Below are 109135 nucleotides of genomic sequence, written 5' to 3' on the forward strand. Positions count from 1 at the left end.
TCCAGGCCGGGGGCGCCGGCGAAGCCGCCGTACCGGACCGCCACCTCGGGCGGGCGGCCGGTGATCACGGCGACGGAGGCCACCTTGGGGGCGAGCGCGGCCAGCGCGGGGACGGTCCGGGGGTGGGCGCGGGCCTGCTCGGGGTCGGCGACGATGGGGGCCAGCGTGCCGTCGAAGTCCAGGCCGATCAGCGCGGAGCGCGGCCGGGCGAGCAAGGCGGCCAGTCCGTCCCGGCCGGCTCGGGTGCCCGGAATCGGCAGCGGGTGCAGGGGATCCGTCGAGTCCGTCGTCTGGGTGCCCATACGGCGACCCTATCCACGAGGACCCCGGTCCACTCCTCAGCGCTCGGCGCGCCGGGCCTCCCGGATCCGACGCAGCCGGTTCACCGTCACCGGGTCGTGGGCCAGGGCCCGCTCGTCGTCCAGCAGGGCGTTGAGGAGCTGGTAGTAGCGGACCGGGGCCAGGCCCAGCTCCTCCCGTATCGCCCGTTCCTTCGCGCCGGCGCCGGAGAAGCCCCGGCGCTCCAGCGCGAGGATGGCCTGCTCGCGGGTGCCCAGTTCCATGGGAGCCACGGTAGCGCCGGGCACCGACAGCCGTCCTAGCCGGCGTTGCTGCTGTCGGCCGCGGTGGCCGTCGACTGGAGCCGGGTCAGGACGCCGGAGGGGCTGCCGCCGGGGGCGACCGCCTGGCCTATGTTCTGCTTCACGGCCGCGCTGACCGCCGCCCAGGAGGTCTTGCCGACCGGGTACAGCTCGGAGGTGGGGAGCTGGTCCAGGAAGGGGTGCAGGGCCTTGTCGGTGGCCGCGTCCGAGGCGCTCATGGCGTTGGAGGCGGAGCTGGTGACCGGCAGCAGCCCGTAGGTCCGGGAGAACTCCAGGACGTTCTTCCTGGAGTAGACGAAGTCCAGGAAGTCGCCGATCTGGTCGGCGTGCCCGTTCTGCTTGAAGGCCATCATCCAGTCGGCGACGCCCATGGAGGCCCTGGCCTTGCCGGTGCGGCCCGGCATCGGCACCATGCCGAACTTCACGCCCTTCTTGCCGGCCTGCTGGATCAGCGTGGGGTGCCCGTTGACCATGCCGACCTGGCCGTCGGCGAAGGCGGCGAAGGCGGCGGCGCGGTTGAGCTTGCCGGGGGCGACCGGGCCGGTGAGGCCCTTGTCGACCAGATCGTCCTTGAGCCAGGAGAAGGTCGCGACGTTCGCCGCGGAGTCGATGGTGTAGGTGCCGACGTCGTCGGTGTAGCCGCTGCCGCCGTTGCCGCCGCTGAGCAGCCACTGCATGGTCTCGGCCTGGGCCTCCTCGGGGCCGAGCGGCAGCGCGTAGGGGTACTTGACGCCCTTGGCCTTGAGCGCTTCGGCGTCGGCGGCCAGCTGGTCCCAGGTGGTCGGCGGGGTGATGCCGGCCTTGGCGAACAGGGTCTTGTTGTAGAAGAGCACGCGGGTGGAGGCGGCGAACGGGATGCCGTACTGCGTGTGCTTCCACTGTCCGGCGTCGGAGAGCTGGGAGAGGAAGTCGGCCTGGGTGCGGATCGAGAGCAGGTCCGAGGCCGGGTAGAGCTTGCCGGCGGCGGCGTAGTCGGCGTAGGCGCCGATCTGGGCCAGGTCGGGGGCGTGGCCGGCGTCGACCATCTCCTTGACCTTGCGGTCGACGTCGTTCCAGGAGTAGACGCTGACCTCGACCTTGACGTCGGGGTGCTGCTGCTCGTAGTCCTCGGCCAGGGCGTCCCAGTACTTCTTGGAGCTGTTGGCCGCCGAGTCGCCGTAGTCGGCGGCGACGAGTCTGAGGGTCACGTCGGAGGAGCCCGTACTCCCGCAGCCGCCGAGAAGCGCCGTCATGCCCAGTGCGGACACCACCGCGATCGTTCCTGCCGTACGCCGACGCACGCTCAAAGCCCCAACCCTGCTGTCTGACCGTTCAATATATGGACACATAAGGTCTACACCACGCGAGTGGACTAGACCTCTCCCGGGTGCGAGGGCCACACTAGGCCCCGTGGTGAGACATGTCATCGCCCTCGACGTGGGCGGTACCGGGATGAAGGCCGCGCTGGTCGGCGACGACGGCGCGCTGCTCCACCGCGCCCGCCGGGCCACCGGCCGCGAGCGCGGCCCCGAGGCGGTGCTCGCGGGCATCCTCGACTTCGCCGCCGAGCTGCGCGCGTACGGCGTCGAGCACTACGGCGAACCCGCCCGGGCGGCCGGCATCGCGGTCCCCGGCATCGTCGACGAGGCCACCGGCACCGCCGTCTACGCGGCCAACCTCGGCTGGCGGGACGTCCCCCTGCGCACCCTCCTCGCCGACCGGCTCGGGGTGCCCGTCGCCCTCGGCCACGACGTCCGCACCGGCGGCCTCGCGGAGGGCCGGATCGGCGCGGGCCGGGGCGCGGACCGGTTCCTGTTCGTCCCGCTCGGCACCGGGATCGCCGGCGCCATCGGCCTGGACGGCCGGGTGGAGGCCGGCGCCCACGGCTTCGCGGGCGAGATCGGCCACATCGTCGTACGGCCCGGCGGCGTGCCCTGCCCCTGCGGACAGCACGGCTGCCTGGAGCGGTACGCCTCCGCGTCCGCCGTCAGCGAGACCTGGGCCGCGGCCTGCGGAGACCCCGACGCGGACGCGGCCGACTGCGCCGAGGCCGTCGCGTCCGGCGACCCGAACGCCGTCCGGGTCTGGCAGGACGCGGTGGACGCGCTCGCCGACGGGCTGGTCACCGCGATCACCCTGCTGGACCCCCGCACGCTGATCATCGGTGGCGGGCTGGCCGAGGCGGGGGAAGTGTTGTTCCAGCCGCTGCGGGCGGCCGTCCGGCGGCGGGTCACCTTCCAGAAACTCCCCACCATCGTCCCCGCCGCCCTCGGCGACACGGCCGGCTGCCTGGGCGCGGGGCTGCTCGCGCGGGACCTGCTGACGACGACAACTTCTACGACTCCGGAGGTAAGCGCCTGATGGCCCACGAGCGGGACAGCGCCCCGACAGGGGCGCGGGGAACTGCGCGACCAGCCACGGACAAGCCGCAGGTGCTCACCGGCGCGGACGTGGTACTCCCCACCGGGACGGTGAAGAACGGCCGACTGGTCGTGGACGGCAAGCGCATCGCCGGCACGGCCCCGGCCGACGCCGAGGTCATCGACGTGACCGGCCACTGGCTGGTCCCCGGCTTCGTCGACCTCCACAACCACGGCGGCGGCGGAGCCTCCTTCTCCGGCGGCCCGGAGGAGATCCTCACCGCCATCCGCACCCACCGCCTGCACGGCACCACCACGCTCGTCGCCTCCACCGTCACCGACGAGATGGACCTGCTGGTCCGCCAGGCCGGACTGCTGAGCGAGCTGGCCGAACAGGGCGACATCGCGGGCATCCACTTCGAGGGGCCGTTCATCTCGCCGTGCCGCAAGGGCGCGCACTCCGAGGAACTGCTGCGCGACCCGGAACCGGCCCAGGTCCGCAAGCTGATCGACGCGGCGCGCGGCAAGGCGAAGATGGTCACCCTCGCCACCGAACTGCCCGGCGGCATCGACTCCGTGCGGCTGCTCGCCGACCACGGTGTGATCGCGGCGATCGGGCACACCGACGCCAGCTACGAGCAGACGGTGGAGGCGATCGACGCGGGCGCCACCGTCGCCACCCACCTCTTCAACGCCATGCCCCCCCTGGGCCACCGCGCCCCCGGCCCGATCGCCGCCCTGCTGGAGGACGAGCGGGTCACCGTCGAGCTGATCAACGACGGTACCCATCTGCACCCCGCCGCGCTGGAGCTGGCCTTCCGTCACGCGGGCGCGGACCGGGTCGCGTTCATCACCGACGCGATGGACGCGGCCGGCATCGGCGACGGCCGCTACATGCTCGGCCCGCTGGAGGTGGAGGTCAGCGAGGGCGTGGCCCGGCTGGTGCACGGCGGCTCGATCGCGGGCTCCACGCTCACCCTGGACCGCGCGTTCCGGCGGGCGGTGACGGTCGACAGGCTGTCGGTCGAGGACGCGGTGACGGCCCTGTCGGCCAACCCCGCCCGCCTGCTCGGCCTCTCCGACCGCATCGGCTCCCTGGAGCCCGGCAAGGACGCCGACCTCGTCCTGCTGGACGCCGACTTCGCGCTGAAGGGCGTGATGCGGCACGGCGAGTGGATCGTGCCGCCCCAACTGGCCTGATCCGTCCGGCTTTTCCCGGTAGGGCGGCCGACCTGGCACTGGGCCGGCCGCCGTCTGTTTGGCATGATCGAGGCCCGGAACCGAAGACAGGCGTACGGACTTCGAGGGAGGTCGGCCCGGGTGATCCTCACGGTCACGCTGAACACCGCTCTCGACATCACCTATCGCGTGCGGTCGTTGCGGCCGCATGCCTCGCACCGCGTCTCGGAGGTCGTCGAGCGGCCCGGCGGCAAGGGCGTGAACGTGGCCCGGGTGCTGGCCGCCCTCGGGCACGAGGTGACGGTCACCGGATTCGCGGGCGGCCCGACCGGACAGGTGCTGCGGGAGCGGCTCGCGGACGGGCGCGGGCCGGTGGACGCGCTGGTGCCGGTCGCCGGGCCGACCCGGCGCACCATCGCGGTCGTGGACGAGCTGACCGGCGACACCACCCAGCTGAACGAGCCCGGCCCGCAGATCACCCCGGCCGAGTGGGCGGCCTTCCTCGGCCGGTACGAGGAGCTGGCGTCCGGCGCCGCGGCGGTGGCCCTGTGCGGCAGCCTGCCGCCGGGGGTGCCGGTGGGGGCGTACGCGAACCTCATCCGCACGGCCCGCTCCGCCGGAGTGCCGGTGCTGCTGGACACCAGCGGCGAGCCGCTGCGCCGGGGGGTCGCCGCCCGCCCGGACGTCATCAAGCCGAACGCCGACGAACTGGCCGAACTCACCGGTTCCCACGATCCGTTGCGCGCCACCCAGGACGCCCGTCGGCGCGGGGCCCGCGCGGTGGTCGCCTCACTCGGCGCCGACGGTCTGCTCGCCGTCACCCCCGAGGGCCGCTGGCGCGCCGCCCCGCCCGCCCCGCTGCGCGGCAACCCCACCGGAGCGGGCGACGCGGCGGTGGCCGGCCTGCTGTCGGGACTGGTCGAACACCTCCCCTGGCCGACCCGTCTGACCCGCGCGGTCGCCCTGTCGGCGGCGACGGTACGAAGCACCACCGCGGGCGACTTCGACCGTGCGGCCTACGAGGAACTGCTGGGCCGGGTGGCGGTGTCGGGAGAGTTCAGCGCGGCCTAGCTGCTGCGCTTGACGTTGCCCGGCTTGATGTAGAGCTTCTCGATCAGCACGTTGCACTTGTCTCCCGACTGGCAGGAGATCCCCAGCGTGTTGGGGCCCTTCTTCAGGTTGGGCCACACGTAGGACGTGGTCCAGCCCTTGGCGAAGTCGCCGTCGGAGACGTGCCGGTAGTTGTCCATGCCCATCTTGCTGCCGAACGTGGTGCCGTTGACGGTCACCGACATCGACTGGTCCTCGACCGCGCTGTAGTCCGCGAACAGCGTGTACGGGCCGTCGGAGGGGATGTTGACCGTCCAGGTGACCGAGGCGCCGGCCTGGTTCAGTCCGCCCACGTAACTGCCGTCGGCGGACTTGGCCCCCTTGACGTCCGAGGCCTTCGTCGCGCCGCCCGCCAGCTGGAGGGCGTTGGAGGAGGCGTCGGCCTCCAGCGCGTCGCTCGCCGCCGAGCTGCTGCCCGACGGGCTCGGGGAGTGGCTCTGGGACTGGGTCGGGGAGGTGTCGACCTGGCTGCCGGCCTTGTCCTCGTCCGTGTTGCCGTTGAGCATCGCCATGCCGATGCCGACCACCACCGCGGCCACCACCGCGATCGCGCCGATCAGCAGACCCTTGGTGTTCGGGCCGCGACGGCCGGTGTTCCCGGCGGGCCGGCGGCCGGCCGGGGGGCCGCCGGGCAGCGTCTCCGGCGCCTGGTAGTGGGCGTTCGGCTGGCCGTAGGCACCCTGCTGGGGGACGCCCTGGCCGTACGTGGCCTGCGGCGGCTGGCCGTACGGCGCCTGCTGCTGGCCGTACTGGCGCTCGCCGACCGCGCGCACCCTGCTGACCGAGTTCGGGTAGCCGTACCCGCCGGACGGCGGCTGGGCTCCCCGTGCCTGGCCGTCTGCGTACAGGTAGCCGAACGGGTCGTCGTCCTCGGGCGTGCTCGCGCCGTTGTCGCCGGGCGTCATCCCTTGGTACTCCTCAACAGGTGCGGGCGGATGCGGTACGGGTTGGAATGGCGAGCCTACCCGCTCTCACTCGCCCAAACGGGTGACTCAGACCGCATCAACTCGCTGACCTGCGGATCATCCGGCGCGTCGATGTTGTTTGGGACGAGATCGTTTCTCTACGTACATCCGCTCGTCAGCCGACTTCAGCACTTCGTCCGCCGTCATGCCGCAGTGTGCCCAGCCGATGCCGAAACTCGCGCCCACCCGGACCGCCCGGCCCTCGGCGCGGATCGGCTGGATGATCTCGTTGCGCAGCCGTACCGCGAGGTCCTGCGCGTCGGCCCGGCCGAGGCCGTCGGCGAGGATCACGAACTCGTCGCCGCCGAGCCGGGCGACCGTGTCGCCGTCCCGGACCCCGCGGGACAGCCTGCGGGCGACCTCGATGAGGACCGCGTCACCCGCGTTGTGCCCGAACCGGTCGTTGATCGACTTGAAGCCGTCGAGGTCGCAGAAGAGGACCGCGAGACCCTTGGCGCCGTCGTCGCGGTCGTCCTCGGGACCGGCGGTGTGGACGTGGTGGTCGTACCCGTCGTACGCCTCCGCACCCGGGGCGAAGTCGAAGCCGTGGCCGACGGGGGTGTCGAAGGCGGGGTGGCCGTAGGCCGCGTCCAGGGAGTCCGGGGCACCGGCGTGGGCGGGGCGCTGGCAGAGCCGGGCCGACAGGCGCGAGCGCAGCTCGGCGGAGTTGGGCAGGCCGGTCAGCGAGTCGTGCGAGGCCCGGTGGGCGAGCTGCAGCTCGCGCCGCTTGCGCTCCTCTATGTCCTCGACGTGGCTGAGCAGGAAACGCGGGCCGTCGGCGGCGTCCGCGACGACCGAGTTGCGCAGCGACACCCAGACGTACGTGCCGTCCCGGCGGCCGAGCCGCAGCTCCGCGCGCCCGCCCTCCGCCGAGGTGCGCAGCAGGGTGCCGATGTCCTCGGGGTGGACGAGGTCGGCGAAGGAGTAGCGGCGCATCGCCGAGGCGGGCCGGCCGAGCAGCCGGCACAGGGCGTCGTTGGTGCGCAGGATGCGGCCGTGCTGGTCGCCGCCCATCTCCGCGATGGCCATGCCGGAGGGGGCGTACTCGAAGGCCTGCCGGAAGGACTCCTCGCTGGCGCGCAGGGCCTGCTGCTCGCGCTCCAGGCGGACCAGGGCGCGCTGCATGTTCGCACGTAGACGCGCGTTGCTGATCGCGATGGCGGCCTGGAAGGCGTACATCTGCAGGGCCTCGCGGCCCCAGGCGCCGGGGTGCCGGCCGTTGCGGGGGCGGTCGACGGATATGACGCCGAGCAGTTCGCCGGAGGAGCCGCCCTGCACGCCCGGTGTGTACATGGGCGCGAAGAGCCGGTCGGAGGGGTGCCACTCGTCCTCGAAGCGCGGTGCGGGCCCGTCCGTGAACCACTGCGGTACGTCGTCGTCGTCGAGGACCCAGCCCTCGGTGTGCGGTATGAAGACGAGGTCGCCCCAGCGTTCGCCCATGTTCAGCCGGCGGTCCCAGGACTCGCGGGAGCCGACCCGGCCGGTGATCAGGGCCTCGGCGGCGGAGTTCCCGGAGAAGGCGGCGACCACGAGATCACCGTCGGGGCGCACCAGGTTGACGGCCGCCATCTCGTATCCGAGGGCGCCCACGGCTCCGTCGGCGACGCTCTGCAGTGTGTCCGCCAGGCTGCGTGCCGTGTTCATGTCGGCCATGACCTGGTGCAGCTGTCGCAGGGACGCAAGACGGACATACGGCTCCGACTCGGTCTCCATGCTCGCCCTCCCCCCGAGACCTCGCAGCGAATCAAGGGTTGTCTTCGGCGCTCCTCCCGCGTCTTTCGCGGTGGCTCTTACGGTGCTATTCGCGGCTTCCCCGCCACTGAATCACAGCGCGCTGCCCACTCGGTACACAGGGTCAACAATTCCTGCCTCTTGTGACTCAAGTCACAGAAGAACCTGAACAATTGAGTGGAGTTTCTGCGTTTGCCCCGTGCGTTTACCGAACGCACGGCGTACGTATCTGAACACATGATGCACACAAGAGTGCGCCCTTGGTCCTAGGACCCGGCTCGGACCGAGGGCCGATGCGCTCCGCGCCCGGCGAAGACTAGCGTTTCCGGCGTGCTGAAGACTCCCTCCCCCATCACCCCCCTGCCTTCCGGGCATGCTGAGGGGGTGAGCAACGACGAGTTCCGGGCCGCGATGTCCCGGCTGGCCGCGGGCGTGGTCCTGGTCACCGCGCAGGAGCCGCCGCTGGACCCCGACGACCCCGAAGCGCCGGGCATGGAGGACGTCGGCATGACCGCCACCGCCTTCATGTCGGTCTCCCTCGACCCGCCACTGGTGCTGGTCAGCCTGCGCGAGGGCGCCCGCATGGACGACCTGCTCGCCGAACAGCCCCTGTGGGCGGTCTCGGTCCTCACCGAGAGCCAGCGGCACATCGCGGGCCGCTTCGCCATGAAGGGCCGCATCAGCGACCGGCTGCTCTTCGAGGACATCCCCTACCGCCGCGGCGAGACCACGGGCGCCCCGCTGGTGGGAGGCGCGCTGGCCACCCTGGAATGCCGTACCGAGCAACGGGTGGCCGCCGGGGACCACACCCTGGTCATCGGCCGCGTCCTCACCGCGCACGTGCCCAGCGCGGAGGGCGGCCCACTGCTCTACTTCCGGGGCCGCTACCGGCAGTTGGGCTGACCCGGGAATTCCGCGGCCCCGGTAATTCGTGGCCCCGCAGAAAACGTGGGTCCGGGGCCCGGATGACACTCCGTCTGGAAAAAGTGACACCCGATAACCTCGACGCCGCCGTGGGTATACGCGTCCGGGCCCGCCCAGGAGCCGAACGTCGCCCCCGTCGTCCCGACCCACCCGCCCGGGCCGTCCGCCCGGGCCGTCCGTCGGGGCCGTCCGTCGGGGACGAGGCACAGGCTCAGGCCGCCTCGACGGTCATGCCGGCCAGGCGGGACGGGTCGGAGACGATGTCGATCGCCGAGATGCGGTCGGCGAGGAAGGTGAAGGCCAGGATCCGCTCCGGGCGGCCGTCGGCGAACACGGCCAGACCGGTCGCGCCGTCGACCAGCACCGGACGCGCGATGCGCGCCAGATGGGCGAAGCTCGCCGCACCCGCGGCGACCCGCGCCGCCCCGCTGTTCACACCGGCCTCGCTGCGGGCCACCACATCCGGGTCCAGCACCGCGAGCAGCCCGTCGAAGTCGCCACCCCGCGCCGCGGCCAGGAAGGCGTCCACCACCTCCCGCTGCCGGGCCAGATCGGCCTCCGGCGCCTCCACGCCCCGCACCCGCCGCCGGGCCCGGCTGGCGAGCTGCCGTGCCGCGGCCGGGGCACGCCCGAGGATGCCGCCGATCTCCTCGAACGGCACCCCGAACAGATCGTGCAGCACGAACGCCAGCCGCTCGGCCGGCGACAAGGTGTCCAGGACGACCAGGAGGGCCAGCCCCACGGAGTCGGCGAGCAGCGCGTCCTGCACGGGATCCGGTTCGGCGGACGGCGCCGGCCGCCAGCTGTCCAGCGGCTCCTCGCCCCGGGACCGCCGCGAGCGGAGCATGTCCAGGCAGACCCGGCCGACGACGGTGGTCAGCCAGCCGCCGAGATTGTCCACCTCACGGGTGTCGGACCGGCTCAGCCGGAACCACGCCTCCTGCACGGCGTCCTCGGCCTCGGCCGCGGAGCCGAGCATCCGGTACGCGACGGCCCGCAGATGCCCGCGGTACCCCTCGAACCGCTCGGCGAGAAAATCGTTGTCGGTCATGAGCGGTCCGGCCTCTCCGTCGCCCTCGGTGTCTGTGCGCGGCACTTCCGCCGCGTGCCCCCGCACCACCCTGACGACGGGAGAGCCGACGATGTGACAGGGCGCCCCGGCTAACCCCAGTCCCGCCCCGAGCGGCCCCGCTTCGTGTCCGAACGCTGCTTCTTCTCCCGCAGCCGGCGCTCGTTGATGCCGCGCGGGACACGGGTCGCCCGGCGAGGTCTGGGCGGCGGCGCGGTGGCCTCCGCGAGGAGCGCGGCGAGGCGTACGGCGGCGGCCTCCCGGTTGCGCCACTGCGAGCGGTGCTCGGAGGCCCGCACGGACACCACCCCGTCGACGAGGCGGCCGGCCAGCCGCTGCAGCGCCCGCTCCTTCCACACCGCGGGGAGCGCCTCGGTGCGCGCCAGGTCGAAACGCAGCTCCACCTGCGAGTCGCTGGTGTTGACGTGCTGTCCGCCGGGCCCGGACGACCTGGAGAAACGCCACATCAGCTCGGCCTCGGGAAGCGAGACGGAGCCACGGATGAAGTAGGGCCCGGACATGCATCCCATGTTCCCGGCCCGGCACGGCGTACGTCACCTGGATTTCCGGATCGGTAAAAAAGGTAAAGGGATCCGGAACCACCGGGACCCCCCTCGACGTTCTCCCGGGTGACGGTAGCTTCGTCGGCACAGAGTGCACGGATATGCACGGGTATCTAAGGAAGGGACTCCCAACATGGCTGTAAGCCTGTCCAAGGGTGGCAACGTCTCGCTCACCAAGGAGGCTCCGGGCCTGACCGCCGTCACCGTGGGCCTCGGCTGGGACGTCCGCACCACCACCGGCACGGACTTCGACCTGGACGCCTCCGCCATCGCGGTGAACACACAGGGCAAGGTCTACTCGGACGCCCACTTCGTGTTCTTCAACAACAAGCAGACCCCGGACAACTCGATCGTCCACACCGGCGACAACCGCACGGGCGAGGGCGCCGGCGACGACGAGGCGATCAACGTCAACCTCGCCGCGCTCCCGGCCGACGTCGAGAAGATCGTCTTCCCGGTCTCCATCTACGACGCCGAGAACCGCGGCCAGAACTTCGGCCAGGTCCGCAACGCCTACATCCGGATCGTGAACCAGGCCGGCGGCGCCGAGATCGCGCGTTACGACCTCTCCGAGGACGCGGCCACCGAGACGGCCATGATCTTCGGCGAGCTGTACCGCAACGGCGCGGAGTGGAAGTTCCGCGCCGTGGGCCAGGGCTACGCCTCGGGCCTGGTCGGCATCGCCCAGGACTTCGGCGTGAACGTCTGACGTTCCCGCACCGGCGAGGACCCCCGGGCCGTGCCCGGGGGTCCTCCCTGTTCACGACACCCGGGGAAAGCGGGCCTGAAGCGTCCAGACCGCGGGATTCTCCGCCAGCTCCTCATGGAGATCGACGAGGTCCGCCAGCAGGTCGTGGAGAAAATCGCGGGCCTCGCGCCGGAGTTCGGCGTGGGAGAAGGAGAGCGGGGACTCCTCGGCCGGGCTCCAGTCCGACGTGATGTCGACCCAGCCGAAACGGCGCTCGAAGAGCATCCGGTCGGTGGACTCCGTGAAGTCCAGCTCCGCCCGCTGCGGCCGGGCGGCACGAGAGCCCATCGGGTCCCGGTCCAGCCGTTCCACGATGTCGCACAGCGCCCACGCGAAATCCAGCACCGGCACCCATCCCCAGGCTGTGGACAGCTCCCGGTCGGACACGGTGTCCGCCAGATACACGTCCCCGCAGAACAGGTCGTGGCGCAGCGCGCGCACGTCCGCGCGGCGGTAGTCCGTCTGCGGCGGATCCGGGAACCGGTTGGAGAGGGCGTAGCCGATGTCGAGCACGGAGAGATGGTGTCACGCCGCCCCGCCCCACCCCGACCTCGGTCCACCGCCCCCGCGCACAGCCGACCCCGGCCCCACCGCACCGACCCCGGCCCCACCGCACCGACCCCGCGCACCCCGCCCCGGCCCCATTGCACCGACCCCGCGCACGGCCCACGGCCCCCGCCTAAGATCGCTGACATGTCCAGATCCGCGCGCCTTGTCCCGGCCGTCGCCTGTCTCGTCGCCCTCGCCCTCACCGGCACCGCGTGCGACGGCGGCGTCCAGGGCACCCCGGGCGGCTCCGGCGTCCGCGACCCGTACTTCCCCAAGGCCGGCAACAGCGGCTACGACGTCGGCCACTACGCCCTCACCCTGGACTACACCCCGGCCACCCGCCACCTCACCGGCACAGCCGCCGTCACCGCCCGGGCCACCGAGGACCTGTCCGCCTTCGACCTCGACCTCTCCGGACTGCACATCGACTCGGTCCGCGTCGAGGGCAAGGACGCCCGCTGGAACCGCACCGGCCAGGAACTCACCGTCCGCCCCCACGACGACCTGGCCGAAGGCGAGACGTTCCGCACGACCGTCCGCTACTCGGGCACCCCCCACACCCTCACCGACCCCGACGGCTCCGCGGAGGGCTGGCTGCCCACCGACGACGGCGCCCTGGCCCTCGGCGAACCCGTCGGCTCCATGGCCTGGTTCCCCGGCAACCACCACCCCTCCGACAAAGCGTCCTACGACATCACCGTCACCGTCCCCAAGGGCCTCCAGGCCGTCTCCAACGGCGAACTGACGGAACAGACCACCCGGAACGGCCGCACGGCCTACCACTGGCACTCCGCCCAGCCCATGGCGAGCTACCTCGCCACCGTCGCCATCGGCCACTACGACATCACCCGCACCACCGGCCCGCACGGACTGCCCGTCCTCACCGCCGTCGACCCCACCCAGGCCAAGAGCAGCGCCAAGGTCCTCGCGAAGATCCCCGAGATCATCGACTGGGAGGAGTACAACTTCGGGCCGTACCCCTTCTCCTCCACCGGCGCCGTCATCGACCGCCCGCACGACATCGGCTACGCCCTGGAGACCCAGACCCGCCCGGTCTTCCCCGGCCCCCCCGCCCTCTCGATCCTCGTCCACGAACTCGCCCACCAGTGGTACGGCGACTCGGTCACCCCCGCCTCCTGGCGGGACATGTGGCTCAACGAGGGCTTCGCGACCTACGCGGAGTGGCTGTACGACGAGGACCACGGCGGGCCCACCGCCCAGCAGACCTTCACCCGCCTCTACCAGAGCGACGACGACGCCCTCTGGGCCTTCCCGCCGGCGAAACCGTCCAGCGCCGCCCACATCTCCGACACCCCCGTCTACGAGCGAGGCGCGATGGTCCTGCAGAAGATCCGCCAGAAGACGGGCGACGACACCTTCTACGACATCATCCAGGGCTGGGCCGCCACCCACCGCCACGGCACCGCCGACACCGCCGGCTTCACCGCGTACGTGGAGAAGAAAGCCCCGGACAGCGACTTCGCCGAGATCTGGAAGGACTGGCTGTACGGAGACGGCAAGCCCGCCCGCCCGTGACGGCCGGCCGGCCCCCCGCGCCCTCCCGCGACGGCCGCCCCTCCCTCATCCCTCCACCCTGATCCCCAGCTGCGCCGCCAACGCCGGCGCCAGATCCAGCAACTGGGCGGTGGAGATCACCGCACCCGACAGCCGGTCCAGCCCACGGATGATCTCCAGCGGGCCGGCCCCGCGGAAGTCCACGTCCCGCAAGACCGCGCCCCCGAAGTCGGCCTCCCGCAGAGCGCAGTCGACGAACTCCACACGCTCCAGACGGGCCCCCGCGAAGTCCGGCTCCACCAGCACACAGGACTCGAAGACGACATCCCTGAGACGGGCCTCACGAAGATTCATGTAGTCGATCTTGCCGCCACGGATCACGACCCGTTCCCACACGGCACCGTGCATCTGAGCACCCCCCAGCCGCGGATCGACCAGCTCGACATCTCGGAACGTGGCCTCCGCGAACCGCGTACCCACCCCGCGCAGCCCGGTCAGCACCGAGTCCAGCACCCGGGCCCGGCCCAGCGCCGTCCCGTCCACCGCACAGCCGGTCAGCGCGCAGTCCATGAACCGAGCGCCCACCCCGTCCTGCCCGGCCAGGTCCAGATCCAGGAACTCCAGGCCGTCGTAGTCGCCGTCCGGCTCCAGCTCCCCCGCGCCCCAGCGCTCCAGGGACGGCAACCGCACCTCCGGCCGCCGCGCACCCCGCACCGCCGCCCGGCCCGCCGGCCGGCTTCCCGTCACTCGCCTCACCATGCGTCCATGCTGCACCCCACCACTGACAGCCCACCCTTGACCTCAAGCGCGCTTGAGGTCGGAGGCTGGGCCGCGACACATCCACCGGCGACGAACCGCCGCCGACGCCGCGCCCCCGGGGGGACCCATGCACGCCGTCCGTCTCCACACCTTCGGCCCCGCCGAGAACCTGACCTACGAAGAAGTCCCCGACCCGCGGCCCGGCCCCGGCCAGGTACGCATCGCGGTCGCCGCCGCGGGGGTGCACCTCCTCGACGCCGCCCTGCGTGAGGGACACCGGGGCCCCCTGCCCGAACTGCCCCGCCTGCCGACCGTACCCGGCCGGGAAGTCGCGGGAATCGTCGACGCACTCGGCGAAGGCGTGGACGACGACCAGCTGGGCCGAAGAGTCGTCGCCCACCTCGGCTTCGCGCCCGGGGGCTACGCCGAACGCGCCGTCACCGACACCGCACGCCTGCACGACATCCCGGAGAACCTGGACTTCGCCGCGGCCGTCGCCATGATCGGCACCGGCCGCACCGCACTGGGCATCGCACAGTTCGCCGAGCCCGGACCGGACGACGTGGTGGTCGTACCGGCCGCGGCGGGCGGCATCGGCACCCTGCTCGTGCAGCACGCCAAGAACGCCGGAGCGTTCGTGATCGGCCTCGCCGGCGGCCCGGAGAAGACCGCCCGCGTACGGGCGAACGGCGCCGACCTCGCCCTCGACTACACCGACCCCCACTGGGCCGCCGAAACCCGCACGCGACTCGACGGCCGGCCCGCCACGATCGTCTACGACGGCGTCGGCGGCACCATCGCCCGGGAAACCGTCGCCCTCCTCGGCCCCCACGGCCGCCACCTCGTCTTCGGCTGGTCGGCCGAAGGCATCGGAGAGGGCCGGCCCCACCTCGTCGAGGGCGTCACGGAATCCGTGCTCGGCCCGGCCATGCTCCAGCGGGCGGGCGGCCTGCGCGCACTCGAAGAACGCGCCCTGACCGAAGCCGCCCGGAACCGGCTGCGCCCCGCCGTCACCCGCTACCCGCTGGCGCAAGCCGCCGCCGCGCACCGAGCCCTGGAACACCGCGGCACGATCGGAAAGGTCGTACTGGAACCCTGAACAGCTCAGTGCCGCCCGGCCACCCGGTCCGCCACCCTCGCCAGCCGCGAAGCCTCCGCGCCCGGACGAAGACGCTCACGCCGGTCCGCGGCGCGATAGGCGGCGTACAGGGCCTGGACACCCAGCCAGCGAAACGGCTCCGGCTCCCACTTGCGCACCTTGTGGTGCACCCACGGCAGATCCAGCAACTCGGTCCGCCCGCCCTGACCGGAGTCCCGCTGCACCAGATCGCGCAAGGTTCGAGCAGCCAGATTCGCGGTGGCCACCCCCGACCCCACATAGCCACCCGCCCAGCCCAGACCGGTGGAACGATCGAGCGTCACCGTCGCGCACCAGTCCCGCGGCACACCCAGGACACCGGACCAGGCGTGCTCGACCCGGACCCCCGCCAGTGCCGGGAAGAAACGGGTCAGAACCTCCCGCAACGCCTCGACGGTCGCCTGCTGGGTACGACCGTCGTTGTCGGTACGCGAACCGAACCGATACGGCACCCCACGCCCACCGAGCGCGATCCGGCCGTCCCCCGTGCGCTGGGCGTACATATAGGCATGCGCCATGTCGCCCAGGGTCTCCCGACCCGCCCAGCCGATCGCCGCCCACTGCTCCTCGGTCAACGGCTCGGTCACGATCATCGAGGAGTTCATCGGCAGCCACGTCCGCCTCTGCCCCTTCAGGGACGCGGTGAAGCCCTCCGTACACCGCAGAACGTAGGGAGCCCGGACCGTCCCGTACGGGGTGACCGCGTGCTTGGGGCGAATCTCCGTCACCGGCGTCGACTCGTGAACGGTGACGCCCAGCGCCTCCACCACCGCGGCGAGTCCCTTGACCAGCTTCACCGGATGCAGCCGGGCACCGTGCGGGGTCCAGGCGGAACCCACCGCGTCCGCGACCCGGATCCGCTCCGCGGTCTCCCGCGCACCGTACAGTTCCCGGTCCTTCTCACCGTACGACAGCTCCCGCTCGTGGAACGCCCGCAACCGCATCAACTGCGCCGGAGTCGTCGCCACTTCCAGCACACCCCCCTGGTGCACATCGGCGTCGACACCCTCCGCCCGGGCAACCGCCACCACCTCGGCCACGGTGTCGTTCATCGCCCTCTGCAACCGCACCGCGGCCTCATGGCCACGCAGCTTCGCGTACCGGTCCCGCCCCGCGATCCCGTTGTACAACCACCCGCCGTTGCGGCCCGAAGCGCCATACCCACAGAACTTCTGCTCCAGCACCGTGATCCGTAGAAAAGGCGCCGCCTTCTTCAGGTAGTACGCCGTCCACAGCCCCGTGTATCCGCCACCGACGATGACCACATCGGCGGACGCATCCCCCGACAGCGGCTCCCGCACCGCGGGCAGGCCGTCATCGGCGTACCAGAACGAGACACCACCATTGACCGCACCGCTCGCCCAGCTGCTCATGGCCCGGACGTTAACCCCTGTGCCCCGCCAGTGTCTCCTTCGGATTCCATGCTTTTCCCCGCCCCCTGACCAGGGGATAACAGGCGAGACCGATCAGCACCGAGACGAAATGCCCGAAGTCCGTGAAGGTCGCCCCGGCGGCCAACGGCAACGCGAACACCACCAGCACCGCCGACAGGTACCCGTACCGCCAGGGCACGGCGATCCGGTAACCGAGCACCGCGATCACCCCGGCCAGCGCATAACTCACCCCGATGTCCAGCGTGTCGACCGCCGTGTACGGGGCCACCCCCTTACGGATCGCCGCCAACAGCATGGCCTCGCTGATCAACGAGGCCAGCACGTGCGCGAGCACGCACACCACCAGCCAGCGGACCGTACCCAGCCAACGCTCGGCCGGCGCATGGAACACCGTGAACAGGAAGACGTACGGCAGCCAGTGCCCGCCGCCGATCCACATCGCACTCGCCACCAGGGCCCGCACCGGATTGCGGGACAACTCGTGGATGTTCGTCGACCGCTGCCGCAGGAAATGCAGCTCGAACTCCGGCGACATGTGATGCAACGCCACCGTCGTCACGAACAGGATCCCCAGCCACACGTAGGTGCCGGGAGCACTGCGGACACACGCCCACACACCGCTCAGGCCCCGGTGAATTCGCATGAGCCGATTCACGCACGCCGGTGTCGTCCGATTCGTGATCGACATCCCGGGCGAGCCGGCCGGGGCACAGGACCGGTACGACGGCGCCGGCTGGGGATCGCCCGCCGACTGGCATAGGAAAAGCCCAGGTGGGAACGGGTCCCGCCCGGGCTGGAGCCCCCTGTCGGATTCGAACCGACGACCTGCTCATTACAAGTGAGCTGCTCTGGCCGGACTGAGCTAAGGAGGCACTCGTACATCACCCTGCCATGCACGAAGGCGGCTCCACTGTACACAGAGCCCGTCTCCCCAGGCCACGAAGTTCCCCACTCCGCACGACCCCGGATCCAGGTGTGCCCATCCGGGCGTCCGTTCGTCGACCGGTCCGACGTGCGGCTCCGCGGACCGGATCGGCGGGGGAGGGGCCGGGGGCCACGGGAAGGGGTCCGGGGCACCGCTCCGCCCCCGCCGAGAATTTCCGCGAAGTTCACCCTCGTCCAAGTGCTGACAGACGGGCTGAACGGCAGGTAGCGTCCTGACCCAGTTCACCCCGGTGGACTACACCAACCACCTTCCTACAACGGATCGTCCGGCACGTTCCTGCCGGTAGAAGGGGACCCATTCACCATGGCCACTGTCACGTTCGACAAGGCGACCCGGATCTACCCGGGTTCCACGAAGCCCGCCGTCGACCAGCTGGAGATCGCGATCGAGGACGGCGAGTTCCTCGTCCTGGTCGGCCCGTCGGGTTGCGGAAAGTCCACCTCGCTGCGGATGCTCGCGGGCCTGGAGGACGTCAACGGCGGCGCCATCCGCATCGGTGACCGCGACGTCACGCACCTGCCGCCCAAGGACCGGGACATCGCCATGGTGTTCCAGAACTACGCGCTCTACCCGCACATGACGGTGGCCGACAACATGGGCTTCGCGCTCAAGATCGCCGGTGTCAACAAGGCGGAGATCCGGCAGAAGGTCGAGGAGGCCGCGAAGATCCTCGACCTCACGGAGTACCTGGACCGCAAGCCCAAGGCGCTCTCCGGTGGTCAGCGTCAGCGTGTCGCCATGGGTCGCGCGATCGTCCGTGAGCCGCAGGTCTTCCTCATGGACGAGCCGCTGTCCAACCTGGACGCGAAGCTGCGTGTGTCGACGCGTACGCAGATCGCGTCCCTCCAGCGCCGTCTCGGCATCACCACCGTCTACGTCACCCACGACCAGGTCGAGGCCATGACGATGGGCGACCGGGTGGCCGTGCTCAAGGACGGTCTCCTCCAGCAGGTCGACTCGCCGCGCAACATGTACGACAAGCCCGCGAACCTCTTCGTCGCCGGCTTCATCGGCTCCCCCGCCATGAACCTGGTCGAGGTGCCGATCACCGACGGCGGCGTGAAGTTCGGCAACAGCGTCGTCCCGGTCAACCGCGACGCCCTGACGGCCGCCGCCGACAAGGGCGACCGCACGGTGACCGTCGGCGTGCGCCCGGAGCACTTCGACGTGGTGGAGCTGGGCGGCGGGGCCGCGGCGTCCCTGACGAAGGACAGCGCGGACGCCCCGGCCGGCCTGGCGGTCTCCGTGAACGTCGTCGAGGAGCTGGGCGCCGACGGTTACGTGTACGGCACCGCCGAGGTGGGCGGCGAGGTCAAGGACCTGGTCGTCCGTGTCAACGGCCGTCAGGTCCCGGAGAAGGGCTCCACGCTGCACGTCGTGCCGCGGGCGGGCGAGACCCACGTGTTCTCCACGTCCACGGGCGAGCGGCTGACCGACTGACCCCGTTCGACGACAGGGCCCCGCGGTCTGACCGCGGGGCCCTTCGCATGGGTGCGGATACCCCGGCAGAACGATCATTTCGGGTGGCCGGAGTCAACCCTCTACCCATAAAACGGCACTGTCTCATCCCCCATAAGGGTGACTCAATGTCTCCAAATCATTACGGGGCGCTACCCTCACACGCGTGAAGCACTCCACCACCCCTCAGACGCGACGCGGCCACCGGGGCGGCCCTGCCCGCCACATCGGCCGCACTCTCGCCCTCGTCCTGCCCGTCGTCCTGGTGCTCTCCGGGACCCTCGCGGTCACCCGGGTCAACTGGACGGGCGGCCCGTCCGGCTCGGTGCTGGCCGCCTCCGACGTCTCGTCGGCGGAGGTGTCCGCCAAGACGGTCACCCGCGCCCCGCAGGACGTGCTCCGCGACCAGCTGATGAGCGAGCTGCAGGACGAGAATCCGGGGGTGGTCCTCACCCACCTCCAGGAGGCCGTCAACGGGCACCCGTCGCTGGCCCGGCACTGCTCCTCCATCGCCCACGCCCTCGGCAAGGCCGCGGTGCGCATCTACGGCGCCTCCCGTGCCCAGTCCTACGCCCGCCCGGTGTGCGACACGGCCTTCGCCTCGGGCGTCCTGGCCGCGCACAGCTGACTGCCGCCGGACCGGCCGGATCCCGGACCGGCCGCCCCCCGGGGAGGCCGGTAACGGCTCCGTACGGAGCATGTTGCCGCCGGCACACGGCCGTGGGGCGCCACGTACAGTGCGGTCATGACCCATCCGAACGCCGCGTCGCGCCCCACTCAAGCCGTGGTCCTGGCCGGTGGCCAGGGCTCCCGGCTGCGTCCGTACACCGACGACCGGCCGAAGCCGATGGTCGAGATCCCCGGTACGGGGACCCCGATCATCGGCCACCAGCTGACCTGGCTCGCCGAGGAAGGCGTGACGGACGTGGTGGTCTCCTGCGGCCACCTCGCCGATGTCCTGCAGAAGTGGCTGGACTCGGCCGACCTGCCCGTCACCGTCACCACCGTCGTGGAGAGCGAGCCCCTCGGCCGCGGTGGCGGTCTGCGGTACGCCGCGGCACATCTGCCCCACCCCGACCGCCCCTGGTACGCCACGAACGGGGACATCTGGACCCGGTTCTCGCTGCGTGACATGGCCGACTTCCACACCGAGCGGGGCGCCATGGCGACGCTGGCGCTGGCCCGGCCGCGGATTCCGTGGGGGGCCGTGCGGACCGATGGCTTCGGGCACATCACCGACTTCATCGAGGCGCCGCCGTCGACGTTCGAGATCAACGCGGGTGTGTACGTCTTCTCGCCCGAGTTCGCCTCGCTGCTGCCCGAGCGGGGGGATCACGAGCGGACGACGTTCCCCCGGCTGGCCCGGGAGCGGAAGCTCGCCGGGTTCCCCATTCCGCAGGGTGCGTACTGGCGGGCCATCGACACCGCCAAGGATCTGACGGAAGCGGCCAAGGAACTGGCGACGCTGGGACGGTAACCCCCTCTCCCCTCTCCCCTCTCCCCCTTCTCCTCTTCCCTCCCCCGTGACGGTTCCCCGGTGCCGGCGGCAGGCAGGGGAAAGGCCCCGCACCTCCTCGGTGCGGGGCCTTTCCCGTGGGGGGGTGTGGTCAGCCCAGCAGGCCGCCGACCAGGCCGGGCTGGCCGGTGGCCGTGCTGCCGCCGCCGGTGGTGGTGCCGCCGCCCGTCGTCGAGCCGCTGGTGCTCGTACCGCCGCCGGTGCTCGTGGGGCCCGCCGTCGTGCTGGGGACGCCGCCCGCGGCGGGTGCCTGGCGGGGCGGGATCTGTCCCGTGGTGCCCTGGGTCTGACTGGGCGTCGTGGTGGTGGTCCCGGCGCTGCTGCTCGCGCCCGGGGTCGTCGCCGCCCCCGAGGGGCTCGCGCCGGCCGTGGCGCCGTCCGTCGGCGACGCGGAGGCCGCCGGGGGCGTGCGATGCCGCTTGCCGGGCTCCTGCGGGAGCGGGGAGCCGGGAACGTGGTTGCGGGGGGCCTCGCCGGGGCCGGGGACGACCACGCGGCTGGAGTCGCGGACCGCGCCGCCCAGCAGGGAGCCGAGGAGCAGGGTCACACCGACCGTGACGGCGGTGATGAGCGCGCCGCGGCGCAGGACGAAGCGGCGCAGTTCCCAGATGTCGGAGCGGGGGCCGAGTCGGCGCCAGGCGCTGCCCGCGAGCCGGCCGTCCACGGAGTAGACCGGTGCGCCGGCGATGATCAGTGGGGACCAGGCGGCCAGGTAGATGATGTCGGGGGCGTCGTAGGCCGGGACCGTCTTCCAGCTGACGGTGACGATCAGAGCGGCCGAGAGCAGGGCGCCGACGACCGCGGCGACGCGCTGCCAGCAGCCGAGGACGGTCAGGACACCGACGACCACCTGGAGGAAGGCGATGACGAGGCCGGAACCGACCGGGTGGTGCAGGGCGAACTGGCGCAGCGGTTCGGCGACGTCCCAGGGGTGCAGGGTGTTGAGCCACTTGACCATGGAGCCGCGCTTGCCGCCGTCGAAGTAGACGGGGTCGCACAGCTTGCCCATGCCGGCGTAGATGGAGATGAAGCCGAGGAAGACGCGCAGCGGGAGCAGGACGACGCCGAGGTTCAGCCGGCGGCCGGGGTAGTAGGCGTGCCGGGCCGGGTCGTCGCTCTGGCGTCGGGTGCGCGCGGTGTCGGCGCCGGGGTCGGCGGCGGCCGGGTACGTCTCGTAGGGCTCGTACTGGTCGTACGGCTCGTACGGTGGGTGGTCGCCGTCCGTGGTGTCCGGGTAGGGCGGTTCGTCGTAGGCGCCGCTGACCGTGCGCATGTGCGGCAGGAGGCGGGTGCCGTCGGCTTCGGGGGCCGTGCGCTGGTGGCCGACGACGGGGGTCTCGACGGTCTGGTCGAGTGCGTCGTAGGTGTCGGCGTAACCGGTGTTGATGCGCGGGATGACCCGGGTGGCGCCGGCCACGGGCTCGTCGGTGTGGCGGACGCTGCTGCCCCGGACGGCCTGGAGGAGGCGGTGGGCGCCGGTGTCGTCGGGGGCGGACTTGCCGCTCCACACGACGGGGCGGCGGCGGCCCGCGGCGGCCCGGCCCGCCGTGCCCGCGACGGGCATCCGGGCGGCGTCCTGGGTGGCGCTCAGATGCCGGGCGATCCGCGGGGATTGGGTGCGCCTCGCCGCCGCGCCCAGCTGCACGCGGAAGCTGGCGTGATTGACGATGACCTGCGCCGGATCGCTCGGCACCTTCACCATGCTCAGCGCGGGAGCGTCGTCGAATCCCGACGAGCGGTCCCCCGTGGGTGTGCGGGGTGTTCTGGTGTCCACACTCATCTAACCGAGTGACGTGGTGTTAGGACACTGCTTTGACCGGGCGGATGTGTCCGGACCCCGTCAAAGCCTTCTGGACCACCTCAGGGCGGTCCGAATCACCCCGCAAGGGTGAGGATCCGGACGGGTGTTCAGCCCGTCCGGATCGCCGGTCAGCGGCGTCGGCGTGCCGCCTCGTAGAGCACGATGCCCGCGGCCACACCGGCGTTGAGCGACTCGGCGCCGCCGGGCATGGGGATGCGGACGCGGAAGTCGCACGTCTCGCCGACCAGGCGGGAGAGGCCCTTGCCCTCGCTGCCGACGACGATGGCGACCGGTCCTCCGAGGGCTTCCAGCTCGCCGAGTTCGACCTCGCCGTCCGCCGCCAGGCCGACCACCGTGAGGCCGGCCTTCTTGTAGGACTCCAGGACCCGGGTGAGGTTGGTGGCGCGGGCGACCGGGGTGCGGGCGGCCGTGCCGGCCGACGTCTTCCAGGCGCCGGCGGTCATACCGGCGGAGCGGCGCTCGGGCACGACCACGCCGTGGCCGCCGAAGGCGGAGACCGAGCGGACGACGGCGCCCAGGTTGCGCGGGTCGGTGACGCCGTCGAGCGCGACGACCAGGGGGTCCTCGCCTCCGTCGGCCGCCGCGTCGAGGAGGTCCTCGGGGTGCGCGTACTCGTACGGCGGGACCTGCAGGACGAGGCCCTGGTGGTTCAGGCCGTTCGTCATGCGGTCCAGCTCGGGACGCGGGGCCTCCATCAGGTTGATGCCGCCGCGCTCGGCGGCGAGCTGGAGGGCCTCGCGGACGCGTTCGTCGTTGTCGATGAACTGCTGGACGTACAGGGTCGTGGCGGGGACGCCCTCGCGGAGCGCCTCGACCACCGGGTTGCGGCCGACGACCAGCTCGGAGGCGGACCTGCCGCCGCGGCCACGCGCCACCGGACGGCGCACGGCCTGCTTCGCCCGGGCGTTGGCGATGCGGTTCTTCTTGTGTCCCTTGCGCATCTCGGCGGGCGGGGTCGGGCCCTTGCCCTCCAGGCCCTTGCGCCGCTGGCCGCCACTGCCGACCTGCGCGCCCTTCTTGCCGGACATGCGACGGTTGTTCGCGGCCATGACCTACCTGTCTTCGTGAGCTTTCGTACGTACGTCTTATGCAGTGTGCCGCCCGGAGGGCCGGGCGGCACAATCGATCAAGCGCGGACTAGCGCGGGCCGAGGCTCCAGCGCGGTCCCTGCGGGCCGTCCTCGATGACGAGTCCGGACTGCTTGAGCTGGTCGCGGATGGCGTCCGCGGTGGCCCAGTCCTTGCGGGCGCGGGCGGACTCGCGCTGGTCGAGGACGAGGCGGACGAGGCTGTCGACCACGCCGTTGAGGTCCTCGGTGCGGTCGCCGGACTCGTCGGCCCAGTGGGGGTGGAGCGGGTCGAGGCCGAGGACGCCGAGCATGGCGCGTACCTCGGCGAGCCGGGCGACGGCGGCTTCCTTGTCGTCGGCGGCCAGTGCGCTGTTGCCCTGGCGGACGGTGGTGTGCACGACGGCGAGGGCCTGGGGGACGCCCAGGTCGTCGTCCATCGCCTCGGCGAAGGCGGGCGGGACCTCGGCGGCCGGTTCGACGGTCTTCCCGGCCAGCTCGGTGACCCGCTGGACGAAGCCCTCGATGCGGGCGAACGCGGACTCGGCCTCGCGCAGCGACTCCTCGCTGTATTCGATCATCGAGCGGTAGTGCGGGGTGCCGAGGTAGTAGCGCAGGACGATCGGGCGCCACTGCTTGACCATCTCGCTGACCAGGACGCTGTTGCCGAGCGACTTGGACATCTTGTCGCCGGCCATGGTGACCCAGGCGTTGTGCACCCAGTACCGGGCGAAGTCGTCGCCGTAGGCCTTGGCCTGGGCGATCTCGTTCTCGTGGTGGGGGAAGATCAGGTCGAGGCCGCCGCCGTGGACGTCGAAGGCGGAGCCCAGGTACTTGTGGGCCATCGCCGAGCATTCCAGGTGCCAGCCGGGGCGGCCGGGGCCCCAGGGGGTCGGCCAGGTCGGCTCGCCGGGCTTGGCGGACTTCCACATGGCGAAGTCGCGGGGGTCGCGCTTGCCGGTCTCGCCGGCGCCCGAGGGCTGCTGGAGGTTGTCCAGCTCCTGGCGGGACAGCTGCAGGTAGCCGGGGAAGGAGCGCACGTCGAAGTAGACGTTGCCGTCGGCCTCGTAGGCGTGTCCGCGCTCGATGAGGCCCTGCATCATCTCGATCATCTCGGTGATGTGGCCGGTGGCGCGGGGTTCGTACGTCGGGGGCAGGCAACCGAGGGCGTCGTAGCCCTCGTTGAACGCGCGCTCGTTCTCGTACCCGATCGACCACCACGGCCGGTGCTGCTCGTGGCTCTTGGTGATGATCTTGTCGTCGATGTCGGTGACGTTGCGGACGAACGTCACCTCGTAGCCGCGGTACTCGAACCAGCGGCGCATGATGTCGAAGTTGAGACCCGAGCGGATGTGGCCGATATGGGGTGCCGCCTGCACGGTGGCGCCACAGAGGTAGATCGAGACACAGCCCGGCTTGAGCGGGATGAAGTCACGGATCTGCCGGGCACTGGTGTCGTACAGGCGAATAGTCACCTCTCCAGGGTAGTGGGCGCCGGGCAGTGCCATGCGCCTTCCCCGGAGGATGGCGTCTCACATCATCCCGACGACCTTCTGCGGCCGGATCCGCACCACCACGCGCTGGGCGTCCTGCGCGGAGGCGGGGTTGAAGTCCGCGTAGTCCTTGCCGGTGTACTTGCGGCTCAGTTCGTCGATGAGTTCCGCGCCGCCGTCCGTCGTGATGTCGGCGGTGCCGCGGATCTCGGCGTACTCGTAGGGCTGCTCGGGGTTCATGACGACGACCGTCACCCGGGGGTCGCGCCGCAGGTTCTTCTCCTTGCGGCGGCCGACGGTCGTGGAGAAGAGGACGTCGTCGCCGTCGCGCTTCACCCAGACCGGGGACATCTGCGGGCTGCCGTCGGGCTGGACGGTGCCGACGACGATGAACACGGTGCTGTCGAGGAGGGATTTCAGGCGGTCGGACAGGGCAGCGGACACGGGTACCTCCCAAAGGCCGGTCGGCGGTGACTCTCCGGGTACCCTCGCACGCCCTCAGCTCACCCGCACGACGAGCGCGGTCGCCACCGCCATGAGCCCCTCCTCGCGGCCGGGGAAGCCGAGGCCGTCGGTCGTCGCGCCGGAGACCGACACGGGAGCGCCGGCCGCCTCGGAGAGGATCTTCTGGGCTTCGTCGCGGCGCTTGCCGACCTTGGGGCGGGGGCCGACGACCTGGACGGCGATGTTGCCGACGGTGAAGCCCGCCGCGCGCACGATCCGGGCGGCCTCGGTGAGCAGGGTGACCCCGGAGGCGCCGGACCATTCCGGGCGGCCGGTGCCGAAGTGCTGTCCGAGGTCGCCGAGTCCGGCGGCGGAGAAGAGGGCGTTGCAGGCCGCGTGGGCGACGACGTCGGCGTCGGAGTGGCCGGCCAGGCCGGGCCCCTCGCCGTCCCACTTCAGGCCCGCGCACCACAGCTCGCGGCCCTCTTCGAAGGCGTGGATGTCGGTGCCGATACCGACCTGCGGGAGGGGGTAGGGCGCCTCAGAAGCCATCGTTCAGCCTCCGGCGGGCCAGGACCGCTTCGGCGAGGACGAGGTCCAGGGGGCGGGTGACCTTGAAGGCCTCCTCGTGGCCGGGGACGGCCACGACGGTCAGCCCCAGCTGCTCCACCATGCTCGCGTCGTCGGTGACGTTGTCGGTGACGGTCTCGTGGGCGCGGACCAGGGTCGCCCGGTCGAAGCCCTGCGGGGTCTGCACGGCACGCAGGCGGGCTCGCGCGGGGGTGGCGACGACCGGCTCCGGCCCGCCGGCCTCGGCCGCGGGCTCGACCTCCTTGACCGTGTCGGCCAGCGGCAGGGCGGGCACCACGGCGGGGGCGCCGTCGCGCACGGCCTCGATGACCCCGTCGACCGTGTCGACGGGGACCAGCGGGCGGGCCGCGTCGTGGACCAGGACGATCCCGTACTGCGGCGGCAGCGCGTCCAGGCCGAGCCGGACCGATTCCTGCCGGGACTCTCCACCGGGGACGACCAGGAAGTCGGTCCGCTCGGGCAGGGAGTGGGCGTCGAGCAGGGACTTGACCTCGGCGGCGCCGTCGGGCGGGGCCACGACGACGACCAGGGAGACATGGCGGGACGCGGCGAGGGCGCGGACCGCGTGGATGAGCATGGGCGTGCCGTTCAGCGCGCGGAGTGCCTTGGGGGCGCCCGGACCGAGGCGCACGCCCCGGCCTGCGGCGGGAATCACGGCGGCGACGGGGGTCTGCGCGGGCGTGGAGCGCGATTCGTCAGACATCGGTTCCTGTCAAGGTTTGTGTGCTCGACCTACGTGGGTATGGCCTGGAGGAGTGCCGGGCGCGACGCCTTGACCGGACCCTTTCCGTGACCCTGGTCGAGCCATCCGCCCGGGCCCGGCATCTCAAGTATCGGGGGGTTGTTCCGAGGGCTGCCCGGAGAACACCCGCAGCGGGGGACGAACGTGCTGCGGGGACGAACATGCCGCAGCGCCCGGCGACAGGATCAGTGTCATCGGGCACCGCGGCATTTCACTGTGCTGAGCGTGCCGGAAGCGAGGGTTCGCTGCCGCTGCGCGTCAGGAGGCGAGCACCTCGTCGAGCAGGGCCTCGGCCTTGTCCTCGTTCGTGTTCTCCGCGAGCGCCAGCTCGCTCACCAGGATCTGGCGAGCCTTGGCGAGCATGCGCTTCTCGCCGGCGGACAGTCCGCGCTCGCGCTCGCGACGCCACAGGTCACGCACGACTTCCGCGACCTTGATGACATCGCCGGAGGCGAGCTTCTCCAGGTTTGCCTTGTAGCGACGCGACCAGTTCGTGGGCTCCTCGGCATACGGCGCGCGCAGCACCTCGAAGACCCGGTCCAGCCCGTCCTGACCGACCACATCACGCACGCCGACGAACTCCGCATTGTCCGCTGGCACACGTACCGTCAGGTCACCCTGGGCGACCTTCAGCACCAAGTAGGTCTTGTCCACGCCTTTGATCTGGCGAGTTTCGATGGCCTCGATCAGCGCGGCCCCGTGATGGGGATAGACCACGGTGTCGCCAACCTTGAACGTCATGTGACAGGTACCCCTTCCGTGGCTATCCAGGGTAACACGGATACGGCGTCTTCTGAATGGCGTTTTCGCAGGTCAGGGCATATCTCGGGGCTTGACAACAGCAACCGGAACGTGCTGCGAGCAGCTCTCACGAGCGGGTATTCGCAGGTCGGAGGGGCTCTCCGGGTGAGGTGAAACGCGTACGTTACACGCCCCGGAAGGCGACTCCAAGTGGAGGAACGTCCCGTTTTGTCCAGTCTCAAGCGTACGACTTCCGCTACTCCGTTCGGTGACCGGAGGCGGATGTGAGACGAATCAGAAATTGATCAACGACCTCCGGACGCGTCCGCCGTGATCAATATCGGGGAGGTTCACGCATTCCTTCACAGAGATTTCGCGAGGGGCGTCGAGAGGGGTCACCGCCGCGTTATGTGAATGGCAGACGAGCTGCTCCGCAATGTGACCGCGGAGTCGCTCGTGCCCCGCCGGGTACCCCCACCTGGAGGGAAGCCCGCCGCTTGGGGGAGGGTCGGGTGCGGCGGCGTGGGAACGGCTCGGTAACCTAAGGCCGCTGACAGACACTTAGGGTGGCTTTATAAGGGGAGCCGCCCGCGCGTTCAAGGAGTTGCCGCCGCCGTGAGCAGCAGCCTTCGACGCGGCGCCCTCGCCGCCTCCGCCATCGTCTTCTCGATCGCCTCGCTCGCCGCCTGTGGCGCCGGCAACAACTCCCAGACCCTGGAGATCAAGCCGGACAACGCGGCCACCAGCGTCGGGGACATCAAGATCCAGAATGCCACGATCATCACCCAGCCCGACCTGAAGGCGACGGGGCCGGCCGCGGTCTCCGCGACCCTGTTCAACGCGGGCGCCACCGACCAGACGCTCCAGTCGATCACCCTCCCGGACTCGAACGAGACCGTGAAGCTGACCCCCGCCAAGGGCAAGGGCCTGACCGTCCCGGCCCACGGCTCCCTGGTCGTCGGCGGCAAGGACAACGCCTCCGCCGTGATCCCCAACGGCCGCGAGTCGGTCCAGGACGGCAACGCCCAGAAGGTCACCTTCACCCTCAGCAAGACCGGTGAGGTCAGCCTGCGTGCCTTCGTGGTGCCGGCCACCAGCTACTTCGACAAGTGGGGTCCGTCCGAGATCCCGACCCCCTCCGCCTCGGCGCCCGCCTCCGGCGCCCCGGGCGCGAGCGCGTCCAGCAGCGGCAAGCCGGGGAAGGGGGACAAGGAGACCCCGTCCGGCTCCGCCTCCTCCTCCGCCTCGGCCTCCGAGGAAGCCGTCACCCCGAGCGACTCCGCGTCGCAGTCGGCCACCGAGCACTGACCTGCCGTACGGCGAAGGGCGGCACCCCGTGCGGGGTGCCGCCCTTCGTCGTCCGTGTCCGCCGACGGACGCGTCGCGCTCCGACCGCCGTCGGCGTCGCGCGCCCACCGCCGTCCGGGGTCCGCCGGCTAGAGCGGTCCACGACGGACGCGGTCCACGACGGACGCGGTCCGCGGCGGGTGCGGTCCACGACGGACGCGGTCCGCGGCGGGTGCGGTCTACGGCTCGAACTTGTAGCCCAGGCCCCGGACCGTCACCAGGTACCGCGGCGCGCCGGGGTCCGGCTCGATCTTGGCGCGCAGGCGCTTGACGTGGACGTCCAGGGTCTTGGTGTCACCGACGTAGTCGGCGCCCCAGACGCGGTCGATGAGCTGCATGCGGGTGAGCACACGGCCCGCGTTGCGCAGCAGCATCTCCAGCAGGTCGAACTCCTTCAGCGGAAGGTCGACCTTGGAGCCGCCGACGGTGACCACGTGCCGGTCGACGTCCATGCGGACCGGGCCGGCCTCCAGCGCGGCCGGGGTGACCTCCTCCGGCTCGCCGCGACGGCGCAGGACGGCCCGGATACGGGCGACCAGCTCGCGCGAGGAGAAGGGCTTGGTGACGTAGTCGTCGGCTCCTATTTCGAGACCGACGACCTTGTCGATCTCGCTGTCCTTCGCGGTCACCATGATCACGGGGACGTTGGAACGGCCGCGCAGCTGGCGGCAGACCTCGGTGCCGGGCAGACCCGGCAGCATCAGGTCGAGAAGGACCAGATCGGCGCCGTTGCGCTCGAACTCGTCCAGTCCGTCGGGACCGGTCGCCGCGACGGCGACCTCGAAGCCCTCCTTGCGGAGCATGTACGACAGGGCGTCGGAGAAGGACTCCTCGTCCTCGACGACGAGCACACGGGTCACGGAAGGACCTCCGGGGCGGGAAGCGGTTCGTACGGGGATGAGTCGGCGGGCCCGGCCTCGTCGTCGAGGTCGGGATGCTGCCCGGCGCGGTCGCGTGCCACGCCCGCCTCCGGCAGTCTGAGGGTGAAGGTGGAGCCCTGGCCTTCGGCGCTCCACACCGTGACCTCCCCGCCGTGCGAGGCGACCACGTGCTTGACGATGGCGAGACCCAGACCGGTGCCGCCGGTGGCCCGCGAGCGGGCGGGATCGACACGGTAGAAGCGCTCGAAGATGCGCTCCTTGTCCCTGTCCGAGATGCCGATGCCCTGGTCGGTCACGGCAAGCTCGATCATGTCGCCGCCGGGCGCGGAGAGGCGGCGGGCGGCTATGCCCACGCGGGTGCGGGCCGGGGAGTAGTTGACGGCGTTCTCGACCAGGTTGCCGAGGGCCGCGGCGAGCTGGCCGCGATTGCCCCACACGTGCAGGTCGGCGGTGCCTCCGGCGGCCATGGTGATCTGCTTCGTGCCCGCCTGGTGGCGGCAGCGGTCTATGGCCTCGGCGACCAGCTCGTCCACGCGGACGGGCTCGGCGTCCTCCAGCGGGTCGTCGTTCTGCACCCGCGAGAGGTCGATCAGTTCCTGGACCAGGTTGGTGAGGCGGGTCGCCTCGATCTGCATCCGGCCGGCGAAGCGCTGGACGGCCTCGGGATCGTCGGAGGCGTCCATGACGGCCTCGGAGAGCAGGGACAGCGCGCCGACGGGCGTCTTCAGCTCATGGCTGACGTTCGCCACGAAGTCGCGTCGTACCGCCTCGATCCTGCGGGCCTCCGTCAGATCCTCGACCAGCAGCAGGACCAGGCGGGAGCCGAGCGGGGCCACGCGCGCGGAGACGGCGAGGGCCTCGCCCCGTCCGGTGCCGCGCCGCGGCAGGTCCAGCTCGACCTGGCGTATCTCGCCGTCCCGTCTGGTGTCCCGGGCCATCTGGAGCATGGGCTCGATGGCGAGCGTGCCGCCGCGGACCAGCCCGAGGGCGTAGGCGGCGGAGCTGGCCTTGACCACGGCGTCGGCCTCGTCGAGGACGACTGCGGAGGAGCGCAGCACCGACAGAACGGTGTCCACGCCGGGCGGGAGTACGGGATCAGTGTGCAAGGAAGTCCTGGTCGGTCGCTTCTGGTCGCGTTCGCTCCAGCGGAACGCCAGCATGGCGATGACGCCGGTCAGTGCCCCGGCGATCGCTGCTGCTGCGGCGACCGCCGCGTTCACGTCCATGCCCCCAGGTTAGGCATGCCCTCCGACATGACCACAGCCGTCGAGGTGCGACCTCGAACACTCGTCGCCCAGAGTTCACCTAGGAGCCAGTACTGGTTCATTTGGGATGGCGGAAACAGACGCGTACGGGGCACAGCGTGGAAGCGTGGGGTTCGTACCGCCGTTTTTCGACAGGGGGCGCACGCGTGACGTGACGGCCCCCGAACCCCCCGAACGATGACGCACGAGAGGGAACCCTGATGCGGGACGCGTACCACGAGGAACTGGACTCGATCGGCGACGGACTGGTGGAGATGGCCCGGCTGGTCGGATCGGCGATCGGGCGCGCCACGACCGCCATGCTCGACGCCGATCTGAAGCTGGCCGAGAGCGTGATCGAGGCCGACCAGAAGGTCGACGAACTCCAGCACGACCTGGAGGCCCGGGCGATAGCCCTGCTGGCCCGGCAGCAGCCGGTGGCGACCGACCTGCGGATAGTCGTCACCTCGCTGCGCATGTCCGCCGACCTGGAGCGCTCCGGCGACCTCGCCCAGCACGTGGCGAAGCTGGCCCGGCTGCGCTTCCCCGCGCGTGCGGTCCCCAACGACCTGCACGCCACCCTCCTGGAGATGGGCCAGCTCGCGCAGCGCCTGATGGCGAAGGCCGCCGAGGTGATCATCACCAAGGACGTCGACCTGGCCCTCCAGCTGGAGCAGGACGACGACGAGATGGACCTCCTCCACCGCACTCTCTTCCAGCACCTGATCGACGATCGCTGGAAGCACGGCATCGAGACGGCCGTGGACGTCACCCTGCTGGGCCGCTACTACGAGCGGTACGCCGACCACGCCGTGGCCGTGGCCAAGCGCGTGGTCTACCTGGTCACCGGCGAGCACGCGGACGAGCTGCAGCCGGACATCCAGCCGGTGACGGGCGTCGAGGGGCCCTGACGTCCGCGAGGGCCCCTATCAGGGGGTGTGGGTGAGGTCCGTGCAGCGGGGGCCCCGCTGTTGCGGGGTGCCTCCGCTGTCGCCGGGCGCGTGCGGGGTGGGCCGGGCGGCTTCGGGGTGGGCCGGGCGCCTTCGGTGGAGGGCGGGCGCCTTCGGTGGAGGGCGGGCGCCCGCGGGGAGGCCGGCGCCTCCGTGCGCCGTTGATGCGCCCGGCAGAACGGGCATGACATAGGCGAGGGCACCCCTGCCCACAGGTCTAGGAGGGACCCATGGCCGAATCCCCCGGCACCACGCCCGACCCCACCCAGCAGCGCGAGACCCAGCAGCCCGCCGAGATCAAGAGCCTGCCGCTGGTCGGCGCGTGCGGCTGCGGCTCGGGCTGCGGCTGCGGGTGCCAGTCGGGCAACCCCTGCCAGTGCGGCTGACCAGTGCGGATGTACGGCACCCGGGGCCGGTGCGGACGCGGTCCGCACCGGCCCCTCGCCGTACCGGATGCCCCTCCCGCCCGCCGGGCGCAGCATGGACGTGAGCAGGCGGGACGCACAGGCGGGACGGAGGCGTGAGGTCATGGCCAAGTTCATGGACGTACACCGCGGTATGCAGGGCATCACGGCCGATCAGCTGATGGAGGCGCACCAGGCCGACCTCGCGATCGAGAGCGACGAGGGCGTGCACTTCGAGAGCGCCTGGGCGGACCCGGAGTCCGGGTTCGTCTACTGCCTCTCCGAGGCGCCCTCGGCGGAGGCCGTCCAGCGCGTGCACGAACGCGCCGGGCACCGCGCGGACGAGGTGCATCCGGTACCGCTCCACGTCTGAGGACCGGACGACGGAGGGCTGCTGGTCCGCGGGGGCTGCTGACTGCCGGACTACTGGGCCGGCGGACTGCCGGGCCGGCGGTCAGAGGTCTGCGCGCGCGGTGGGGCGGATCCTCCAGGGGGCCGCGGAGGGTGGTCGTGCGCTGCCGGTTCACGGCTCGTCACCGCTCACCGTCTTCCGGGTCACCGCTGCCCTGCGGGTCACTGCCCTCGGCGGGATGCTCCGGATCACCGGCGTACCGTCCGGAGTCCCCGGCGTACGGGCGGCCAGGGTGCTCGGCATGCGGGGGGCCAGGGTCCCGGGCACGCGGGGGGCCAGGGTCCCCGGCGTACGGGTGGCCGGGATCGCCGTCGTACGACTCCGGCCGGAAGGTCAGCCGGCGGGCCAGGACCTCCCAGGCGATCTGGCTGACCGTGCGGCCCTCGGCGTAGGCGCGGGCCCGCAACCGGTCCAGGGCCTGCTCGGGATCCACGTCCAGTTGCACCATCACCATGCCGACCGCCTGGTAGACCTCGGTGTGGTCGGCCTCGGAGGCCGCCACCCAGGACGCCACCTCGTCCTCCGTGTCCGCATCGGTGTCCTCGGCGGTGCCGTCCTGGTCGTCGTGGCGGCGGGCGGCGCGGGCGGCGGCCTGGAGGTTCACCAGGGCGAAGGTGACCGCGTCCCGTACCCACAGCGCGGTCCGCAGGTCCGGTTCCGCGATCCCGCCCGCCTGATCGCTGTACAGGTCGAGCGTGCCGACGGCGGCGCCGCTGACACCGAGCGGCAGCGAGAACACGGCCCGGACGCCGAGGCCCACCGCCTCGTGCGCGAAGATCGGCCAGCGGCCGGCGTCGGGGCCCTGGGTGAGGTCGCCCGCGATGACCGGGTTGCCGTGGTCGAGGGCGGTCTGGCAGGGACCGTCGCCCACGGTGTACTGGAGTTCGGCCAGCCGGGCGGCGACCCGGTCGCTGGCGCACCAGGTCACGCGGATGCCCTTGCCACCCGAGATCGAGACGGAGGCACCGCTGATCGGCAGCAGCTGCACACAGGCCGCGCACAACGCGCCGGGGACGGCCTGCTGATCGTCCGCACCCCGCGCGGCAGCGGCCAGCGTCTCACTGACCCGTAGCCGCGCCTCTGCGTCGGGCGGCACGCCACCGCCCGGCGGCGGTCCGGATTCCTGGGGCGGCATGCTGATCACCCCCAAGGCTCGGTCTCGACCGCCATGATCCATCGGTATTCGGCTACCGAGTTTCCCGGAGCGGCGAAAGTAACTGCGCGATTTCCACGCCCACGGCATGGCCGGGCGGGGCTGGGCTGGACCGGGCTGGTCTGGGCTGGGCTGGACTCTCGACTGGAGTGGACCGGGGTGTACCTGGCCGGAACGTGCCCGGCGGGGAGACGGCCGACCGGCACGGACTCCCGAAGGCCGGTCGGCGTGGACTCCCGGAGGCCGGTACCCGATCATCGACCGGTGACGGACGAAGAGATCATCGAGCGGGTCCGCGCCCACGCCCGGGCGTGGGCGCTGCCGCCCCCGGCGCCGCCGGAGGCCGCCGCGGAGCTGGAAGCGATCATCGGCCGGCCCCTGCCCACGCTGCTGCGGCGGCTGTACCTCGACGTCGCGAACGGCGGCTTCGGCCCGGACGGTGTCGTGTCCCTGACCGACGCGGGCAAGTGGTACAGCGACGAGGAATCCCTCCTCCGGATGGCCCGCGACTTCGGCTCACCCGACCCTGATCTCACCTGGCCCCCGCGCCACACGGTGCCCCTGATGACGCTCGGCTGCGCGATCTGGTGGTCCGTCGACTTCAGCACGCCGGAAGGCCGCATGTGGGGTTGGGACCCGAACGTCCGCTGTGAGCGGCACTGCTTCTTCCCGACGCGGTTCACATTGGCGCAGTGGCTGACGGACTGGTTGAACGGCAACCGCACGTTCCCCGAACCGCCGCCCGCCCCGGCGGACTGCCCCGAATGCTGAACGGCCCACCGAGGGGGTGCTCGGGTCCGGTCGCGACCGGACCGAACGGCCCGCCCAGGCAGCGCTCCGGTCGAGTCGCGGCGACCGCGGACGTCCTGGTCGATCGAGGTTGACCCTCTACCTTGTGCAGGGCTCAGGGTTCCGGGTGTGGAGAGCGAGATGCGGAGCATCGGTGAGATGGCCCGGGACAGCGGACTGGGCGTGAGCGCCCTGCGGTTCTACGACCGTGCCGGTGTGCTGGTCCCCACGTGGGTGGACCCGACGAGCGGATACCGCTGGTACGGCCCCGCCCAGCTGGAGGAGGCGCGTCTGCTGGCCCGGTTGCGTCGGGCCGGCATGCCGCTGGCGGACATCCGGCTCGTCCTGGCCGGCTGGTCCGGTGCGGACAAGGACCTGGTGACCGAACTGCTCCAGGCGCATCTGCGCCGTCTCGAACGGGATCTGACCGATGCCCGCGAGGAGTTCTCCACGCTCCGGAACCTACTCGCATGCAGGGAGAACCCCGTGACTGCCAGGGAATCCACCATCAGCCGGCCGACCGCCTCCGCCCCCGAGCTGGCAGCCGCCCTGGACGCGGTCCGTTTCGCGGCCGGTACCGATCCGGAGCTGCCGATGCTGGGCGGTGTCCTGTTCGACATCGAAGGCGAGGCACTGCACGTCGTGGCCACCGACCGGTACCGGATGGCGGTCGCGCGGGCCGGCGCCACCGGGCACGACGGACCCGCTGTGCGCGTCGTCGTGCCCGCCCCGCTCGTCGACGCGATGCGGGCGGTGCTGGACGTCGAGGGATCCGCGCGGCTCTCCGTGGACGGTGATCGAGTGGCGCTGGAGACGGAGGACGGCCGGGTGTCGGGCCGGCACCTCGACCACGACTTCCCCGACTACCGTCGCCTCGTCCGCTTGCCGGCCGGACGCCGCGCCCTCGTCGACGTGCCGGTCCTCCGCGAGGCGGTGGCGAGCGGCCCCGTCCGCACGAGCGAGATGCGCGATCAGGGCGGGCACTCCCACGACCTCAGCGTGCTGAAGGTGGCGCGCGACGGCACCGTGGTCGTCTGCGAGGACGGTGACGACGACCAGAACCAGGTGGCCGTCGACCGCGCGTTCCTGCTGGACGCGCTCGCTGCCGGCGACCGGGACCGACTGATTCTGGAGTTCGGGGCCCCGACGGCGCCGATCGCGATCCGCCGGCCCGACGACGAGGAGACGTTCTCGATCCTGATGCCCGTACGCCTGGACCACTGACGCCCCTGGCTCCGGCCGGATGAGCCGAGGTCGGGCCCGGAAGGTGGAGCGCGGATTCGCGCCGGCGAACAAGGCGGCGCGCTCAAGGCCACCGCCCGGCAGTCGTCGCTCGCCGCACCTCCGCTCCCAGCCCTTCTGACGTGCCACGATCGGCCCGTCTCACTCCTGGGACCACACCCACTCATATAGTGCGACTGCATATATGGAACGCAAAGGGCGGGGTTGTGGTGACAGGCAGGGCAGGGCGGCTGGCCGTTCTGGGTGCGGTGGGGACGGCACTGGCGCTGACCGCTTGTGACGCCGGCGCGGGCGGCTCGGGCCAGGACGGGCGGCGCACGGACGGTGACCTGCTGTCGCACTCCCTCCGCCTGCTGGAGGACGCACCGTCGGTACGGGTCACGACCAGGGCCGCGGTGGCCATGGGCGGGGACGTCGAGATCAGCGTCGACCACGAGAAGAACTGCCGCGTCGACGCCCAGGGCGGAATCTTCCACGTCGTCGTCGAGCGCGGTGACCGTACCTGGATGAGCTGGAGCGACGACCTTCTGGACCGCGGCGGTGCCGTCAGCGAGGAGGGGGCTGAGCTGGCGGAGGGGCTGCGCGGCAAGTGGCTGCGGCTGAGCGGGGACGGCAGGATCCGCGAGAGCATGGTCGACCTGTGCGCCCTGACCGCCGTGCACACCATCGCCGACCGGCTGGCGACCCCCGGCGTGCACGCCTCCCGCGAGGCCGGGGTCACCGAGAACGGCGAACGCCTCGTCCCGCTGCGCCGGGGCGAGGCGGGCGACTCGGTGACCACGTACGTCAAGGCCGACGGCAAGCCGTATCCCCGCAAGCTGGTCGTAGACATGCCCACCTTCGCGCCCGAGCCGGTCGACTTCCGGTTCTACGCCTACGGTGACCCCGTCACGGTGAAGCCGCCGAAGGCAGCGAAGACCGTGCGCTCGGCACGCATCGAAGCCCTGGCGGAGAGAAACCTCGCGGCCGGCCTGCCCAGCCACTGAGGCCCCGGAGATCAACCCACGAAAACGCCCCCGCTCCACGCCGCACGCGTGGACCGAGCGGGTGACGAGAATCGAACTCGCGCTCTCAGCTTGGGAAGCTCGGGTCATCTACCTGTCTTTGCTGGGCTGACCTGCGGCGGAGCGGCTGTGACGCCTGACCAGCGAACGAACTCTTCCCCTGCTCCCCGTAGTTCTCCGCACGGTTTGGCAGACGTCTGGCACGGGCACGGCCGTCTGGTCGTGCTTCAGGGTGGCCAGGGTCAGGCAGAGGTTGGCAAGATCCTGGCATGCAGTTCGACGATCCTGGCAGGCTGAACGACGTGTGCAGCCAGCGGCTCGGTGAGAGGGCCGGTCGGCAGTTCGCTGCCATGGCACGCCGCGGCTTTCGGCTGATCCGCTCAAGCGAAAGGGCCCGGGCAACCGGTCAGTGTCGGCTTGGGGGTCCTGCCCTCCTCGAACCGGAGACCCTCTGGCCCGAACACAACGGTGTTCCGCTGTCCCTCCACGCCGTGCTGGACACGGATGTTCTCGCTACCTGGCTGGGCACGGAACTGCCAGTACGGCCTGGCCTGCTCAACTTCTTCTACCTGGATCCAGACTTGCCGTACGAGGAGTACCGCAAACTGGACCTGTCCGGATCCGGGATGTGTCGCGTCATCCCCGCCGACCCGGCACAGGCAGTCATGGTGGCAGCCCCTCAACCAGCGAGAAGTTACGCGCCAACGCCGGTTCACGCGGCTGAGGTGACCATGCTCCCGGACTGCTGGGACGTTGAGGACGATGACGTGGAGTTCGACAGGGGCCAGCACTGGGGAGCGGCATCGCTGATCCTCAGCGAGATGGGAGATCTCGATGGAAACACCGCTGGCAGTCACTGTGCCTTCGGTTGGCCGGACACCTCGCACACGCTGCAGGTGTCGTCTCGCGACGCAGACGGCGCGGCCGTCCATCTACTCCAGCTTGCCGAGGACACCGAACTCGGGTGGGGTTGGGGTGACGCTGGAACGTTGTATTTCACGATCCCGGCGAAGGCACTCGCGGCTGGCGACTTCCGCAAGGTAGTGGCACAGGTCCTCTGCTGTTGACGCGCACAGCAGGAGGACCCCCTCTGGTGCGCCTGCCTTCACCAGGCCCCCCCTTCCCGCTTGTTCTGGTGCACTTGTGGTGCGGCCCCGTGCGCAGCGCGTACAAGCTGCCGGGGGAGCCGGACGTGTGGCCGAAGGCGGATGTGATCTCGGGGCGGTCGAGGAGATCGTCGCGGCGGGCTAGCCGTTCTGTCCGGGGATCGTCGCACCATCCGGTTCCGCAGGGCGACGTCAGGCGTCGCTCTGCCCGGCCCCCGGCCGCCCATGCCCATGAAGAAGCCCCCCGCTCGCGGAGAAACCGCAGGCAGGGGGCTTGATCAGGCGGGGTTACTTCTTCTTGCCCTGGTTCTTGACCGCCTCGATGGCAGCCGCTGCCGCCTCGGGGTCCAGGTACTTGCCGCCCGGGGTGAGCGGCTTGAAGTCGGCGTCCAGCTCGTAGTAGAGCGGGATGCCCGTCGGGATGTTCAGGCCCGCGATGTCGGCGTCGGAGATGCCGTCGAGGTGCTTGACCAGGGCGCGCAGGCTGTTGCCGTGGGCGGCGACCAGGACCGTGCGGCCGGCCAGGAGGTCGGGGACGATGCCGTCGTACCAGTACGGGAGCATGCGGACGACGACGTCCTTGAGGCACTCGGTGTCCGGGCGCAGCTCCGGGGGGATCGTCGCGTAGCGCGCGTCGTGCGCCTGCGAGAACTCGGAGTCGTCGGCGAGCGGCGGCGGCGGGGTGTCGTACGAGCGGCGCCAGAGCATGAACTGCTCCTCGCCGAACTCGGCCAGCGTCGCCGCCTTGTCCTTGCCCTGGAGGGCACCGTAGTGGCGCTCGTTCAGGCGCCAGGAGCGGTGCACCGGGATCCAGTGGCGGTCCGCGGCCTCCAGCGCCAGCTGCGCGGTGCGGATCGCGCGCTTCTGGAGGGAGGTGTGGACCACGTCGGGGAGAAGATCGGCGTCCTTCAGGAGCTCGCCACCGCGGACTGCCTCCTTCTCGCCCTTCTCGTTCAGGTTCACGTCCACCCAGCCGGTGAACAGGTTCTTCGCGTTCCACTCGCTCTCGCCGTGGCGGAGGAGGATCAGCTTGTACGGTGCGTCGGCCATGGTCCTGAGCCTACCTAAGGATTCTGGGGGCCGCGCCGCCCGTGGGGGCCCAGCCCGCCGGGCCGTGCGGTGGGTGCGGGTCCGCGCTGCCGCCCGCTGAATTCCGGCTTAACTCTTCTACAACCTTTCCTCACATTCATCTGTCTGGTTATCGCCAGGAAGTTGAGGGGTCAGGAAGAGGAGCACCGAACGTGACCGTGCGTTCCTTTGCGCGGCGGATGCGACCGCGAGTCGAGCGGAAAGCCGCCGAGCGGGTCTGGCAGCTGCGCACCATGCGGCGGCGGCGCAAGGCCGCGGTCACGGATCCGGTGCTGCGCCCGGTCGCGGTGCGTGGCCAGCAATTCTACGGCCGGGTCGTGGACCGGTTCCGTGCGGCCGAGGCGGCCGCGCAGAACCTCGATCTTGTCGTGGGCGCGCTGGAACAGGAAGGCATCTCCTATTTCCTGGTGTCCTCCCGGGCGCGTTACACGGTCGGTGTGAACGCCGTCGACCGCGAGCGGTTCCTGACCGCGCTGGAGGCCCGCAACGCGGGTACGGCCGTGTTCATCGGCCGGCCGCTGCCCGGCGGCCAGCTCAAGCACCCCGCGCTGTTCCTGGACGGCGCCCTGCCCGCCGCGCTGCGCACGGCCACCGTGCTGCGCGTCGGCGAGAACCACCTCGGGCCCGCCGGCCAGCTGCTCGCCGGGCCGGAGCTGGCCTGCGACGTGGAGTTCTGGGAGGACGGGGCGGAGCTGCTCGCCTCCGCCGACGGGCCCCGCCGGCTGGCCAAGGTGCAGCCGCAGGCCTCGGCCGACATCTTCGCCGAGTCGCTGGTGACGCCCCGCAACAACGGGATCACGGACGTGCTGCCGGCGAGCGAGCAGAAGCCGGCGACCGTGCGGGTCGGGGAGCGGGAGCTGCCCAGCTTCACGGCGCTCACGCTGCCCACCGTGAACCAGGTGACCTTCCCCGTCGACGTCGTCTACACCTGGGTCGACGGCGAGGAGCCGGCGATGCGGGCGAAGCGGGCCCGCCACCAGGACCGCGGCATCGCCGAGATCCTGGACAAGGAGACCAACGCGTCCCGCTACACCAGTCACGACGAGCTGAAGTACTCGCTGCGCTCGCTGGCGATGTACGCCGACTTCGTCCGGCACATCTACATCGTGACCGACGGCCAGAAGCCGCACTGGCTCGACGACACCGCGCCGGGGATCACGGTCGTCGACCACCGCGACATCTTCCCGGCGGAGGTGCTGCCGGTCTTCAACTCGCACGCGATCGAGACCAGGCTGCACCACATACCGGGCCTGTCGGAGCACTACCTCTACTTCAACGACGACGTCTTCGTCGGCCGCCGGGTCACCCCGGAGCACTTCTTCTTCGGCAGCGGTCTGATGAAGATCCCGGTGTCCCCGCTCAAGATCGGCATCGGCAAGCCGCACGCCGAGGAGACGGCCACCAACTCCGCCAGCAAGAACGTACGACGGCTGCTGCTGGAGAAGTTCGGGCGGATGACCACGAACAACTTCATGCACACCCCGCTGCCGCAGCAGCGCGGCGCGCTGCGGGCGCTGGAGGAGCTGTTCCCGGAGGACGTCCGCCGCACCACCGCGTCCCGGTTCCGCTCGCCGCAGGACATCGCCATGACGGCCCCGCTGCTGTACCAGTACGCGCTGATGACCGGCCGGGGCGTGCCCGGCAAGTTCAGCTTCCGGTACGTGAACATCAGCCGCCCCGACGCCGCGCGGCGCCTGGCCGACCTGCGGCGCAACCGCCGCTTCGACTTCTTCTGCCTCAACGACGTCGACGTGCCGCCGGAGGAGCGGGAGCAGGTCAGCGTCCGGATGCACGAGTTCCTGGAGAACTACTTCCCCTTCCCGAGCCCCTTCGAGAAGCAGAGCTGACGGGCTGCGGCCATGGCCATCGACATCCGTCATCGCTTCGCGGTCCCGCAGCCGGGGCTGCGGGCCGCCCGGGATCTGCTGCTGCGCCTGCGGTTGTGGCTGTCGGCCCGGCTCTGGACGCTGCGCGCGGCCCCGGCCCGCCGCCGGCTGCGCGCCGCCGTACCGGGGCTGCGCCGGGTCGCGTGCGGTCCGGTGCGGCTGTACGGGCGCACGGTCGCCGGGTACACCGCCGCGGAGGCCGCCGCCGCCGACCTGGAGCAGGTGTGCGCCCTGCTGGAGGCGGCCGGTGTCCCGTACTTCCTGGTGCCCGCCGAGCAGGGGCCCGTGGTGCCGCGGCCGGTGATCGGGGTGGAGGAGTCCTACCGTGGCGCCGTGCTGGCCCGGGCCCGGCAGCACTTCGCCCGGAGCGCCGGGTACGTGGGTGCGGTGGGCGCGGACGGTGCCGTGACCAGGGCGGTGCTGTGGGCGGACGGGAGGCTGCCGCGGGCGCTGCGCGGGGCCCCGGTGCTGCGGACCGGCGTGCTGCGGCTGGGACCGGGCGGGCAGGTGCTGGGCGGGCTGGAGACGGGCTGCGACATCGAGTTCTGGCGGTACGGCCGGGAGCTGGGCGCGGATCCCGCGCATCTCACGGTGCCCGGCACCCGGCTCCAGGACGACTTCGGTCCCGCGCTGGTCGCTCCGCGCCGCAACGCCGTCTCCGAGGTGCTGCCGGCCACGGCCTGGCAGCCGGCCCCGGCGACCGGGCAGGCGTCCGCCCCGGCGACCGGGCGGGCGGCCACCGCGACGACCGGGCAGGCGGCCGTGGTCGCTGGGCAGCAGCCCGGTGTCGTCGTCGGGCGGCGGCGCGATGTGCCGACGTTCGCGGCGTTCGCCGAGCCCGGCATCGACCAGGTCTGCTTCCCCGTCGACGTCGTGTACACCTGGGTCGACGGGGACGACCCGGCGATGGCGGTGAAGCGGCGGGCGCACCAGGCGCTCTCCGACAACGTCATCGCCCCGCGCGAGACCGGCGCCTCCCGCTACACCAGCCATGACGAACTGAAGTACGCGCTGCGGTCGCTGGAGATGTACGCCGGTTTCGTCCGGCACGTCTACCTCGTGACCGACTCCCAGACTCCGGCCTGGCTGGACCCGGACACGCCCGGCCTGACCGTGGTCGACCACCGGGACATCCTCCCGGCCGACGCGCTGCCCGTCTTCAACTCGCACGCGATAGAGAGCCGGCTGCACCACATACCGGGCCTGTCCGAGCACTACCTCTACTTCAACGACGACGTCTTCATCAACCGGCCGGTGCGGGCCGAACACTTCTTCCACGGCAACGGCATCGCCCGCATCCCGCTGTCCCCGCTGAAGCTCGGGGTCGGCGCCCCGCACCCGCTGGAGCCGGCGCCGAACTCCGCCGGGAAGAACTCCCGCGAGGTGATCCGGAGGTTCCACGGCCGGCAGATCACGCACAAGTCGCTGCACACCCCTCATCCGCAACTGCTGTCGGTGATGCGGGAGATGGAGGATCTCGGCATCGAGGAGCTGGAGCGGACGGCGTACTCGCGGTTCCGGTCCACCGCCGATGTCGCTCCGGCGTCCACGCTCCACCACCACTGGGCGATCGCGACGGGCCGGGCCGTGCCCGCCGACTACCGCTTCCGGTACGTGCAGTTGGGCACGCCGGACATGCGGCGGCGGCTGGCGCGTCTCACGGCCGGCGAGGACGTGGACTTCTTCTGCCTCAACGACGTGGACACCGCCCCGGCGGAGCGGACGGCGGCCCAGGCGGCCATCCGGGCCTTCCTGGAGCGGAAGTATCCGTTCCCGAGCCGCTTCGAGCGGGCGGCGCGGGGCGCCGCGTATCCGGCCGCGCCCCGCGTGGTGCCCCGCGGTCGCGGGCACCGCGGCTCGATTGACGCCGCGTGTTAATTGAGTGGCGTCACCAAGATCCCCGTTTGTAAGTTGTGGCCGCTGCTTGAGCCGCTTACCGCCGTGGGGGATCCTCGATGCCATCAGCCAGTGTGAGACGTGCCGTCCGGGAATCCGTCTCCGGGCTCCCCCGGGAGTTCTGGTGGCTGTGGACGAGCACCCTCGTCAACCGGCTCGGCGCCTTCGTGGCCACGTTCATGGCCCTCTACCTCACCCTCGACCGCGGCTACTCCGCCTCGTACGCCGGTCTCGTCGCCTCCCTGCACGGGCTCGGCGGGGTGGTCTCCTCCCTGGGCGGCGGGGTCATGGCGGACCGGCTCGGCAGGCGGCCCACGCTGCTGATCGCCCAGACCGCCACCGCCGCCTCCGTCGCCCTGCTGGGCTTCATGACCCACCCGGTCGCCATCGCCGGCGTCGCCTTCCTCGTCGGCATGGCCTCCAACGCCTCCCGGCCGGCCGTGCAGGCGATGATGGCCGACCTCGTCCGCCCCGAGGACCGGGTGCGTGCCTTCTCCCTCAACTACTGGGCCATCAACCTCGGTTTCGCCGTCTCCTCCATGGCCGCCGGGTTCATCGCCGAGTTCAGCTATCTCGCCGGATTCCTGATCGAGGCCGGGATGACCCTGGCCTGCGCGGTCGTCGTCTTCGCCCGGGTGCCGGAGTCCCGGCCCGCGGCCACGGCCCGGCAGGCGGAGGCGGAGGTCGGCCTCGGCACGGTGCTGCGGGACAGGCGGTACATGGCGGTCGTCGGGCTGTCCTTCCTCGTCGCGCTGGTCTTCCAGCAGGGCTCGGTCGGGCTGCCGGTGGCCATGGGGCGGGCCGGGTTCTCGCCCGCCGACTACGGCCTGGCCATCGCCGTCAACGGCATCCTGATCGTCGCGCTCCAGATCCCCGTGACCCGGTTCATCGAACACCGCGACCCGCGCACCCTGCTGGTCGCCTCCTCGCTCCTCGCCGGCTACGGCTTCGGGCTCACCGCCTTCGCCGGGTCGGTCGGCGTCTTCATGCTGACCGTGTGCGTGTGGACGCTCGCCGAGATCGTCAACGCGCCGACCCAGACCAGCCTCGTCGTCGGCCTCTCCCCGGTGCACGGCCGTGGCCGCTACCAGGGCGTGTACACCCTCTCCTGGTCCGTCGCCGCCCTGGTCGCCCCGCTGATGTCGGGCGCGGTCATCGACCGGCTGGGCGCGGACTGGCTGTGGGGGATGTGCGCGGTGGTGGGGACGGCGGCGGGGTTCGGATACGCGAGCCTCATGCGGAAGCTGCCGCGGGAAGCGTCGGCCACGGCCGCGGTGAAGGCGGACACCGGGACCGAGGTGCGGACGGCCTGAGGGGAGCGCCGGCCGCCGGCGAGTCCACCGGACATCTCATTCCAGTATTCACGAGATGCAATTTCCGACATGTTCGCCATTACTTCGATGATGTGCCCGCAGCGGCCCGGAAACCCCCCTTCCAGGTGACGCGTATTCCCTCGAATGCCCCAAACCCAGCCTCCGGGGGCCGTCGTTAGGTCACCGTGATGCGATTGGACTGGCCGCTGGCCGACGACTTCCTGATGTCTCCACTCCACCGCTACGGCGATGTGGATCCCACGTCATGCTCCGACCTGCTCGATGATTTCCTGAAAAGAATCAGCGCGATGGAAAATGAATACTGGCGGGCCATGGCGAATCTGTACAGGGCATCCTGAGGCAGGATGCGGAGGCTGACCCATGGACAGGATTCATCAGGACGCCGGTCTCTACGACCACACCTGGGGCGTCACGGAACCGGGCATCGCGCAGAACGACTGGGATCCGGTCGAGGAACTGGCCCAGATGCTGTCCACGCCGACCGTCGCGCACCCGGCTCCCGCCGCCCCGCCGACCGTGCCGTCCCCGCGCCGGGGCGGCCGTCGGCGGCTCCGCCAGGAATCCCATCTGCTCGACGGCGGCCGGCGCGTCACACACATCACGCTGCTGATCGCGACGGTCTCGCTGTGCGCGGTGGGCATGCTGTGCTGGTCCGTCTGCTACTCGTACGGCCAACTGCGCGGGATCGCCTGCTCGGTGCTGCCCCTGCAGGTGGCCCGGTACTGGCCGCTGACGGTGTACGGGCCGTGGTTCGTGGCGGCGCTCTCCGTACTGCGGGCGACGGCCCAGCGCCGGAGCGCACGGCGCTCCTGGGGCATCGTCCTGGCCTCTTCCGCGATGGCCGTGGCGCTGTGCGTCAGCCACTCCTCCCATGCACTGCTGTCGTTAGTGATCTTCGGTATCCCGCCGGTCACCGCGCTGGTGTGCTTCTGGGAACTCGTCGGCCAGCTCCCGGCCAAGAGCCGGGCCCGGCATGCCACCCATACCGATCGACCGCGCTCCAGGCCGTGAGGGCGCCGGCGCCCCTCCGACACCGCCGCCCCCTGCCCGCGGACTCTCCGCGGGCAGGGGGCGTGCGCGTGTCCCGGCCGGGTGACGCTAGCTGCCGGCAGGGTCGGCCGCCTTGCCGTTCGCGCAGTTCTCGGAGTAGTCGGAGAGGTAGTCGGCCACGGCCGGCACCACGGCCGCTTCCTGCAGGCAGACGTCCGCCGCCGTGAAGTTCCAGTTGTTGGCGGCGTTGACGCCGCCGACGCCGAAGTCGCTGTCGTCGTCGGCATGGGCCGGGGCGCTCATGGCCAGGGCGGCCAGGGCGAGCGTGGCAGTGATGATGATCTTCCGCATGCCCGCTGAAACGACCGCGGGCCGGCAAAGGGCACGGCCGGACCGGCGCGGGTGAGCCTTTCCGGGCGTATCGCGACACCTCGCACGGGCGTGTGACCCGGGTCACACGCGCCCGTGTCACATCCCGGCGCCCCGCTCCGTCAGAGAGGTGTCAGCAACCGCCACCACCCAGGAGCAGATCATGGACGCTCGGCTGAACCTCCTCACCAACCCGGTCGCCGGCAAGCTGTTCAAGCACTTCAACGCCGCGGGCAAGGTGATCGGGGACTCCACCCTGCCGGCCGCCACGCAGGAGCTGGTGAAGATCCGTGCCAGCCAGATCAACGGGTGCGCGTTCTGCACCGACATGCACACCAAGGACGCCACGGCGGCCGGCGAGAGCGCCACGCGGCTGCACCTGGTCGCCGCCTGGCGCGAGGCCACCGTGTTCTCCGACGCCGAGCGGGCCGCCCTGGAGCTGGCCGAGGAGGGCACCCGGATCGCGGACGCGGCCGGCGGGGTGCCGGACGAGGTCTGGGCGAACGCCGCCAAGCACTACGACGAGGAGCAGCTCGCCGCCCTGATCGCGCTCATCGCCCTGATCAACGCCTACAACCGCGCGAACGTCATCGTCCAGCAGCCCGCCGGCGACTACGTGCCCGGCATGTTCGGCTGACGAACGCACCGGGTCACGGGTGCATGCGGGCGCCCTTCAGGACCTTGTCGACACCGTTGCGGGGGCCGTACACCGCCAGCCCCACCAGGTCCAGCCCGGCCGTCGGGACGGCCCGGACCGCCGCCCGGTTGTCGCGGTCGTTGCCCGTGGCGAACAGGTCCGAGGTGAAGACGGCACGGGGCAGGGCGCGGCTCAGCGCCCTGCCGTGGGCCAGTGTCAGGGTCTCCTTGCCGCCCTCGAAGACCAGCACCGGCTGCCGGAACATCGGCAGGTACGACACGCCGTCCCCGTCCTCGTACGGCTCCCCGATCACCTCCGGGACCGTCGCGGCCAGGCCGCTGACCAGGAACGCGGTGACGTTCAGGCGCTGCCAGGGCTCCAGGTCCTCGCGCAGCAGAACGGCGATCTTCGTGTCGAAACGGATGGGTTCAGTGCTCATGGAATGAGACTGCCGATCCGGGGGCGGCCGGTTCTTGTACGTTTTTTGCATGGTCGGCGGACAGGAGGTCACCGCGTGGCGCCCCCGGGTCCCGGGCGTCACCGAGGTCTTCCACGCCCGCTTCACCGCGTACGCCTATCCGATGCACGTCCACGACGCCTGGACGCTGCTCATCGTGGACGCCGGAGCCGTGCGGTACGACCTGGACCGGCACGAGCACGGCACCCCGCACGACACCGTGTCGCTGCTGCCGCCGCACGTGCCGCACAACGGCTCCCCCGCCACCCCGGACGGCTTCCGCAAGCGGGTGCTCTACCTGGACGGCAGCCGGCTCGGGGACGAGCTGATCGGCCCCGCCGTGGACACGCCCGATCTGCTCGACCCCCTGCTCCGGCGGCGCGTCGGGCAGCTGCACTCCGCCCTCGCCCGGCCCGGCGACGAACTGGAGGCGGAGAGCAGGCTCACCCTCGTCGCGGAGCGGCTGCGGGAGCATCTGCGGCGCGAGGGGGCGCAGCCGCGGCGCCGCCGTGACCCGGTGCTCGCCCGCGAGCTGCGGGAGCTGCTCGACGCGCGAGTCGTCCGGGGGGTCCCGCTGGAGGAGGCCGGCCGGCTGCTGCACGCCCATCCGGCCCATCTGGTGCGGGCGTTCAGCGCCGCGTACGGCATCGCCCCGCACCAGTACCTCATGTCGCTGCGGGTCGGGCGTGCCCGGCGGCTGCTGCTGGACGGGCTGGCGCCGGGCGAGGTGGCGCCGGTGACCGGGTTCTACGACCAGGCCCATCTCACCCGGCACTTCAGGAAGTGGGTCGGGGTGACCCCGGGGCGCTACCGCAGCAGCTCGCGCTGAGCGTCGTACAGGTTGCGCGGGCGCACGGCGTCCGTGGTGCCGTACAGCTCCAGGCGGGAGTGCAGATCGCCGGTGAAGTCCGGGACGTCGGTCTGGTCGAACTCGCGTACCTCGTTCACGCCCACGGTCGCGGAGTACGGTGCCAGGCCGTCGATCCTCACCAGGCCGGCCCGGCCGTTGGTGACGCGGATGTTCCAGTGGGTGAAGCGGGCGCCGAAGAGCGGGCCCGCGACGGCGTCGCCGCCGTGCCGGCCGTTGTTGTTCACGGTGATGTCCGTGCGGACGTCGGCGAAGGGCAGGCCGCGGTGGCTGTCGAAGGTGCCCATCCGCATGTCGCCGCGGGACCAGACGTTGTGGGAGGACAGGCCCTCGACGTTGATGCCGTGCAGCTGGGTGCCGGCGGGGGCGGGGACCGTGCGCTCCTCGATCGTGAAGTCCTCGACCAGGTTGTCGTGGGAGCCCTCCCGGCAGAAGTACGGGTGGTGCGAGCCGCGGCCGGCGACCCGGGTGCGGCGCAGGGTGCAGGCGGAGGCGGCGACCAGGCCGAACCCGTTGTCGACGTGCCGGACGGTGACGTCGTCCACCCAGCAGTCGTAGGCGCACTGCAGGACGACCCCGTTGTAGCCCTTGTCGAGGAGGTGGGGCGACTGCGGGGTCTCGACCGCTTCGAGGGTCAGCCCCTCGACGCCCGATCCGGTCAGTTCGGGTACGTGCGTGGTGAGTCGGGGGTCCCATTCCGGGCGGATGTCGAGCGGGAGCGGGCGTTCGAGGGTGACGCGCCGGCCGTGGACGCGGGTGACGCGCACGGGCCACTCGTAGGGGACGTAGGACGTCAGTTTCGTCTTGTCGTCCCAGACGTACGCCGCCGGGCCCGGGCCGCCGCCCGCCATGTGCTGGAGGAGCGTGTGGGCGGGGTCGTCGGCGAGGCGGAGGAGGACGAGCCGGCCGGGGCGCAGTCCGGAGGCGTCGGCGACCGTGATCGTCCATGCGCCCCGCTCGGCCGGTGCCACGGTCGTCAGGGTGGTCCACTCGTCCCGCTTGTTGCCGGTCCAGCCCTCGAAGGGCCACTCCCCGGCCCTGATGGCGGCGGTCAGGGAGTCCCAACGGGCGCGCGGGGCCAGCCAGATCAGGCCGCCCGCCCAGGACCAGGACGACTTGTCGCCGCCGTAGCGGGAGCCGTAGACGCCGATCAGCTCGGTGAGGTTCTTCGTCGCGTACAGGGTCGTACGGCCGCTGCCGGCGCCGCGCAGGACGACGTGGGAGTCGCCGAGGCGGATGACGTCGTCGACGCGGTAGGTGCCGGGCGGGATGGTGACCGTGCCACCGCCGGCCCTTCCGGCGGCGGCGATGGCACGGTTGATGGCGGGGGCGCAGTCCGTGGTGCCGTCGGGGACCGCGCCGTACGCGGTGACGTCGGCGACGGTCCGGGGGCGGGGGAAGCGGGCGGATCCGGCCCCTCGGCCGGCGCGGCCGACGTACGGGATCTGCGGGTGGGTGAAGGGGGTGCGGCGGAACTCCCGCCACAGGGGCGGGACTTCGGGATCCACCCCGGGCTTCGGGACCGGCTTCGCGGCTGTCCTTGCGACCGCGCCCGGGGCCGTCTCGGTGGCCGACGCCCGGCCGGCCGTCGCGCCGAGCGCCACGGCCGTGGCGCCCGCCAGCAGGGCCCGTCTGGTGAGGTGCGTCCCGCTCGTGTCCATCCGCCACCCCTTCTTGTTCACCCATGTGAATGTCGTTCAGGAATGCGTCGACCGCGAGCATGCCACCGCTCTCGCCCGGGGGAAAGGGGTCGGACGGCGGCCCACGGGGCCGGAATCGACGGAAGCCGCCCGTCCGCCGATCACCGGTGGTTAACCTCGCCCCATGGATGACACACAGAAAGCACAGGACCCGCAGACTCCTCGCGATTCATCCACCCCCGCCCGCTCACTGCCGCTCAGACGGTTCTCGATCGCCGTCGCGGGTGCCGCGACCCTGGTCGCCCTCGGCGTCGGCGTCGCACTCGCGGCCCCCTCGGACAACCACTCCCGCCCCGAGCGCAGCGTCACCGACACCGTCCCGCCGGACTCGGACAACGGAGGCAGCGGGGGCCCCAGGGACGGCGACGGCACCGCCGGGGGCACGTCCGACGGCAGCACGGACGGCACCACGGACGGCGGCTCCGTGTCGGGCTCCGGCAGCACCGGCGGAGTCGTCGACGGCGGCGGCTCCGTGGGCGCCGACGGCGGCACCGATCCGACCCCCGACCCCTCGGACGAGCCCACCGGGTCCGCCGACCTCGCCGAGCTGAACCGGCGCGTCACCGAGCTGGACAAGAAGGTCGACCAGCTGCCGACCAAGAAGGAACTGGCCGACGCCCTGCGGGCCTTCGCCGACGAACTCGACCACGGCGGCAGCAGCGCGACCCCCGCGCCCGACCCGTCCTGACCCTACGACCGGACCCGTCCCGAGCCAGTGACCGGCTCCCGGTCAGTCGGCCGGACGCTCGATCAGGTGCCTGAACGCGTCCAGGTTGCGCGTGGACTCGCCGCGCGCAACCCGCCAGGCGTACTCCTTGCGGATCGAGGAGGCGAAGCCCAGCTCCAGCAGGGTGTTGAACGCGCCGTCGGCCGCCTCCAGGACCTGGCCGAGGAGGCGGTCGATCTCGTCCGGGGTGACGGAGGCGAGGGGCAGGCGGGCGGCGACGTAGATGTCGCCGAGCCGGTCGACGGCGTAACTCACGCCGTACAGCTTGAGGTTGCGCTCCAGCAGCCAGCGGTGGACGCCCGCCTCGTTCTCGTCGGGGTGGCGGATGACGAAGGCGTTCAGCGACAGGGAGTGGCGGCCGACGAGGAAGGAGACCGTCGTGGACAGCTTGCGGGTGCCGGGGAGCTTGACCACGTAGTTCCCCGGTCCGGGGCTCTCCCACTCCAGTTCGGCGTCGCCGAGGACGCTCTCCAGGACCTGCCCGGCCTTCTCGACATCACCCATGGTGGGAGCGTACGCGACGGCGATGGGCCTGGGTCGCGGCCGTGTAGACGTCGGCGGTGGCGGCGGCGGCCGTGTCCCAGCCGAAGGACTGGGCGTGCCGGGCCGCGGCCTCGCCCATGCGCGTCGAGAGGGCCGGCTCGTCGGCGAAGCGGCGCAGCACGCGCGCGTACGCGGCCGGATCGTGGCCCTTGACCAGGAAGCCGGTCTCGCCGTCGCGCACGGCCACCGGCAGCCCGCCGACCGAGGCCGCGAGCACCGGGGTCCCGGCCGCCTGCGCCTCGATGGCGACCAGGCCGAAGGACTCGCTGTACGACGGCATGACGAGGACGGACGCGGCCCGGAACCAGTCCGCCAGCTGCTCCTGCCCGGTCGGCGGACGGAACCGCACGACGTCCGCGATGCCCAGCCGGGCCGCGAGCTTCTGCAGCCCTTCCGGCTTGGCGAGGCCGCTGCCGCTGGGGCCGCCGACGACCGGGACGACGACGCGGGAGCGCAGCTCGGGGTGCTCGTCGAGGAGGACGGCCACGGCGCGCAGGAGGACGTCCGGCGCCTTCAGCGGCTGTATGCGGCCGGCGAAGAGCGGGATCAGGGCGTCCGGCGGGAGCCCGAGGCGGGCGCGGGCGGCGGCCCGGCCGTCGGCCGCGCGGAACCGCTCCAGGTTCACGCCGGGGTGGACGACGGCGACCTTGTCGGCCTCGGCGGCGTAGTGCCGGACCAGCTCGTCGGCCTCCTCGGCGGTGTTGGCGATCAGCCGGTCCGCGGCGGCCACGATCTGCGTCTCGCCGATGACGCGGGCGGCGGGCTCGGGGGTGTCGCCGGCGGCCAGATTCGCGTTCTTGACTTTGGCCATGGTGTGCATGGCGTGCACCAGCGGGACGCCCCAGCGCTGGGCGGCGAGCCAGCCGACGTGGCCGGAGAGCCAGTAGTGCGAGTGGACGAGGTCGTAGTAGCCGGGGCGGTGGCCGGCCCACGCCTGCATCACCCCGTGGGTGAAGGCGCACAGCTGGGCCGGGAGGTCCTCCTTGGCCAGGCCCTCGTAGGGGCCCGCGTCGACGTGCCGGACGAGGACGCCGGGGGCCAGCTCCACGACGGGGGGCAGGCCGCCGGCCGTGGCCCGGGTGAAGATCTCGACCTCGATGTTGATCGCGGCCAGCCGCTGGGCCAGCTCCACGATGTAGACGTTCATGCCGCCGGCGTCGCCGGTGCCGGGCTGGTGGAGCGGGGAGGTGTGCACGGAGAGCATGGCCACCCGGCGGGGCCTGCGGTACAGCCGGAGCCGCGGGGCCGCCGACGGGGAGCGTCGCCCGAGCCTGCTGACGTACTGGCTCACGTGGCGTTCCTCCTTGTGCGGCATGCCTTCCGGAGGGCCCACCTCGCCCTCCAAGGGGGTCCAACAGCAAGCGGGTGCCCGGCCATTTCCCGATCAAGCGGCTTTGCCGAATCATTACCTCGCATCGATCAACCGTTCGAACACGGAGGGCGTCGGCCCGGCGCCCCGTCCGGGGCCGGGGGCGCCCCCGCGACACCACGACGCGCTCAGGGGCGACGGCTCACTCCAGACGAAGGACCTCCGGGCCGACGGCTCACTCCAGACGAAGGACCTCCGGGCCGACGACGCACCGCCGCACCGCCGCGCCCCGCTTACCCTCGTACGCATGACAGCCCGCGCAGCGACCCTTCCCCACTCTCGGCTTCGCCCGACCCGGGGGACCGCCGTCGTGGGAACGGTGACGCGCGGGACGACCAACCCCAACCGGCTGCGCCGCATGGACCGCTGGATCGCGGCCGTGCACGGCGCCGAGCTGCGGCGCGCCGCGGACCCGCTGGCCGTCGACCTCGGCTACGGCGCCGCCCCCTGGACCGCCGTCGAGCTGCTCGGCCGGCTGCGCACCGTCGCCCCCCGCGCCCGCGTGGTGGGTGTCGAGATCGAGCCGGAGCGGGTGGCGGCGGCCCGGCCGTACGAGCGGGAGGGGCTGGCGTTCCGGCACGGCGGCTTCGAGATCCCGGTCGCCGGGCGTCCGGTGCTGGTCCGGGCCGCCAACGTGCTGCGGCAGTACGACGAGGACCAGGTCGCCGCGGTGTGGGAGCGGCTGTGCGCGCGGCTCGCCCCGACCGACGGCGGCGCGCGCGGCGGGCTGCTGGTGGAGGGCACCTGCGACGAGATCGGCCGCCGGCACGTATGGGTGGCGCTCGGCCCCGAAGGCCCCCGCACGGTCACCTTCGCCACCCGGCTGGGCTCCCTGGACCGCCCCTCCGACCTCGCCGAGCGCCTGCCGAAGGCGCTGATCCACCGCAATGTCCCGGGCGAGCCGGTGCACGCCTTCCTCCGGGACTTCGACCGCGCCTGGGCCGCCGCCGCCCCCTACGCCTCCTACGGCGCCCGGCAGCGCTGGATCCGCGCGGTGCGGGACCTGACGGCCGACTGGCCCGTGACCGACTCCCCGGCCCGCTGGCGGCAGGGCGAAGTGACCGTCGCCTGGGAGGCGTTGGCGCCGCTGCGCTGACCGCCCGCCGTCGACGCGCGGGGTGCCCCGCCGTCACGCCGGCGCCCCGTGCCCGTCGGCGGCCGGGGGAACGCCCCGCGTGCGTCGTTCGTCACATCACCGGGGAGATCGTCGTACCCGGCGTCCGGTGAGGGAATTCCGCTTTCCGACGACCTCTGTCGCTTTGCGCGCGGCCGTGGCACGATCCCTCGGGCGACCGTAAGTTACTGACGGTAAATCAGTTTGGGGGAAGACGTATGGGTTCGGGCAAGCGCGGCCTGCTCACGGCCGCCCTGACCGTGGTCTGCGCGGCGACCGTCCTCGCGGCACCGGGCACGGCGTTCGCGGCCCCCGTGCCCACGCCCTCGCCGAGGACGACTCCGGCACCGACCCCGAAACCGACTCCCCCGCCGAGCAAGGACCTTGAAGAGGTCCGCAAGAAGCTCGACGCGCTCTACCACGACGCGGCCGTGGCCACCGACGACTACAACGCGGCCGAGGAGAAGGCGGACAAGCAGTCCGCCGAGATCGTGGCGCTGGCGAAGAAGATCGACCAGGGTCAGCAGAAGCTGGACAAGCTCAAGGACCGGGCGGGCGCCGCGGCCCGGGACCAGTACCGCACCGGTGGCCTGTCCGCCACCGCCCAGTTCCTGCTCAGCGACGATCCCGGCCAGTTCCTGGACGGCGCCGGCCGGGTGCTCCAGGGCCAGCGGGCGGCGACCAAGCTGATGGCCGAAATGGCCCGCACCCAGAAGGAGTTGCGGCAGTACGCCGACGACGCCTCGGAGCAGTGGAAGAGGCTGGAGAGCAACCGCAAGACCAAGGCCGCCGCCAAGAAGAAGATCGAGAAGCAGATCGACGCGGCCGAGAAGCTCGAGTCCCGGCTGGAGAAGAAGGAGAAGGAGCGCCTCGCCCAGCTGGAGCAGGAGGCCGCGAACAAGGCGCAGACCGCCTGGCTGGACACCGGCGTACTCAAGGACGTCGACGGCAAGGCCACCGCGCAGGGCAAGAAGGCCGTGAAGTACGCCTCCGAGCAGCTCGGCAAGCCGTACGTGTGGGGTGCCGAGGGCCCCGACTCCTTCGACTGCTCGGGGCTGACCTCCCAGGCCTGGGCGGCGGCCGGGCACGTCGTGCCGCGCACCTCGCAGGAGCAGTGGAAGCAGCTCAAGCACATCGACGTCAAGGACATGCGCCCCGGCGACCTCGTCATCTACTTCGACGACGCCAGCCATGTCGCGATGTACATCGGCGACGGCACGATCATCCACGCCCCGCGCCCCGGCCGCACGGTGACGATCGCGGGCGCCGGTTCGATGCCGATCCTCGGGGTCGTACGGCCCGACGCGTGACGGCCGCCGGGCCGGCTCGTGACGGTCTCCGGGCCGACGCGTGACGGTCGCCGGGAGGCCGGCCGCGTGGCGGCCATGTGCCCGGTGACGCAGGTCATGTGACCCACCGCACGCCCAACCACCGGGCAAACCCGGGCAGGACGTGAGCTTCGTCATCCCGCACGGGCCGTCGACGTGTCCAACTGCGGTACGGAACGCGGCATATGACAGCGGCGGGCGCCGGAGCGACGCGGCTCACACCATTCCATCGGGGCGGTCGTAGCCGCTATGGTCCCGGTCGGTGGGTCGAGACCCCTCGACGCCGCCGTGCCCTCGGGGGGAGGGAAGGAACCCAAGACGATGCCCGTACCCGTACCGCGGCAGAGAGCGATCCCGGCCGTGGAGAGTGGTCAGGCGCAGGCCGCCCCCACCGTCGGCGGTCCCCTCAAGGAAGAGGCCCACCGCGACGCCACGACCGTGAACGGCACCGGCGCCACTCTCACCCTGCTGCTGATCGAGGACGATCCGGCCGGTTCGCCGATCGTGCCCGACATGCTGGACTCGGCCGGCAAGCCGATCCGCGTCCGCACCGCCCGCAACCTCACCGAGGCCGAGCGGCTGCTCACCGACGACGTCCACTGCATCCTGCTGGACCTGGCGCTCCCCGCGCCGGGCGGCAGCGACACCGACGACGAGCTGGCCGTGCTCAAGCACGTCCTCCAGCTCGCGCCCCGGCACGCCGTGCTCGCGCTGACCGCCTCCGGCGACACCGAGCGCGGCACCGAGGCCGTGCGCGTCGGCGCCCAGGACTACCTGTTCCGGGACGAGCTGGACGGCCGTCTGCTCAGCCGTGCCATCCGGTACGCGGTGGAGCGGAAACGGTCCGACACGGCCGAGCGCCGGCTCGCCGAGGGCAAGCTGCGTGCCCAGGAGAACCGCCGGCTGGAGCGCGGGCTGCTGCCCACGCCCCTGCTGGACGGCTCCTCACTGCGCTTCGCCGCCCGCTACCGCCCCGGCCGCTCCCGGGCGCTGCTCGGCGGCGACTTCTACGACGCCGTCCGCACCCCCGACGGCACCGTGCACGCCATGATCGGCGACGTCTGCGGGCACGGCCCGGACGAGGCCGCGCTCGGCGTGGAGCTGCGCATCGCCTGGCGGGCGCTGACCCTGGCCGGGCTGTGCGGGGACGAGCTGCTGAACACCCTGCAGCAGGTGCTGGAGCACGAGCGCGCCGACGAGGAGATCTTCGCGACGCTGTGCACGGTGGACATCGCGCCCGACGGCCGTCGGGCGGGCCTGTGCCTGGCCGGCCATCCGGCGCCGCTGATCGCCCGCCCCGGCCGGCCCGCGCGGCTGCTTCCCTACGACAACAACGGCCCCGCCCTCGGCCTGCTGCCCGGCGCCCGCTGGCCGCGGATGCAGGTGGAGCTGGGCGCCGAGTGGAGCCTGATGCTCTACACCGACGGCCTGATCGAGGGCCGGGTCGGCGTGGACGGCGATCGGCTCGGGCAGGACGGCATGCTGTCGATGATCCGCCGCCAGCTCTCCGAGGGGCTGCGGGGGGAGGATCTGCTGCGGGCCGCGGTGAGCGAGGTCCGGGACCTCAACGGGGGTGAGCTGACCGACGACGTCGCGGTGGTGCTGCTGGACCGGGCGGCGTGAGCGGGGATCCGTCGTAGGGGTGGGCCGCCGTCGCCGGGGCGGGTCGTCCGTGGCCTGGCGCGCGGTTCCCCGCGCCCCCGAGGCACGCTGCTGCTCGCCCACCCGAGGGGCGCGGGGAACCGCGCGAACGAGCGGCTCACCCGCGCCCGGCGACGGCGCAGCCCGGCGGGATGCCTCAGCGGCCGCCGTTCCACGGCCCGTACGGACCGTCGCTGCTGCTTCCCCCGCGGCGGCCGAAGCCCCGGCCGCCGCCGACCTGCTGGAGTGCGGGGCGTACGTCCACGATGTACACGATGCTCGCCACGGCGCCGGCGATCGGCAGGATGGACAGGATCGAGAAGAGGTAGCTGACCACCAGGGCGATGCCGAGGATGATCAGCCAGAAGACCTTGTTCTGCTTGTCGGCCGCGCGGAAGGCGTCCTCGCGCCGGAACGCGGCGTCGAACAGCCCGAACGCTGCCAGGGCCATCAGAATGATCTTCAAGATGCCCATGAATCCCGCGAAGCCCAACATCAGCATGCTGCCCACCGCCCGTTGATTCCCGATCCTGCTACGCCGCCACCGTACCCATAGAACGGGCCGGGCACCCCAGAGGTGCCCGGCCCGCGCCCGGCTCGGCGGGCACGGTCACTTGGCCGGCGGGGTGGTCTTCTTCGCGGTGGTGCTCTTGCGGGGCGCCGGAGCCTTCTTCGCCGCGTTCTTCTTCTCCGCGACGGGCTCCGCCTTCGCCACGGCCGGCTCCGGCTCGTCGTTCTTGACGACGCCCGGCTCGGCCTTGCCCTCCACGACGATGGCCAGGTCCTCGATCTCCTCGGCGGCCTCGCCGCGCCAGGTCCGCACGGTCTGCTCGCCGTGCTCGGCGACCTTCTCGTAGGTCTCGCGGGCCTTGACGGCGTACTCGGCGGCGACACCGACCCCGCGCAGGGCGAAGTCCTGGGCGGTCTCGCCGAGCTTCTTCAGGTCGACGTCGAGGGTGCCGATGAGGTCGGTGACCTTGGCCTGAAAGGTCTCCTGCGCCTCCTTGGCGCGGGCCGCGGCCTTCTCCTGCACGGCCTTGGGGTCGGTGTTGCGCACGGCCTCGATGCGGGCCGGCGCCTCGGCGCGCAGCTGCTCGACCAGGGCCGGCACCTTCTTGGCCTGCTGGATCGCGAGATCGGCGGTGCCGGCGGCGAAGTAGAGCGGGGTCGGGTTGCTGAGGGTCTTGCGCAGGTCGTCGGTGATGGCCATGGTGAGGGTCCTCCCGGATCGGATTCGCGTTCGGCTGGGTGGGTGTGGTCCGCGGCGGGCGTCCGGAGCCCTGGTCCGGCGTTATCCGGCCGTCCGCCGCGGACCGGCGTCCGTGTCACGTGCGGCGGCATCGCCTCCGGCCGGACCGGCGCCGCCGGTCCCCTGGTCCACGGTGCCGTACCCGTCCGCCCCGGCCCCGCTCGGCTCGCCGATCCCGAATCCGTTCTCCTTGCGGAAGGACTCGTAGATCTGGAGCAGCACCTGCTTCTGCCGCTCGTTGAGCGAGGGATCGGCGAGGATGACGGCGCGGGTCTCCACGTCGTCACGGTCCCGCTCGGCGTCGAGGATGCCGGCGCGGACGTAGAGCGTCTCGGCGGAGATGCGCAGGGCCTTGGCGACCTGCTGGAGCACCTCCGCGCTGGGCTTGCGCAGCCCGCGCTCGATCTGGCTCAGGTACGGATTGGACACCCCGGCGGCGTCGGCGAGCTGCCGCAGCGACAGCTGCGCGTTTCGCCGCTGCTCGCGCAGGTACTCACCGAGATTGCCGACGTTCAGCGATGCCATGCCTCCACCTTGCCCCACCTTCGCTAACAATTGCAAGCATCCGCTTGCAAGAGTGTGTCGCGGGGGGGGGCGGGCCGGTCGCCGGAGGTGAGGCGGCGCCGGGGCGGAGGCCGGCCCCGGCCGTCGAGGTCCTGCCGCCGCATCGGTCAGGAATCGAGAAGCGCCGTGCGGGCCGCCGCGGCTAGCGTGGCCGAGGCGGCCCCACGGACGGAGTGACGATGAGCATGACCACGAGGACCGACGCGCCGGTGACCGCGGCGCCCCTCGCCGACAGCCACGAACTGATCCGCGTGCACGGCGCGCGCGAGAACAACCTCAGGAACGTCAGCGTCGAGATCCCCAAGCGCCGGCTGACGGTGTTCACGGGCGTCTCCGGCTCCGGCAAGAGCTCCCTGGTCTTCGACACCGTCGCCGCGGAGTCGCAGCGGCTGATCAACGAGACGTACAGCGCGTTCGTCCAGGGCTTCATGCCCACGCTGGGCCGGCCCGACGTCGACGTGCTGGAGGGGCTGACCACCGCGATCATCGTCGACCAGCAGCGGATGGGCGCCGATCCGCGCTCCACCGTCGGCACCGCCACCGACGCCCACGCGATGCTGCGCATCCTCTTCAGCCGGCTCGGCACCCCGCACATCGGCTCGCCCAAGGCGTTCTCCTTCAACGTCGCCTCGATCAGCGGCGCGGGCGCGGTCACCGTGGAGCGCGGCGGGAAGCAGGTGAAGGAGCGCCGCGAGTTCAGCATCACCGGCGGCATGTGCCCGCGCTGCGAGGGCCGGGGCTCGGTCACGGACATCGACCTGGCCCAGCTCTACGACGAGGACAAGGCGCTGAGCGAGGGCGCGCTCACCATCCCCGGCTACAAGCCCGGCGGCTGGAACCACCGTCTCTACACCGAGTCCGGCCTCTACGACCCGGACAAACCGATCCGCACCTTCACCGAGCGGCAGCTGCACGACTTCCTGTACCGCGAGCCGACCCGGATGAAGATCGCGGGCATCAACATGACCTACGAGGGTCTGGTGCTCCGGATCCAGAAGTCGATGCTCGCCAAGGACCGGGAGGCGATGCAGCCGCACATCCGGGAGTTCGTGGACCGGGCGATCACCTTCACGACCTGTCCCGACTGCGACGGCACCCGGCTCAGCGAGACGGCCCGCTCCTCGAAGATCAAGGGCCTCAGCATCGCCGACGCCTGCGCCCTCCAGATCAGCGACCTGGCGGAGTGGGTGCGCGAGCTGGACGAGCCCTCGGTGGCGCCGCTGCTCGCCTCGCTGGGCGGCACCCTGGACTCGTTCGTGGAGATCGGCCTCGGCTACCTCTCCCTCGACCGGCCCGCGGGCACGCTGTCGGGCGGCGAGGCGCAGCGCACGAAGATGATCCGCCACCTCGGCTCCTCGCTGACCGACGTCACGTACGTCTTCGACGAGCCGACCACCGGGCTGCACCCCCATGACATCCGGCGGATGAACGACCTGCTGCTGCGGCTGCGGGACAAGGGCAACACGGTGCTGGTCGTGGAGCACAAGCCGGAGGTCATCGCGATCGCCGACCACGTGGTGGACCTCGGCCCCGGCGCCGGTACGGCGGGCGGCACCGTCTGCTTCGAGGGCACCGTCGAGGGACTGCGGGCGAGCGGTACGCTCACCGGCCGCCACCTCGACGACCGGGCCAGGCTCAAGGAGACCGTGCGCACGCCCGCCGGGGCCCTGGAGATCCGCGGCGCCACGGCGCACAACCTCCAGGGCGTCGACGTGGACGTCCCGCTCGGCGTGCTCGTCGTCGTCACCGGCGTCGCCGGCTCCGGCAAGAGTTCGCTGGTGCACGGGTCGATCCCGGCCCGCGAGGGCGTGGTCTCGGTCGACCAGACGCCGATCCGCGGCTCGCGGCGCAGCAACCCGGCGACGTACACCGGCCTGCTGGACCCGATCCGCAAGGCGTTCGCCAAGGCCAACGGCGTGAAGCCGGCACTGTTCAGCGCCAACTCCGAGGGTGCCTGCCCCGCCTGCAACGGTGCCGGTGTCGTCTACACCGACCTGGCGATGATGGCCGGGGTCGCCACGACCTGCGAGGAGTGCGAGGGCAAGCGGTTCGACGCCTCGGTGCTGGAGTACCACCTCGGCGGGCGGGACATCAGCGAGGTGCTGGCCATGCAGGTGACCGAGGCCGAGGAGTTCTTCGCCGACGGGGACGCCCGCACCCCGGCCGCCCACCGCGTCCTGCGCAACATCGCCGACGTCGGCCTCGGCTACCTCACCCTCGGCCAGCCGCTCACCACGCTGTCCGGCGGCGAACGGCAGCGGCTGAAGCTGGCCACGCACATGGCGGAGAAGGGCGGTGTCTACGTCCTGGACGAGCCGACCACCGGCCTGCACCTGGCCGACGTGGAGCAGCTGCTCGGCCTGCTGGACCGGCTGGTCGACGCCGGCAAGTCGGTGATCGTCATCGAGCACCACCAGGCGGTCATGGCGCACGCGGACTGGATCATCGACCTCGGCCCGGGCGCCGGTCACGACGGCGGCCGGGTCGTCTTCGAGGGCACCCCGGCCGACCTGGTCGCCGCCCGCTCGACCATCACCGCCGAGCACCTGGCGGAGTACATCGGCACCTGACACCCACGGCGGCCTCCCCGCCCGGCACCTCCGGCCGGCTGACAGGGCCTGCGCCCGCGACTGGTACGGCCGGTCCGGCCCGCCTGGTGGCGGGCGCGGTCGACGTGGTCAGGGGGCCGTGGTGCGGCCGGGCGGGCGCAGCCACCGGCCGAGCGCCGTGAAGTCGGCGTCCGTCAGGCCGTAGCGGTGGTCGACGCGGTGGAGGAGGGCCGGCGCGGGATGGTGGACGGCGGTCCAGGCGCGGTCGGCCTCGGTGATCTCGTCGTCCAGCCAGACGAAGGGCCGGCCGGCCGCCCAGGCCACCAGCGGCCGGGTCTTCCAGTGCAGCAGGTCCGGCGGCTCGTCCTCGTCGGGCCACTCCACGACCGGCAGCGGCGGCAGGCCGAGCCAGGGGGCCAGGCAGGTGTTGGCGTCGTCCATCCAGGTCGTAGCCCACACCAGCTCGCAGCCCAGCGCCGTGAGCCGGGGCCCGAGCGCCGGGTCGACCCGGCCGAGCAGCGGGTGGTCGGCGGCGCCGGGCGGGGCGGGCACGCGTTCGTACACGGGGTAGACGCCGTCCGCCGCCCCGAACGGGATCAGCGGGCCGTCGACGTCGAGGAAGAGCAGCATCACCGACCAGGATCGGCCCCCGAAGCCCGGTTCCGCCACGATCCCGTCGCTCCGCGCCCGGTGGCCCTCCTCGCGGCCGCCCGCATCCCGGCGACCCCCGCACGAATCCGCCCCCGGCCACCCACAGGACCCCGGCCGACCCCGGCCACCAGCAGGAGCCCGGCCGACCCGGCACCGGTCCCGGCCACCACACCCCGCCCCCTTCGGCGAACCCACCCCCGGCCTCCCACAGGACCCCGGCCGAGCCGGCCGGGTGTGCGGTCAGAAGGGCAGGGGGCGGCGGTGGACCACGTCCAGGCGGGAGACCGCCCGGGTCAGGACCACGTACAGCCGGTGGGCGCCCCGCTCCTCCGCCTCGGCCACCGCGGCCGGTTCGACGGCGACGACATGGTCGTACTCCAGGCCCTTGACCAGGCTCGCGGGGACGACGGTCAGCCGGGCGCCGAGCGTGTCCGGACCGGCCGGGGCGAGGCCCGCCTCGGTGAGCGCCGCCCGCACCCGGTCGGTGTCCGCGTCGGCCGTGACCACGCCGACCGAGCCCTCCCGGGCGAGGGCGTCGCGCACGGCGGTCACGGTGGTGCCGAGCAGGTCCTCGGTGGGGCGGAGGGTCAGCTCCCCGTCCGTGCGCAGGGAGGTGGCGGCGGGCACGGCGACGTCGAGGCGGGCGAGGAGGCGGTTGGCCAGCTCCACGACGGCCGCCGGCACCCGGAACCCGGTGGTCAGCGGCGCCACGGCCGCGTCCGGCCGGCCGAGGTGGCGCAGCTGGACGGACCAGTCCCGGGCGGCCCAGGGGGTGGTGCCCTGGGCGAGGTCGCCGAGGACGGTCAGGGAGCCGAACACCGCCCGGCGGGCGATGGCCCGGCACTCCATCGGCGAGAGATCCTGCGCCTCGTCGACGACGATGTGGCCGTGGCTCTCGGGGTGTTCGATCAGCCCGGCGAGTTCGTCCAGCAGGACCAGGTCGGCGGCCGTCCAGCGGGCCGACTTGTACGAGCGCGGCGGACGGGCCCAGCGGAGCGCCGTCTGCTCGTCGGGGTCCAGCAGGCCGTCGGCGGCCCGGGCCAGCGCCGCGGCGTCGGTGAGGAGTTCGGCGAGGAGCTCCTCGGGGCGGGCCTTCGGCCAGATCGCGTCGAGCTGTTCGGTGAGCGGCCGGCACCGCTCGATCCGGCGCACCCAGGAGGCGGGCAGCACCCCGGAGCGCCGTTCGGCCTGTTCCCGCAGCCGCCGCACCACTCGGGTGCGCACCCGCTCGCGCCCGACGGCGTACGGCGGTTCCTCGGCGCGCACCTCCGCCACGATCGCGGCGAGTTCGGCGGCGGGGACGCGCCGGCGGGAGGAGCCGTCGGGTACGGCGAGGTCGGCGACGCCCTCGGTGGTGACGCGCGCGTACAGCGCCCGGCGCAGCACCTCGGCCATGCGCGGGTCGTGCTTGACGACGGCCGTGGGGGCCGGGTCGGTGCCGGTGACCGGGTGGCGGGCGATCTCGTCCAGCAGCGTCGACTGGCGGATGCCGGTCTCGCCGAGGGAGGGCAGCACCTCGGCGATGTACGACAGGAAGGTGCGGTTGGGGCCGAGGATCAGCAGGCCGGAGCGCTGGAGCCGCTTGGGGTGGGTGTAGAGCAGATAGGCGGCGCGGTGCAGGCCGACGGCGGTCTTGCCGGTGCCGGGGGCGCCCTGCACGCACACGGACTCGGTGAGGGCGGCGCGCACGAGGTCGTCCTGCTCGGGCTGGATGGTGGCGGCGATGTCCCGCATGGGCCCGACACGGGGGCGCTCGATCTCGCGGGCCACGATGTCGCTGGTCCGGGACTCGCCCCGGTCCAGGTGCTCGTCCTCCAGGCCGGTGAGGTCGGCGGAGTCGCCCCGGCTGCCGGGGGCCCAGCCGAACCGGCGCCGTACCGCCACGCCCTGCGGGTCGCGGGCGCTCGCCTGGTAGAAGGCGCGGGAGACGGGGGCCCGCCAGTCGACCACGAGGGGCGGGGCCGCGGGGTCCTCGGTGATCCGCAGCCGGCCGACGTGGTAGTTCTGCCCGCCGTGTCCGGGCTGGTCCGCGGCGAAGTCGAGCCGGCCGAAGAACAGCGGGCCCGGGGGGAGTTCGCGCATGGCCTTGGCCCGGCTGCGCAGCCGGTACCCGAGGACCTCGGCGTCGGCGCCGGAGGCGGAGACGTCCTCGCCGACGACGACCTGTTCGGCGGCGCCTTCGACCATCGCGGCGAGGGCCGCGCGGCAGGCGTCGTGGTGGGCGCGCTCGGTGTGCAGGGTCTCCGTGAGGGCGGGTTCGAGTGACGTCATGGCGCCACCGTACCGCCAAAACGTTACCGAGTTACATTTTTAACCGAGTCTCACTGGGTGGGTTTCAGCTCCGGCAGTCCCTCGGCCAGGCGACGGAACGCCCGCTCGGCCGCCCGCACGGCGTCCGGCGCCACCTCCTCGACCGACTCCCCCGCCGCGATCCGCCGCCAGTTCTCCTGGGCGAGGATGCGCTGCACGGCGATGATCTGCCCGGCGGCCAGCCGCGCGTCCAGCCCGCCCCCGAGCGCCTCGGCGAGCGCCGCCTCCGACCGCTCCAGATGGCCGTACGCCCGCGCCACCAGGGCCGGGGTGCCGTAGAGCAGACGGTGGAAGGCGAGCACCCCGGGATGGGCGTTCAGACCGGTGACCGGGTCGCGCCGCTCCAGGCCGGCGAGGAAGTTCCGCCGCAGCGCGGCCACCGGGTCGGCGGCCCCGGCCACCACCCGCGCGGCCTCCGTCTCGTGGTCCGCGATCCGGTGCAGGACCAGGTCCTCCTTGGCGGGGAAGTACCGGAAGAGGGTGGGCTTGGAGATCCCGGCCGCGGCGGCGACCTCCGCCACGGACACCGCGTCGAAGCCCCGCTCCAGGAACAGCCGCACGGCGATGTCCGACACGTCCTGGTACATCCGCTGCTTCTTGCGCTCGCGCAGACCCATCTCACCCATGGGGGGAGCCTACGCAGCGCGGCCGCGAGCCGTGCGGGAGCGGCTACGCGGGGCCGCCCGGCGCGGTCGGCCAGACCGGCCGCGCGCTGTCGTACCGCCGGGACGACAGGCCCAGGGAAGCGGTGGCCGCAGCCAGGGTCATGGCGTACGAGTCCACCGCGCGGCGCACGTTGGGCGCGTCCAGACCGGCCCCGGTGACCAGGCGGTCGAGGTCGACGTAGGCCGAGCGGACGATCTCGATCCACCGGTACACCCGCCAGTCCTCCCGCCAGCCCTCGGTGAAGCGCGGGGCCAGCCGTGCCTCCCAGCGGCGGAACATGCGGTCCCGGATCTCCGGGCGGGTGGGGGTGAGGTGCATGTGCCGGACCAGCTCGTACAGCGGGTCGCCGACCAGCGCCATCTCCCAGTCGATCAGGGTGAGCGGCGGACCGTCGTCGCGGCGGACCAGGTTCCAGGGGTTGAGGTCGCCGTGCAGCAGGGCGGGGTCGCGGCCGGTGACCCGGTGCCGGGCGAGGATCTCGCGCAGCCGGGGCGCGTCGGGCAGGCCGAGGAACCGGGCCAGCTGCTGGGACTCCCTGGGCAGGCCGGCGACCAGCGCGACCAGCTGGTCGCTGAGCCACTCGTAGAAGCCGGGCGGCCCGCCGAGCGGGTCGAGGGGGGCGTGGTCGACCCGGGTCAGCGCGGCCAGCTGGTCGACCAGGCAGTCGGCCTCGTGCGGGCGCAGCCCGTGCACCGGGTGCTCGGGGCGGCGGCCGAGGTCGCGGGCGCCCTCGTAGGTGTGGACGGTGAACCGGTCCCCGCGGTACCCGAGGGCGGGGTCCGTCGCATGGCTCTCGCCCAGTGCCAGCACCCGGGGCGCGGCCACCGGCACCCCCGCCCGCTCGATCGCCCGGAGCACCGCGTGCTCGCTGAGGAAGCCGGTCTCGCGCCGCAGCACGACGGCGGCCTCGCGGCGGACGACGACCGGGAACGGCGTACCGGGCACCCGGAGCACCGTGTTCAGGTGCGCGGCCCCCTTGAAGACCCGGCCCGCGGGGGCGGCGCCCTCCAGGAACAGCGCGTCGTCGACCGCGGCGCGCGGGAACTCGGGGTGCTCGGGGACCCGCCGGTCCGGGGTCCAGCCGAGGACCCGGGCCGGGCCGGCCCCCCGGGGTACGGCACCGGACGCCCCCCGCCGGATCAGGATCCGCTCGATCTCCGCCGCCTCGGGCACCCGGCCCAGCCGCAGCGGCCCGGCGGCGGCCCGCAGGGCGTCGCGGACGGTGACCGCGGCCTCGTCCAGCCGCTCCCGCCCGAAGGACTCCTCCAGCGCCCGGACCGCCCGGACCACATCGGCGTACCCGGACCGGGCCTGCTCGAACGCCAGGTAGTGCGGCAGGTCCCGGGAGAGCCCGGCCGTGGCGGCGGGCCGCACCCGGTGCACGGCCTCGGCCCAGGCGTCGACGACCTCGCCCCGCTGGTGCTCGGGGTAGCGCATCCGCACCAGATGGACGGCGAGGTCGTGCAACGGGTCGCCGTACCCGGCCTGTTCCCAGCCCAGCGGGTGCAGCGGCGCGGCACCGGCGGCCGGCAGGAGCAGGTTGCCGCGGTGCAGGTCGCCGTGGAACAGGCCGTACGGCCGCCGGGCCAGTGCCGGGACCCCGTCGGCGAACCGCGCGAGGGCGTCCTCCGGCACGCCGAGCGCCGTGAACAGGCCCCCGTACCGGCGCATCTCGGGCCGGCGGAGCCGCTGGTCGGCCAGCCGGGCCAGGGTGCGCAGGAACCCCTGGGAGTCGGTGTGGTTGCGCGGCCAGTGGGGCGGCAGGGGCGGCAGGGCGCCGGCGCGCACCTGGAGGACGGCGGCGAGCAGTTCCGCCAGGTCCCGCAGCAGCGGCCCCTCGACCGGCTTGCCGGGGCCGCAGACGTCGGCGAGCACGCTTCCGTCCACATGGCTGTGGACGGCGTATCCCTCGCCCGCCGCCAGGCACTCCGGCACGGGCAGCAGGCCCCGCAGCGCGTGCAGGATCTCCGGCTCGCCGTGCCAGGTCCGGATCACCAACGGCACGGGGTCGGGGCGCGGCACGCGCACGGTCACCAGGGTGCCCGGCGCCCGGCCCAGCAGTGCGGCCAGCGGCTCGGTCAGCGCGGTGACGCGGCCGTGCGCGGGCAGGGGACCGGCCGGGGGGTCCGCCGCGACGGCACGGGCCACGAACTCCCGGACGACGGCGTCCGTACGAACTCTGCGGACGGGCCCTGCGGCCACAGCGCGGGGGACGGGCGGTGCGCCCACGGGCCGCTCCGGGTGACTCGTGCGAAAAGGAAGGGTCGGGACCTCGGGAGGGTGTCGAAAGACCCGTCAGGGAGAACATAAGTCCAGCCCGGAGCCGCCACGACCGGCCGGCCGGGACAAGCGGCCGGGCGGGTGGCCGGCCACTCGGTCCGCACCGGCGGCGACGGCCGCGGGAACGGCTCGTCACCCTTCCCTGTGCGCGCGTCCGAGCGGTGACTCGGCGGGCGGAATCGTAGCGCACCACAGGGCACCTCCGTCCGACGCCGCGCTCCCGCGAGGAGCCCGGCGTCCGCCGGACCCTCGGTGTCCGGTCGCCGTGATCCGCCGCCGCGCCCCGTCCCCGCGGTTCCGCGCCGACGTCCCCGGCCTCAGGGGGATTTCACCTCCCCCCGGCGGAGGAGGCACCAGGAAATCCGGGCGTGCGGCACACACGACCGGGTCCGGTCGAGCGGCCGGATGTCAGCGCGTCCCGGCGCGGTGGCCCCGCAGCAGGCGCAGCAGCGGCTCCAGCGACCGCAGGACGTGGGCCGCGCCCGCCGTGCGCAGGTGTTTCTCCTTGGCCTCGCTGCGCGCGTACCCCAGGAACGGCACCCCGGCCTGGTGGGCCGCGGTCAGGTCGGAGAGGGAGTCGCCGATCATCAGGGCCGCGGCGGGGGCGGCGCCCATCGCGTTCAGGGCGCGGTTGAGGCAGTGCGGGTGCGGCTTGAGGTGGTGCAGATGCTCGGTGCGGCCGTACAGGTGAGGGGCGAAGCAGCCGGTGAGGCCCCGGGATTCGAGGTAGGTGCGGGCGGCGCGGGGCGAGTTGTTGGTGGTGACGGCCAGCCGGGCGCCGACGGCCGTCCAGGTGCGGATGACCGGGTCGGCGTAGGCGGTCGGCAGGGCGGAGGAGGCGGCCCGCAGCTCCTCCTGGGTGAGCCGTTCCTCCAGCCCGGCGACGAGGTCGCTGCCCGGCCGGCGGCGGCCCACCGCGCGCAGCACGACCTGCGGGTCCAGCGTCTCCCGTTCGGTCTCGGTGAGCAGCCCGCGCAGCCCCTGCCGCTCCAGCCAGTCCACCAGGTCCGCGGCCACCCGCTCGGCCCGGTGCCGGGCGAACAGCCGGCAGATCGGACCGTCGAAGTCCCACAGCACCACCCGGGCCGGTGTGATCAGTTCCCGAAGCTTCTCGTTCTCACTCGCAACAGAAGGCGCATCAGAAGTCGCATCAGAAGTCACTAGGAGAGTGTCAGGTCCGTGGTGATGGTTTCCCAGAGGGCGTCGAACCACTTCTGTGACTGCGCCACGAACGCCGCGTCCCGCTGACCGGCCCGCTTCTCGAAGGAGAAGAGGAGGGACTCGGAGCCGAGGGTGTCGTACATCTCCAGCGTCCGGCCGCTCTCGGTGGGCTCCTCGCGGCGCGTGACCATGTAGTACGCGTACAGCGCCTCCATGCCGTTGAGCAGGTACAGCTTCGCCGGCGGGGTGAACGGCAGGGCCCGGAAGGTGACGTGGACGTCGATGTCGTGGGTGCCGCGCAGGGCCTGGAGGTTGTACTGGAGGACCTGGCCCTGGGCGTTGCGCATCGCCAGCCAGCGCTGGTGGACGGCGGCGTCGTCGTCGCCGGCGTCGACCGAGACCGGGAAGGCGAGGTTGATGTCCCGGGACGGCAGCAGGATGCGGGCGTCGATGCGCTCGGGCCGCAGCCGGCCGTCGTGGATCAGGCGCAGCGGCTCACCGAGGGCGGGGATCAGGCTCTGCGCGGTCAGGCAGACGGCGTCGATGCGCACGTGCGACGCGGAGAAGGCCGCGGTCAGCCGGGGTGCCAGGGCCACCATGGTCGGCTGCGGCTCCTCGTGCGCGGGGGCCGGCACGGCGACCCGCGGCGGGCTGCCCTTGCTGACGTCGCTGAGCAGCCCGTCCTCCTGGAGCGCCCGCAGCGCCTGGCGTACGGCACCCCGTTCCACGCCGAACTCCTCGGCCAGCTCGGCCTGGGTGGGCAGCCGCTCACCGGCGCGGAGGGCACCGGTCCGGATGCGTTCGCGCAGGGCGCGGGCGATCTCCTGGGGTGTGAGCCTTCTGCTGCCGTTCACTGCCACGCTCTCCTGGTCCACGACCAAACGCTACAACCCTCGTCCATCTACCGGCAGTTGTCCGGAAGTTGTTTGTAAGCATGTACCAAGTGGGGACAACTTAAACAGAGTTGGCTGCCAACTTGGTCAAGTTGGCAGGCCGAAAGGGGGAACGTCCATGCCTGTCCTCGCGCTCCTCTGCGCCCTCTTCGTCGTCGGCTTCGAGCAGCTCGTCCAGTGGCGGTTCGGCGCCGCCGGCATCGTCGGGCTGCTGCTGCTCACCGTCGGCGCCAAGGCCAAGAGCCCGGCCGTCTGCTCCGCCGGCGCGGTCCTGCTCGCGGTGCTGCTCGCCGGTCCCGCGCTATGACGTCAGCACCAGCTCCGAACTGATCGTCTCCCACAGCGCGTCGAACCACCGGCCCGACTGCTCCACGAACGCCGCGTCCCGCCGGCCGGCCCGCCGCTCGAAGGCGAACAGCGGGGACCGGGTGCCGTCCGCGTCGTACAGCTCCACGTGCTCGTGTTCGATCTCCCGCTCACGGCGCCCCAGCGTGTAGTACGCGAACAGCGCCTCGGCGCCGTTGAGCAGATACAGCTTCACCGGCGGGGTGAACGGCAGCGCCCGGAACGAGATGCGGACGTCGATGCCGTGCGTGGCGTACAGCGCCAGCAGGTTCTGCCGCAGCACCAGCCCCTGGGCGTTGCGCTGGGACAGCCAGCGCCGGTGCAGCAGACCGCCGTCGTCCGCGTCCACCGGCGTCGGGAAGGCGAGGTCGATGTCCCGGCTGGGCAGCAGCAGCCTCAGGTCGATCTTGGCCGGTTCCAGCCGTCCTGCGTGGATCTGTCGCAGCGGCTCGCCGATCGCCATCGTGAGCGAGACCGCGGTCAGGCAGAGCGCGTCGATCCGCACGTGCCGGGCGGCGAAGGCGGCGGCGATGCGCGGGGCGAGGGCCACCATGGTGGGCTGCGGCGGCACGGCGGGGCCGGCCGGGGGGCGGCCGGGAGCCTGAACCGCCGCCACGGTGGCGGGGCTGCCCTTGGAAACGTCGGTGAGCAGTTGCTCCGACTGCAGGATGCGCAACGCCTGCCGTACGGCGCCCCGCTCGACGCCGAACTCGTCGGCCAGCTTGGCCTGCGTGGGCATGCGCTGACCCGGCCGCAGCTCACCGGACCGGATCCGGCTGCGCAGTTCGTCGGCGATCTCGCGGTGGGACGAGCGGGGCCGCTGTGGCCTTGTCCGTCCACTGGCGGAGGCGTGCTCCGGGTCCACGAACGAACCGTACAACTTCCCGCCAAGTTAGGGCAGTTCACCGACAGGTGGTTATGAGTCGCGTCCCAACGGAGATAAGTACAGTGAAGTTGGCTGCCAACTTGAAGGACATGGTCGAGCTTCCCAGTGGTTGGCCGAAGGGCTCCCTTCCGGAGGGGAGCCGGGAGCCCGGGCAGGGGGCGGCCACCGGTACGCACAGCCACAACTGAACATCCCGCACAGCCACAACCGAACATCGACAGCTGAATACCCGACTTCGCACAGCCACAACTGAACAGCTCGCTACGGATGAACAGTCAGCAGGCCGTCGGGAGAGGGGAGCGACAGCGAAGGTCCGGGCGGCGCGATCACCCGGACGAGCACACCAGGGCGTCGGCCCCTCAGGGGCGGCGCCCTCTTGTCCGCCCCCGCCGACCGCCCCCGCGCCTCACGTCAGCAGATCGTCCACCTGCGCCTCGCCCACCCGGTACCGGCGCGCGATCTCGCCGCTGCAGTCGTCGGCCGTGCGCTGCAGCCGCTGCCGGCGCCGGGAGACCTCCTGCTCGTACTGCACCAACCGCCCCATCGCGGCGCTCAGTTCCAGGTCCGTGCGCGCGGTCAGGTCCGACAGCTCGACCTCGGCGAGCATCTCGGCGGCCAGCCGCCGGTACTCCTCGTTGTGCGGGGTGCCGAGCGTGACGTGGCGGGCCGAGGAGCGGTGCCGGGCCGGGGCGTCCTTGAGGATCTCCGGGAGCCGGTCGACCACGGAGCCGTCCGCCGGCGCCGGCACGGGCACCCTGCCGCGCCTGCCCAACTCCGCCCGCAGGATGTCGATCCGGCCCTGCAACAGCCGCCGTACATAGCTGAGGTCCGCCTCGTCGCGCTGGGCGTCGCGGCGCACGGTGCGCAGCTCGGGCAGGCTCAGCCGGGCCAGGTCGTGCTCGGGCGGCTCGGCGGGCAGCGCCGCGCCCGTGGTGCCGTCGGCGCGCTGCACGGGCGGCCGGTACGTCCCCTGGGGCCGCACCCGCCCGCTGGTACTCGGTGTGCTCATCTGCTTCTGACCGTCCCCTCGACCGGCGTGTGGGAGCATCGTGCCACCCCAACCGGCCACAATGTGACCGAGTGCCCCCGAACGGCCCCAGATGGGCGGTAAGAGATCCATAATGGGCCCCCCGCGGCCGAGCGCGGGACACCCGGCATGATGGTCCGCATGCGTGCGGTGGTGCAGAGGGTGGACGGCGCGAGCGTCGTCGTGGACGGCGAGACGGTGGGCGCGATCGAGGGCGAGGGGCTGTGCGTCCTCGTCGGGGTGACCCACGAGGACACCAAGGAGAAGGCCGCCCAGCTGGCCCGCAAGCTGTGGACGGTCCGGATGCTGCACGACGAGAGGTCGTGCAGCGACATCGACGCCCCGCTCCTGGTCATCAGCCAGTTCACCCTCTACGGCGACGCCCGCAAGGGCCGCCGCCCCACCTGGAACGCGGCGGCCCCCGGCGATGTGGCCGAGCCGCTGGTCGACGAGGTGGTGGCGCGGCTGCGGGCGCTGGGCGCGACGGTCGCGACGGGCCGGTTCGGCGCGCAGATGAGGGTGTCCCTCACGAACGACGGCCCGTTCACGGTGCTGCTGGAGATCTAGGCGCGGCCTCGCGCCGCCGGGATCCGGGCCCGCCGGAGGTCCGGGCCCGCCGGAGGTCCGGCGCGGCCTCGCGGAGCTACGGCTCGACCACGACCTCCTGCGCCGCCGCGATCTCCCCGGCCAGCAGCCGCGCGTCGACGGGCACGTTCCGCTTCACCAGTGCCAGGGCCACCGGACCCAGCTCGTGATGCCGTACCGACGTCGTCACGACACCGATCCTGCGGCCGTCCGGGCCCTCGTCCGCGACACGGATCTCCGTGCCCGGCACCGGCAGATGGACGTCGCTGCCGTCCAGGTGCAGGAAGACCAGCCGGCGCGGCGGCTTGCCCAGGTTCTGCACCCGGGCCACGGTCTCCTGTCCCCGGTAGCAGCCCTTCTGGAGGTGCACGGCCGTGCCGATCCAGCCCAGCTCGTGCGGGATCGTGCGGTGATCGGTCTCGAAGCCGAGGCGGGGACGGTGGTGCTCGACGCGCAGCGCCTCGTGGGCGAGCAGCCCGGCGGCGGGCCCGTGCGCGGCGGCGAACTCCTCCAGCCCGGCGCGCGGCAGGAAGAGATCGCGGCCGTACGGCGTCTCGCGTACGACGACGTCCTCGGGAACCTCCGCGATGGAGCCGGCCGGCAGGTGGACCACCGCGGTGTCGGCGGTCCGGTCGGCGACCTCCACCCGGTAGAAGAACTTCATCGACTCCAGGTAGGCGATCAGCGCGTCCTGGGTGCCGGGCTCCACGTGCGCCCAGACGGTCGTGCCGTCGTCCACCAGATACAGGGCGTGCTCGATGTGCCCGTGCGCGGAGAGGATCAGCGCCTCGGTGGCCTCGCCGGGGCGGAGTTCGCTGACGTGCTGGGTGAGGAGAAGGTGCAGCCAGCTCAGCCTGTCGTCACCGCTGACGGTGACGACACCGCGATGGGACAGGTCGACGAAACCGTTGCCGTCGGCGAGGGCGCGCTGCTCGCGGAACAGGTCGCCGTAGTGGGCGGCGACACCTTCGTCCACACCCTCGGCGGGGACTGCGCCGGGCAGGGACAGCAGGGGGCTCTTCATACCGCAAGCCTACGACGTGGTACTTGAACCCTTCAGGGAACAGTCCTCGCACCGGCCGAAGAGCGCGAAGTGCTTCATGTCGGTGTCGAACCCGAACTGCTGCCGCAGCTTGGCCGTGAACTCCGCCGCCACCTCCACGTCCGCCTCGATGACGTTGTCGCAGTCCCGGCACACCAGGTGCAGATGGTGGTGGCGGTCGGCGAGGTGATAGGTCGGCGCGCCGTGCCCGAGGTGGGCGTGGCTCACCAGACCCAGCTCCTCCAGCAGCTCCAGCGTCCGGTAGACGGTGGAAATGTTGACCCCCGACGCCGTCTTCCTCACTTCCACGAGGATGTCGTCGGGGGTCGCGTGCTCAAGGGTGTCCACGGCTTCGAGGACAAGCTGCCGCTGCGGCGTCAGTCGGTAGCCGCGCTGCCTGAGGTCGCTCTTCCAGTCGGTGCTCACCACACCGACGAGTCTAGGACTACTTGAAGAAGGCGATGCCGTCGTCCGGCATGTCGTCCGGCAGGGCCTTGGCCCAGCGCTCGACGTCCTCCGGGGTGACGACCTTCTTCAGCTGGGCCGACATGTAGGGGCGCAGCGGGACCTCGGGGGTCTGCTTCTCGCCGACCCACATCAGGTCGCTCTTCACGTACCCGTACAGCCGCTTGCCGCCGCTGTACGGCTGCGAGGCGGCCGTGCGCGCGACGGCGTCCGTCACCAGGTCGATCTGCGGCTTCTTGTCGGCCATCTCGCCGTACCAGATCTCGATGACACCGTCGTCGCGGGTCATCGTGACCTCGACCTTGCGGTCGGCGTCGATCCGCCAGAAGCCGTGCTCCGACTCCAGCGGGCGCACCTTGTTGCCGTCCTCGTCCAGCACCCAGGTGTGCGACTGGTACTCCAGGAAGTCCCGGCCGTCGTGGCTGAAGCTGACCTCCTGGCCGAAGTTGCACTTCTGCGAGCCGGGGAAGTCGTGCACGCCCGCGCCGGCCCAGTTGCCGAGCAGAAAGGCGAGCGGGACCAGGTCCTTGTGCAGGTCGGACGGGATCTCGATCATGAGCGGAAAGCTTCCTGGATGGGGGTCAGCGCTGGCCCTGGTACAGCTTCTTCACGGTCAGACCGGCGAAGGCGAGCACGCCGACGCAGACCAGGACCAGCAGGGTTTCGAAGAAGATCTCCACGGGTGCTCCTTGAGCGAGGGTGGTCATACGACAGAGCCGCAGCCCAGCTTACGCGGCCGGGGCCCGGCCCTCCTGACGAGGTCTGCTCAGGCGAGCAACTCGGTCTGGAGGGTCACGGTCTGGCGGAACGGGACGACGTGCACACCGCCCTTGCGGGACTGGGTGATCACCGCGATGGTGTCCCCGGCCGCGAGGTACGCCTGCCGGACCTGCTCGGCTCCGTACGGCTCGGTCTCCGCGTACGGCACGAGCACGACGTCATCGACCCGGGCCTTCGACGGAAACGTTTCGTCCAGTTCGTAGTAGTCGGCACCGCGCACCAGGTAGGTGGGGGCCGCGGCGCCGATGAGGTTGTTGTTGATCAGATCGTCGGCGACGGCGGCGGTGTCGAACTGGAGCAGCTGGATCCGGGTGCGGGTGCCGTCCGGGGCGGTCCAGCCGCGGGCGGCGATGTGCCGCAGGCCGTAGTCGGTGAGCTTCTGGCCCAGCTCCCGGCGGTTGTCCGCGCCCGCGTACTGGGCGAGGAAGTCCTTCGTCGCCAGCCATCCGTCCGTGCCGCGCGCCGCCGGGTCCGCCGTGGCCCCCTCGGGCGCGGGCAGCACCAGGGCGCGCAGGTCGGCGTAGTGCGTGCCGCTCTTGTTCTCGGCCGCGAGCGGTCCCGGCCTGCCGGCCGGCAGCGGCGGCCTGACCAGCTCCGGGTACGCCCAGCGTCCGTCGGAGGCGGTGGCGAGGCCCGGCAGGTCCGTCCGGTCCATCCGGGTGATCCCGTAGGCCGTGCCGGCTCCGGCCACGGCGAAGACCGCCACGGCGGCGGCCCACCGCAGCGCCGCCCGCAGCACCCTGCGGTCCTTCTTCGGGGCGGGTGCGAGGCCGGGCGCGGGCGCGGGACCGGTGGGCAGCGGCGCGAGTGCGGGCGCCGCCGGGTCCTCGGCCGGTCGCTCCGCCTGAGTCTGCTCGGTCATACGGCCTTCCCCGGGTCCTTGATGCGGTCGAGCTGGGCGGCGACCATCTCCGCCACACCCTTCTTGTCCAGCGGCTTGGCCGCGGTCGCGGTGGCGCTGATCAGGACGTCTCCGACGTACCCGGAACACATCATCATGTCGAGCCTCTCCGCCGAGTCGGTCGGCGGCAGGAAGCACGCGGTGTCCTCGTGCCCCTCGACGGCCGGACCCTTGCGGAAGATCTTCATGGCCTCCGCGAACTGGTGCTGGTAGGTCGTCATGGAGCGCACGGTCCGCCGGTCCATCCGCGTCAGCACGATCTCCAGGGTGAACACCTTGCCGGAGGAGGCGTCCTGGTCACCGACCTCCGGGGCACTCAGGTAGCTGCGCATCGCCATGCCCTTGACGGGGTTCCGGTCGATCTGGCGCTCCAGCAGGCGGCGCTGGGACCGGGGCAGCTCCGCCAGCGTCCGCTTGCGCAGGGCCGTGGCCTGCCGGCCGGACAGCTCGGTGTCGGAGCCGAACTCGTACAGGTCCGGGCCGCGTCCGTAGCGGTCCTCGCCGTACGGCAGCAGCATGGCGCTCAGTCCGGTGCCCCCGGACGCGGCCGGCCTGCCCGTGGAGGGCTCGGGCAACCGCCAGGTGGCGGCGCCCGGGTCGCGGTCGGCGCCGTGCACGGTGACCGCGGTCCAGCCGACACCGGCGACGACGGCGAGCAGCAGCGCGGCACCGCCGGCCACGAGGGCGGCACGACGGCGCGGGCGACGGGGGCGACCGGTGCCGTGGGGCTCGGCGGACTCCGGCCCGGCGGCGAGGATCTCCGGCGTCCCGGTGGCTCCCGGCCGGTCCGCGTGCTCGGTGCTTTCGGTCGTCACAGCCGCTCCATCTGCCGCTTCGCCAGGTCCAGGATCGTCTTCTTCGGGACCGGCCTGGTGTCGTACATCCAGATCTGCATGGCCAGGTCCCCGCGCCAGGCGTGCGCCTCCGCCTCGTACCCGCTCACGCCGCCCTCGGTGTGGGGCGTGCGGTGCACGTACGCCATGCCGTCGCCCGTGCCGGGAATCCCCCAGCTGTCGGCGTCGCCGTCCTGCTCGGCCCAGTAGTAGCCGTCCTCGGCCACGTCCTTGGCGCCGAGGACGTCCTGCTGCCGGTACTGGATCAGCCGGATCTCGACCGTGCGGGTGCCGGCCTCGCGCCAGGTGACGACGGCCGCCCTGCGGTACTCCTCGCCGAGCTGCCAGCCGTAGCCGCTCGCCGCGTTGTTGTACGACTCCGCGAGCTGGGTCAGGTTCATCCAGCCGTCCCGGCGGGAGCGGAACGGCGACTCGCGCGCGCCACTCGGCTTCTTCAGCAGGAGTCTGCGCAGGTCGCCGTCGACCTTGACCCGGCGGTCCCGGGCGGCGGACAGGGGCTCCGGTGCCCCGCCCCCGGCCTGGGCGAGCCTCGGCTGCGACAGCGGGGGCAGCGCGGTGGGCTCACGGTCGGCCTGGACGAGGTAGCCGGCGCAGGTCCCGGCGATCAGACCGAGCACGGCGGCACCGGCGAGCAGCACCGGCATCCGGCGCCGCCTCCGCACCGGCCGCGGCTCCGGGTCCCCGGCGCTGGCCTCCGACGCGGACTCGGCGCTGGTCTCCGGCTCGGACTCGGCGCTGGTCTCCGGCTCGGGCCCGGCTCTCCCGGGCTCCGGCTCGGCTCTCTCGGACACTTCCAAGGGTCTCCCCCCAGGGAAAAGGAAACGCGGCTTCCTGATCCGCGCTTTCACAGGAGACTCATGGCATGTGCATGGAGTTGTGGGCAAGCGGATTACGATTCGGTCATGGCGAAGAAGCTTGTGATCAAGGTGACGGCAGGGGCGGACGCCCCCGAGCGCTGCTCGCAGGCGTTCACGGTGGCCGCGGTGGCGGTGGCCAGCGGCGTCGAGGTCTCGCTGTGGCTGACCGGGGAGTCGTCCTGGTTCGCGCTGCCGGGCCGGGCCGCCGAGTTCGAGCTGCCGCATGCCGCGCCGCTGCCGGATCTGCTGGAGTCGATCCTCGCCGGCGGGCGCGTCACGCTGTGCACGCAGTGCGCCGCCCGCCGGGAGATCACGGAGAAGGACGTCGTCGAGGGCGTACGGATCGCGGGCGCGCAGGTGTTCGTGCAGGAGGCCCTGGCGGACGGCGCTCAGGCGCTCGTCTACTGAACCCGCCCCGCCCGCCGGCCCGCGTCCCTACGGCCCGGGGCGCTTCTTGCCGTCCAGTTCGTCCCACCATTCGTCGGACTGCGGATCCCCGGAGGGGTCGTCCCACCAGCGGTCCTCCGGGCCCCGCCGGTTGGCGACCATCGCGGCGACCGGCGGGATGACCATGGCCGCGACGCACATGCCCACGGCCGCGGGCACGGACCAGATGCGCACGACTCCCCAGGCCAGGACGAAGAGGCCGATACACGTCCCCATCATGGCGAAGTAGATGTGCCGACGCCGGGCGTACATAGGTCCAGAGTAGGACCGGCGGCCCCTGTCACAACTGATCCACAATTCCCGTCCGGCCGGACCCCGCAGGGTTACCGTGGGGTATCCGTACCGGATTCCACACACCGCCACCGACCGGGGGAACCACCACATGCGAGCCCTGCGAATACTCCTGATCGTCGTCGTGATCCTGGGCGCGCTGTTCGTGGTCGTGGACCGGGTCGCCGTGCACTTCGCCGAGGGCGAGGCCGCGGACAAGCTGAAGGCGACCGAGAACCTGGCGTCGTCCCCGGACGTGAACATCAAGGGCTTCCCCTTCCTCACCCAGGTCGCCGGCGGCTCCCTGGACGACGTCGAGGTCGGCATCGAGGACTACGAGGCGGCCACCGCCAAGCCCGGGCAGACCATCCGGATCGACGACCTGAAGGCCGACATGAAGGGCGTCCGGTTCTCCGGGGACTACAGCTCCGCCACCGCGGCCACCGCGACCGGCACGGCGACGATCTCCTACGCCGAGCTGCTGAAGACCGCCAAGTCCGAGCCGACCGAGGTGGCGCCCGGCGTCACCGCCCGGGTCGTGGGGCTCTCCGACGGCGGCAACGGGAAGATCAAGGTCGCGGTGGAGGGGACCGTCTCGTCCCTCGGCGTCCAGCAGACGGTGTCCGTGCTCAGCTCCGTGAGCGTGGTGAACGACAAGGTCGAGGTCCACGCGGACTCCCTGCCCAAGCTGGGCGCCGCCGCGATCGCCGAGGACCGCGTCCGCACGATCACCGACTTCCAGCAGGCCATCGACCGGCTGCCCGGCGGGATCAAGCTGGACAAGGTGCAGGCGGCGCCGGACGGCGTGCAGATCAGCGTGAAGGGTTCGGACGTCAAGCTGGCGGGGTAGGCACCGGGAACGCCGGCATGGGCACCGGGTGTCCGCCTGGCGAGACGGTTCCGTCCGCAGCGTAGATGCCCCGCGCCACCCGAGCGCCCGGAGGCCCCGCAGAGGCCCTCCGGGCGCTTTTTCGTACCGCCATTCGGACGATCGCATCTCGCCATGTGACACACCGGTGACATGCCCGCCCGTACGTCCCTACGATCGACCCCATGCGGTACTCGACGAGCGTCCTCCGACCGCGGGGACAGGCGGATCTCACGAAGCGGCGGGCAGTGGACCTGTGCCGCGTGGCCGCCATGCTCTGTCGCCCCTTCTGAACGGAAGCCCCGGCTCCCGCATCTCACCCCGCCCTGCCCGCAGGGCACCCGTGTGCCGCTCGGGCTTCGAGCGCGCCCCCCTCTCTACTCGCACATCCCGCCGCGACTGCCCCGGAGGAGAAAGAGCATGAGCCGCACCGACGTCCTGGTCGACGCCGACTGGCTGCAGGAGCACCTGGACGACCCGGCCATCGCCATCGTCGAGGTGGACGAGGACACGTCCGCCTACGAGAAGAACCACATCAAGAACGCGATCCGCATCGACTGGACCAAGGACCTCCAGGACCCGGTGCGCCGTGACTTCATCGACCAGGAGGGCTTCGAGAAGCTCCTGTCGAAGAAGGGCATCGCCAACGACACGCTGGTGGTCCTCTACGGCGGCAACAACAACTGGTTCGCGTCGTACGCCTACTGGTACTTCAAGCTGTACGGCCACGAGAACGTCAAGCTCCTCGACGGCGGCCGCAAGAAGTGGGAGCTGGACGCCCGCGAGCTGGTCGACGGCTCCGACGTGCCCGAGCGCGCCGCGACCGACTACAAGGCCAAGGCGCAGGACACCTCCATCCGCGCCTTCCGCGACGACGTGGTCGCCGCGATCGGCTCGCAGAACCTGGTCGACGTCCGCTCGCCCGACGAGTTCTCCGGCAAGCTGCTCGCCCCGGCCCACCTGCCGCAGGAGCAGTCGCAGCGCCCCGGTCACGTGCCGACCGCCCGCAACATCCCGTGGTCGAAGAACGCCAACGACGACGGCACCTTCAAGTCGGACGACGAGCTGAAGGCCCTCTACGCCGAGGAGAGCGTCGACCTCGCCAAGGACACGATCGCCTACTGCCGCATCGGTGAGCGCTCGGCCCTGACCTGGTTCGTGCTGCACGAGCTGCTCGGCGTGGAGAACGTCAAGAACTACGACGGCTCCTGGACCGAGTACGGCTCCCTCGTCGGCGTGCCGATCGAGCTCGGCGCCGGCAAGTAACCCATCCCGACCGGCGTTCCGGTCAGACCCCTCTGGAGAAACAGTATGTGCGGAGCGAAGGCCGGCGGCCCGGACGCCTCGACGATCAAGCCCGGTGAGACCACGATCCAGGGCCAGGTGACCCGCGACGGCGAGCCGGTGACGGGCTACGTCCGTCTCCTCGACTCGACCGGCGAGTTCACCGCGGAGGTCCCCACCTCCGCGACCGGCCAGTTCCGCTTCTACGCGGCCGAGGGCACGTGGACCGTGCGGGCGCTGGTGCCGGGTGCCACCGCCGACCGCACGGTCGTCGCCCAGCAGGGCGGGCTGGCGGAGGTCGCCATCGCGGTCTGAGCGGACCGACGGGCCGAACGGGCTCAGTGACGGCTGAGGGCCGCACCCCCTGGGTTGGACGCCAGTGGGGGGTGCGGCCCTTCGGCTTGCTCCCCGCGCCGCTCTGCACGCCGCTCTGCACGCCGCTCTGCACGCCGTCCTCTCCGCGTCGCCCCTCTCCGCGGGGATCCCGTCGCGAAACTCCGGAAACGAATATGCGATGACCGGTGGATTCCGTTCCGGGGTGTTCCGCTTCTCCCCTGGCGAGCCGCCGCCGGGTGATCAGGAACTCCTCGCCGGCATGGGGGGCACGGGTGCGGTTTCTCACCGGCGATGGCCGCCAGGGCGGTCATTCGGGAGGCACCCTTCAATGCCATGCCCCGTGCACGGCCGTGCACATCCGGAAAATACGCGGGCCGGCGACTCGGCGGAGGTGACGTGGAGCACCTGGAGAATTCCGCGAGCCGCCGGCCGGCCGGCATATCCGCACCGGGTGGGGTGCGCGGGGTGGTGGGGGCCGGTGGATCGACCCGACGGCCCCCCCTACCCCTGGCCCAGCGCGCGCCCCAGCACCCACACCACCGGCGCCGCCGCCGACAGCGGCAGCGCCACGCCCGCCGTGAAGTGGACGAAGCGGGAGGGGTAGTCGTAGCTCGCCACCCGGTGACCGATCAGCGCGCACACGGCCGCCGCCGCCCCCAGGGCGGAGCCCTTCGCGCCGAAGCCGGTCATGCCGCCCACCGCGATCCCGGCGCCCGCCGCCGCCAGCAGCGCGACCACGACCGACGCGGGGGTCGGCAGGGGCAGGGCACGGGCCAGGACGGCGACCGCGACCGCCGCCGCGCCGACGGAGACGGCGTGCGCGTCGGCGGCCAGGTAACCGGTGGCCAGGACCGCGAGCGCCGCCGAGGCGACCGTCGCCATGAGGCCGTACATCCGCTCGTCCGGCGAAGCGTGCGAGCGCAGCTGGAGGACGAGGGAGAGCAGGACCCAGAGGCCGAGCGAGCCGAGGATGCCCACCAGGGCGTGGTCACGGCCGGCCGCCAGGACCGCCGCGTCGGACGTCAGCGCGCCCGCGAAGGCCAGCGCGATGCCCTGCCGGGCGGGCCACATGCCGTTCAGCCGGAACCAGCCCGCCGCCGTCACGGCCTGGAGCAGCACCAGCGGTACGGCGAGGGCGTACGAGGCGACGGGGGCCGTCGCGGCGAGGAGCAGGCCCAGCACGGCGGTGAGCAGGGCCGGCTGCATGCCGGGCTCGATGATCGGGGAGCGGCCCTCCAGGCGGGCCCGCTGGGCGTCGGTGATGCGCGCGTTGCCGGCGAGCGTGGCGGGGCCGTAGCCCGGGCCGGCCACCGGGTCGGCGGGTTCGGCCACCGGCTCGGCAGCCTGCGCGTGTGCCGCCTGTGCCGCGTGTGCCTGAGCGTGCGGTGCGTGTGCCTGGGCCACGGGTGCCTGTTCGGGCGTGTGCGTCTCCGGGTACTGCCGGGACTGCTGGGACTGCGCGTCCTGCGGGTACTGCCCGTGCTGGTACTGCGCGTCCTGCGGGTACTGCCCCTGCTGGTACTGCCCCTGCTGGTACTGCGGCTCCCGATAGGGGAGCTGCTGCGCGTGCGGCTGCTGGTACCCCGACTGCTGATGACCCGGCTGCTGGTACCCCGACTGCTGATACCCCGACTGCTGGTACCCCGACTGCTGATGACCCGGGTCCTGGTAGCCCGGTTCCTGGTACTGCGACTGGTGCTCCTGCCGTGGCAGGTACGCCGTCTCCGCCGCCGGCACGGGCGCGTGCGTCTGCGTCTCCCAGGTCCGGCCCTGCCACTGCTGGGTGAGGTCCGGGTCCTGGCCGGGCTGCTGCCCGTACTGCGGCTCGTGTCCGGGCCACTGCTGCTGATGGGGGTCGTAGCCCTCGTAGGGGCCGCCCTGATACGGCTGATCGGTCATCGCTCACCCTCCTGCGAACGGCGGGAGCACCTCGACCGTGCCGCCCTCGGCCAGCCGTACCGTCTCATGCGCGCGGGTCCCGACCGGGTCTCCGTCGATGAGGAAGGAGCATCGCTGCAGCACGCGCGTGAGTTCGCCGGGGTGTCGCAGGCGCACGGCGGCCAGCGCGCCGGCCAGCGTGTCCGCCTCGTACGGCTCCTCGGCGACCTGGGCCGCGGCCTTGGCGGCGGCCCAGTAGCGCACCGTGACCTTGGGCATCTGAATCCTCAATCGACGGCAAGACATAGACATAGACAGTGTGGGGTCAGGCTAGCCCGCCGCCGACACCGCCCAACCCCCGATGCGGGCCACCAGGGCGTCGTCCGCCGCGTGCTCCGCGTGCCCCATGCCCGGCTCCACCCACAGCTCGCCGTGCTCGCCGGCCGCCTCGGCGAGCATCCGGGGATGGTCGAGCGGGAAGTAGCCGTCGCGATCGCCGTGCACGATCAGCAGGGGGGTGGGGGCGATCCGCGGGACGGCCTGCACCGGGGAGAGCGGGACCGGGTCCCAGTCGCGGTGGTGGATACGCGTACGCAGGCCGTAGCGGCCGACCAGGCGGCCCGCGGGGCGGGTGACAAGCCAGTGCAGGCGGCGCATGGGGGCGGTGCCCCGGTAGTACCAGCGGGCCGGCGCGCTCACCGCGACGACCGCGCGGGCCGTGCCGGGGTGCAGGGCCGCGTGCCGCAGGACCACGGAGCCGCCCATGGAGAAGCCGACGGTCACCACGCGCGCGTGCCCGAGGCCGTGAGCCCGCTCCACGGCGGCGGCGAGGTCCAGCACCTCCTTGTCGCCGACCGTGGACCGGCCGCCGGAGCGTCCGTGGCCGCGGAAGGAGAAGGTGAGGACCGCGCCGTAAGCGCGCAGCACGGCGGCCACCCGTCGTACATGCGGCCGGTCCACGTCTCCGGTGAAGCCGTGCGCGATCACGAACACCAGGTCACGGGAGGCGGAAGAGGAGGCGTCCGGCGCATCCGGAAATGCTTCGTATACAACCGGGCCCGGATCGTATACAGAATCGATCGGAACACCGTCTGCCGTGTGCAGAAACGTCCGGATAGGGGCACGTCTGCTTGTCTCGGGATACGGACGAACGGCGGAATGCGCCACGTGACCTGCCCGGCGGTTGCTCATGTGGGCTATTCTGCTGGGCAGAGGACTCGGGCAGCGTAGCCCCCGGGTCCTTTTGTGCTTTCGGAAGCGTTGTATACGAAGCGGGAAACCACAGGTGACCGCCGGTGTACGGGGCCTTCGGGATCGCAGAGCAGTGCCGCACCGCACACGTCCTCGCAGGGACCGAGGAGGAACCAGACGTATGAGTTCTCTGCTGCTCCTGACCAACGCCCTCCAGCCGTCGACGGAGGTGCTTCCGGCCCTCGGCCTGCTCCTGCACAATGTGCGGGTCGCCCCGGCGGAAGGCCCCGCCCTGGTCGACACGCCGGGCGCCGACGTGATCCTGGTCGACGGCCGCCGCGACCTGCCCCAAGTGCGCAGCCTGTGTCAGCTGCTGCGCTCCACCGGCCCCGGCTGTCCGCTGATCCTCGTCGTCACCGAGGGCGGCCTCGCCGCCGTCACCGCCGACTGGGGCATCGACGACGTCCTGCTCGACACCGCCGGCCCCGCGGAGGTGGAGGCCCGGCTGCGGCTCGCCATGGGGCGGCAGCAGATCGTCAACGACGACTCCCCCATGGAGATCCGCAACGGCGACCTGTCCGTGGACGAGGCCACCTACTCCGCCAAGCTCAAGGGCCGGGTCCTGGACCTGACCTTCAAGGAGTTCGAGCTGCTGAAGTACCTCGCCCAGCACCCGGGCCGGGTCTTCACCCGCGCCCAGCTGCTCCAGGAGGTGTGGGGCTACGACTACTTCGGCGGCACGCGCACGGTCGACGTGCACGTACGGCGGCTGCGCGCCAAGCTCGGCCCGGAGCACGAGTCGCTGATCGGCACCGTGCGGAACGTCGGTTATCGATTCGTTACGCCCGAGAAGGGCGACCGGTCCGCCGAGGAGGCCAAGGCCAAGGCCGTCCGGGCAAAGCAGGAAGATGCGGACGCATCCTCCGTCCTGGACGGCACCGAGGTCCCCGCCGAGGCGTAGCCACCGCCCGGAAGGCGCCCGGGCGGGGCATTTTCTTCGCGCAGCCACCATGCGAAACGCCCTGCCCAGCGCGGGTCAATCCGCGTAGACTCCGCGCGTGGCCAAGGTGACTCGGGATGACGTGGCACGGCTGGCTGGAACCTCCACCGCCGTCGTCAGTTATGTCATCAACAACGGACCCCGGCCGGTCGCCCCGGCCACGCGCGAGCGTGTCCTCGCCGCGATCAAGGAACTGGGGTACCGCCCCGACCGGGTCGCCCAGGCGATGGCCTCCCGCCGCACCGACCTCATAGGTCTCATCATCCCGGACGCCCGCCAGCCCTTCTTCGGCGAGATGGCCCACGCCGTCGAACAGGCCGCCTCCGAGCGCGGCAAGATGGTCCTCGTCGGCAACACCGACTACATCGGCGAGCGCGAGGTCCACTATCTGCGGGCCTTCCTCGGCATGCGCGTCTCGGGCCTGATCCTCGTCTCCCACGCCCTGAACGACTCGGCCGCCGCCGAGATCGACGCCTGGGACGCCCGGGTGGTGCTGCTGCACGAGCGTCCGGAGGCCATCGACGACGTGGCCGTGGTGACGGACGACCTGGGCGGCGCCCAGCTCGCCGTGCGCCATCTGCTGGAGCACGGCTACGACTACGTGGCGTGCATGGGCGGTACGGCGGAGACGCCGGCCGTCGGCGACCCGGTCTCCGACCACGTCGAGGGCTGGAAGCGGGCCATGTCCGAGGCGGGCCTGTCCATCGAGGGCCGGCTGTTCGAGGCGCCGTACAACCGCTACGACGCCTACCGCGTGGCCCTGGAGATCCTGGCCGGCCCGAACCGGCCGCCCGCGATCTTCTGCTCCACCGACGACCAGGCGATCGGTCTGCTGCGGGCCGCGCGCGAGCTGCGCATCGACGTGCCGGGGGAGCTGGGGGTGGCCGGCTTCGACGACATCAAGGAGGCCGCGCTCGCCGACCCGCCGCTGACCACGGTCGCCTCCGACCGCTCGGCGATGGCGCGGGCGGCGGTCGACCTGGTGCTGGACGACGGGCTGCGGATCGCCGGGTCCCGGCGCGAGCGGCTGAAGACGTTCCCGTCCCGGCTGGTGGTCCGTACGAGCTGCGGCTGCGTGTAGCTCCGCCGGTCCGGCCCGCGCCCCCGGACCACCACCGAGAGACCCGTCCGAGAGACCCGTCCGAGAGGCCGGTCCGAGAGGCTTCGCCGCGCCGCGAGAGGCTTCTTTATATCGGGCAAACGAGGTTCTGCCGGGCTTCTCAGGGAGCCCTCAGGAAGCTCTCATGGTGGCGGGGGACTCTTCTGTCATGACCGAGAGCATCCGCCGCAGCGGCGAGTACGAGTACGGCACCCCGCAGGGCGGCGCCCCCGAGGGTACGTACGCACAGCAGGGCGAGTACGCCCGGCAGCACAGCTACTCCGCTCCCGTGAACCCCGAGTGGCCGCCCCCGCCGCCGCACGAGCCCCCGACGGCCACGGCCGCCGCGCCGGCCTCCGGACCGATCGCTCCGGCGCCCGGGAAGAAGCGTCCCCGGGGCCCCGTCGCCCTCCTCGCGGCGGTCGCGATCGTCGCGGCGGCGGTCGGCGGCGGCACGGCCTACGCCTTCCAGGAGCTGACCGCCAAGAACACCGTCGCCACCGCCGGCAACAGCACCACCGTGGTGCCGTCCGGCAAGAAGGGCGACGTCGCCGCCATCGCCGCCGCGGTCAGCCCGAGCGTGGTCGAGATCAACGCGACGCTCGCGGGCGGCTCCTCCACCGGCTCCGGCGTGGTCGTCACGTCGGACGGCGAGATCGTCACCAACAACCACGTCGTCTCCGGCGCCACCTCGATCAAGGCGCGCACCAGCGACGGCAAGAGCTACACCGCCGAGGTCGTCGGCACCGACAGCTCCAAGGACCTCGCGCTGATCAAGCTGCGGGGCGCCTCCGGGCTGAAGACGGCGGCGCTGGGCGACTCCAGCGGCGTCCAGGTCGGCGACACGGTCGTCGCGATCGGCTCTCCCGAGGGCCTGACCGGCACGGTCACCAGCGGCATCGTCTCCGCCCTGGACCGGGACGTCACCGTCTCCACCGACGAGAGCCAGGGCCAGGGACAGGGCCGGAGCGGCGGCGGACAGTGGCCGTTCCAGTTCGGCGGCCGCGAGTTCAACGGCGACACCGGCTCGTCCACGACCACCTACAAGGCCATACAGACCGACGCGTCCCTGAACCCCGGCAACTCCGGCGGTGCGCTGATCGACGCGAGCGGTCATGTCATCGGCATCAACTCCGCGATGTACTCGTCGAGTTCGCAGTCGTCCTCGTCCTCGGACGCGGGCAGCGTCGGCCTCGGCTTCGCGATCCCCGTCAACACCGTCAAGTCCGACCTGGCCGCACTGCGGGCGGGCTCCGACAGCTAGCGCCACCGGCAAGGAACAGGCGGCTGGCGACACCCGGCAAGGAACAGGCAAGGAGCAGGTCATGATCAAGCACGTACCCCACCGGATGGCCGAACGAGGCCCGGCCGGAATCACCCTGGCCCTCTCCATCGTGTCCGAGCTGCACGTACCCGTTCCGGCGCCCCGCGCCCCGGAGGTGGCCGTGAACCCGGTCCCCCAGCTGATGGGCCTGCGCACCTCCGCCGCCCGTCCGCACCGCCGCAAGGTGCCCCTGCACCGGCTGAGCACGGTCCGGGCCTGACCGGCCCGCGTGCCCCTCGGCGACCGCAGGACGTGGCACGCTGAGAGACACCGCGACCACCCGCCCCCACCGCACCCGAGGTATCACGAGCGATGAGCCCCGCCGAAGGCGACCGCGACCCCCAGCGCATCCTGATCGTCGACGACGAGCCGGCCGTACGGGAGGCACTGCAACGCAGCCTCGCCTTCGAGGGGTACGACACCGAGGTCGCCGTCGACGGCGCGGAAGCCCTGGAGAAGGCCCCGGCCTACCGTCCGGACCTGGTCGTCCTGGACATCCAGATGCCCCGCATGGACGGCCTGACGGCGGCCCGCCGGATCCGCGGCGCGGGCGACACCACTCCGATCCTGATGCTCACCGCCCGCGACACGGTCGGCGACCGGGTCACCGGCCTCGACGCGGGCGCCGACGACTACCTCGTCAAACCCTTCGAACTGGACGAACTCTTCGCCCGTATCCGCGCCCTGCTGCGCCGCAGCTCCTACGCGGCGGCGGTGTCCGCCGAGGCCCAGGAGGACGAGGCGCTCACCTTCGGCGACCTGCGGATGGACCTCGCGACCCGGGAGGTCACCCGCGGCGGGCGGCAGGTCGAACTGACCCGCACGGAGTTCACCCTGCTGGAGATGTTCATGGCACACCCGCGCCAGGTGCTCACCCGGGAGCAGATCCTGAAGGCGGTGTGGGGGTTCGACTTCGAACCGTCCTCCAACTCCCTCGACGTCTATGTGATGTACCTGCGCCGCAAGACCGAGGCCGGCGGCGAGCCGCGCCTGGTGCACACCGTGCGCGGCGTCGGGTACGTCCTCCGCCAGGGCGGCGCCGAGTGAACCAGCTGGCGCGCCGCTACCGGGCGCTGCCGATCCGGGCGCGACTGGCGATGCTGGTCGCGGCGGCGGTGGCGTTCGCGGTGGCGGCCGTGTCGGTGACGTGCTGGTTCATCGTGGAGCGCCGGCTGTACGCGCAGCTCGACGAGGATCTCCAGAAATCCCTGCGGAGCACGACGCAGCCGGACCAGTTGCAGTTCACCCTCGACAACTGCACCGACACCCCGCAGTCCAGGGGCTTCCTCCTGCGGGACAAGTACTCCCAGCTGGTCACCGACGACGGCAAGATCTGTCTCTTCGGTGCCGCCTCCGGCAAGATCAAGGTCACCCAGGCCGACAAGACCGAGATCGAGGGCCTGGCCCCCGACACGCTCTACTTCCGCAACGGGAACGACGACCAGGGCAACGAGCTGCGCGTGCTCACCAAGCCCATCGGCCCCACCGCGACCACGACCGGCGGACGCGGACCCAATGTGGGCGTGCTCATCGCCGTACCGCTGAAGAGCACCCAGAAGACCCTCAACGACCTAGCCCTGGTGCTGCTCCTGGTGTCCGCCGTCGGGGTCGTCGGCGCCGGTGCCGCGGGGCTCGCCGTCGCCCGTGCGGGGCTGCGTCCCGTGGACAAGCTCACCGAGGCCGTGGAGCACGTGGCCCGGACCGAGGACCTGACCATCCGCATCCCCGTGGCGGACGTCAGCGAGGACGAGGTCGCCCGGCTGTCGCGGTCGTTCAACTCGATGACCGCCTCGCTGGCCAGCTCCCGGGAACTCCAGCAGCAGCTGATCGCGGACGCCGGCCACGAACTCCGTACGCCCCTGACCTCGCTGCGGACCAACGTCGACCTCCTCACCCGCAGCGAGGAGACGGGGCGCCCGCTGCCGCCGGAGGACCGCAAGGCGCTGCTGGCCTCGGTGAAGGCGCAGATGACCGAGCTGTCCGCGCTGATCGGCGACCTCCAGGAACTGTCCCGCTCGGAGGGGCAGCGCGGCGAGCGCGTGCAGGTGGTCGCCCTTCAGGACACCGTCGAGGCGGCCCTGCGCCGGGTCCGGCTGCGCGGTCCGGAACTGTCGATCACCGCGGACCTGGAGCCCTGGTACGTCCGGGCGGAGCCCTCCGCGCTGGAGCGGGCGGTCGTCAACGTCCTGGACAACGCGGTGAAGTTCAGCCCGGAGGCCGGGACGATCGAGGTACGGCTGGACAAGGGCGCGCTGACCGTCCGCGACCACGGTCCCGGCATCCCCGAGGACGAACTCCCGCACGTCTTCGACCGCTTCTGGCGCTCCCCCGGCGCCCGCGCCCTGCCGGGCTCCGGCCTCGGCCTGTCCATCGTCGCCCGTACGGTGCAGCAGGCGGGCGGCGAGGTCACCCTGGACCGCGCGGAGGGCGGCGGCACGGTGGCGACGGTACGGCTGCCGGGGGCCCCGACGCCGCCGCCGGAGACGCCGGCCGGCTGAGCCGTCCCCGCGCTCGGGTCACTCGGGCTTCGGCATCGCGCGCAGGCGCTGGATCTGGGTGTGGCTGAGGTCGTTCGCGCGGCGCATGTGCCGGGTGATCGCCCTCAGCTCGTCCTCGCTGTCGTCGTCCAGGATGGTCTGCCAGGTCTGCCCGAGGTCGTCCCACAGCGCGGTGACGCGGGCGACGCGCTCCGGGACGGGGGTGACCAGCACGCGGCGGCGGTCCTGCCGGTCGGGCGTGCGGGTGACGTAGCCCCCGCGCTCCAGCCGGTCCACGAGGCGGGTGGCCGAGCCCGTGGTGAGGCCGGTCAGCTCCGCGATCTGTCTGACCGTGAGCGGTTCCGGCTCGGCCGTCAGCAGGCTGAGGCACTGCACGTCGGTCGGGTGCAGCCCGAGGTGGTCGGCGACGGCCTGGTTGAACAGCACGTACGCGGCCAGATAGCGGCGGGACTCCATGGCCAGTTCCGCGTACAGCCGGGCGCGGCTCGGGTCGGTCACGGGGCTCCCCTTCCAAAATTGCTGCGCGACGCAGTTGCCTGTGGGTAATCTGCTGCGCGACGCAACTAATGCGTCACGCAGCAACTCTATGCCACCGGGGGAGACCCATGCCCACCATCGCCGTCACCGGTGCCACCGGCGCCCAGGGCGGAGCCACCGCCCGCGCCCTGCTGGCCGCCGGCCACCACGTCCGCGCCCTCACCCGCACCCCGGCCGCACCCGCCGCCGACGCCCTGCGCGGCCTGGGCGCCGAGATCCGGCACGCCGACTTCGACGACCGCGCCTCCCTCGACTCGGCCCTCGCCGGCGCCGACGCGCTGTTCGCGGTCACCACCCCGTTCGGCACCGACACCGGCACCGAGATCCGGCAGGGCACGGCCCTGGTGGACGCCGCGGCCGGGGCCCGCCTCGGCCATGTCGTCCTCACCTCCGCCGCCCACGCCGACCGCGGCACGGGCGTCCCGCACTACGAGAGCAAGTGGGCGGTCGAGCGGCACCTGCGCGCGTCCGGCCTGCCCTGGACGGTGATCGCCCCGGCGGCCTTCATGGACAACTACACGAGCGGCTGGACCCTCGACGGGCTGCGCACCGGCAGCTTCGCCTGGCCCATGCCGCACGACCGCCCGCTCACGCTCATCCCCGCCGCGGACATCGGCGCGTTCGCCGCGCTGGCCCTCCGGCGTCCGGGCGACTTCGCCGGCCTCCGCATCGACATCGCCTCCGACGTCCGCACGCCCGCCGAGATCGCGACCGCCCTCACCACCGCCCTCGGCCGCCCGGTCACCCACCAGGAGGTCCCCCTGGCCCACGTCCGCACCCGTTCCGCCGACCTCGCCGCGATGTTCGCCTACTTCACCGGCACCGGCCTCGACGTGGACGTGGCCGGTCTGCGCCGCGCGTACCCCGAGGTCGGGTGGCACTCCCTCGACGCCTGGGCGGCCGGGCAGGACTGGGCGACGCTGCTGGGCGGGTAGCGGCCGGGCCGACGAGCCGCCGGCGTCCGGCTCGCCCCGTTTCGACTGGGGGGCCGCCGAGGAACAGGTCGGGGACGTCGTGCCGCCGCGGTTCGCCGGCTCACCCTGCTGTGCGTGGGGCTCGCCGGGGCGATGCTCGACTCTTCGCCACCGAGGGCGCCACCCGATGGGCCCTGCCGGTCCCCGTCGGCCAGCGGCTGTGGACGCTCGTGCCGTTCGCCGCCCTGTGGGCCGTCGGCGCCCTGCTGCGCTACCGCAGGCTGCGCAAGGGCGTGCGGTACAACCTCCGCTCCCTGGTCCGGCGCCGCCGCCGGCCCCGGATCGTGCTCGGCCAGGCCGCCTGGGCGATGCTCTGCGCGCTGCTGCTCACCCCAGGTGCCGTGGACGGACCGCACGCCCGCCCAGATCGTCTTCTGGGCGGGACGGGTCCCGACGGCGGCCACCGTCTGGTTCGACCGGCGGAGGAAGAGCTGACGGGACCGCCGGGGAGACACCGGTCCTACCGCACGACCGTGATCCGGTCCGCCGCCGGAGGGGCGAGCGGGGAGGCCGCCGACGAGTTCGCCGTCAGGTACTTCTCCAGGGCGCTCAGGTCGTCCGCGCCGACCAGGTCGTTCGTGCCCTGGCCCAGGGTCGGGAAGCCGTCGCCGCCGCCCGCCAGGAAGCTGTTCGTGGCGACGCGGTAGGTGGCCGACGGGTCGATCGCGGTGCCGTTCAGACGGATGGAGCCGGTGACCACCCGGTCCGCGCCCGACCGGGTGAGGTCCAGGGTGTAGGTGAGTCCGGCGGACGGCTGGAGGATCTTCGGGGCCGCCGCGTTGGCGCCGCTCACCTGCTCCTTCAGCACCTGGATCAGCTGGGCGCCGGTGAGGTCCTGGAGGTTCACGGTGTTGGCGAACGGCTGGACCGTGAAGCCCTCGGCGTAGGTGACGACGCCGTCGCCCTCGGCGCCCTTGGCCGCGTAGGTCAGTCCGGCCCGGACCCCGCCCGGGTTCATCAGGGCCAGGCTGGTCTTCGGGTCCAGCTCACGGCCGTGGGCGAGCTGCGCGTCGGCGATCAGGTCGCCCATCGGGGACTCGGTGCCGGTGTTGTTCACGTCGGCGGAGATGTAGCCGATGGGGCGGTTGCCGATCGGGGCCGCCAGGGTGTTCCAGCGGGAGATCAGGTCCGTCATGTCCGCGGCCTTCGGGACGTCCCGGGTGACCACGCGGTTCGCGGACCGCACCGCCGTACGCGCGATGTCGCCGGTGCGGCGGTCGTACGTCAGCGTGGTGTCGGTGTACAGCCGGCCGAAGGAGGCCGCCGAGGTGACCATGCGGGGGCGACCGGACGGGTCCGGGACGTCGCAGACGTACGCGTTGTGGGTGTGGCCGGTGACCAGGGCGTCCACCGCGGGCGTCACGTTCTTGGCGATGTCCACGATCGGGCCGGAGATGCCGCTGCCGGCGCCCGCGGAGTCGCAGTCGTAGTTGTAGGAGCCGGAGGCCGGGAAGCCGCCCTCGTGGATCAGGGCCACGATCGACTGGACGCCCTGGCGCTGGAGCACCTTGGCGTATTTGTTGATCGTCTCGACCTCGTCCTTGAAGCTCAGGCCCTTGACGCCGTCGGCGGAGACGATGCCCGGGGTGCCCTCCAGCGTGACGCCGATGAAGCCGATCCGGACGTCCTTCTTCTTCCAGACCCAGTACGGCCGGAGGATCGGCTTCCCGCTCTTGTCGTCCAGGACGTTCGCCGCCAGGTACGGGAAGTCGGCGCCCTTGAACTTCTTGTCCGTGTAGCAGCCGTCCGTGGGGTGGCAGCCGCCGTTCTGCAGGCGCGCCAGCTCCCGCGCACCCTCGTCGAACTCGTGGTTGCCGACCGAGGTGACGTCCAGACGCAGCTTGTTCAGCGCCTCGACGGTGGGTTCGTCGTGGAACAGGCCCGACAGCAGCGGGGAGGCGCCGACCATGTCGCCGCCGGCCGCGGTGATCGAGTACGGGTGGCCCGCGCGAGCCTGGCGCAGATGGGTCGCGAGGTACTCCGCGCCGCCCGCGTCGATCGTCTTCGTCGTGCCGTCCGGCTGGAGTTCGCTGACCCGGCCGGAAGAGCCGGACGGGGGCTCCAGGTTGCCGTGCAGGTCGTTGAAGGAGAGCAGCTGGACGTCCTGGTAGCGGCCCGGACGGTGGTGGCTCTCGTGCGCGTCCGCCGGGAGCGCGGTGAGCAGCGCCGCCGCCGTGGCGAGGCCGGCTGCGGTGGCGAGGACGGCGTAGGGACGACGTCTGGTGCGCCGGGGCGCGGCTGACATGGGAACCCCCCTGTGGGTCGGCTGTGGTGGCTCGGCGCAGCCTAGGGTCAACGCGCGTAGCACGACAGGGGGTTCGGGGTTACATCCTGGTTTCCCTTTGCCGGTTCCGCCGCCGGGCGGGATGTCGGCGCTTGTGGCCGGTATGCCGGGACTTCACCCCGGCCGGGCCGTACCCTCATACGCATGAGCAGCGACGACACCGTACGGGGCTTCCCCGCCCGCTCCATCGAGACCCACTCCGCGCTCACCCCGGACCTGGCCGAGGCCGTGCTGAGCCTGCTCGGCGAGGCCGCCCGGACCGACGGGCAGCAACCGGTGTCCGAGCAGGGCCGGCTGCAGCTGCGCGGGGGAGCCCGCGAAGGCGTCTCGCATCTGCTGCTGACCGTCGACGGTGAACTCGTCGGCTACGCCCAGCTGGAGGACACCGACCCGGTGGAGGCGCCGGCCGCCGAGCTGGTCGTGCATCCCGCGCACCGCGGGCACGGGCACGGCCGGGCGCTCGGCTCGGCCCTGCTCGCCGCCTCCGGCAAGCGGCTGCGGGTGTGGGCGCACGGCGGGCATCCCGCCGCCCGGCACCTCGCGCAGGTGCTCGGCCTGACCCTGTTCCGCGAACTGCGGCAGATGCGGCGCCCGTTGGCCGGCCTGGAGCTGCCCGAGCCGGTGCTGGCGGAGGGGGTGACCGTGCGCGCCTTCGTGCCCGGCAAGGACGACTCGGCCTGGCTCGCGGTGAACGCCGCCGCCTTCGCCCACCATCCGGAGCAGGGCTCGCTGACCCAGCGCGACCTGGACGACCGCAAGGCCGAGCCCTGGTTCGACCCGGCCGGTTTCTTCCTCGCCGAGCGGCGCGGGGAGCTGATCGGCTTCCACTGGACCAAGGTGCACGCCGAGGAGGGGCTCGGCGAGGTGTACGTCCTCGGTGTGCGACCCGGCGAACAGGGCGGCGGGCTCGGCAAGGCCCTCACCACGATCGGGCTGCGCCATCTGGCCGCCCAGCAGCTGCCGACCGCGATGCTCTACGTCGACGCCGACAACAAGGCGGCGGTGTCGGTGTACGAGCGGCTGGGCTTCACGGTCCACGAGACCGACCTGATGTACCGCGCGGAGTCGTGAACAGGTACCGCCCGGAGTCGTGAACAGGTACCGCCCGGAGTCGTGAGCGGAGACCTGGGCAGGTACCGCCCGGAGACGTGAGCAGGTACCGCCCGGAGTCGTGAGCGGAGACCTGGGCAGGTACCGCCCGGAGTCGTGAGCGCGGACGTGGGCAGCGCGGGCCGCGGGCGGGGGCGCAGCCCGGGCGTCAGCTCTCGTTCCCGTGGTGCGGGCCGGGGCGCGGACGCGTCGGGCGGCGGCCCGCGGCAGGCCGAGGGCGAGCCAGGCGCCGGGGCCGGGACCGAACAGCCGGGGCAGCCCGGTCGTCAGCAGTCCGACCGCGCCGGCCGCACCCAGCGTCCGCCACCGCAGGGTGCGCCAGACCGGTACCGCCGGCGCCGGGATCACTCCGCGCACCGGTCCGGCCCCACCTCGGCGGGCACGCCCAGCAGGGCGCGTACCGCCGGTACAGCTGCTCGAAGGCATGCCGGTCCCGGTCCGCCGCGATGGCTCGCAGCAGGTCCCCGTCGCTTCTGGTCTCGCTCACGTCTCCTCATGGGACGGGCCCCGCCGATCGGTTCACGTAGGCGCCGGATTGACTTTCCGGCCCCCTTCCACCACCCTTTCACTACTCAATTAGTGAAAGGGTGGTGGAACCGGATGGTCGAGTACCGCATCGACCGGCACAGCGGCGTGGCCACCTACGTGCAGATCGTCCAGCAGACCAAACAGGCCCTCCGCCTCGGCCTGCTGGAGCCGGGCGACCGGCTGCCCACGGCACGCGAGGTGGTGGAGGCCACCGCCATCAACCCCAACACCGTGCTGAAGGCGTACCGCGAGCTGGAGCGCGAGGGCCTGGTGGAGGCCCGGCGCGGGCTCGGCACCTTCGTCCGGCGGTCCCTGGGCACCACCCCCGCCGACTCCCCGCTGCGCACGGAGCTGGAGGAGTGGGCGGACCGCGCCCGCGCCGCAGGACTGGAGCGGGACGACGTGGCCGCACTCTTCACTGCCGTACTCGACAAGCACTTCCAGGGAGACCCGTCATGAGCAGCGACACGGCGTTGAGGGCCGAGGCTGTGGGGAAACGGTTCGGCCGCCGTGGGGGCTGGGCCCTGCGCGACTGCTCGTTCCGGCTGCCCACCGGCCGCGTGTGCGCGGTCGTCGGCCCCAACGGCGCCGGCAAGTCCACCCTGCTGGCCCTGGCCGCCGGGCTCACCGCGCCCACCGAGGGCAGCGTGACCGTCCTCGGCCGCACACCGGCCGCGGCCCGCCCCCGGGTCGGCTTCGTCGCACAGGACAAGCCGCTGTACCCGCAGCTCACCATCGCCGAGACACTGCGCATGGGCGCCGACCTGAACCCCGGCCACTGGGACGTGGACCACGCCGCGCGGGTCGTCGCGGGCGGCGACCTGGACCCCGAGGCCCGCATCCGCTCCCTCTCCGGCGGCCAGCGCACCCGGGTCGCGCTCGCCCTCGCCCTCGGCAAGCGGCCCGAACTGCTGCTCCTGGACGAGCCGATGGCCGACCTCGACCCGCTGGCCCGGCACGAACTGATGGGCACGCTGATGGCGCAGGCCGCCCAGTACGGCACCACCATCGCGATGTCCTCGCACGTCGTCGCCGAGCTGGAGGACTCCTGCGACCACCTGCTGCTGGTCGGTGACGGCCGGATCCGGCTGGCCGGCGAGATCGACGAACTGCTCGCCGCCCACCGGCGGGTGACCGGCGCCGCCGACTCCGCCGGTCTCGGCGCACACACGGTCGTGGAGTCCCGGGTCACCGGCCGCCAGCTCAGCGCGCTGATCCGCCCGGCCGGACCGCTCCCCGGCGACTGGCGCACCTCGGTGCCCTCGCTGGAGGAACTCGTCCTCGGCCACCTGCGCAACCCCGGCGCGCCGGGCCTGCACGAGGGGAGTGCCGCGTGACCGCCGCCCTGACCGGCCCGGCCGGCGTACGGCGGGACGCCGGGAAACCGCGCCTGACCCGCTGGGTGCTGCGCCTGCACCGGCCCGCGCTGTACGCCTGGGCGGGCCTGGTGATCGCCCTGGCCGCCCTGCTGCTCGCCCTGCGCGGCCCGCTCGCCGACGCCGCGGCCGAGGCCTGGCGGCAGTACGACGCCTGCCGGGACTCCGCGAGATGCTCCTACGACCAGGACGCCATCCTCCGCTACAAGGACTACTACACCTACGCCACCGCCGCCCTGAACGTCCTGCCCCTGCTGGTGGCCGGCTGGGCGGGCGCCGCGCTCGTCGGCCGGGAACTGGAGTCCGGCACGGCCCGGCTGGCCTGGACGCAGGGCACGTCGCCGGCGCGCTGGCTGGCGGTCCGGCTGGCCGTGCCGGCGATCGCCGTGACGGCCGGAGCCACCCTGCTGTTCCGGCTGCACGACCTCGCCTGGAACGCGGGCCGGGGTCGCATCGACACCGCCAAGGAGTGGTACGACCGCTTCACGTTCTTCGCGGGCGGCCCCACCACCGTCACCCTCGCCCTCGCCGGACTCGCGGCCGGCACGCTCGCGGGCCTGGTGCTCCGCCGCACGCTGCCCGCCCTCCTCGCCGGCGTGGTGGTCACCGCGCTCCTGCGCGGTGCCGCCGAGATCGCCCTGCCGCACCTGTGGCCCGCCGTCACCCGCGTCTCCACGATGGACCAGGGCTTCGTGGGCTCCGGCCTCGTCGTCGACCAGGGCATGGTCACCCGGACCGGCGCCCAGGTGCCCGTCCCCCCATGCGGTTCCACCGCCGCGTGCGAGGCCGCGTACGCCGACCTCACCGGCCACTGGAACACCTACCACCCCCACTCCCACCACTGGCCCCTGCAGCTCACCACCAGCGCGCTGTTCCTGGCGGTCACCGGGCTGCTGGTACTCGGCTCCTTCCTGGCGCTACGCCACCTCACCGGCACCGCCCGCACCCCTCGGAAGGCCACCGCATGACCGCCCTCGCCCCCGCCCGCCCGGCCACCCGCCGCACCCTGCTGCGACTGCACCGGCCGGCCCTGCTCGTCTGGACCGCCCTCGTCCTCCTGGCCGCCGGCGAACTGCTCTGGATCCACTACGCGGCGGCCCCCCGGGACCGGGCCTGCACGCAGCCCGGCCACTGGTGCTCGTACACCAGCCTCACCGACACCAACAACGTCATGAACGCCCTCGGCGAGGCCCTGTGCTACGCCCCCGGCGCGGTGGCCGCCTGGTCCGCCGCCGCGCTGATCGGCCGAGAGCTGGAGACCGGCACCGCCCGGCTGGCCTGGACCCAGGCCGTCACCCCGGCCCGCTGGCTCACCGCGAAGCTGACGGCGGCCGCGCTGCCGCTGCTCACCGGCTCCGCGCTGCTCGCCCTGGCCTTCGGCGCCGTCTGGTCCACCGACCGGGACGTCCTGGTCACCCACTGGACCTGGGACCGCGTCTTCGTCCCGCGCGGCCCGCTGCTGCCCGCGCTCGTGCTGTTCGGACTGGCCGCGGGCGCCCTGGCCGGTCTCGCGCTGCGCCGCGCGCTCCCCGCGCTGGCCGTCGCCTGCGCCGCCACCGTGGTCCTGCGGCTGTACCTGCGCGACCTGTGGCAGCCGCTGCGCGGGCCGCGGACCGGTTTCTGGCCGCTGCACCTGGCCGCCACCGGCATGGTCCTCGCCCTCACCGCGGCCACCCTCGTCGCCGCGTACGCCGTACTGCGCCACCGGACCGCCTGAGGTCCGCCCCCACGCCGGTCCGGTACGTCCCGCCACGGGGAGGCGGGACGTACCGGACCGGCATTCTCGCAGCCGGGAACCCCTTCGAGCCGCTCCCCGCTATCCCGCACGTCATGTCGCCGTAACCAATGATTCAGCCGGGCTTGCGACGCTCGGCCAATGAAGCCCGCCGTGCCAGAGCCTTCGCCGCCCCTCGAGGGGCCGGCCGCGGGGAACGGGGCCGCCAAGCTCCCACCCGCACGTTCCGACGCGCCCGTGTCGCCCGTTGCGCGGAAGAATGGGTTCATGAGCCAGTCAGACACCCAGGCCGAAGTTCAGCACCCGCAGCCCCCCGTGGGCTCCATCGCCGCGCACCGGCAGCCCACCGTGTCGGCCGCGGTCTCCGACCTGGAACCCGACCTCGACGCGGACCTCGACGCGTACGAAGAGTCCCAGGCCGGCGGCGGCCCCCTGCCCCAGGGCCGTTTCCTCGACCGTGAGCGCAGCTGGCTCGCCTTCAACGAGCGGGTCCTGGAGCTGGCCGAGGACCCGAACACCCCGCTGCTGGAGCGCGCGAACTTCCTCGCGATCTTCGCCAGCAACCTGGACGAGTTCTTCATGGTCCGGGTCGCCGGTCTGAAGCGCCGCATCGCCACCGGCGTGGCCACCCGCTCCGCCTCCGGGCTCCAGCCCCGCGAGGTACTGGAGATGATCTGGGCCCGCTCCCGCGAGCTGATGGCCCGGCACGCCGCCTGCTACCACGAGGACGTCGCCCCCGCTCTCGCGGAGGAGGGCATCCACCTGGTCCGCTGGACCGAGCTGACCGAGAAGGAGCAGGCCCGCCTCTTCACGCTCTTCCGGCACCAGATCTTCCCGGTCCTCACCCCGCTGGCCGTCGACCCCGCGCACCCCTTCCCGTACATCTCCGGCCTCTCCCTGAACCTGGCCGTCGTCGTGCGCAACCCGGTCAGCGGCCACCGGCACTTCGCGCGCGTGAAGGTACCGCCGCTGCTCTCCCGCTTCCTGGAGGCCTCCCCGGGCCGCTACGTCCCCATCGAGGACGTCATCGCGGCCCCCAACCACCTGGAAGAGCTGTTCCCGGGCATGGAGATCCTGGAGCACCACGCCTTCCGGATCACCCGCAACGAGGACCTGGAGGTCGAGGAGGACGACGCCGAGAACCTCCTCCAGGCCCTGGAGAAGGAACTCATGCGGCGCCGCTTCGGCCCGCCGGTGCGCCTGGAGGTCGAGGAGTCCATCCACCGCGAGGTGCTCGACCTCCTCGTGCGCGAGCTGAAGATCTCCGAGGCCGAGGTGTACCCGCTGCCCGGCCCGCTCGACCTCACCGGTCTCTTCCGCATCCACAGCCTCGACCGGCCGGAGCTGAAATACCCGAAGTTCGTCGCCGGCACCCACCGCGACCTCGCCGAGGTCGAATCGGCGTCCGCGCCCGACATCTTCGCCGCCCTGCGCGCCCGGGACGTGCTCCTGCACCACCCGTACGACAGCTTCTCCACCTCCGTGCAGGCGTTCCTGGAGCAGGCGGCGGCCGACCCGGACGTCCTCGCGATCAAGCAGACCCTGTACCGCACCTCCGGCGACTCCCCCATAGTCGACGCGCTCATCGACGCCGCCGAGTCCGGCAAGCAGGTCCTGGTCCTGGTCGAGATCAAGGCCCGCTTCGACGAGCACGCCAACATCAAGTGGGCGCGCAAGCTGGAGGAGGCCGGCTGCCACGTCGTCTACGGCCTGGTCGGCCTGAAGACGCACTGCAAGCTGTCCCTGGTGGTCCGCCAGGAGGGCGAGACCCTGCGCCGCTACAGCCACGTCGGCACGGGCAACTACCACCCGAAGACGGCCCGCCTGTACGAGGACCTCGGTCTGCTCACCGCCGACCCGCAGGTCGGCGCCGACCTCTCCGACCTCTTCAACCGGCTGTCCGGCTACTCGCGCCGGGAGACCTACCGCCGCCTGCTGGTGGCCCCCAAGTCCCTGCGGGACGGTCTGGTCGCGCGGATCGACAAGGAGGTCCAGCACCACCGTGCGGGCCGTCCGGCCTTCGTCCGCATCAAGGTCAACTCGATGGTCGACGAAGCGGTCATCGACGCGCTCTACCGGGCGTCCCAGGCGGGCGTGCCGGTCGACATCTGGGTGCGCGGGATCTGCGCCGTCCGTCCGGGCGTGACGGGCCTCTCGGAGAACATACGGGTCCGCTCGATCCTCGGCCGCTTCCTGGAGCACTCCCGGGTGTTCGCCTTCGGCAACGGCGGCGAACCCGAGGTGTGGATAGGCAGCGCCGACATGATGCACCGCAACCTCGACCGCCGGATAGAGGCCCTGGTCCGGGTCGTCGACCCCGGCCACCGCGCAGCCCTCAACCGGCTGCTGGACACCGGCATGTCCGACGGCACCGCCTCCTGGCACCTCGGCCCGGACGGCGAGTGGACGCGACACGCGACCGACGCGGACGGCCAACCCCTGCGCAACGTCCAGGAGATGCTCATAGACGCCCGGAGGCGCCGGCGTGGCACAGCAACACCTTGACCCGACGGACCCCACGGCCGAGGCGGTGACCGGGGACGCCCTCGCGGGCTACCTGCGCGCCCAGGCCACGGAGTTCCTCCGCGCCCTGCGCCTGCACCGGGAGACCGGCGGCAACGGCGGGGGCGCCCCCGCGCGCGGCTACCCGGGCGCGGGGGACGGCGGCCCGGAGGAGTCCGTCGACGCGGCGCGCGCCCTGCGCCGCTCGGCCCGCCGCATCAGCGGCAGCCTGCACACGTTCCGCCCCCTCCTCGACGCCGACTGGTCCGAGGAGATGCGCCCCGAACTGGCGTGGCTGTCCGGCACCCTGGGCCTGGAGCACGCGTACGAGTCCCGCCTGGAACGGCTGTTGCTGGCCCTGCACCGGCTGTCGGGGGCCACGGCGTTCCCCCCGCAGCCGGTGGACGCCGTGCCCGCGGGCGGCCGAACCGCCGGAACGGCACCCCTCCCCCTGACAGGGGCACCGGAGAACACCCGCGGCCCGGCCCGCACCACTGCGACAGCGGAACGCGGCAGCCTGACGGTGGGCGCGGCCAAAGCGGGCGCCCTGCTCGAACGCCAGCTCACCCTGGCCCGGACCCGGGCGCACTCCACCGCCCTCCAGGCCCTCGGCTCCAGCCGCTTCCACGCCGTCGCGGACAAGGTCGCCTTACTCGCCAGCGAGGTCCCCCTCACCCCCGCCGCCCCCGCCACCGAGCTGCACCCCCTCGCCGCCGCGGCCGAGGAACGCCTCACGGACGCCGTCGCCGCGCTGCCGCTGATCGTCGCCGGCCACCCCTACAACGCGGAGGCACTCGTCCACGGCCTGTCCCCGGACCCCGCCCCGCACCCCCAGGACGGCCCCTGGCACCAGGTCCGGCTGCTGCTGCGTCTGCACCGGTACGCCCGCGAGGTGCTCCACCGCGGCACCGCCCCCGTGGACGTCCGGCTGCTGGCCGCCGGACAGGCGCTGAACCGGCACCGGGACGCCTCGGAGGCGGCAGCGGCGGCGGCCCAGGCGGCCCGCACCCCCCGCATCACCCCGGCGACCGCGTACGCGCTCGGCGTGCTCCACGCCGACCAGCGGCACGAGGTGGAGGCGGCCCGGTTCGCGTTCCAGCAGGCGTGGCAGAAGCAGACCGTCAACATCCCCTGAACCCCCGCGAGGAGGCGGTGTGAACGACACCGTGGTCCAGGCGGCCGGCTGCGTGCTCTGGCGCGGCTCCGCCTCCGGCAGTGTCGAACTGGCCCTGGTGTTCCGGCCCCGGTGGTCCGACTGGTCCTGGCCCAAGGGGAAGCGGAAGAAGGGCGAGACGGCCCGTGCCGCCGCTCTGCGGGAGGTACGGGAGGAGACGGGCCACACCTGCCGGCTCGGATCGCGTCTGCCGACATCCCGCTACGCCGACCACGCCGGCCGCGAGAAGGAGGTCCGGTACTGGGCCGCGGAGTCGACCGGCGGCACCTTCACGCCCAACGACGAAGTGACCGAACTGCTGTGGCTGTCGCCGGACGAAGCGCGCGAACGCCTGACCTACGAAGTGGACAGGGAGCTGATCTCCCCGGTCCTCGCGGCGATCGACACCGACCGGCGCCGGGACGCCTGACGAGCCGGGGCAGGGGTCCGGTCACGGCACGCACGCATCCCCCGTACAACCTTTGCGTCCGGCAACGGGTCTCCTCGGTCGCTCAACCGCCGCGTACCGCCGGGACCAGGTCACCTCCGGTCGGCACGGGCGGCTCCGCCTCCCCGATGTATGCACCGAGCAGGAAGACTCAGCGTGTCCCAGCACCTCCGCAGAACCCTGGCCATCGCCGCCGCAGCGGCCCTGACGGGCGGGCTGCTCACCGTCACGGCCGGCTCCGCCACCGCCGCCGGCTCCCACGTGCCCGGCGACTTCAACGGCGACGGCTACCGCGACATCGCGGTCTCCGCCCCCGGCGCGTACGTGGCCGGCAGGGCCTCCGCCGGGCAGGTCGTCATCCTGTGGGGCGGCACCACCGACCCCGGCAACACCCGGCGGACCCTCATCAGCCAGGACAGCCCCGGCGTCCCGGGCGGAGCCGAGGCGGGCGACCGCTTCGGCGACGCCGTCGTGGCGCAGGACTTCAACGGCGACGGCTACGCCGACCTCGCCGTCGGCGCCCCCGGCGAGGACGTCGGCACCGACACCGACGGCGGCACGGTCGCCATCCTGTGGGGCTCGGACGCGGGCCTGACCAGCGGGGTGACGGTCGCCGACCCGGCGCCCGCCTCCCACGACAAGTTCGGCCGGGTGCTCGCCGCCCTGGTCGACAGCGACCAGAAGCCGGACCTGGCCATCGGCTCGGACATCCCGACGATCGACGTCTACCGCGGCGGCTTCACCAAGGCGGGCGGCAACGGCGGCGGCTACCGCTTCGTACCGCCGGCCTCGGTCACCGGCGCCCCGACGGCCATCGCCTCCGGCAACTTCGGCGGCGAGGACCCGATCGCCGACATCGTCGTCACCGGCACCAGCACGTACTACGCGCTCGGCTCCGCCACCGGTCTGCGCCCCGCCAGCACCGTCAAGCTGCCCACCAGCACCTCCGTCGCGATCGGCGACTTCGACAACAACTACTACGAGGACATCGCGCTCGGCGCCCCGAACGAGGGCGGCGGCGCCGTCCGCGTCTTCAACGGCGACGCGAAGGGCCCGTCCGCCACCGTCTCGTACACCGTCACGCAGGACTCCCCCAACATTCCGGGCGCGAGTGAGTCCGGCGACCGCTTCGGCGCCTCCCTGGAGGTCGCGGCGGCGCGCGGGTACGGCTCGCAGCTCCTCGCCATCGGCGCTCCCGGCGAGAGCCTGGGCAGCGCCACCGGCACCGGCGCGGTCACCCTCGTCGTCGGCGGCGAGAAGGGCTTCGACGCCATCGGCGCCGACAGCAGCACGTACGCCCGGTTCTTCGCCCAGAGCACCCCCGACGTTCCGGGCGACGACGAGACCGGCGACCACTTCGGCAGCTCGCTCCACCTGGCCGACACCCACAACGATCTGCAATGGGACCTGCTCGTCGGCGTGCCCGACGAGAACGCGGGCGACGGGGCGGCCGTCTACTTCCGCGGCAACGACGACCCCACCGCCACCGGCACGCCCGGCATCAGCGCCTCCGGCACCGGTGTCTCCACCTCCGGCTCCCCGCAGTTCGGCGTGCGCCTCGCCGGCTGAGGCCGAGCGCTCGAGGCTCCGGCAGAGCCCGCGAACAGCCCTGCCCGCCGCGCCCGGCGCCCGGCCCCGCGACCGGAGCCCGGTGGACGCCCTGGTCCGGGCCCGGAGCGCCGGTGGCGGCTAACCGCATGCCGCATGCCCCTCCGCGTCCGTGCGGGCCTGGCTCCGGGCCCGGCGGGCGGGGCCGCGCCAGCCGCAGCTGCAGCGGGCCACGCAGAAGCGGCCCTGCTCGGAGGTCGTCGTGAGGTGTTCCTGCCCGGGCCGGGCGCGATCCGGCCCGTCCTGCTCCGCCGAGGTGACTGCCACCCCGACAACGTTACCCAGCCCGCGGAAAAGGGTGCGTACGACCTCCCTCGTCCCGCGGTGGCGCGTGACGGCGTCCCCTACCCGTCGTTAACCGGACAACAGGGGGCCCGTGACGGACACACCGGCTGGGGGTAGGCGGACGATGGATCGGCGGCAGCACAGACGCGCGGGCGGGACGGTCGCCGCGGTGGGCATCCTCCTCGGCCTCGGTACGGGTGCCACGGGCTGTTCCGGCAGCGGGGTCGCCGCCGAGGACGTCAAGGGCCCGGGCGACCCCGTCACCGCACTGCACCGGGCCGCCGACGCGCTGCGCGACGCGGGCAGCTCCAAGGCCGGCACCTCGATGGAGATGGCCACCGGCGGCACCCGGGTCACCATCCGCGGCAAGGGGGTCTACGACTACCGGCACCGGCTCGGGCGGCTCACCGTGATGCTGCCCGAGGACCCCACCGGCGCCTCCGAGCACCGGCCCATCACGGAACTCCTCGCCCCGGGCGCCCTGTACATGAAGAACCGGGGCGCGGGCGTGCCCGCCGACAAGTGGGTGCGGGTGGAGACCGCGACGCTGTCCGACGGCAACCTGGTCACCGGCGGCGCGACCGACCCGTACGCGGCGGCCGAGCTGCTGCGCGGGACGCGCGAGGCGGCCTTCGTCGGCTGGACGGAACTGGCGGGGACGCCCGTGCGGCACTACCAGGGCACCGCCGACCTGCGCCGGGCGGCCCGGTACGCCTCCGACGGCCACCGGGCGGCCCTGGCGGCGGCGGCGAAGGGCTTCGCCACCGCCGAGGTGCCGTTCGACGCCTATCTGGACGACCAGGGCCGCATCCGCAAGCTGCGGCAGCGCTTCAGCTTCGTCAACGGCCGCCAGGAGGCCACCGTGGCGGTCGCCTCGACCCTCCTGCTGTTCGACTTCGGCACCCCCGCCGACATCCGGCTGCCTGCCCCGACGGACATCTACGCGGGCCGCATCGCCGAGGACGACACCGGGAGCGGCGCATGAAACCGGCCAGGCAACTAGTCCGGGACGCCCTCCCGTAAGTAGCCCGTCCGTGCCATGCGCGGGGTGTGGACCACTGCCTACGCTAGGAGGTCGGTGGCGGCGGAGAAGAGGTGAGGCGGGTGGCTCCGGTCGGCGGTACGGCGGTACAGGACCATGTGGCCCTCGCCGAGATCGAACTGTGCGGGGAGCTGATCATCGCGGCCTCTGCCGCCGAGGACCGGCTCAGCCTGGAGAGCATCGACGAGGTGCTGCGCGTGGCCGAGGAGCGAGATCCGGCCTGACCAGGGCCCGGCCGGGCCGGCGCCGGACCGACCAGAACCGGCCGACCGCGGGCCGGGCGATCGTCAGTCGGCCGACCGTGGACCGGGCGGCCGGGCCGGCCCGCGCGGACGGCGGGGTCAGGTGCGCAGCAGGCGGCCGATCGCCTTCGTCGCCTCGTCCACCTTGGCGTCGATCTCGTCGCCGCCCTTGAGGGCCGCGTCCGCGACGCAGTGCCGCAGGTGCTCCTCCAGCAGCTGGAGCGCGAAGGACTGGAGCGCCTTGGTGGAGGCGGAGACCTGCGTGAGTATGTCGATGCAGTACGTGTCCTCGTCCACCATCCGCTGCAGGCCGCGGATCTGCCCCTCGATCCGGCGCAGCCGCTTGAGGTGCTCGTCCTTCTGCTGGTGGTAGCCGTGCGTGGCGCCGGCCTCGGTCGTCGTCGTCATCGCTGGCCTCCGTCTCGGAACGAGCTGTGGACACACATGGGGATACATACCCCTACTGGGTATATGGTAACGAACTTTGCGGGGTAGGGAGCCCTTGGTACGCCCCCGTGCTGATCAATCTGCCCGATGGGCGACACTGGGGGACGGCCCATTAGCCGTGGCCGGATGATGCGCCTAGCATCAGCCTGACCGAAACCGAAGCACCCCGAGGACCCCACGTGCGCTTTCGTCTGACCCCCAGGGAGACGAGCTTCTACGACATGTTCGCCGCATCCGCGGACAACATCGTCACGGGCTCGAAGCTCCTGATGGAACTGCTCGGGGCGGACGCGTCTGCCCGGGCCGAGATCGCAGAGCGTATGCGGGCCGCGGAACACGCAGGTGACGACGCCACGCACGCGATCTTCCACCAGCTGAACTCCTCGTTCATCACGCCCTTCGACCGTGAGGACATCTACGCCCTCGCCGGTTCCCTGGACGACATCATGGACTTCATGGAGGAGGCCGTCGACCTGGTCGTCCTCTACAACGTCGAAGAGCTGCCCAAGGGCGTCGAGCAGCAGATCGAGGTACTGGCCCGCGCGGCCGAGCTGACGGCGGAGGCCATGCCGAACCTCCGCACCATGGACAACCTCACCGAGTACTGGATCGAGGTCAACCGGCTGGAGAACCAGGCCGACCAGATCCACCGCAAGCTGCTCGCCCACCTCTTCAACGGCAAGTACGACGCGATCGAGGTGCTGAAGCTCAAGCAGATCGTGGACGTCCTGGAAGAGGCGGCGGACGCGTTCGAGCACGTGGCGAACACGGTGGAGACCATCGCCGTCAAGGAGTCCTGAGGCGTCGATGGACACCTTCGCTCTGATCGTGACCATCGCGGTCGCGCTCTTCTTCACGTACACGAACGGTTTTCACGACTCGGCGAACGCGATCGCGACGTCCGTGTCGACGCGGGCGCTGACCCCGCGGGCGGCCCTGGCCATGGCCGCGGTGATGAACCTGGCCGGTGCCTTCCTGGGCTCCGGGGTCGCCAAGACGGTCAGCGAGGGTCTGATCGAGACACCGCGCGGCTCCACGGGGATGGGCATCCTCTTCGCGGGGCTGGTCGGCGCGATCGTCTGGAACCTGGTCACCTGGTACTTCGGCCTGCCGTCCTCCTCCTCGCACGCCCTGTTCGGCGGCCTGGTGGGCGCGGCGCTGGCGGGGGGCACGGAGGTCCTGTGGGACGGCGTCGTCGACAAGGTCATCATCCCGATGTTCCTGTCCCCGGTGGTGGGCCTGATCGTCGGCTACCTGGTCATGACGGCGATCCTGTGGATCTTCCGCAAATCCAACCCGCACAAGGCCAAGCGGGGCTTCCGCATCGCCCAGACCGTCTCCGCGGCCGGCATGGCCCTCGGCCACGGTCTCCAGGACGCCCAGAAGACGATGGGTGTCGTGGTGATGGCACTGGTGATTTCCGGCCATGAGACGTACGGCGACCCGATCCCGGTCTGGGTGAAGATCGTCTGCGCCGTGATGCTGTCCCTCGGCACCTACGCGGGCGGCTGGCGCATCATGCGCACCCTCGGCCGCAAGATCATCGAACTCGACCCCCCGCAGGGCTTCGCCGCCGAGACGACGGGTGCGTCGATCATGTTCACCACGGCGTTCCTCTTCAAGGCCCCCATCTCCACGACCCACGTCATCACCTCGGCGATCATGGGTGTGGGCGCGACCAAGCGGATCAACGCCGTTCGCTGGGGCGTGGCCAAGAACATCGTCCTCGGCTGGTTCATCACCATGCCGGCCGCCGCGCTGGTGGCCGCGCTCGCCTTCGGCGTGGTCAAGCTGGTGGCCCTGTAGGACGCGTCCGCCCGCCGGCCGGCCGGCGGACGGGGCCGGAGACAGACGCGTGGGCCCGCCCCCGGGAGCCGGGGGCGGGCCCTTTTGCATCCTCGCGGTGGCACCGCCATGCAGCACCGCGAGGGGTCATGTACCGGCCGGTCTAGCCGAAACGGCCGGAGATGTAGTCCTCCGTGGCCTGCACGGACGGGTTGGAGAAGATCCGCTCGGTGTCGTCGATCTCGATCAGCCGGCCGGGCTGGCCGACCGCCGCCAGGTTGAAGAACGCCGTACGGTCCGAGACGCGCGCCGCCTGCTGCATGTTGTGCGTCACGATGACGATCGTGAACCGCTCCTTCAGCTCACCGATCAGGTCCTCGATGGCGAGGGTGGAGATCGGGTCCAGGGCCGAGCAGGGCTCGTCCATGAGCAGGACCTTGGGCTCGACCGCGATCGCCCGCGCGATGCACAGACGCTGCTGCTGACCGCCCGAGAGACCGGAGCCCGGCTTGTTCAGGCGGTCCTTCACCTCGTTCCAGAGGTTCGCGCCCTTGAGCGACCTCTCGACGATGTCGTTCAGCTCGCTCTTCTTGTAGCTGCCGTTCAGCCGCAGGCCCGCCGCCACGTTCTCGTAGATCGACATCGTGGGGAACGGGTTGGGGCGCTGGAAGACCATCCCCACCTCGCGGCGGACGGAGACCGGGTCGACCCCGGTGCCGTACAGGTCCTCGTCGTCCAGCAGCACCTTGCCCTCGACGCGGCCACCGGGCGTGACCTCGTGCATCCGGTTCAGCGTGCGCAGGAACGTCGACTTGCCGCAGCCGGAGGGGCCGATGAACGCCGTCACCGAACGCGGCTCGACGGTCATCGAGATGTCTTCGATCGCCTTGTGGGAGCCGTAGTAGGCGGTGAGTCCGCTTACGTCGATTCGCTTGGCCATTGTCTACTTCACTTCCAGGTAAGTCTTGGTCGGTCGCCGATGGGCCGCTACGCGGCGGCAGCCGCAGATCGATTCCTCTAGCGACCGGCCTTGGGGGCCTTCCAGCGGGCGATGCCGCGGGCCACCAGGTTGAGGATCATCACGAAGGCGATCAGCGTGAGGGACGCCGCCCAGGCGCGGTCGTAGGCCGCGTTGGCGCCCGCGCTCTGCGCGTACTGCTGGTAGATGTACAGCGGCAGCGAAGCCTGCGCACCCTCGAACGGGTTGTTGTTGATGAACGGGTTGCCGAACACCAGCAGCAGGACCGGCGCCGTCTCGCCCGCGATACGGGCGATGGCGAGCATGATGCCGGTGGTGATGCCGCCGATGGAGGTCGGCAGGACCACCTTCAGGATGGTCCGCCACTTCGGCACGCCGAGCGCCAGCGAGGCCTCGCGCAGCTCGTTCGGGACGAGCTTGAGCATCTCCTCGGTGGAGCGGACGACGACCGGCATCATCAGGATGGCCAGGGCCAGCGAACCGGCGAAGCCGAACGGCTGCATCTCGAAGATGAGCATCAGGCTGAGGATGAACAGACCCGCGACGATCGACGGGATGCCCGTCATGACGTCGACGAAGAACGTCACCGCCTGGGCGAGGCGACCGCGCCCGTACTCCACCAGGTAGATGGCGGTCATCACGCCGATCGGGGCGCCGATGAGGGTGGCGAGGCCGACCTGTTCCAGGCTGCCGATGATGGCGTGGTAGATGCCGCCGCCGGGCTCGGAGTCGGCGACGACACCCATGGAGTGGGTGAGGAAGTAGACGTCGAGGACCTTCACGCCGCGCGAGACGGTCGTCCACACGAGGGAGACCAGCGGGATCACGGCGAGCAGGAAGGCGACCCACACGAGCGAGGTGGCGACCCGGTCCTTGGCCTGCCGGCGGCCCTCCACGCGGGCGGAGATGCCGTAGGTGCCGAGGACGAAGAGGACCGCGGCGAGCAGGGCCCACTGGATCTTGCTGTGCAGATCGGCGGCGAAGCTGATCCCGATGCCGAGGGCGATCGCGCCGACGGCGATCGCCGGCGAGGTCCACTTCGGGAGGCTGGCGGCGCGCAGCGTGCTGGGCCGCTTGTCGGTGACGGCTGCGGTGCTCATGCGTTGGCCCCCGAGTACTCCTTGCGGCGGGCGATGATCGCGCGGGCCGCACCGTTGACCAGCAGGGTGATGACGAAGAGCACAAGACCGGAGGCGATCAGCGCGTCCCGGCCCAGCGGGGTGGCCTCGCCGAACTTGCTGGCGATGTTCTGGGCGAAGGTGCCGCCGCCCGGGTCGAGCAGGCTGGCCTGGATGTCGTAGCTCGGAGAGAGCACGGTGGCCACGGCCATGGTCTCGCCGAGGGCGCGGCCGAGGCCGAGCATCGAGGCGGAGATCACGCCGGAGCGGCCGAAGGGCAGGACGGCCATGCGGACGACCTCCCAGCGGGTGGCGCCGAGGGCCAGTGCGGCCTCCTCGTGCATCCGCGGGACCTGCCGGAACACCTCACGGCTGACGTTGGTGATGATCGGCAGGATCATGATCGCCAGCAGGATGCCCACGGTGAGCATCGAGCGCGGCGCGCCGTCGTCCCAGGAGAAGATCCCGGTCCAGCCGAGGTAGTCGTCGAGCCAGCCGTACAGACCGTCCATGTGCGGGACGAGGATCAGGGCGCCCCAGAGGCCGTACACGATGGACGGCACGGCGGCGAGCAGGTCGATCACGTAGGCGATCGGACCGCTCAGCCTGCGCGGGGAGTAGTGGGTGAGGAACAGCGCGATCGCCACGGCGATCGGGACCGCGATGGCCATGGCGACGACCGAGGAGACGATCGTGCCGAAGGCCAGCACCGCGATGCCGAACTTCGGCGGCGTGAGGTTGGTGTTCCACTCGAAGGTGGTCAGGAAGTTTCCGTCGTCCTCGCTGATCGCGAGGTAGGCGCGGTAGGTGAGGAAGACCGCGATCGCGGCCATGATCA

Annotated in this window: 112 protein-coding genes and 1 tRNA gene (2 of these 113 running past the window's edge); 57 read left to right on the forward strand and 56 right to left on the reverse strand. The window is 72.2% G+C overall.

The window, feature by feature from the left end:
• The 3 genes in view from otsB to ACZ7KF_RS04535 are tightly spaced (at most 36 nt apart) and all read right to left on the reverse strand, a layout consistent with a single transcriptional unit that may run on beyond the window.
• Positions 1-302, reverse strand: partial view of a trehalose-phosphatase gene (otsB, locus tag ACZ7KF_RS04525; protein WP_471069376.1) — the start only. It extends 565 nt beyond the left edge of the window; only the first 302 of its 867 coding nucleotides appear in the window; the start codon lies at positions 300-302; its stop codon lies off the left edge, out of view.
• A 36-nt stretch (positions 303-338) separates the two neighbouring features.
• Positions 339-563: a DUF3263 domain-containing protein gene (locus ACZ7KF_RS04530; protein ID WP_471069378.1), complete on the reverse strand. Its 225-nt coding sequence runs from the start codon at positions 561-563 to the stop codon at positions 339-341.
• A 35-nt stretch (positions 564-598) separates the two neighbouring features.
• Positions 599-1882, reverse strand: a complete 1284-nt coding sequence (locus ACZ7KF_RS04535; RefSeq protein WP_471069579.1) for an ABC transporter substrate-binding protein — start codon at positions 1880-1882, stop codon at positions 599-601.
• A 112-nt stretch (positions 1883-1994) separates the two neighbouring features.
• On the opposite strand from ACZ7KF_RS04535, the gene ACZ7KF_RS04540 reads away from it, so the two are divergent.
• The 3 genes from ACZ7KF_RS04540 to ACZ7KF_RS04550 all read left to right on the forward strand — a co-directional run bounded on the left by ACZ7KF_RS04540 (position 1995) and on the right by ACZ7KF_RS04550 (position 5191).
• On the forward strand, positions 1995-2942 hold the full coding sequence (locus ACZ7KF_RS04540; protein ID WP_471069580.1) for an ROK family protein: 948 nt from the start codon (positions 1995-1997) through the stop codon (positions 2940-2942).
• Between the two features lie 71 nt (positions 2943-3013).
• On the forward strand, positions 3014-4141 hold the full coding sequence (gene nagA / locus ACZ7KF_RS04545) for an N-acetylglucosamine-6-phosphate deacetylase (protein ID WP_471069581.1): 1128 nt from the start codon (positions 3014-3016) through the stop codon (positions 4139-4141).
• Between the two features lie 120 nt (positions 4142-4261).
• A complete protein-coding gene (locus ACZ7KF_RS04550) occupies positions 4262-5191 on the forward strand; it encodes a 1-phosphofructokinase family hexose kinase (RefSeq protein ID WP_471069380.1) in 930 nt (309 codons plus the stop codon).
• Here ACZ7KF_RS04550 and ACZ7KF_RS04555 read toward each other — a convergent pair.
• Both ACZ7KF_RS04555 and cdgB read right to left on the reverse strand, forming a co-directional pair.
• Positions 5188-6135: a carbohydrate-binding protein gene (locus tag ACZ7KF_RS04555; protein ID WP_471069381.1), complete on the reverse strand. Its 948-nt coding sequence runs from the start codon at positions 6133-6135 to the stop codon at positions 5188-5190. The genes ACZ7KF_RS04550 and ACZ7KF_RS04555 overlap by 4 nt on opposite strands.
• 117 nt (positions 6136-6252) lie before the next feature.
• Positions 6253-7908, reverse strand: coding sequence for a diguanylate cyclase CdgB (cdgB, locus tag ACZ7KF_RS04560; protein ID WP_471069383.1), 1656 nt, complete (start codon positions 7906-7908; stop codon positions 6253-6255).
• 429 nt (positions 7909-8337) lie between these two features.
• Between cdgB and ACZ7KF_RS04565 the strand changes: the two genes are divergently transcribed.
• The gene (locus tag ACZ7KF_RS04565) at positions 8338-8829 is read left to right on the forward strand and encodes a flavin reductase family protein (protein WP_471069582.1); all 492 of its coding nucleotides are present in this window, start codon (positions 8338-8340) and stop codon (positions 8827-8829) included.
• 232 nt (positions 8830-9061) lie between these two features.
• Here the strand turns inward: ACZ7KF_RS04565 and ACZ7KF_RS04570 are convergent, their stop codons facing one another.
• Both ACZ7KF_RS04570 and arfB read right to left on the reverse strand, forming a co-directional pair.
• Positions 9062-9901 carry a sigma-70 family RNA polymerase sigma factor gene (locus tag ACZ7KF_RS04570; RefSeq protein ID WP_471069385.1) on the reverse strand — a complete coding sequence of 280 codons (840 nt, stop codon included), beginning with the start codon at positions 9899-9901 and terminating at the stop codon, positions 9062-9064.
• A 110-nt stretch (positions 9902-10011) separates the two neighbouring features.
• Positions 10012-10449, reverse strand: coding sequence for an alternative ribosome rescue aminoacyl-tRNA hydrolase ArfB (gene arfB, locus ACZ7KF_RS04575; RefSeq protein ID WP_471069386.1), 438 nt, complete (start codon positions 10447-10449; stop codon positions 10012-10014).
• Between the two features lie 166 nt (positions 10450-10615).
• Between arfB and ACZ7KF_RS04580 the strand changes: the two genes are divergently transcribed.
• Positions 10616-11191 carry a TerD family protein gene (locus tag ACZ7KF_RS04580; protein WP_225824582.1) on the forward strand — a complete coding sequence of 192 codons (576 nt, stop codon included), beginning with the start codon at positions 10616-10618 and terminating at the stop codon, positions 11189-11191.
• 51 nt (positions 11192-11242) lie between these two features.
• On the opposite strand, the gene ACZ7KF_RS04585 is transcribed toward ACZ7KF_RS04580, so the two are convergent.
• Entirely contained in the window at positions 11243-11743 is a 501-nt protein-coding gene (locus tag ACZ7KF_RS04585) for a hypothetical protein (protein WP_471069388.1), read from the reverse strand.
• A gap of 180 nt (positions 11744-11923) precedes the next feature.
• Between ACZ7KF_RS04585 and ACZ7KF_RS04590 the strand changes: the two genes are divergently transcribed.
• Positions 11924-13315: a M1 family metallopeptidase gene (locus ACZ7KF_RS04590; protein ID WP_471069390.1), complete on the forward strand. Its 1392-nt coding sequence runs from the start codon at positions 11924-11926 to the stop codon at positions 13313-13315.
• Positions 13316-13360: 45 nt separating this feature from the next.
• Here ACZ7KF_RS04590 and ACZ7KF_RS04595 read toward each other — a convergent pair whose 3' ends face one another.
• A complete protein-coding gene (locus tag ACZ7KF_RS04595; RefSeq protein WP_471069392.1) occupies positions 13361-14053 on the reverse strand; it encodes a pentapeptide repeat-containing protein in 693 nt (230 codons plus the stop codon).
• Positions 14054-14180: 127 nt separating this feature from the next.
• On the opposite strand from ACZ7KF_RS04595, the gene ACZ7KF_RS04600 reads away from it, so the two are divergent.
• Entirely contained in the window at positions 14181-15152 is a 972-nt protein-coding gene (locus tag ACZ7KF_RS04600; RefSeq protein WP_471069393.1) for a zinc-binding dehydrogenase, read from the forward strand.
• A 5-nt stretch (positions 15153-15157) separates the two neighbouring features.
• On the opposite strand, the gene ACZ7KF_RS04605 is transcribed toward ACZ7KF_RS04600, so the two are convergent.
• The 3 genes from ACZ7KF_RS04605 to ACZ7KF_RS04615 form a co-directional block, all read right to left on the reverse strand.
• Positions 15158-16564: an NAD(P)/FAD-dependent oxidoreductase gene (locus ACZ7KF_RS04605; RefSeq protein ID WP_471069394.1), complete on the reverse strand. Its 1407-nt coding sequence runs from the start codon at positions 16562-16564 to the stop codon at positions 15158-15160.
• 10 nt (positions 16565-16574) lie between these two features.
• Positions 16575-17228 carry a rhomboid-like protein gene (locus ACZ7KF_RS04610; protein ID WP_471069396.1) on the reverse strand — a complete coding sequence of 218 codons (654 nt, stop codon included), beginning with the start codon at positions 17226-17228 and terminating at the stop codon, positions 16575-16577.
• A gap of 151 nt (positions 17229-17379) precedes the next feature.
• Positions 17380-17457, reverse strand: a tRNA-Thr gene (locus tag ACZ7KF_RS04615).
• Between the two features lie 377 nt (positions 17458-17834).
• Between ACZ7KF_RS04615 and ACZ7KF_RS04620 the strand changes: the two genes are divergently transcribed.
• The 3 genes from ACZ7KF_RS04620 (at position 17835) to ACZ7KF_RS04630 (ending at position 20466) form a co-directional block, all read left to right on the forward strand.
• The gene (locus tag ACZ7KF_RS04620; RefSeq protein ID WP_471069398.1) at positions 17835-18971 is read left to right on the forward strand and encodes an ABC transporter ATP-binding protein; all 1137 of its coding nucleotides are present in this window, start codon (positions 17835-17837) and stop codon (positions 18969-18971) included.
• A gap of 184 nt (positions 18972-19155) precedes the next feature.
• Complete coding sequence (locus ACZ7KF_RS04625; RefSeq protein ID WP_471069400.1) at positions 19156-19617, forward strand: hypothetical protein; 462 nt, start codon at positions 19156-19158, stop codon at positions 19615-19617.
• A 117-nt stretch (positions 19618-19734) separates the two neighbouring features.
• Entirely contained in the window at positions 19735-20466 is a 732-nt protein-coding gene (locus ACZ7KF_RS04630) for a nucleotidyltransferase family protein (protein WP_471069401.1), read from the forward strand.
• Positions 20467-20596: 130 nt separating this feature from the next.
• Here ACZ7KF_RS04630 and ACZ7KF_RS04635 read toward each other — a convergent pair whose 3' ends face one another.
• From ACZ7KF_RS04635 to ACZ7KF_RS04665, 7 genes are all read right to left on the reverse strand, one after another.
• Complete coding sequence (locus tag ACZ7KF_RS04635; protein ID WP_471069403.1) at positions 20597-22285, reverse strand: DoxX family membrane protein; 1689 nt, start codon at positions 22283-22285, stop codon at positions 20597-20599.
• Positions 22286-22434: 149 nt separating this feature from the next.
• On the reverse strand, positions 22435-23376 hold the full coding sequence (rlmB, locus tag ACZ7KF_RS04640) for a 23S rRNA (guanosine(2251)-2'-O)-methyltransferase RlmB (RefSeq protein WP_471069405.1): 942 nt from the start codon (positions 23374-23376) through the stop codon (positions 22435-22437).
• A gap of 88 nt (positions 23377-23464) precedes the next feature.
• Positions 23465-24868 carry a cysteine--tRNA ligase gene (gene cysS, locus ACZ7KF_RS04645; RefSeq protein WP_471069407.1) on the reverse strand — a complete coding sequence of 468 codons (1404 nt, stop codon included), beginning with the start codon at positions 24866-24868 and terminating at the stop codon, positions 23465-23467.
• 57 nt (positions 24869-24925) lie between these two features.
• Positions 24926-25330 (reverse strand): PPOX class F420-dependent oxidoreductase, encoded by a 405-nt coding sequence (locus tag ACZ7KF_RS04650; RefSeq protein ID WP_471069409.1) that lies wholly within the window; start codon positions 25328-25330, stop codon positions 24926-24928.
• A gap of 54 nt (positions 25331-25384) precedes the next feature.
• Positions 25385-25882, reverse strand: a complete 498-nt coding sequence (ispF, locus tag ACZ7KF_RS04655) for a 2-C-methyl-D-erythritol 2,4-cyclodiphosphate synthase (protein WP_471069411.1) — start codon at positions 25880-25882, stop codon at positions 25385-25387.
• Entirely contained in the window at positions 25872-26624 is a 753-nt protein-coding gene (gene ispD, locus ACZ7KF_RS04660; RefSeq protein WP_471069413.1) for a 2-C-methyl-D-erythritol 4-phosphate cytidylyltransferase, read from the reverse strand. The genes ispF and ispD overlap by 11 nt, the downstream gene beginning before the upstream one ends.
• Before the next feature lie 297 nt (positions 26625-26921).
• Positions 26922-27404 (reverse strand): CarD family transcriptional regulator, encoded by a 483-nt coding sequence (locus ACZ7KF_RS04665; protein ID WP_003953493.1) that lies wholly within the window; start codon positions 27402-27404, stop codon positions 26922-26924.
• A 615-nt stretch (positions 27405-28019) separates the two neighbouring features.
• Between ACZ7KF_RS04665 and ACZ7KF_RS04670 the strand changes: the two genes are divergently transcribed.
• The gene (locus ACZ7KF_RS04670) at positions 28020-28712 is read left to right on the forward strand and encodes a copper chaperone PCu(A)C domain-containing protein (RefSeq protein ID WP_471069415.1); all 693 of its coding nucleotides are present in this window, start codon (positions 28020-28022) and stop codon (positions 28710-28712) included.
• A 218-nt stretch (positions 28713-28930) separates the two neighbouring features.
• Here the strand turns inward: ACZ7KF_RS04670 and phoP are convergent, their stop codons facing one another.
• Both phoP and phoR read right to left on the reverse strand, forming a co-directional pair.
• Entirely contained in the window at positions 28931-29611 is a 681-nt protein-coding gene (gene phoP / locus ACZ7KF_RS04675; RefSeq protein WP_014673455.1) for a two-component system response regulator PhoP, read from the reverse strand.
• The gene (phoR, locus tag ACZ7KF_RS04680; protein WP_471069418.1) at positions 29608-30858 is read right to left on the reverse strand and encodes a two-component system sensor histidine kinase PhoR; all 1251 of its coding nucleotides are present in this window, start codon (positions 30856-30858) and stop codon (positions 29608-29610) included. The genes phoP and phoR overlap by 4 nt, the downstream gene beginning before the upstream one ends.
• Positions 30859-31097: 239 nt before the next feature.
• Between phoR and phoU the strand changes: the two genes are divergently transcribed.
• From phoU to ACZ7KF_RS04695, 3 genes are all read left to right on the forward strand, one after another.
• Entirely contained in the window at positions 31098-31787 is a 690-nt protein-coding gene (gene phoU, locus ACZ7KF_RS04685) for a phosphate signaling complex protein PhoU (protein WP_471069420.1), read from the forward strand.
• A gap of 269 nt (positions 31788-32056) precedes the next feature.
• On the forward strand, positions 32057-32212 hold the full coding sequence (locus ACZ7KF_RS04690) for a hypothetical protein (protein ID WP_471069422.1): 156 nt from the start codon (positions 32057-32059) through the stop codon (positions 32210-32212).
• A gap of 142 nt (positions 32213-32354) precedes the next feature.
• Positions 32355-32603 carry an SCO4226 family nickel-binding protein gene (locus tag ACZ7KF_RS04695; protein WP_471069424.1) on the forward strand — a complete coding sequence of 83 codons (249 nt, stop codon included), beginning with the start codon at positions 32355-32357 and terminating at the stop codon, positions 32601-32603.
• A 160-nt stretch (positions 32604-32763) separates the two neighbouring features.
• On the opposite strand, the gene ACZ7KF_RS04700 is transcribed toward ACZ7KF_RS04695, so the two are convergent.
• Positions 32764-33777: a GAF and ANTAR domain-containing protein gene (locus ACZ7KF_RS04700; protein WP_471069426.1), complete on the reverse strand. Its 1014-nt coding sequence runs from the start codon at positions 33775-33777 to the stop codon at positions 32764-32766.
• A gap of 282 nt (positions 33778-34059) precedes the next feature.
• On the opposite strand from ACZ7KF_RS04700, the gene ACZ7KF_RS04705 reads away from it, so the two are divergent.
• From ACZ7KF_RS04705 to ACZ7KF_RS04720, 4 genes are all read left to right on the forward strand, one after another.
• Positions 34060-34566 carry an SMI1/KNR4 family protein gene (locus ACZ7KF_RS04705; RefSeq protein ID WP_471069428.1) on the forward strand — a complete coding sequence of 169 codons (507 nt, stop codon included), beginning with the start codon at positions 34060-34062 and terminating at the stop codon, positions 34564-34566.
• A 159-nt stretch (positions 34567-34725) separates the two neighbouring features.
• A complete protein-coding gene (locus ACZ7KF_RS04710) occupies positions 34726-35808 on the forward strand; it encodes a DNA polymerase III subunit beta family protein (protein WP_471069430.1) in 1083 nt (360 codons plus the stop codon).
• Positions 35809-36035: 227 nt separating this feature from the next.
• The gene (locus ACZ7KF_RS04715; RefSeq protein ID WP_471069432.1) at positions 36036-36812 is read left to right on the forward strand and encodes a hypothetical protein; all 777 of its coding nucleotides are present in this window, start codon (positions 36036-36038) and stop codon (positions 36810-36812) included.
• A gap of 287 nt (positions 36813-37099) precedes the next feature.
• The gene (locus tag ACZ7KF_RS04720; RefSeq protein WP_471069434.1) at positions 37100-37897 is read left to right on the forward strand and encodes a DUF1963 domain-containing protein; all 798 of its coding nucleotides are present in this window, start codon (positions 37100-37102) and stop codon (positions 37895-37897) included.
• A gap of 327 nt (positions 37898-38224) precedes the next feature.
• Here the strand turns inward: ACZ7KF_RS04720 and ACZ7KF_RS04725 are convergent, their stop codons facing one another.
• A complete protein-coding gene (locus tag ACZ7KF_RS04725) occupies positions 38225-38986 on the reverse strand; it encodes a phosphoglyceromutase (protein WP_471069436.1) in 762 nt (253 codons plus the stop codon).
• Between the two features lie 218 nt (positions 38987-39204).
• On the opposite strand from ACZ7KF_RS04725, the gene ACZ7KF_RS04730 reads away from it, so the two are divergent.
• The 5 genes from ACZ7KF_RS04730 (at position 39205) to ACZ7KF_RS04750 (ending at position 45152) form a co-directional block, all read left to right on the forward strand.
• Positions 39205-40872: a stealth family protein gene (locus tag ACZ7KF_RS04730; protein ID WP_471069438.1), complete on the forward strand. Its 1668-nt coding sequence runs from the start codon at positions 39205-39207 to the stop codon at positions 40870-40872.
• 12 nt (positions 40873-40884) lie between these two features.
• Positions 40885-42789, forward strand: coding sequence for a stealth family protein (locus ACZ7KF_RS04735; RefSeq protein ID WP_471069440.1), 1905 nt, complete (start codon positions 40885-40887; stop codon positions 42787-42789).
• A gap of 77 nt (positions 42790-42866) precedes the next feature.
• Entirely contained in the window at positions 42867-44120 is a 1254-nt protein-coding gene (locus ACZ7KF_RS04740; protein ID WP_471069442.1) for an MDR family MFS transporter, read from the forward strand.
• Positions 44121-44314: 194 nt separating this feature from the next.
• A complete protein-coding gene (locus ACZ7KF_RS04745) occupies positions 44315-44479 on the forward strand; it encodes a hypothetical protein (protein WP_471069444.1) in 165 nt (54 codons plus the stop codon).
• Positions 44480-44501: 22 nt separating this feature from the next.
• Positions 44502-45152, forward strand: a complete 651-nt coding sequence (locus ACZ7KF_RS04750) for a DUF2637 domain-containing protein (RefSeq protein WP_471069446.1) — start codon at positions 44502-44504, stop codon at positions 45150-45152.
• 87 nt (positions 45153-45239) lie between these two features.
• Here the strand turns inward: ACZ7KF_RS04750 and ACZ7KF_RS04755 are convergent, their stop codons facing one another.
• On the reverse strand, positions 45240-45482 hold the full coding sequence (locus tag ACZ7KF_RS04755) for a hypothetical protein (protein ID WP_471069448.1): 243 nt from the start codon (positions 45480-45482) through the stop codon (positions 45240-45242).
• Between the two features lie 181 nt (positions 45483-45663).
• Here ACZ7KF_RS04755 and ACZ7KF_RS04760 point away from each other — a divergent pair, with 181 nt between their 5' ends.
• Complete coding sequence (locus ACZ7KF_RS04760; protein WP_471069450.1) at positions 45664-46137, forward strand: carboxymuconolactone decarboxylase family protein; 474 nt, start codon at positions 45664-45666, stop codon at positions 46135-46137.
• Between the two features lie 13 nt (positions 46138-46150).
• Here ACZ7KF_RS04760 and ACZ7KF_RS04765 read toward each other — a convergent pair whose 3' ends face one another.
• Positions 46151-46627, reverse strand: coding sequence for a DUF2000 family protein (locus tag ACZ7KF_RS04765; RefSeq protein ID WP_471069452.1), 477 nt, complete (start codon positions 46625-46627; stop codon positions 46151-46153).
• On the opposite strand from ACZ7KF_RS04765, the gene ACZ7KF_RS04770 reads away from it, so the two are divergent.
• Positions 46626-47423, forward strand: a complete 798-nt coding sequence (locus ACZ7KF_RS04770; protein WP_471069454.1) for a helix-turn-helix transcriptional regulator — start codon at positions 46626-46628, stop codon at positions 47421-47423. The genes ACZ7KF_RS04765 and ACZ7KF_RS04770 overlap by 2 nt on opposite strands.
• On the opposite strand, the gene ACZ7KF_RS04775 is transcribed toward ACZ7KF_RS04770, so the two are convergent.
• Positions 47402-49123, reverse strand: a complete 1722-nt coding sequence (locus ACZ7KF_RS04775; protein WP_471069583.1) for a glycosyl hydrolase family 28-related protein — start codon at positions 49121-49123, stop codon at positions 47402-47404. The genes ACZ7KF_RS04770 and ACZ7KF_RS04775 overlap by 22 nt on opposite strands.
• A 163-nt stretch (positions 49124-49286) precedes the next feature.
• Between ACZ7KF_RS04775 and ACZ7KF_RS04780 the strand changes: the two genes are divergently transcribed.
• Entirely contained in the window at positions 49287-49850 is a 564-nt protein-coding gene (locus ACZ7KF_RS04780) for a hypothetical protein (protein WP_471069455.1), read from the forward strand.
• A 42-nt stretch (positions 49851-49892) separates the two neighbouring features.
• On the opposite strand, the gene ACZ7KF_RS04785 is transcribed toward ACZ7KF_RS04780, so the two are convergent.
• Positions 49893-50393, reverse strand: a complete 501-nt coding sequence (locus ACZ7KF_RS04785) for a type III secretion system chaperone family protein (protein ID WP_471069457.1) — start codon at positions 50391-50393, stop codon at positions 49893-49895.
• Positions 50386-51723: a D-inositol-3-phosphate glycosyltransferase gene (gene mshA, locus ACZ7KF_RS04790; RefSeq protein ID WP_471069459.1), complete on the reverse strand. Its 1338-nt coding sequence runs from the start codon at positions 51721-51723 to the stop codon at positions 50386-50388. Before mshA ends, ACZ7KF_RS04785 begins: the two co-directional genes overlap by 8 nt.
• Before the next feature lie 325 nt (positions 51724-52048).
• Here mshA and ACZ7KF_RS04795 point away from each other — a divergent pair, with 325 nt between their 5' ends.
• From ACZ7KF_RS04795 to ACZ7KF_RS04805, 3 genes are all read left to right on the forward strand, one after another.
• On the forward strand, positions 52049-52897 hold the full coding sequence (locus ACZ7KF_RS04795) for a class I SAM-dependent methyltransferase (RefSeq protein ID WP_471069461.1): 849 nt from the start codon (positions 52049-52051) through the stop codon (positions 52895-52897).
• Between the two features lie 236 nt (positions 52898-53133).
• Positions 53134-54225 carry a C40 family peptidase gene (locus tag ACZ7KF_RS04800; RefSeq protein WP_471069463.1) on the forward strand — a complete coding sequence of 364 codons (1092 nt, stop codon included), beginning with the start codon at positions 53134-53136 and terminating at the stop codon, positions 54223-54225.
• 339 nt (positions 54226-54564) lie between these two features.
• On the forward strand, positions 54565-55866 hold the full coding sequence (locus ACZ7KF_RS04805; RefSeq protein WP_471069465.1) for a PP2C family protein-serine/threonine phosphatase: 1302 nt from the start codon (positions 54565-54567) through the stop codon (positions 55864-55866).
• 175 nt (positions 55867-56041) lie between these two features.
• Here ACZ7KF_RS04805 and ACZ7KF_RS04810 read toward each other — a convergent pair whose 3' ends face one another.
• From ACZ7KF_RS04810 to ACZ7KF_RS04820, 3 genes are all read right to left on the reverse strand, one after another.
• Positions 56042-56386, reverse strand: coding sequence for a DUF2516 family protein (locus ACZ7KF_RS04810; RefSeq protein ID WP_225824723.1), 345 nt, complete (start codon positions 56384-56386; stop codon positions 56042-56044).
• A 108-nt stretch (positions 56387-56494) separates the two neighbouring features.
• On the reverse strand, positions 56495-57094 hold the full coding sequence (locus tag ACZ7KF_RS04815) for a hypothetical protein (RefSeq protein ID WP_471069467.1): 600 nt from the start codon (positions 57092-57094) through the stop codon (positions 56495-56497).
• 81 nt (positions 57095-57175) lie between these two features.
• A complete protein-coding gene (locus ACZ7KF_RS04820; protein WP_471069469.1) occupies positions 57176-57658 on the reverse strand; it encodes a helix-turn-helix domain-containing protein in 483 nt (160 codons plus the stop codon).
• Between the two features lie 218 nt (positions 57659-57876).
• Here ACZ7KF_RS04820 and ACZ7KF_RS04825 point away from each other — a divergent pair, with 218 nt between their 5' ends.
• Positions 57877-60267 (forward strand): ATP-binding cassette domain-containing protein, encoded by a 2391-nt coding sequence (locus ACZ7KF_RS04825; protein WP_471069471.1) that lies wholly within the window; start codon positions 57877-57879, stop codon positions 60265-60267.
• 108 nt (positions 60268-60375) lie between these two features.
• Here ACZ7KF_RS04825 and ACZ7KF_RS04830 read toward each other — a convergent pair whose 3' ends face one another.
• From ACZ7KF_RS04830 to ACZ7KF_RS04855, 6 genes are all read right to left on the reverse strand, one after another.
• Complete coding sequence (locus ACZ7KF_RS04830; protein WP_471069584.1) at positions 60376-60876, reverse strand: HAD domain-containing protein; 501 nt, start codon at positions 60874-60876, stop codon at positions 60376-60378.
• Between the two features lie 261 nt (positions 60877-61137).
• Positions 61138-63168 (reverse strand): HelD family protein, encoded by a 2031-nt coding sequence (locus tag ACZ7KF_RS04835; protein ID WP_471069473.1) that lies wholly within the window; start codon positions 63166-63168, stop codon positions 61138-61140.
• A 50-nt stretch (positions 63169-63218) separates the two neighbouring features.
• Complete coding sequence (locus ACZ7KF_RS04840; protein WP_471069475.1) at positions 63219-63833, reverse strand: TetR family transcriptional regulator; 615 nt, start codon at positions 63831-63833, stop codon at positions 63219-63221.
• Positions 63834-63876: 43 nt separating this feature from the next.
• Entirely contained in the window at positions 63877-66021 is a 2145-nt protein-coding gene (locus ACZ7KF_RS04845; RefSeq protein WP_471069477.1) for a phosphotransferase family protein, read from the reverse strand.
• A 540-nt stretch (positions 66022-66561) separates the two neighbouring features.
• A complete protein-coding gene (locus ACZ7KF_RS04850; protein ID WP_471069585.1) occupies positions 66562-67230 on the reverse strand; it encodes an HAD family hydrolase in 669 nt (222 codons plus the stop codon).
• Positions 67231-67313: 83 nt separating this feature from the next.
• Positions 67314-68168, reverse strand: a complete 855-nt coding sequence (locus tag ACZ7KF_RS04855) for a winged helix-turn-helix domain-containing protein (RefSeq protein WP_471069586.1) — start codon at positions 68166-68168, stop codon at positions 67314-67316.
• Positions 68169-68325: 157 nt separating this feature from the next.
• Here ACZ7KF_RS04855 and ACZ7KF_RS04860 point away from each other — a divergent pair, with 157 nt between their 5' ends.
• Positions 68326-68514, forward strand: a complete 189-nt coding sequence (locus tag ACZ7KF_RS04860) for a hypothetical protein (RefSeq protein WP_471069479.1) — start codon at positions 68326-68328, stop codon at positions 68512-68514.
• Here ACZ7KF_RS04860 and ACZ7KF_RS04865 read toward each other — a convergent pair.
• Positions 68509-69417, reverse strand: coding sequence for a winged helix-turn-helix domain-containing protein (locus ACZ7KF_RS04865; RefSeq protein ID WP_471069481.1), 909 nt, complete (start codon positions 69415-69417; stop codon positions 68509-68511). The two genes, ACZ7KF_RS04860 and ACZ7KF_RS04865, sit on opposite strands and share 6 nt — an antisense overlap.
• 427 nt (positions 69418-69844) lie before the next feature.
• The gene (locus tag ACZ7KF_RS04870) at positions 69845-70447 is read right to left on the reverse strand and encodes an RsiG family protein (protein WP_471069483.1); all 603 of its coding nucleotides are present in this window, start codon (positions 70445-70447) and stop codon (positions 69845-69847) included.
• Positions 70448-70606: 159 nt separating this feature from the next.
• Between ACZ7KF_RS04870 and dtd the strand changes: the two genes are divergently transcribed.
• Complete coding sequence (gene dtd, locus ACZ7KF_RS04875) at positions 70607-71032, forward strand: D-aminoacyl-tRNA deacylase (protein ID WP_471069485.1); 426 nt, start codon at positions 70607-70609, stop codon at positions 71030-71032.
• A gap of 76 nt (positions 71033-71108) precedes the next feature.
• Here dtd and ygfZ read toward each other — a convergent pair whose 3' ends face one another.
• The 6 genes from ygfZ to ACZ7KF_RS04905 form a co-directional block, all read right to left on the reverse strand.
• Positions 71109-72074 carry a CAF17-like 4Fe-4S cluster assembly/insertion protein YgfZ gene (gene ygfZ / locus ACZ7KF_RS04880; RefSeq protein WP_471069487.1) on the reverse strand — a complete coding sequence of 322 codons (966 nt, stop codon included), beginning with the start codon at positions 72072-72074 and terminating at the stop codon, positions 71109-71111.
• A 9-nt stretch (positions 72075-72083) separates the two neighbouring features.
• Complete coding sequence (locus tag ACZ7KF_RS04885; protein WP_471069489.1) at positions 72084-72521, reverse strand: Fur family transcriptional regulator; 438 nt, start codon at positions 72519-72521, stop codon at positions 72084-72086.
• A 16-nt stretch (positions 72522-72537) separates the two neighbouring features.
• A complete protein-coding gene (locus tag ACZ7KF_RS04890) occupies positions 72538-73113 on the reverse strand; it encodes a heme-binding beta-barrel domain-containing protein (RefSeq protein WP_225824654.1) in 576 nt (191 codons plus the stop codon).
• 210 nt (positions 73114-73323) lie between these two features.
• A complete protein-coding gene (locus ACZ7KF_RS04895; RefSeq protein WP_471069491.1) occupies positions 73324-74199 on the reverse strand; it encodes a hypothetical protein in 876 nt (291 codons plus the stop codon).
• Positions 74196-75053 carry a hypothetical protein gene (locus tag ACZ7KF_RS04900; RefSeq protein WP_471069493.1) on the reverse strand — a complete coding sequence of 286 codons (858 nt, stop codon included), beginning with the start codon at positions 75051-75053 and terminating at the stop codon, positions 74196-74198. Before ACZ7KF_RS04900 ends, ACZ7KF_RS04895 begins: the two co-directional genes overlap by 4 nt.
• Positions 75050-75883, reverse strand: a complete 834-nt coding sequence (locus ACZ7KF_RS04905; RefSeq protein ID WP_471069495.1) for a hypothetical protein — start codon at positions 75881-75883, stop codon at positions 75050-75052. The genes ACZ7KF_RS04900 and ACZ7KF_RS04905 overlap by 4 nt, the downstream gene beginning before the upstream one ends.
• Before the next feature lie 111 nt (positions 75884-75994).
• Between ACZ7KF_RS04905 and ACZ7KF_RS04910 the strand changes: the two genes are divergently transcribed.
• On the forward strand, positions 75995-76357 hold the full coding sequence (locus tag ACZ7KF_RS04910; protein WP_225824655.1) for a DsrE family protein: 363 nt from the start codon (positions 75995-75997) through the stop codon (positions 76355-76357).
• Between the two features lie 27 nt (positions 76358-76384).
• Here the strand turns inward: ACZ7KF_RS04910 and ACZ7KF_RS04915 are convergent, their stop codons facing one another.
• Positions 76385-76648, reverse strand: coding sequence for a DUF3099 domain-containing protein (locus ACZ7KF_RS04915; RefSeq protein WP_471069497.1), 264 nt, complete (start codon positions 76646-76648; stop codon positions 76385-76387).
• A gap of 130 nt (positions 76649-76778) precedes the next feature.
• Here ACZ7KF_RS04915 and ACZ7KF_RS04920 point away from each other — a divergent pair, with 130 nt between their 5' ends.
• From ACZ7KF_RS04920 to ACZ7KF_RS04935, 4 genes are all read left to right on the forward strand, one after another.
• Positions 76779-77516 carry an LmeA family phospholipid-binding protein gene (locus ACZ7KF_RS04920; protein WP_471069499.1) on the forward strand — a complete coding sequence of 246 codons (738 nt, stop codon included), beginning with the start codon at positions 76779-76781 and terminating at the stop codon, positions 77514-77516.
• Positions 77517-77719: 203 nt separating this feature from the next.
• On the forward strand, positions 77720-77827 hold the full coding sequence (locus tag ACZ7KF_RS04925; RefSeq protein WP_351326910.1) for an Ms5788A family Cys-rich leader peptide: 108 nt from the start codon (positions 77720-77722) through the stop codon (positions 77825-77827).
• Between the two features lie 127 nt (positions 77828-77954).
• Entirely contained in the window at positions 77955-78800 is an 846-nt protein-coding gene (locus ACZ7KF_RS04930) for a sulfurtransferase (protein ID WP_471069501.1), read from the forward strand.
• A gap of 45 nt (positions 78801-78845) precedes the next feature.
• A complete protein-coding gene (locus ACZ7KF_RS04935; protein ID WP_010351646.1) occupies positions 78846-79133 on the forward strand; it encodes a DUF1416 domain-containing protein in 288 nt (95 codons plus the stop codon).
• Between the two features lie 522 nt (positions 79134-79655).
• On the opposite strand, the gene ACZ7KF_RS04940 is transcribed toward ACZ7KF_RS04935, so the two are convergent.
• Genes ACZ7KF_RS04940 through ACZ7KF_RS04950 form a run of 3 tightly spaced genes read right to left on the reverse strand, consistent with a single transcriptional unit; the run spans position 79656 to position 82223 of the window.
• Positions 79656-81053, reverse strand: a complete 1398-nt coding sequence (locus tag ACZ7KF_RS04940) for a hypothetical protein (RefSeq protein ID WP_471069502.1) — start codon at positions 81051-81053, stop codon at positions 79656-79658.
• A 3-nt stretch (positions 81054-81056) separates the two neighbouring features.
• Positions 81057-81311, reverse strand: a complete 255-nt coding sequence (locus ACZ7KF_RS04945; RefSeq protein WP_471069503.1) for a MoaD/ThiS family protein — start codon at positions 81309-81311, stop codon at positions 81057-81059.
• 51 nt (positions 81312-81362) lie between these two features.
• Positions 81363-82223, reverse strand: a complete 861-nt coding sequence (locus tag ACZ7KF_RS04950; RefSeq protein WP_471069504.1) for an alpha/beta hydrolase — start codon at positions 82221-82223, stop codon at positions 81363-81365.
• 181 nt (positions 82224-82404) lie between these two features.
• Between ACZ7KF_RS04950 and ACZ7KF_RS04955 the strand changes: the two genes are divergently transcribed.
• The 6 genes from ACZ7KF_RS04955 (at position 82405) to ACZ7KF_RS04980 (ending at position 88144) form a co-directional block, all read left to right on the forward strand.
• The gene (locus tag ACZ7KF_RS04955; RefSeq protein ID WP_471069505.1) at positions 82405-83184 is read left to right on the forward strand and encodes a response regulator transcription factor; all 780 of its coding nucleotides are present in this window, start codon (positions 82405-82407) and stop codon (positions 83182-83184) included.
• A gap of 97 nt (positions 83185-83281) precedes the next feature.
• Positions 83282-84304, forward strand: a complete 1023-nt coding sequence (locus tag ACZ7KF_RS04960) for a LacI family DNA-binding transcriptional regulator (RefSeq protein WP_471069506.1) — start codon at positions 83282-83284, stop codon at positions 84302-84304.
• Positions 84305-84491: 187 nt separating this feature from the next.
• A complete protein-coding gene (locus tag ACZ7KF_RS04965; RefSeq protein WP_471069507.1) occupies positions 84492-85586 on the forward strand; it encodes a S1C family serine protease in 1095 nt (364 codons plus the stop codon).
• Positions 85587-85647: 61 nt separating this feature from the next.
• Positions 85648-85866, forward strand: coding sequence for a hypothetical protein (locus ACZ7KF_RS04970; protein ID WP_471069508.1), 219 nt, complete (start codon positions 85648-85650; stop codon positions 85864-85866).
• 92 nt (positions 85867-85958) lie between these two features.
• On the forward strand, positions 85959-86693 hold the full coding sequence (locus ACZ7KF_RS04975) for a response regulator transcription factor (RefSeq protein ID WP_471069509.1): 735 nt from the start codon (positions 85959-85961) through the stop codon (positions 86691-86693).
• Positions 86690-88144: a HAMP domain-containing sensor histidine kinase gene (locus tag ACZ7KF_RS04980; protein ID WP_471069510.1), complete on the forward strand. Its 1455-nt coding sequence runs from the start codon at positions 86690-86692 to the stop codon at positions 88142-88144. Before ACZ7KF_RS04975 ends, ACZ7KF_RS04980 begins: the two co-directional genes overlap by 4 nt.
• Positions 88145-88162: 18 nt before the next feature.
• Here ACZ7KF_RS04980 and ACZ7KF_RS04985 read toward each other — a convergent pair whose 3' ends face one another.
• Entirely contained in the window at positions 88163-88600 is a 438-nt protein-coding gene (locus ACZ7KF_RS04985; protein ID WP_471069587.1) for a MarR family winged helix-turn-helix transcriptional regulator, read from the reverse strand.
• Positions 88601-88749: 149 nt separating this feature from the next.
• On the opposite strand from ACZ7KF_RS04985, the gene ACZ7KF_RS04990 reads away from it, so the two are divergent.
• A complete protein-coding gene (locus ACZ7KF_RS04990; RefSeq protein ID WP_471069511.1) occupies positions 88750-89616 on the forward strand; it encodes an NmrA/HSCARG family protein in 867 nt (288 codons plus the stop codon).
• A gap of 499 nt (positions 89617-90115) precedes the next feature.
• On the opposite strand, the gene ACZ7KF_RS04995 is transcribed toward ACZ7KF_RS04990, so the two are convergent.
• A complete protein-coding gene (locus ACZ7KF_RS04995) occupies positions 90116-91900 on the reverse strand; it encodes a bifunctional metallophosphatase/5'-nucleotidase (RefSeq protein ID WP_471069512.1) in 1785 nt (594 codons plus the stop codon).
• A 183-nt stretch (positions 91901-92083) separates the two neighbouring features.
• Here ACZ7KF_RS04995 and mshD point away from each other — a divergent pair, with 183 nt between their 5' ends.
• The 9 genes from mshD to ACZ7KF_RS05040 all read left to right on the forward strand — a co-directional run bounded on the left by mshD (position 92084) and on the right by ACZ7KF_RS05040 (position 102360).
• The gene (gene mshD / locus ACZ7KF_RS05000; RefSeq protein ID WP_471069513.1) at positions 92084-93010 is read left to right on the forward strand and encodes a mycothiol synthase; all 927 of its coding nucleotides are present in this window, start codon (positions 92084-92086) and stop codon (positions 93008-93010) included.
• A 639-nt stretch (positions 93011-93649) separates the two neighbouring features.
• The gene (locus tag ACZ7KF_RS05005) at positions 93650-94036 is read left to right on the forward strand and encodes a GntR family transcriptional regulator (RefSeq protein WP_471069514.1); all 387 of its coding nucleotides are present in this window, start codon (positions 93650-93652) and stop codon (positions 94034-94036) included.
• Positions 94033-94914, forward strand: a complete 882-nt coding sequence (locus tag ACZ7KF_RS05010; protein WP_471069515.1) for an ABC transporter ATP-binding protein — start codon at positions 94033-94035, stop codon at positions 94912-94914. The genes ACZ7KF_RS05005 and ACZ7KF_RS05010 overlap by 4 nt, the downstream gene beginning before the upstream one ends.
• Positions 94911-95921, forward strand: a complete 1011-nt coding sequence (locus ACZ7KF_RS05015) for an ABC transporter permease (protein ID WP_471069516.1) — start codon at positions 94911-94913, stop codon at positions 95919-95921. Before ACZ7KF_RS05010 ends, ACZ7KF_RS05015 begins: the two co-directional genes overlap by 4 nt.
• Positions 95918-96670, forward strand: a complete 753-nt coding sequence (locus ACZ7KF_RS05020; protein WP_471069517.1) for a hypothetical protein — start codon at positions 95918-95920, stop codon at positions 96668-96670. Before ACZ7KF_RS05015 ends, ACZ7KF_RS05020 begins: the two co-directional genes overlap by 4 nt.
• Positions 96671-96829: 159 nt before the next feature.
• Positions 96830-99193 carry an RNA degradosome polyphosphate kinase gene (locus ACZ7KF_RS05025; protein WP_471069518.1) on the forward strand — a complete coding sequence of 788 codons (2364 nt, stop codon included), beginning with the start codon at positions 96830-96832 and terminating at the stop codon, positions 99191-99193.
• Entirely contained in the window at positions 99174-100325 is a 1152-nt protein-coding gene (locus ACZ7KF_RS05030; protein WP_471069519.1) for a CHAD domain-containing protein, read from the forward strand. The genes ACZ7KF_RS05025 and ACZ7KF_RS05030 overlap by 20 nt, the downstream gene beginning before the upstream one ends.
• Positions 100326-100344: 19 nt before the next feature.
• The gene (locus ACZ7KF_RS05035; RefSeq protein WP_471069520.1) at positions 100345-100773 is read left to right on the forward strand and encodes an NUDIX hydrolase; all 429 of its coding nucleotides are present in this window, start codon (positions 100345-100347) and stop codon (positions 100771-100773) included.
• A gap of 174 nt (positions 100774-100947) precedes the next feature.
• On the forward strand, positions 100948-102360 hold the full coding sequence (locus ACZ7KF_RS05040) for an FG-GAP and VCBS repeat-containing protein (protein WP_471069521.1): 1413 nt from the start codon (positions 100948-100950) through the stop codon (positions 102358-102360).
• Between the two features lie 120 nt (positions 102361-102480).
• Here ACZ7KF_RS05040 and ACZ7KF_RS05045 read toward each other — a convergent pair whose 3' ends face one another.
• Positions 102481-102666 (reverse strand): hypothetical protein, encoded by a 186-nt coding sequence (locus tag ACZ7KF_RS05045; RefSeq protein ID WP_471069522.1) that lies wholly within the window; start codon positions 102664-102666, stop codon positions 102481-102483.
• Between the two features lie 142 nt (positions 102667-102808).
• On the opposite strand from ACZ7KF_RS05045, the gene ACZ7KF_RS05050 reads away from it, so the two are divergent.
• Both ACZ7KF_RS05050 and ACZ7KF_RS05055 read left to right on the forward strand, forming a co-directional pair.
• Positions 102809-103669, forward strand: a complete 861-nt coding sequence (locus tag ACZ7KF_RS05050; protein ID WP_471069523.1) for an SCO4651 family lipoprotein — start codon at positions 102809-102811, stop codon at positions 103667-103669.
• 119 nt (positions 103670-103788) lie between these two features.
• A complete protein-coding gene (locus ACZ7KF_RS05055) occupies positions 103789-103950 on the forward strand; it encodes a hypothetical protein (RefSeq protein WP_189752189.1) in 162 nt (53 codons plus the stop codon).
• Positions 103951-104067: 117 nt separating this feature from the next.
• On the opposite strand, the gene ACZ7KF_RS05060 is transcribed toward ACZ7KF_RS05055, so the two are convergent.
• The gene (locus ACZ7KF_RS05060; RefSeq protein ID WP_030612568.1) at positions 104068-104376 is read right to left on the reverse strand and encodes a metal-sensitive transcriptional regulator; all 309 of its coding nucleotides are present in this window, start codon (positions 104374-104376) and stop codon (positions 104068-104070) included.
• Positions 104377-104594: 218 nt separating this feature from the next.
• On the opposite strand from ACZ7KF_RS05060, the gene ACZ7KF_RS05065 reads away from it, so the two are divergent.
• Complete coding sequence (locus ACZ7KF_RS05065; RefSeq protein ID WP_030744448.1) at positions 104595-105215, forward strand: DUF47 domain-containing protein; 621 nt, start codon at positions 104595-104597, stop codon at positions 105213-105215.
• 7 nt (positions 105216-105222) lie between these two features.
• Positions 105223-106221: an inorganic phosphate transporter gene (locus ACZ7KF_RS05070; protein ID WP_471069524.1), complete on the forward strand. Its 999-nt coding sequence runs from the start codon at positions 105223-105225 to the stop codon at positions 106219-106221.
• Positions 106222-106363: 142 nt separating this feature from the next.
• Here the strand turns inward: ACZ7KF_RS05070 and pstB are convergent, their stop codons facing one another.
• The 3 genes from pstB to pstC form a co-directional block, all read right to left on the reverse strand.
• The gene (gene pstB / locus ACZ7KF_RS05075) at positions 106364-107140 is read right to left on the reverse strand and encodes a phosphate ABC transporter ATP-binding protein PstB (protein WP_471069525.1); all 777 of its coding nucleotides are present in this window, start codon (positions 107138-107140) and stop codon (positions 106364-106366) included.
• 77 nt (positions 107141-107217) lie between these two features.
• Positions 107218-108279 carry a phosphate ABC transporter permease PstA gene (gene pstA, locus ACZ7KF_RS05080; protein WP_471069526.1) on the reverse strand — a complete coding sequence of 354 codons (1062 nt, stop codon included), beginning with the start codon at positions 108277-108279 and terminating at the stop codon, positions 107218-107220.
• Positions 108276-109135, reverse strand: partial view of a phosphate ABC transporter permease subunit PstC gene (gene pstC, locus ACZ7KF_RS05085; protein WP_471069527.1) — the 3' portion only. Its footprint extends 145 nt past the window's final position; 860 of the gene's 1005 nt are visible here — the last part of the coding sequence; the start codon falls outside the window, past its right edge; the stop codon is at positions 108276-108278. Before pstC ends, pstA begins: the two co-directional genes overlap by 4 nt.

This window comes from Streptomyces sp. NPDC038200 (genome assembly GCF_055600785.1).

What these genes read in the sequence shown, in the direction of transcription:
- ACZ7KF_RS04530 (WP_471069378.1), bottom strand. Translation starts at nt 563, where the DNA reads ATGGAACTGGGCACCCGCGAGCAGGCCATCCTCGCGCTGGAGCGCCGG.
- ACZ7KF_RS04555 (WP_471069381.1), bottom strand. Translation starts at nt 6,135, where the DNA reads ATGACGCCCGGCGACAACGGCGCGAGCACGCCCGAGGACGACGACCCG.
- cdgB (WP_471069383.1), bottom strand. Translation starts at nt 7,908, where the DNA reads ATGGAGACCGAGTCGGAGCCGTATGTCCGTCTTGCGTCCCTGCGACAG.
- ACZ7KF_RS04565 (WP_471069582.1), top strand. Translation starts at nt 8,338, where the DNA reads ATGTCCCGGCTGGCCGCGGGCGTGGTCCTGGTCACCGCGCAGGAGCCG.
- ACZ7KF_RS04570 (WP_471069385.1), bottom strand. Translation starts at nt 9,901, where the DNA reads ATGACCGACAACGATTTTCTCGCCGAGCGGTTCGAGGGGTACCGCGGG.
- arfB (WP_471069386.1), bottom strand. Translation starts at nt 10,449, where the DNA reads ATGGGATGCATGTCCGGGCCCTACTTCATCCGTGGCTCCGTCTCGCTT.
- ACZ7KF_RS04580 (WP_225824582.1), top strand. Translation starts at nt 10,616, where the DNA reads ATGGCTGTAAGCCTGTCCAAGGGTGGCAACGTCTCGCTCACCAAGGAG.
- ACZ7KF_RS04590 (WP_471069390.1), top strand. Translation starts at nt 11,924, where the DNA reads ATGTCCAGATCCGCGCGCCTTGTCCCGGCCGTCGCCTGTCTCGTCGCC.
- ACZ7KF_RS04595 (WP_471069392.1), bottom strand. Translation starts at nt 14,053, where the DNA reads ATGGTGAGGCGAGTGACGGGAAGCCGGCCGGCGGGCCGGGCGGCGGTG.
- ACZ7KF_RS04600 (WP_471069393.1), top strand. Translation starts at nt 14,181, where the DNA reads ATGCACGCCGTCCGTCTCCACACCTTCGGCCCCGCCGAGAACCTGACC.
- ACZ7KF_RS04605 (WP_471069394.1), bottom strand. Translation starts at nt 16,564, where the DNA reads ATGAGCAGCTGGGCGAGCGGTGCGGTCAATGGTGGTGTCTCGTTCTGG.
- ACZ7KF_RS04610 (WP_471069396.1), bottom strand. Translation starts at nt 17,228, where the DNA reads ATGCGAATTCACCGGGGCCTGAGCGGTGTGTGGGCGTGTGTCCGCAGT.
- ACZ7KF_RS04620 (WP_471069398.1), top strand. Translation starts at nt 17,835, where the DNA reads ATGGCCACTGTCACGTTCGACAAGGCGACCCGGATCTACCCGGGTTCC.
- ACZ7KF_RS04630 (WP_471069401.1), top strand. Translation starts at nt 19,735, where the DNA reads ATGACCCATCCGAACGCCGCGTCGCGCCCCACTCAAGCCGTGGTCCTG.
- ACZ7KF_RS04635 (WP_471069403.1), bottom strand. Translation starts at nt 22,285, where the DNA reads ATGAGTGTGGACACCAGAACACCCCGCACACCCACGGGGGACCGCTCG.
- rlmB (WP_471069405.1), bottom strand. Translation starts at nt 23,376, where the DNA reads ATGGCCGCGAACAACCGTCGCATGTCCGGCAAGAAGGGCGCGCAGGTC.
- ispF (WP_471069411.1), bottom strand. Translation starts at nt 25,882, where the DNA reads ATGGCTTCTGAGGCGCCCTACCCCCTCCCGCAGGTCGGTATCGGCACC.
- ispD (WP_471069413.1), bottom strand. Translation starts at nt 26,624, where the DNA reads ATGTCTGACGAATCGCGCTCCACGCCCGCGCAGACCCCCGTCGCCGCC.
- ACZ7KF_RS04665 (WP_003953493.1), bottom strand. Translation starts at nt 27,404, where the DNA reads ATGACGTTCAAGGTTGGCGACACCGTGGTCTATCCCCATCACGGGGCC.
- phoR (WP_471069418.1), bottom strand. Translation starts at nt 30,858, where the DNA reads ATGGACGTGAACGCGGCGGTCGCCGCAGCAGCAGCGATCGCCGGGGCA.
- phoU (WP_471069420.1), top strand. Translation starts at nt 31,098, where the DNA reads ATGCGGGACGCGTACCACGAGGAACTGGACTCGATCGGCGACGGACTG.
- ACZ7KF_RS04690 (WP_471069422.1), top strand. Translation starts at nt 32,057, where the DNA reads ATGGCCGAATCCCCCGGCACCACGCCCGACCCCACCCAGCAGCGCGAG.
- ACZ7KF_RS04695 (WP_471069424.1), top strand. Translation starts at nt 32,355, where the DNA reads ATGGCCAAGTTCATGGACGTACACCGCGGTATGCAGGGCATCACGGCC.
- ACZ7KF_RS04700 (WP_471069426.1), bottom strand. Translation starts at nt 33,777, where the DNA reads ATGCCGCCCCAGGAATCCGGACCGCCGCCGGGCGGTGGCGTGCCGCCC.
- ACZ7KF_RS04710 (WP_471069430.1), top strand. Translation starts at nt 34,726, where the DNA reads ATGCGGAGCATCGGTGAGATGGCCCGGGACAGCGGACTGGGCGTGAGC.
- ACZ7KF_RS04720 (WP_471069434.1), top strand. Translation starts at nt 37,100, where the DNA reads ATGCAGTTCGACGATCCTGGCAGGCTGAACGACGTGTGCAGCCAGCGG.
- ACZ7KF_RS04725 (WP_471069436.1), bottom strand. Translation starts at nt 38,986, where the DNA reads ATGGCCGACGCACCGTACAAGCTGATCCTCCTCCGCCACGGCGAGAGC.
- ACZ7KF_RS04730 (WP_471069438.1), top strand. Translation starts at nt 39,205, where the DNA reads ATGCGACCGCGAGTCGAGCGGAAAGCCGCCGAGCGGGTCTGGCAGCTG.
- ACZ7KF_RS04735 (WP_471069440.1), top strand. Translation starts at nt 40,885, where the DNA reads ATGGCCATCGACATCCGTCATCGCTTCGCGGTCCCGCAGCCGGGGCTG.
- ACZ7KF_RS04740 (WP_471069442.1), top strand. Translation starts at nt 42,867, where the DNA reads ATGCCATCAGCCAGTGTGAGACGTGCCGTCCGGGAATCCGTCTCCGGG.
- ACZ7KF_RS04750 (WP_471069446.1), top strand. Translation starts at nt 44,502, where the DNA reads ATGGACAGGATTCATCAGGACGCCGGTCTCTACGACCACACCTGGGGC.
- ACZ7KF_RS04755 (WP_471069448.1), bottom strand. Translation starts at nt 45,482, where the DNA reads ATGCGGAAGATCATCATCACTGCCACGCTCGCCCTGGCCGCCCTGGCC.
- ACZ7KF_RS04760 (WP_471069450.1), top strand. Translation starts at nt 45,664, where the DNA reads ATGGACGCTCGGCTGAACCTCCTCACCAACCCGGTCGCCGGCAAGCTG.
- ACZ7KF_RS04770 (WP_471069454.1), top strand. Translation starts at nt 46,626, where the DNA reads ATGGTCGGCGGACAGGAGGTCACCGCGTGGCGCCCCCGGGTCCCGGGC.
- ACZ7KF_RS04765 (WP_471069452.1), bottom strand. Translation starts at nt 46,627, where the DNA reads ATGCAAAAAACGTACAAGAACCGGCCGCCCCCGGATCGGCAGTCTCAT.
- ACZ7KF_RS04775 (WP_471069583.1), bottom strand. Translation starts at nt 49,123, where the DNA reads ATGGACACGAGCGGGACGCACCTCACCAGACGGGCCCTGCTGGCGGGC.
- ACZ7KF_RS04780 (WP_471069455.1), top strand. Translation starts at nt 49,287, where the DNA reads ATGGATGACACACAGAAAGCACAGGACCCGCAGACTCCTCGCGATTCA.
- ACZ7KF_RS04785 (WP_471069457.1), bottom strand. Translation starts at nt 50,393, where the DNA reads ATGGGTGATGTCGAGAAGGCCGGGCAGGTCCTGGAGAGCGTCCTCGGC.
- ACZ7KF_RS04795 (WP_471069461.1), top strand. Translation starts at nt 52,049, where the DNA reads ATGACAGCCCGCGCAGCGACCCTTCCCCACTCTCGGCTTCGCCCGACC.
- ACZ7KF_RS04800 (WP_471069463.1), top strand. Translation starts at nt 53,134, where the DNA reads ATGGGTTCGGGCAAGCGCGGCCTGCTCACGGCCGCCCTGACCGTGGTC.
- ACZ7KF_RS04805 (WP_471069465.1), top strand. Translation starts at nt 54,565, where the DNA reads ATGCCCGTACCCGTACCGCGGCAGAGAGCGATCCCGGCCGTGGAGAGT.
- ACZ7KF_RS04810 (WP_225824723.1), bottom strand. Translation starts at nt 56,386, where the DNA reads ATGCTGATGTTGGGCTTCGCGGGATTCATGGGCATCTTGAAGATCATT.
- ACZ7KF_RS04815 (WP_471069467.1), bottom strand. Translation starts at nt 57,094, where the DNA reads ATGGCCATCACCGACGACCTGCGCAAGACCCTCAGCAACCCGACCCCG.
- ACZ7KF_RS04820 (WP_471069469.1), bottom strand. Translation starts at nt 57,658, where the DNA reads ATGGCATCGCTGAACGTCGGCAATCTCGGTGAGTACCTGCGCGAGCAG.
- ACZ7KF_RS04825 (WP_471069471.1), top strand. Translation starts at nt 57,877, where the DNA reads ATGAGCATGACCACGAGGACCGACGCGCCGGTGACCGCGGCGCCCCTC.
- ACZ7KF_RS04830 (WP_471069584.1), bottom strand. Translation starts at nt 60,876, where the DNA reads ATGCTGCTCTTCCTCGACGTCGACGGCCCGCTGATCCCGTTCGGGGCG.
- ACZ7KF_RS04835 (WP_471069473.1), bottom strand. Translation starts at nt 63,168, where the DNA reads ATGACGTCACTCGAACCCGCCCTCACGGAGACCCTGCACACCGAGCGC.
- ACZ7KF_RS04840 (WP_471069475.1), bottom strand. Translation starts at nt 63,833, where the DNA reads ATGGGTGAGATGGGTCTGCGCGAGCGCAAGAAGCAGCGGATGTACCAG.
- ACZ7KF_RS04860 (WP_471069479.1), top strand. Translation starts at nt 68,326, where the DNA reads ATGCCTGTCCTCGCGCTCCTCTGCGCCCTCTTCGTCGTCGGCTTCGAG.
- ACZ7KF_RS04870 (WP_471069483.1), bottom strand. Translation starts at nt 70,447, where the DNA reads ATGAGCACACCGAGTACCAGCGGGCGGGTGCGGCCCCAGGGGACGTAC.
- dtd (WP_471069485.1), top strand. Translation starts at nt 70,607, where the DNA reads ATGCGTGCGGTGGTGCAGAGGGTGGACGGCGCGAGCGTCGTCGTGGAC.
- ygfZ (WP_471069487.1), bottom strand. Translation starts at nt 72,074, where the DNA reads ATGAAGAGCCCCCTGCTGTCCCTGCCCGGCGCAGTCCCCGCCGAGGGT.
- ACZ7KF_RS04890 (WP_225824654.1), bottom strand. Translation starts at nt 73,113, where the DNA reads ATGATCGAGATCCCGTCCGACCTGCACAAGGACCTGGTCCCGCTCGCC.
- ACZ7KF_RS04895 (WP_471069491.1), bottom strand. Translation starts at nt 74,199, where the DNA reads ATGACCGAGCAGACTCAGGCGGAGCGACCGGCCGAGGACCCGGCGGCG.
- ACZ7KF_RS04910 (WP_225824655.1), top strand. Translation starts at nt 75,995, where the DNA reads ATGGCGAAGAAGCTTGTGATCAAGGTGACGGCAGGGGCGGACGCCCCC.
- ACZ7KF_RS04915 (WP_471069497.1), bottom strand. Translation starts at nt 76,648, where the DNA reads ATGTACGCCCGGCGTCGGCACATCTACTTCGCCATGATGGGGACGTGT.
- ACZ7KF_RS04920 (WP_471069499.1), top strand. Translation starts at nt 76,779, where the DNA reads ATGCGAGCCCTGCGAATACTCCTGATCGTCGTCGTGATCCTGGGCGCG.
- ACZ7KF_RS04925 (WP_351326910.1), top strand. Translation starts at nt 77,720, where the DNA reads ATGCGGTACTCGACGAGCGTCCTCCGACCGCGGGGACAGGCGGATCTC.
- ACZ7KF_RS04930 (WP_471069501.1), top strand. Translation starts at nt 77,955, where the DNA reads ATGAGCCGCACCGACGTCCTGGTCGACGCCGACTGGCTGCAGGAGCAC.
- ACZ7KF_RS04935 (WP_010351646.1), top strand. Translation starts at nt 78,846, where the DNA reads ATGTGCGGAGCGAAGGCCGGCGGCCCGGACGCCTCGACGATCAAGCCC.
- ACZ7KF_RS04940 (WP_471069502.1), bottom strand. Translation starts at nt 81,053, where the DNA reads ATGACCGATCAGCCGTATCAGGGCGGCCCCTACGAGGGCTACGACCCC.
- ACZ7KF_RS04945 (WP_471069503.1), bottom strand. Translation starts at nt 81,311, where the DNA reads ATGCCCAAGGTCACGGTGCGCTACTGGGCCGCCGCCAAGGCCGCGGCC.
- ACZ7KF_RS04950 (WP_471069504.1), bottom strand. Translation starts at nt 82,223, where the DNA reads ATGAGCAACCGCCGGGCAGGTCACGTGGCGCATTCCGCCGTTCGTCCG.
- ACZ7KF_RS04955 (WP_471069505.1), top strand. Translation starts at nt 82,405, where the DNA reads ATGAGTTCTCTGCTGCTCCTGACCAACGCCCTCCAGCCGTCGACGGAG.
- ACZ7KF_RS04965 (WP_471069507.1), top strand. Translation starts at nt 84,492, where the DNA reads ATGACCGAGAGCATCCGCCGCAGCGGCGAGTACGAGTACGGCACCCCG.
- ACZ7KF_RS04970 (WP_471069508.1), top strand. Translation starts at nt 85,648, where the DNA reads ATGATCAAGCACGTACCCCACCGGATGGCCGAACGAGGCCCGGCCGGA.
- ACZ7KF_RS04975 (WP_471069509.1), top strand. Translation starts at nt 85,959, where the DNA reads ATGAGCCCCGCCGAAGGCGACCGCGACCCCCAGCGCATCCTGATCGTC.
- ACZ7KF_RS04985 (WP_471069587.1), bottom strand. Translation starts at nt 88,600, where the DNA reads ATGGAGTCCCGCCGCTATCTGGCCGCGTACGTGCTGTTCAACCAGGCC.
- ACZ7KF_RS04990 (WP_471069511.1), top strand. Translation starts at nt 88,750, where the DNA reads ATGCCCACCATCGCCGTCACCGGTGCCACCGGCGCCCAGGGCGGAGCC.
- ACZ7KF_RS04995 (WP_471069512.1), bottom strand. Translation starts at nt 91,900, where the DNA reads ATGTCAGCCGCGCCCCGGCGCACCAGACGTCGTCCCTACGCCGTCCTC.
- mshD (WP_471069513.1), top strand. Translation starts at nt 92,084, where the DNA reads ATGAGCAGCGACGACACCGTACGGGGCTTCCCCGCCCGCTCCATCGAG.
- ACZ7KF_RS05005 (WP_471069514.1), top strand. Translation starts at nt 93,650, where the DNA reads ATGGTCGAGTACCGCATCGACCGGCACAGCGGCGTGGCCACCTACGTG.
- ACZ7KF_RS05010 (WP_471069515.1), top strand. Translation starts at nt 94,033, where the DNA reads ATGAGCAGCGACACGGCGTTGAGGGCCGAGGCTGTGGGGAAACGGTTC.
- ACZ7KF_RS05020 (WP_471069517.1), top strand. Translation starts at nt 95,918, where the DNA reads ATGACCGCCCTCGCCCCCGCCCGCCCGGCCACCCGCCGCACCCTGCTG.
- ACZ7KF_RS05025 (WP_471069518.1), top strand. Translation starts at nt 96,830, where the DNA reads ATGAAGCCCGCCGTGCCAGAGCCTTCGCCGCCCCTCGAGGGGCCGGCC.
- ACZ7KF_RS05050 (WP_471069523.1), top strand. Translation starts at nt 102,809, where the DNA reads ATGGATCGGCGGCAGCACAGACGCGCGGGCGGGACGGTCGCCGCGGTG.
- ACZ7KF_RS05060 (WP_030612568.1), bottom strand. Translation starts at nt 104,376, where the DNA reads ATGACGACGACGACCGAGGCCGGCGCCACGCACGGCTACCACCAGCAG.
- ACZ7KF_RS05070 (WP_471069524.1), top strand. Translation starts at nt 105,223, where the DNA reads ATGGACACCTTCGCTCTGATCGTGACCATCGCGGTCGCGCTCTTCTTC.
- pstB (WP_471069525.1), bottom strand. Translation starts at nt 107,140, where the DNA reads ATGGCCAAGCGAATCGACGTAAGCGGACTCACCGCCTACTACGGCTCC.
- pstA (WP_471069526.1), bottom strand. Translation starts at nt 108,279, where the DNA reads ATGAGCACCGCAGCCGTCACCGACAAGCGGCCCAGCACGCTGCGCGCC.